114 protein-coding genes, 2 tRNA genes and 1 riboswitch (2 of these 117 running past the window's edge) are annotated in these 110,517 nt (G+C 70.2%); of the genes, 62 read left to right on the top strand and 54 right to left on the bottom strand.

Annotated features, from left to right (window positions below; genetic code table 11):
- The 3 genes from OCEPR_RS05760 to pdxT form a co-directional block, all read left to right on the top strand.
- Positions 1–1,064, top strand: the 3' portion of a protein-coding gene (locus OCEPR_RS05760; protein WP_013457771.1) for a M23 family metallopeptidase. The gene continues 100 nt to the left of window position 1, outside the view; 1,064 of the gene's 1,164 nt are visible here — the last part of the coding sequence; its start codon lies off the left edge, out of view; its stop codon occupies positions 1,062–1,064.
- Between the two features lie 13 nt (positions 1,065–1,077).
- The gene (pdxS, locus tag OCEPR_RS05755) at positions 1,078–1,959 is read left to right on the top strand and encodes a pyridoxal 5'-phosphate synthase lyase subunit PdxS (protein WP_013457770.1); all 882 of its coding nucleotides are present in this window, start codon (positions 1,078–1,080) and stop codon (positions 1,957–1,959) included.
- A 70-nt stretch (positions 1,960–2,029) separates the two neighbouring features.
- Complete coding sequence (pdxT, locus tag OCEPR_RS05750) at positions 2,030–2,614, top strand: pyridoxal 5'-phosphate synthase glutaminase subunit PdxT (RefSeq protein ID WP_013457769.1); 585 nt, start codon at positions 2,030–2,032, stop codon at positions 2,612–2,614.
- Positions 2,615–2,670: 56 nt separating this feature from the next.
- Here the strand turns inward: pdxT and tpiA are convergent, their stop codons facing one another.
- From tpiA to OCEPR_RS05720, 6 genes are all read right to left on the bottom strand, one after another.
- Positions 2,671–3,441 (bottom strand): triose-phosphate isomerase, encoded by a 771-nt coding sequence (gene tpiA, locus OCEPR_RS05745; protein ID WP_013457768.1) that lies wholly within the window; start codon positions 3,439–3,441, stop codon positions 2,671–2,673.
- Positions 3,438–4,634: a phosphoglycerate kinase gene (locus OCEPR_RS05740; protein ID WP_013457767.1), complete on the bottom strand. Its 1,197-nt coding sequence runs from the start codon at positions 4,632–4,634 to the stop codon at positions 3,438–3,440. The genes tpiA and OCEPR_RS05740 overlap by 4 nt, the downstream gene beginning before the upstream one ends.
- 18 nt (positions 4,635–4,652) lie before the next feature.
- Entirely contained in the window at positions 4,653–5,642 is a 990-nt protein-coding gene (gap, locus tag OCEPR_RS05735) for a type I glyceraldehyde-3-phosphate dehydrogenase (RefSeq protein WP_013457766.1), read from the bottom strand.
- A 101-nt stretch (positions 5,643–5,743) separates the two neighbouring features.
- Positions 5,744–7,003 (bottom strand): ABC transporter substrate-binding protein, encoded by a 1,260-nt coding sequence (locus OCEPR_RS05730; RefSeq protein ID WP_013457765.1) that lies wholly within the window; start codon positions 7,001–7,003, stop codon positions 5,744–5,746.
- Positions 7,004–7,025: 22 nt separating this feature from the next.
- The gene (locus tag OCEPR_RS05725; RefSeq protein WP_013457764.1) at positions 7,026–8,249 is read right to left on the bottom strand and encodes a carbohydrate ABC transporter permease; all 1,224 of its coding nucleotides are present in this window, start codon (positions 8,247–8,249) and stop codon (positions 7,026–7,028) included.
- The gene (locus tag OCEPR_RS05720) at positions 8,239–9,477 is read right to left on the bottom strand and encodes a carbohydrate ABC transporter permease (protein WP_245544446.1); all 1,239 of its coding nucleotides are present in this window, start codon (positions 9,475–9,477) and stop codon (positions 8,239–8,241) included. Before OCEPR_RS05720 ends, OCEPR_RS05725 begins: the two co-directional genes overlap by 11 nt.
- 88 nt (positions 9,478–9,565) lie before the next feature.
- Here OCEPR_RS05720 and smpB point away from each other — a divergent pair, with 88 nt between their 5' ends.
- The 6 genes from smpB to cax are packed head-to-tail and all read left to right on the top strand — an operon-like array spanning position 9,566 to position 16,459.
- The gene (gene smpB / locus OCEPR_RS05715; RefSeq protein ID WP_013457762.1) at positions 9,566–9,994 is read left to right on the top strand and encodes an SsrA-binding protein SmpB; all 429 of its coding nucleotides are present in this window, start codon (positions 9,566–9,568) and stop codon (positions 9,992–9,994) included.
- On the top strand, positions 9,985–11,307 hold the full coding sequence (locus OCEPR_RS05710; protein WP_013457761.1) for an N-acetylmuramoyl-L-alanine amidase family protein: 1,323 nt from the start codon (positions 9,985–9,987) through the stop codon (positions 11,305–11,307). The genes smpB and OCEPR_RS05710 overlap by 10 nt, the downstream gene beginning before the upstream one ends.
- Positions 11,304–11,840 carry a GerMN domain-containing protein gene (locus tag OCEPR_RS05705; protein ID WP_013457760.1) on the top strand — a complete coding sequence of 179 codons (537 nt, stop codon included), beginning with the start codon at positions 11,304–11,306 and terminating at the stop codon, positions 11,838–11,840. The genes OCEPR_RS05710 and OCEPR_RS05705 overlap by 4 nt, the downstream gene beginning before the upstream one ends.
- The gene (locus tag OCEPR_RS05700) at positions 11,837–12,166 is read left to right on the top strand and encodes a MazG-like family protein (RefSeq protein WP_013457759.1); all 330 of its coding nucleotides are present in this window, start codon (positions 11,837–11,839) and stop codon (positions 12,164–12,166) included. The genes OCEPR_RS05705 and OCEPR_RS05700 overlap by 4 nt, the downstream gene beginning before the upstream one ends.
- On the top strand, positions 12,156–15,398 hold the full coding sequence (locus OCEPR_RS05695; protein WP_013457758.1) for an AAA family ATPase: 3,243 nt from the start codon (positions 12,156–12,158) through the stop codon (positions 15,396–15,398). The genes OCEPR_RS05700 and OCEPR_RS05695 overlap by 11 nt, the downstream gene beginning before the upstream one ends.
- Positions 15,395–16,459, top strand: a complete 1,065-nt coding sequence (gene cax, locus OCEPR_RS05690; protein ID WP_013457757.1) for a calcium/proton exchanger — start codon at positions 15,395–15,397, stop codon at positions 16,457–16,459. The genes OCEPR_RS05695 and cax overlap by 4 nt, the downstream gene beginning before the upstream one ends.
- Here cax and OCEPR_RS05685 read toward each other — a convergent pair.
- The 3 genes from OCEPR_RS05685 to OCEPR_RS05675 all read right to left on the bottom strand — a co-directional run bounded on the left by OCEPR_RS05685 (position 16,424) and on the right by OCEPR_RS05675 (position 18,549).
- A complete protein-coding gene (locus OCEPR_RS05685) occupies positions 16,424–16,807 on the bottom strand; it encodes an MmcQ/YjbR family DNA-binding protein (RefSeq protein WP_013457756.1) in 384 nt (127 codons plus the stop codon). The two genes, cax and OCEPR_RS05685, sit on opposite strands and share 36 nt — an antisense overlap.
- Entirely contained in the window at positions 16,804–17,841 is a 1,038-nt protein-coding gene (locus OCEPR_RS05680; protein WP_013457755.1) for a tyrosine-type recombinase/integrase, read from the bottom strand. Before OCEPR_RS05680 ends, OCEPR_RS05685 begins: the two co-directional genes overlap by 4 nt.
- Before the next feature lie 129 nt (positions 17,842–17,970).
- Positions 17,971–18,549 carry a DUF981 family protein gene (locus OCEPR_RS05675; RefSeq protein ID WP_013457754.1) on the bottom strand — a complete coding sequence of 193 codons (579 nt, stop codon included), beginning with the start codon at positions 18,547–18,549 and terminating at the stop codon, positions 17,971–17,973.
- Between the two features lie 157 nt (positions 18,550–18,706).
- Between OCEPR_RS05675 and hisS the strand changes: the two genes are divergently transcribed.
- Genes hisS through OCEPR_RS05650 form a run of 5 tightly spaced genes read left to right on the top strand, consistent with a single transcriptional unit; the run spans position 18,707 to position 24,250 of the window.
- Complete coding sequence (hisS, locus tag OCEPR_RS05670; protein WP_013457753.1) at positions 18,707–19,969, top strand: histidine--tRNA ligase; 1,263 nt, start codon at positions 18,707–18,709, stop codon at positions 19,967–19,969.
- Positions 19,966–21,720 (top strand): aspartate--tRNA ligase, encoded by a 1,755-nt coding sequence (gene aspS / locus OCEPR_RS05665; protein ID WP_013457752.1) that lies wholly within the window; start codon positions 19,966–19,968, stop codon positions 21,718–21,720. The genes hisS and aspS overlap by 4 nt, the downstream gene beginning before the upstream one ends.
- Positions 21,721–21,723: 3 nt before the next feature.
- Positions 21,724–22,623, top strand: a complete 900-nt coding sequence (locus OCEPR_RS05660) for a PhzF family phenazine biosynthesis protein (protein WP_013457751.1) — start codon at positions 21,724–21,726, stop codon at positions 22,621–22,623.
- Positions 22,620–23,438: an HAD family hydrolase gene (locus OCEPR_RS05655; protein ID WP_013457750.1), complete on the top strand. Its 819-nt coding sequence runs from the start codon at positions 22,620–22,622 to the stop codon at positions 23,436–23,438. Before OCEPR_RS05660 ends, OCEPR_RS05655 begins: the two co-directional genes overlap by 4 nt.
- The gene (locus OCEPR_RS05650) at positions 23,423–24,250 is read left to right on the top strand and encodes an HAD family hydrolase (RefSeq protein ID WP_013457749.1); all 828 of its coding nucleotides are present in this window, start codon (positions 23,423–23,425) and stop codon (positions 24,248–24,250) included. The genes OCEPR_RS05655 and OCEPR_RS05650 overlap by 16 nt, the downstream gene beginning before the upstream one ends.
- Positions 24,251–24,268: 18 nt before the next feature.
- On the opposite strand, the gene OCEPR_RS05645 is transcribed toward OCEPR_RS05650, so the two are convergent.
- Together OCEPR_RS05645 and OCEPR_RS05640 are read right to left on the bottom strand one after the other, a co-directional pair.
- Positions 24,269–24,685, bottom strand: a complete 417-nt coding sequence (locus OCEPR_RS05645; protein ID WP_013457748.1) for a DUF6691 family protein — start codon at positions 24,683–24,685, stop codon at positions 24,269–24,271.
- Positions 24,682–25,248, bottom strand: coding sequence for a YeeE/YedE family protein (locus tag OCEPR_RS05640; RefSeq protein ID WP_245544472.1), 567 nt, complete (start codon positions 25,246–25,248; stop codon positions 24,682–24,684). The genes OCEPR_RS05645 and OCEPR_RS05640 overlap by 4 nt, the downstream gene beginning before the upstream one ends.
- 176 nt (positions 25,249–25,424) lie before the next feature.
- On the opposite strand from OCEPR_RS05640, the gene OCEPR_RS05635 reads away from it, so the two are divergent.
- From OCEPR_RS05635 to OCEPR_RS05605, 7 genes are read left to right on the top strand one after another with little or no spacing between them, the layout of a single operon-like run.
- Complete coding sequence (locus tag OCEPR_RS05635; protein WP_013457746.1) at positions 25,425–25,649, top strand: hypothetical protein; 225 nt, start codon at positions 25,425–25,427, stop codon at positions 25,647–25,649.
- Positions 25,624–25,839: a helix-turn-helix transcriptional regulator gene (locus OCEPR_RS05630; protein ID WP_013457745.1), complete on the top strand. Its 216-nt coding sequence runs from the start codon at positions 25,624–25,626 to the stop codon at positions 25,837–25,839. The genes OCEPR_RS05635 and OCEPR_RS05630 overlap by 26 nt, the downstream gene beginning before the upstream one ends.
- Complete coding sequence (locus tag OCEPR_RS05625; protein WP_013457744.1) at positions 25,829–26,410, top strand: hypothetical protein; 582 nt, start codon at positions 25,829–25,831, stop codon at positions 26,408–26,410. The genes OCEPR_RS05630 and OCEPR_RS05625 overlap by 11 nt, the downstream gene beginning before the upstream one ends.
- Positions 26,411–26,419: 9 nt before the next feature.
- Complete coding sequence (gene asnS, locus OCEPR_RS05620) at positions 26,420–27,739, top strand: asparagine--tRNA ligase (protein WP_013457743.1); 1,320 nt, start codon at positions 26,420–26,422, stop codon at positions 27,737–27,739.
- A gap of 32 nt (positions 27,740–27,771) precedes the next feature.
- Positions 27,772–28,806: an aminopeptidase P family protein gene (locus tag OCEPR_RS05615; protein ID WP_013457742.1), complete on the top strand. Its 1,035-nt coding sequence runs from the start codon at positions 27,772–27,774 to the stop codon at positions 28,804–28,806.
- Positions 28,807–28,809: 3 nt separating this feature from the next.
- Entirely contained in the window at positions 28,810–29,376 is a 567-nt protein-coding gene (locus tag OCEPR_RS05610; RefSeq protein WP_013457741.1) for a septal ring lytic transglycosylase RlpA family protein, read from the top strand.
- A gap of 1 nt (position 29,377) precedes the next feature.
- Positions 29,378–30,175, top strand: a complete 798-nt coding sequence (locus tag OCEPR_RS05605) for a deoxyribonuclease IV (protein WP_013457740.1) — start codon at positions 29,378–29,380, stop codon at positions 30,173–30,175.
- Here OCEPR_RS05605 and pxpB read toward each other — a convergent pair.
- A complete protein-coding gene (gene pxpB, locus OCEPR_RS05600; RefSeq protein ID WP_013457739.1) occupies positions 30,172–31,680 on the bottom strand; it encodes a 5-oxoprolinase subunit PxpB in 1,509 nt (502 codons plus the stop codon). The two genes, OCEPR_RS05605 and pxpB, sit on opposite strands and share 4 nt — an antisense overlap.
- Positions 31,677–32,435 (bottom strand): LamB/YcsF family protein, encoded by a 759-nt coding sequence (locus OCEPR_RS05595; protein ID WP_013457738.1) that lies wholly within the window; start codon positions 32,433–32,435, stop codon positions 31,677–31,679. Before OCEPR_RS05595 ends, pxpB begins: the two co-directional genes overlap by 4 nt.
- A 104-nt stretch (positions 32,436–32,539) precedes the next feature.
- Here OCEPR_RS05595 and OCEPR_RS05590 point away from each other — a divergent pair, with 104 nt between their 5' ends.
- Genes OCEPR_RS05590 through OCEPR_RS05570 form a run of 5 tightly spaced genes read left to right on the top strand, consistent with a single transcriptional unit; the run spans position 32,540 to position 36,612 of the window.
- Positions 32,540–33,514 (top strand): TRAP transporter substrate-binding protein, encoded by a 975-nt coding sequence (locus OCEPR_RS05590; RefSeq protein ID WP_013457737.1) that lies wholly within the window; start codon positions 32,540–32,542, stop codon positions 33,512–33,514.
- 9 nt (positions 33,515–33,523) lie between these two features.
- The gene (locus OCEPR_RS12275) at positions 33,524–34,012 is read left to right on the top strand and encodes a TRAP transporter small permease subunit (RefSeq protein ID WP_013457736.1); all 489 of its coding nucleotides are present in this window, start codon (positions 33,524–33,526) and stop codon (positions 34,010–34,012) included.
- On the top strand, positions 34,013–35,311 hold the full coding sequence (locus OCEPR_RS05580) for a TRAP transporter large permease (protein ID WP_013457735.1): 1,299 nt from the start codon (positions 34,013–34,015) through the stop codon (positions 35,309–35,311).
- A 9-nt stretch (positions 35,312–35,320) separates the two neighbouring features.
- Complete coding sequence (menC, locus tag OCEPR_RS05575; protein ID WP_013457734.1) at positions 35,321–36,436, top strand: o-succinylbenzoate synthase; 1,116 nt, start codon at positions 35,321–35,323, stop codon at positions 36,434–36,436.
- Positions 36,433–36,612, top strand: coding sequence for a hypothetical protein (locus OCEPR_RS05570; RefSeq protein WP_013457733.1), 180 nt, complete (start codon positions 36,433–36,435; stop codon positions 36,610–36,612). Before menC ends, OCEPR_RS05570 begins: the two co-directional genes overlap by 4 nt.
- 4 nt (positions 36,613–36,616) lie before the next feature.
- Here the strand turns inward: OCEPR_RS05570 and OCEPR_RS05565 are convergent, their stop codons facing one another.
- From OCEPR_RS05565 to trpB, 3 genes are read right to left on the bottom strand one after another with little or no spacing between them, the layout of a single operon-like run.
- A complete protein-coding gene (locus tag OCEPR_RS05565) occupies positions 36,617–37,462 on the bottom strand; it encodes an MBL fold metallo-hydrolase (RefSeq protein WP_013457732.1) in 846 nt (281 codons plus the stop codon).
- A gap of 4 nt (positions 37,463–37,466) precedes the next feature.
- A complete protein-coding gene (trpA, locus tag OCEPR_RS05560) occupies positions 37,467–38,240 on the bottom strand; it encodes a tryptophan synthase subunit alpha (protein ID WP_013457731.1) in 774 nt (257 codons plus the stop codon).
- Positions 38,237–39,457 carry a tryptophan synthase subunit beta gene (gene trpB, locus OCEPR_RS05555; RefSeq protein ID WP_013457730.1) on the bottom strand — a complete coding sequence of 407 codons (1,221 nt, stop codon included), beginning with the start codon at positions 39,455–39,457 and terminating at the stop codon, positions 38,237–38,239. Before trpB ends, trpA begins: the two co-directional genes overlap by 4 nt.
- A gap of 180 nt (positions 39,458–39,637) precedes the next feature.
- On the opposite strand from trpB, the gene mobA reads away from it, so the two are divergent.
- Positions 39,638–40,225: a molybdenum cofactor guanylyltransferase gene (mobA, locus tag OCEPR_RS05550; protein WP_013457729.1), complete on the top strand. Its 588-nt coding sequence runs from the start codon at positions 39,638–39,640 to the stop codon at positions 40,223–40,225.
- Here mobA and OCEPR_RS05545 read toward each other — a convergent pair.
- The 6 genes from OCEPR_RS05545 to OCEPR_RS05520 all read right to left on the bottom strand — a co-directional run bounded on the left by OCEPR_RS05545 (position 40,136) and on the right by OCEPR_RS05520 (position 46,429).
- The gene (locus tag OCEPR_RS05545) at positions 40,136–40,924 is read right to left on the bottom strand and encodes a formate dehydrogenase accessory sulfurtransferase FdhD (RefSeq protein ID WP_013457728.1); all 789 of its coding nucleotides are present in this window, start codon (positions 40,922–40,924) and stop codon (positions 40,136–40,138) included. The genes mobA and OCEPR_RS05545 overlap by 90 nt on opposite strands.
- On the bottom strand, positions 40,924–41,565 hold the full coding sequence (locus tag OCEPR_RS05540; RefSeq protein WP_013457727.1) for a formate dehydrogenase accessory protein FdhE domain-containing protein: 642 nt from the start codon (positions 41,563–41,565) through the stop codon (positions 40,924–40,926). Before OCEPR_RS05540 ends, OCEPR_RS05545 begins: the two co-directional genes overlap by 1 nt.
- A gap of 18 nt (positions 41,566–41,583) precedes the next feature.
- A complete protein-coding gene (nrfD, locus tag OCEPR_RS05535; RefSeq protein ID WP_013457726.1) occupies positions 41,584–42,348 on the bottom strand; it encodes an NrfD/PsrC family molybdoenzyme membrane anchor subunit in 765 nt (254 codons plus the stop codon).
- Positions 42,348–43,121 carry a 4Fe-4S dicluster domain-containing protein gene (locus OCEPR_RS05530; RefSeq protein ID WP_013457725.1) on the bottom strand — a complete coding sequence of 258 codons (774 nt, stop codon included), beginning with the start codon at positions 43,119–43,121 and terminating at the stop codon, positions 42,348–42,350. The genes nrfD and OCEPR_RS05530 overlap by 1 nt, the downstream gene beginning before the upstream one ends.
- A gap of 13 nt (positions 43,122–43,134) precedes the next feature.
- On the bottom strand, positions 43,135–46,185 hold the full coding sequence (gene fdnG, locus OCEPR_RS05525) for a formate dehydrogenase-N subunit alpha (protein ID WP_013457724.1): 3,051 nt from the start codon (positions 46,183–46,185) through the stop codon (positions 43,135–43,137).
- A 169-nt stretch (positions 46,186–46,354) separates the two neighbouring features.
- Positions 46,355–46,429, bottom strand: a tRNA-Ala gene (locus tag OCEPR_RS05520).
- A gap of 201 nt (positions 46,430–46,630) precedes the next feature.
- Here OCEPR_RS05520 and rpsB point away from each other — a divergent pair.
- The 9 genes from rpsB (at position 46,631) to OCEPR_RS05475 (ending at position 53,618) form a co-directional block, all read left to right on the top strand.
- A complete protein-coding gene (gene rpsB / locus OCEPR_RS05515; RefSeq protein ID WP_013457723.1) occupies positions 46,631–47,398 on the top strand; it encodes a 30S ribosomal protein S2 in 768 nt (255 codons plus the stop codon).
- Entirely contained in the window at positions 47,395–47,985 is a 591-nt protein-coding gene (gene tsf / locus OCEPR_RS05510) for a translation elongation factor Ts (protein WP_013457722.1), read from the top strand. Before rpsB ends, tsf begins: the two co-directional genes overlap by 4 nt.
- A 79-nt stretch (positions 47,986–48,064) precedes the next feature.
- Complete coding sequence (gene pyrH / locus OCEPR_RS05505; protein ID WP_013457721.1) at positions 48,065–48,772, top strand: UMP kinase; 708 nt, start codon at positions 48,065–48,067, stop codon at positions 48,770–48,772.
- 16 nt (positions 48,773–48,788) lie between these two features.
- Positions 48,789–49,346 (top strand): ribosome recycling factor, encoded by a 558-nt coding sequence (frr, locus tag OCEPR_RS05500; protein ID WP_013457720.1) that lies wholly within the window; start codon positions 48,789–48,791, stop codon positions 49,344–49,346.
- Positions 49,343–50,029, top strand: a complete 687-nt coding sequence (gene uppS / locus OCEPR_RS05495) for a polyprenyl diphosphate synthase (protein ID WP_013457719.1) — start codon at positions 49,343–49,345, stop codon at positions 50,027–50,029. Before frr ends, uppS begins: the two co-directional genes overlap by 4 nt.
- 25 nt (positions 50,030–50,054) lie before the next feature.
- Complete coding sequence (locus OCEPR_RS05490) at positions 50,055–50,831, top strand: phosphatidate cytidylyltransferase (protein ID WP_013457718.1); 777 nt, start codon at positions 50,055–50,057, stop codon at positions 50,829–50,831.
- Complete coding sequence (gene dxr, locus OCEPR_RS05485; RefSeq protein WP_013457717.1) at positions 50,828–51,931, top strand: 1-deoxy-D-xylulose-5-phosphate reductoisomerase; 1,104 nt, start codon at positions 50,828–50,830, stop codon at positions 51,929–51,931. The genes OCEPR_RS05490 and dxr overlap by 4 nt, the downstream gene beginning before the upstream one ends.
- Positions 51,928–52,977 (top strand): M50 family metallopeptidase, encoded by a 1,050-nt coding sequence (locus OCEPR_RS05480; protein ID WP_013457716.1) that lies wholly within the window; start codon positions 51,928–51,930, stop codon positions 52,975–52,977. The genes dxr and OCEPR_RS05480 overlap by 4 nt, the downstream gene beginning before the upstream one ends.
- 2 nt (positions 52,978–52,979) lie before the next feature.
- Positions 52,980–53,618 carry a glycosyltransferase family 2 protein gene (locus OCEPR_RS05475; protein WP_013457715.1) on the top strand — a complete coding sequence of 213 codons (639 nt, stop codon included), beginning with the start codon at positions 52,980–52,982 and terminating at the stop codon, positions 53,616–53,618.
- On the opposite strand, the gene OCEPR_RS05470 is transcribed toward OCEPR_RS05475, so the two are convergent.
- Entirely contained in the window at positions 53,608–54,168 is a 561-nt protein-coding gene (locus tag OCEPR_RS05470; RefSeq protein ID WP_013457714.1) for a hypothetical protein, read from the bottom strand. The two genes, OCEPR_RS05475 and OCEPR_RS05470, sit on opposite strands and share 11 nt — an antisense overlap.
- Positions 54,165–54,950, bottom strand: coding sequence for a pyrroline-5-carboxylate reductase (gene proC, locus OCEPR_RS05465; protein WP_013457713.1), 786 nt, complete (start codon positions 54,948–54,950; stop codon positions 54,165–54,167). The genes OCEPR_RS05470 and proC overlap by 4 nt, the downstream gene beginning before the upstream one ends.
- Before the next feature lie 60 nt (positions 54,951–55,010).
- Here proC and OCEPR_RS05460 point away from each other — a divergent pair.
- A tRNA-Ser gene (locus OCEPR_RS05460) sits at positions 55,011–55,100 on the top strand.
- A 12-nt stretch (positions 55,101–55,112) separates the two neighbouring features.
- On the opposite strand, the gene OCEPR_RS05455 is transcribed toward OCEPR_RS05460, so the two are convergent.
- Together OCEPR_RS05455 and coaE are read right to left on the bottom strand one after the other, a co-directional pair.
- On the bottom strand, positions 55,113–55,925 hold the full coding sequence (locus tag OCEPR_RS05455; RefSeq protein WP_013457712.1) for a helical backbone metal receptor: 813 nt from the start codon (positions 55,923–55,925) through the stop codon (positions 55,113–55,115).
- The gene (coaE, locus tag OCEPR_RS05450) at positions 55,909–56,505 is read right to left on the bottom strand and encodes a dephospho-CoA kinase (RefSeq protein ID WP_013457711.1); all 597 of its coding nucleotides are present in this window, start codon (positions 56,503–56,505) and stop codon (positions 55,909–55,911) included. The genes OCEPR_RS05455 and coaE overlap by 17 nt, the downstream gene beginning before the upstream one ends.
- Positions 56,506–56,522: 17 nt before the next feature.
- Here coaE and OCEPR_RS05445 point away from each other — a divergent pair, with 17 nt between their 5' ends.
- Positions 56,523–57,857, top strand: a complete 1,335-nt coding sequence (locus OCEPR_RS05445) for an HD domain-containing protein (RefSeq protein WP_013457710.1) — start codon at positions 56,523–56,525, stop codon at positions 57,855–57,857.
- Positions 57,814–58,968, top strand: coding sequence for an AmmeMemoRadiSam system protein B (amrB, locus tag OCEPR_RS05440; RefSeq protein WP_013457709.1), 1,155 nt, complete (start codon positions 57,814–57,816; stop codon positions 58,966–58,968). Before OCEPR_RS05445 ends, amrB begins: the two co-directional genes overlap by 44 nt.
- On the opposite strand, the gene metG is transcribed toward amrB, so the two are convergent.
- The 9 genes from metG to OCEPR_RS05395 are packed head-to-tail and all read right to left on the bottom strand — an operon-like array spanning position 58,954 to position 65,360.
- The gene (gene metG / locus OCEPR_RS05435) at positions 58,954–60,834 is read right to left on the bottom strand and encodes a methionine--tRNA ligase (RefSeq protein WP_013457708.1); all 1,881 of its coding nucleotides are present in this window, start codon (positions 60,832–60,834) and stop codon (positions 58,954–58,956) included. The genes amrB and metG overlap by 15 nt on opposite strands.
- A gap of 55 nt (positions 60,835–60,889) precedes the next feature.
- Positions 60,890–62,056: an ABC transporter permease gene (locus tag OCEPR_RS05430; RefSeq protein WP_013457707.1), complete on the bottom strand. Its 1,167-nt coding sequence runs from the start codon at positions 62,054–62,056 to the stop codon at positions 60,890–60,892.
- On the bottom strand, positions 62,053–62,790 hold the full coding sequence (locus OCEPR_RS05425; RefSeq protein WP_013457706.1) for an ABC transporter ATP-binding protein: 738 nt from the start codon (positions 62,788–62,790) through the stop codon (positions 62,053–62,055). Before OCEPR_RS05425 ends, OCEPR_RS05430 begins: the two co-directional genes overlap by 4 nt.
- A complete protein-coding gene (locus tag OCEPR_RS05420; RefSeq protein WP_013457705.1) occupies positions 62,787–63,119 on the bottom strand; it encodes an arsenate reductase family protein in 333 nt (110 codons plus the stop codon). Before OCEPR_RS05420 ends, OCEPR_RS05425 begins: the two co-directional genes overlap by 4 nt.
- Positions 63,120–63,128: 9 nt before the next feature.
- On the bottom strand, positions 63,129–63,410 hold the full coding sequence (locus tag OCEPR_RS05415) for a hypothetical protein (RefSeq protein WP_013457704.1): 282 nt from the start codon (positions 63,408–63,410) through the stop codon (positions 63,129–63,131).
- 20 nt (positions 63,411–63,430) lie between these two features.
- On the bottom strand, positions 63,431–63,700 hold the full coding sequence (locus OCEPR_RS05410) for a hypothetical protein (RefSeq protein ID WP_013457703.1): 270 nt from the start codon (positions 63,698–63,700) through the stop codon (positions 63,431–63,433).
- Positions 63,697–64,380 (bottom strand): ribose 5-phosphate isomerase A, encoded by a 684-nt coding sequence (gene rpiA, locus OCEPR_RS05405; protein ID WP_013457702.1) that lies wholly within the window; start codon positions 64,378–64,380, stop codon positions 63,697–63,699. Before rpiA ends, OCEPR_RS05410 begins: the two co-directional genes overlap by 4 nt.
- Positions 64,370–64,852 carry a peroxiredoxin gene (locus tag OCEPR_RS05400; RefSeq protein ID WP_013457701.1) on the bottom strand — a complete coding sequence of 161 codons (483 nt, stop codon included), beginning with the start codon at positions 64,850–64,852 and terminating at the stop codon, positions 64,370–64,372. Before OCEPR_RS05400 ends, rpiA begins: the two co-directional genes overlap by 11 nt.
- Positions 64,853–64,871: 19 nt before the next feature.
- A complete protein-coding gene (locus OCEPR_RS05395; protein ID WP_013457700.1) occupies positions 64,872–65,360 on the bottom strand; it encodes an adenosine diphosphatase in 489 nt (162 codons plus the stop codon).
- A gap of 37 nt (positions 65,361–65,397) precedes the next feature.
- Between OCEPR_RS05395 and mqnC the strand changes: the two genes are divergently transcribed.
- From mqnC to OCEPR_RS05370, 5 genes are read left to right on the top strand one after another with little or no spacing between them, the layout of a single operon-like run.
- Positions 65,398–66,513 carry a cyclic dehypoxanthinyl futalosine synthase gene (gene mqnC / locus OCEPR_RS05390; protein WP_013457699.1) on the top strand — a complete coding sequence of 372 codons (1,116 nt, stop codon included), beginning with the start codon at positions 65,398–65,400 and terminating at the stop codon, positions 66,511–66,513.
- A 2-nt stretch (positions 66,514–66,515) separates the two neighbouring features.
- Positions 66,516–67,622, top strand: coding sequence for an amidohydrolase family protein (locus tag OCEPR_RS05385; protein WP_013457698.1), 1,107 nt, complete (start codon positions 66,516–66,518; stop codon positions 67,620–67,622).
- A complete protein-coding gene (locus OCEPR_RS05380) occupies positions 67,622–69,013 on the top strand; it encodes a chloride channel protein (protein WP_013457697.1) in 1,392 nt (463 codons plus the stop codon). The genes OCEPR_RS05385 and OCEPR_RS05380 overlap by 1 nt, the downstream gene beginning before the upstream one ends.
- A gap of 10 nt (positions 69,014–69,023) precedes the next feature.
- Positions 69,024–69,392, top strand: a complete 369-nt coding sequence (aroH, locus tag OCEPR_RS05375) for a chorismate mutase (RefSeq protein WP_041554649.1) — start codon at positions 69,024–69,026, stop codon at positions 69,390–69,392.
- A 1-nt stretch (position 69,393) separates the two neighbouring features.
- Positions 69,394–69,996, top strand: a complete 603-nt coding sequence (locus OCEPR_RS05370) for a DUF436 domain-containing protein (RefSeq protein WP_013457695.1) — start codon at positions 69,394–69,396, stop codon at positions 69,994–69,996.
- Here OCEPR_RS05370 and OCEPR_RS05365 read toward each other — a convergent pair.
- Positions 69,971–71,050 carry a pyridoxal-phosphate-dependent aminotransferase family protein gene (locus OCEPR_RS05365; RefSeq protein ID WP_013457694.1) on the bottom strand — a complete coding sequence of 360 codons (1,080 nt, stop codon included), beginning with the start codon at positions 71,048–71,050 and terminating at the stop codon, positions 69,971–69,973. The genes OCEPR_RS05370 and OCEPR_RS05365 overlap by 26 nt on opposite strands.
- Positions 71,041–72,603 carry a phosphoglycerate dehydrogenase gene (gene serA, locus OCEPR_RS05360; protein WP_013457693.1) on the bottom strand — a complete coding sequence of 521 codons (1,563 nt, stop codon included), beginning with the start codon at positions 72,601–72,603 and terminating at the stop codon, positions 71,041–71,043. The genes OCEPR_RS05365 and serA overlap by 10 nt, the downstream gene beginning before the upstream one ends.
- Before the next feature lie 139 nt (positions 72,604–72,742).
- Between serA and OCEPR_RS05355 the strand changes: the two genes are divergently transcribed.
- The 3 genes from OCEPR_RS05355 to OCEPR_RS05345 all read left to right on the top strand — a co-directional run bounded on the left by OCEPR_RS05355 (position 72,743) and on the right by OCEPR_RS05345 (position 75,136).
- Positions 72,743–73,585: a DegV family protein gene (locus tag OCEPR_RS05355; protein WP_013457692.1), complete on the top strand. Its 843-nt coding sequence runs from the start codon at positions 72,743–72,745 to the stop codon at positions 73,583–73,585.
- A 20-nt stretch (positions 73,586–73,605) separates the two neighbouring features.
- Positions 73,606–74,070 carry a D-aminoacyl-tRNA deacylase gene (dtd, locus tag OCEPR_RS05350; RefSeq protein WP_013457691.1) on the top strand — a complete coding sequence of 155 codons (465 nt, stop codon included), beginning with the start codon at positions 73,606–73,608 and terminating at the stop codon, positions 74,068–74,070.
- 56 nt (positions 74,071–74,126) lie between these two features.
- Positions 74,127–74,228: riboswitch (SAM riboswitch) on the top strand.
- Positions 74,229–74,269: 41 nt separating this feature from the next.
- The gene (locus OCEPR_RS05345; RefSeq protein WP_013457690.1) at positions 74,270–75,136 is read left to right on the top strand and encodes a methylenetetrahydrofolate reductase; all 867 of its coding nucleotides are present in this window, start codon (positions 74,270–74,272) and stop codon (positions 75,134–75,136) included.
- A gap of 55 nt (positions 75,137–75,191) precedes the next feature.
- On the opposite strand, the gene OCEPR_RS05340 is transcribed toward OCEPR_RS05345, so the two are convergent.
- The 11 genes from OCEPR_RS05340 to aroE all read right to left on the bottom strand — a co-directional run bounded on the left by OCEPR_RS05340 (position 75,192) and on the right by aroE (position 89,036).
- Positions 75,192–76,829 (bottom strand): thiamine pyrophosphate-dependent enzyme, encoded by a 1,638-nt coding sequence (locus OCEPR_RS05340; RefSeq protein ID WP_013457689.1) that lies wholly within the window; start codon positions 76,827–76,829, stop codon positions 75,192–75,194.
- Positions 76,826–78,772, bottom strand: coding sequence for a 2-oxoacid:acceptor oxidoreductase family protein (locus OCEPR_RS05335; RefSeq protein ID WP_013457688.1), 1,947 nt, complete (start codon positions 78,770–78,772; stop codon positions 76,826–76,828). Before OCEPR_RS05335 ends, OCEPR_RS05340 begins: the two co-directional genes overlap by 4 nt.
- Positions 78,773–78,866: 94 nt before the next feature.
- A complete protein-coding gene (gene rnr, locus OCEPR_RS05330) occupies positions 78,867–81,194 on the bottom strand; it encodes a ribonuclease R (protein WP_013457687.1) in 2,328 nt (775 codons plus the stop codon).
- 48 nt (positions 81,195–81,242) lie between these two features.
- Positions 81,243–82,478, bottom strand: a complete 1,236-nt coding sequence (locus OCEPR_RS05325) for an aspartate aminotransferase family protein (RefSeq protein ID WP_013457686.1) — start codon at positions 82,476–82,478, stop codon at positions 81,243–81,245.
- Between the two features lie 46 nt (positions 82,479–82,524).
- Positions 82,525–82,938 carry an acyl-CoA thioesterase gene (locus OCEPR_RS05320; RefSeq protein ID WP_013457685.1) on the bottom strand — a complete coding sequence of 138 codons (414 nt, stop codon included), beginning with the start codon at positions 82,936–82,938 and terminating at the stop codon, positions 82,525–82,527.
- Between the two features lies 1 nt (position 82,939).
- The gene (gene rbfA / locus OCEPR_RS05315; protein WP_013457684.1) at positions 82,940–83,233 is read right to left on the bottom strand and encodes a 30S ribosome-binding factor RbfA; all 294 of its coding nucleotides are present in this window, start codon (positions 83,231–83,233) and stop codon (positions 82,940–82,942) included.
- Positions 83,234–83,263: 30 nt separating this feature from the next.
- Entirely contained in the window at positions 83,264–84,568 is a 1,305-nt protein-coding gene (glmM, locus tag OCEPR_RS05310; RefSeq protein ID WP_013457683.1) for a phosphoglucosamine mutase, read from the bottom strand.
- Between the two features lie 22 nt (positions 84,569–84,590).
- The gene (polA, locus tag OCEPR_RS05305; RefSeq protein ID WP_013457682.1) at positions 84,591–87,110 is read right to left on the bottom strand and encodes a DNA polymerase I; all 2,520 of its coding nucleotides are present in this window, start codon (positions 87,108–87,110) and stop codon (positions 84,591–84,593) included.
- The gene (locus OCEPR_RS05300) at positions 87,107–87,709 is read right to left on the bottom strand and encodes an IMPACT family protein (protein WP_013457681.1); all 603 of its coding nucleotides are present in this window, start codon (positions 87,707–87,709) and stop codon (positions 87,107–87,109) included. Before OCEPR_RS05300 ends, polA begins: the two co-directional genes overlap by 4 nt.
- Positions 87,706–88,242, bottom strand: a complete 537-nt coding sequence (locus OCEPR_RS05295; protein ID WP_013457680.1) for a DUF2179 domain-containing protein — start codon at positions 88,240–88,242, stop codon at positions 87,706–87,708. The genes OCEPR_RS05300 and OCEPR_RS05295 overlap by 4 nt, the downstream gene beginning before the upstream one ends.
- Positions 88,242–89,036 (bottom strand): shikimate dehydrogenase, encoded by a 795-nt coding sequence (gene aroE / locus OCEPR_RS05290; protein ID WP_041554046.1) that lies wholly within the window; start codon positions 89,034–89,036, stop codon positions 88,242–88,244. The genes OCEPR_RS05295 and aroE overlap by 1 nt, the downstream gene beginning before the upstream one ends.
- A 71-nt stretch (positions 89,037–89,107) precedes the next feature.
- On the opposite strand from aroE, the gene hemE reads away from it, so the two are divergent.
- From hemE to sdaAA, 4 genes are read left to right on the top strand one after another with little or no spacing between them, the layout of a single operon-like run.
- A complete protein-coding gene (gene hemE / locus OCEPR_RS05285; RefSeq protein ID WP_041554044.1) occupies positions 89,108–90,142 on the top strand; it encodes a uroporphyrinogen decarboxylase in 1,035 nt (344 codons plus the stop codon).
- The gene (hemH, locus tag OCEPR_RS05280; protein WP_013457677.1) at positions 90,139–91,104 is read left to right on the top strand and encodes a ferrochelatase; all 966 of its coding nucleotides are present in this window, start codon (positions 90,139–90,141) and stop codon (positions 91,102–91,104) included. The genes hemE and hemH overlap by 4 nt, the downstream gene beginning before the upstream one ends.
- Positions 91,101–92,486: a protoporphyrinogen oxidase gene (gene hemG / locus OCEPR_RS05275; protein WP_013457676.1), complete on the top strand. Its 1,386-nt coding sequence runs from the start codon at positions 91,101–91,103 to the stop codon at positions 92,484–92,486. Before hemH ends, hemG begins: the two co-directional genes overlap by 4 nt.
- Positions 92,487–92,494: 8 nt before the next feature.
- Positions 92,495–93,361 carry an L-serine ammonia-lyase, iron-sulfur-dependent, subunit alpha gene (sdaAA, locus tag OCEPR_RS05270; protein ID WP_013457675.1) on the top strand — a complete coding sequence of 289 codons (867 nt, stop codon included), beginning with the start codon at positions 92,495–92,497 and terminating at the stop codon, positions 93,359–93,361.
- Here sdaAA and OCEPR_RS05265 read toward each other — a convergent pair whose 3' ends face one another.
- From OCEPR_RS05265 to OCEPR_RS05250, 4 genes are read right to left on the bottom strand one after another with little or no spacing between them, the layout of a single operon-like run.
- Positions 93,362–93,625, bottom strand: coding sequence for a hypothetical protein (locus OCEPR_RS05265; protein WP_041554042.1), 264 nt, complete (start codon positions 93,623–93,625; stop codon positions 93,362–93,364).
- 57 nt (positions 93,626–93,682) lie between these two features.
- The gene (lysS, locus tag OCEPR_RS05260) at positions 93,683–95,179 is read right to left on the bottom strand and encodes a lysine--tRNA ligase (protein ID WP_013457673.1); all 1,497 of its coding nucleotides are present in this window, start codon (positions 95,177–95,179) and stop codon (positions 93,683–93,685) included.
- 2 nt (positions 95,180–95,181) lie between these two features.
- Positions 95,182–95,652, bottom strand: a complete 471-nt coding sequence (locus OCEPR_RS05255; protein WP_013457672.1) for a GreA/GreB family elongation factor — start codon at positions 95,650–95,652, stop codon at positions 95,182–95,184.
- Positions 95,653–95,707: 55 nt separating this feature from the next.
- The gene (locus OCEPR_RS05250; RefSeq protein WP_013457671.1) at positions 95,708–96,073 is read right to left on the bottom strand and encodes a hypothetical protein; all 366 of its coding nucleotides are present in this window, start codon (positions 96,071–96,073) and stop codon (positions 95,708–95,710) included.
- 73 nt (positions 96,074–96,146) lie between these two features.
- Between OCEPR_RS05250 and OCEPR_RS05245 the strand changes: the two genes are divergently transcribed.
- Genes OCEPR_RS05245 through OCEPR_RS05235 form a run of 3 tightly spaced genes read left to right on the top strand, consistent with a single transcriptional unit; the run spans position 96,147 to position 98,578 of the window.
- Positions 96,147–96,704, top strand: coding sequence for a hypothetical protein (locus tag OCEPR_RS05245; protein WP_013457670.1), 558 nt, complete (start codon positions 96,147–96,149; stop codon positions 96,702–96,704).
- A 7-nt stretch (positions 96,705–96,711) separates the two neighbouring features.
- Positions 96,712–97,596, top strand: coding sequence for an LptA/OstA family protein (locus OCEPR_RS05240; RefSeq protein ID WP_041554040.1), 885 nt, complete (start codon positions 96,712–96,714; stop codon positions 97,594–97,596).
- Positions 97,586–98,578 carry a hypothetical protein gene (locus tag OCEPR_RS05235; RefSeq protein WP_013457668.1) on the top strand — a complete coding sequence of 331 codons (993 nt, stop codon included), beginning with the start codon at positions 97,586–97,588 and terminating at the stop codon, positions 98,576–98,578. The genes OCEPR_RS05240 and OCEPR_RS05235 overlap by 11 nt, the downstream gene beginning before the upstream one ends.
- Here the strand turns inward: OCEPR_RS05235 and OCEPR_RS05230 are convergent.
- A complete protein-coding gene (locus OCEPR_RS05230) occupies positions 98,575–99,564 on the bottom strand; it encodes a sugar-binding transcriptional regulator (RefSeq protein WP_013457667.1) in 990 nt (329 codons plus the stop codon). The two genes, OCEPR_RS05235 and OCEPR_RS05230, sit on opposite strands and share 4 nt — an antisense overlap.
- 267 nt (positions 99,565–99,831) lie before the next feature.
- On the opposite strand from OCEPR_RS05230, the gene OCEPR_RS05225 reads away from it, so the two are divergent.
- From OCEPR_RS05225 to OCEPR_RS05200, 6 genes are read left to right on the top strand one after another with little or no spacing between them, the layout of a single operon-like run.
- Positions 99,832–101,361, top strand: a complete 1,530-nt coding sequence (locus OCEPR_RS05225) for a sugar ABC transporter ATP-binding protein (RefSeq protein WP_013457666.1) — start codon at positions 99,832–99,834, stop codon at positions 101,359–101,361.
- Positions 101,358–102,341 (top strand): ABC transporter permease subunit, encoded by a 984-nt coding sequence (locus tag OCEPR_RS05220; RefSeq protein ID WP_013457665.1) that lies wholly within the window; start codon positions 101,358–101,360, stop codon positions 102,339–102,341. The genes OCEPR_RS05225 and OCEPR_RS05220 overlap by 4 nt, the downstream gene beginning before the upstream one ends.
- Complete coding sequence (locus tag OCEPR_RS05215; RefSeq protein ID WP_013457664.1) at positions 102,338–103,378, top strand: ABC transporter permease; 1,041 nt, start codon at positions 102,338–102,340, stop codon at positions 103,376–103,378. Before OCEPR_RS05220 ends, OCEPR_RS05215 begins: the two co-directional genes overlap by 4 nt.
- Before the next feature lie 53 nt (positions 103,379–103,431).
- Positions 103,432–104,466 carry an autoinducer 2 ABC transporter substrate-binding protein LsrB gene (gene lsrB / locus OCEPR_RS05210; RefSeq protein ID WP_013457663.1) on the top strand — a complete coding sequence of 345 codons (1,035 nt, stop codon included), beginning with the start codon at positions 103,432–103,434 and terminating at the stop codon, positions 104,464–104,466.
- Between the two features lie 49 nt (positions 104,467–104,515).
- Positions 104,516–106,072, top strand: a complete 1,557-nt coding sequence (gene lsrK / locus OCEPR_RS05205; protein ID WP_013457662.1) for an autoinducer-2 kinase — start codon at positions 104,516–104,518, stop codon at positions 106,070–106,072.
- Positions 106,073–106,087: 15 nt separating this feature from the next.
- Entirely contained in the window at positions 106,088–106,468 is a 381-nt protein-coding gene (locus OCEPR_RS05200; protein WP_013457661.1) for a cupin domain-containing protein, read from the top strand.
- 57 nt (positions 106,469–106,525) lie between these two features.
- On the opposite strand, the gene OCEPR_RS05195 is transcribed toward OCEPR_RS05200, so the two are convergent.
- Positions 106,526–107,173 (bottom strand): CBS and ACT domain-containing protein, encoded by a 648-nt coding sequence (locus OCEPR_RS05195; RefSeq protein ID WP_013457660.1) that lies wholly within the window; start codon positions 107,171–107,173, stop codon positions 106,526–106,528.
- Positions 107,174–107,263: 90 nt separating this feature from the next.
- On the opposite strand from OCEPR_RS05195, the gene OCEPR_RS05190 reads away from it, so the two are divergent.
- Positions 107,264–107,758 (top strand): OmpH/Skp family outer membrane protein, encoded by a 495-nt coding sequence (locus OCEPR_RS05190; protein ID WP_013457659.1) that lies wholly within the window; start codon positions 107,264–107,266, stop codon positions 107,756–107,758.
- A 66-nt stretch (positions 107,759–107,824) separates the two neighbouring features.
- Positions 107,825–110,517, top strand: the 5' portion of a protein-coding gene (locus OCEPR_RS05185) for a DNA translocase FtsK (protein ID WP_013457658.1). It continues 64 nt past the right edge of the window; the window shows 2,693 of its 2,757 coding nt (coding positions 1–2,693); the start codon lies at positions 107,825–107,827; the stop codon falls past the right edge of the window.

Raw genomic sequence — 110,517 nt, 5'->3', positions numbered from 1 at the left:
CGCTCCGCCCCCCGCAGGATGTCGTCGTGCTGGAACCCGCCCCGAGCTACGGGGTGGTTTTTCATACCGTGAAGCCGGGTGAATCGCTGCTCCTCATCGCGGCGCGCTACCGCAGCGACCTCGGCGAGATCAAGAAACTCTCGGGCCTCAAGCGCGATCTGCTCAAGCCGGGGCAGACGCTCAAGGTGCCCATCGAGGTCAAGCAGAAGGACGAGCCCCGGCTCCCTCCGGGGGTCCAGGTCTACACCGTGCGCCCGGGCGACTCGCTCGAGCGCATCGCCGGGCAGTTCGGCCTGCGCATCATCGACCTGGTCTCGGCCAACCTCGACCTCGCCAGCCTCGACCGCCTGAGCGTGGGCACCAAGCTCTTCGTCCCCACGGGCGAGCGCGGCCTGCTGATCACCGTGGGCGAAGGGGAGAACCTCGAGACCATCGCCCGCCGCTACCGCATCGACATGGCCCGTCTGGCGCGCGCCAACGGCCTGGACAACCCGCTGGACCTCAAACCCGGCGACCGCGTCCTCATCCCCGGCATCGCGGCGCGCGAAGCCATGGCCCGGCTCGAGGAGCGCCGCAAGGAGGAGCGTCGTCTGGCTGAAGAGCGCCGCCGCCGACTCGCCGCCGAGCGTGCGGCGCGGCTGCGTCAGGTCGCCTACCGCGGCGGCACCTCGGCCAAGGGCTTCCAGTGGCCGCTCACCAAGTTCCGCATCACCGCTACCTACCACGACGCGCGTTACTACCGCAGATTCCGCCGGGTGCACACGGGCCTCGACATGGCCGCCCCCCAGGGCACGCCGATCTACGCGGCCAAGGGCGGCATCGTAACCGCGGCGGGATGGTCGCGCGTGGGCTACGGTTACTACGTCAAGATCGACCACGGCGGCGGCGTGGAGACCCTGTACGCCCACATGTCGCGCATCGCCGTACGGCGCGGCCAGCAGGTGAAGCAGGGCGCCCTCGTCGGCTACGTGGGCCGCACGGGTTTCGCCACCGGTCCCCACCTGCACCTCGAGGTCCGCATCCGCGGCAAGACCCAAAACCCCCTGAGTTTCCTGCCAAAATAAAAAGGAGAGTCCCATGGAAAAAGGTACCCTGCGCGTGAAGACGGGTTTCGCAGAGATGTTCAAGGGCGGCGTGATCATGGACGTGACCACGCCCGAGCAGGCCAAGATTGCCGAAGAGGCCGGCGCGGTGGCGGTGATGGCGCTCGAGCGCGTTCCCGCCGACATCCGAGCCCAGGGCGGGGTGGCGCGGATGTCGGACCCCAAGGTCATCAAGGAAATCATGGCCGCGGTCTCGATCCCGGTGATGGCCAAGGTGCGCATCGGCCACTTCGCCGAGGCCATGATCCTCGAGGCCCTGGGCGTCGACTTCATCGACGAGTCCGAAGTCCTTACCCCCGCCGACGAGGAGCACCACATCGACAAGTGGGCCTTCAAGGTGCCCTTCGTCAACGGAGCGCGCGACCTGGGCGAGGCGTTGCGCCGCATCGCCGAGGGTTCGGCGATGATCCGCACCAAGGGCGAGGCCGGAACCGGCAACGTGGTGGAGGCGGTGCGCCACGCGCGCAACGTGATGAAGGCGATCCGCCGCATCCAGGGGATGCGCGAAGACGAACTCATGGCCGAGGCCAAGAACCTGCAGGCGCCCTACGAGCTCGTGCGCTACGTGCACGAGCACGGCCGCCTGCCGGTCGTCAACTTCGCCGCCGGCGGCGTGGCCACGCCCGCAGACGCGGCGCTGATGATGCACCTGGGGATGGACGGCGTCTTCGTGGGCTCGGGCATCTTCAAGTCGGGCGACCCCGCCCGCCGCGCCCGCGCGATCGTGCGCGCGGTCACCCATTACAACGACCCCGAGATCCTGGCCGAGGTGAGCGAGGACCTGGGCGAGCCCATGGTGGGCATCAACCTCGACGAGCTGAGCGAAGAGGAGCGCATGGCCAAACGCGGCTGGTAGGCGTTCGATCGAACCCGCCCCCGCTCCGGCGGGGGTTCTTTTTTGCCCCGGTCGGCGCTAAGCTGGTGGCGTGAGCGATGCGAAACACGTCGGCGTACTGGCTTTGCAGGGCGATTTCCGCGAACACAAGCTGATGCTCGAGCGCCTGGGTGCGCGCGTGCGCGAAGTGCGTCTACCGGCCCACCTGGAGGGCCTGGGCGGCCTCGTCGTTCCCGGGGGCGAGTCCACCACCATCGGCAAGCTGGCCGCCGAGTACGGCCTCGACGCCGCCGTGCGCGCGGCCTACGAAGCCGGGACCCTGGCCGTCTGGGGAACCTGCGCGGGGGCGATCTGGATGGCACGGGAAATCTTGGACTACCGGCAACCGCACCTGGGGATCATGGACATCGCGGTGCGCCGCAACGCCTTCGGACGCCAGGTGGACTCGTTCGAAGCCGACCTCGAGATCGAGGGCCTCGACGCCCCCTTCCGGGCCGTTTTCATCCGCGCGCCCGAGATCGTGCGGGTGGGGGAGGGGGTGCGGGTGCGCGCCCGCTACCAGGACCGGGTCGTCTTCGCCGAACAGGACCGCCTCTGGGCCACCGCCTTCCACCCCGAGCTCACCGGCGACGACCGCCTGCACCGCGAGTTCCTCGAGCGTTTCGTCGCCTCCTGAGGGCGAACTTCAAAGCGCCGGGGCGTCGCCCCGGCGCGTTCTTTTCGTGCGTACGGCTAGCCCGCGGCCTCGACCATGGCGCTGAAGGAGGCCACCTCCAGGCTGGCGCCGCCGACGAGCCCGCCGTCCACGTCGGGGCCCGCCAAAATCTCGGTGGTGTTCGCGGGTTTCATCGAGCCGCCGTAGAGGATCCGGGTGCGTCCGGCCACGGACTCGCCGTAGCGCTCGGCGAGGAAGCCGCGGATGGCGGCGGCCATCGCCTGGGCGTCGTCCGCCGACGCGGTCTTGCCGGTGCCGATCGCCCAGACGGGCTCGTAGGCGATCACGAGTTCCTCGCCGGTTTCGAGCCCCACCCCCTCGAGGCTGCCCGCCAGCTGCTCGAGCGTGAAGCTCACCGCCCGGCCCGCCTCGCGCTCCTCCAGCCGTTCGCCGACGCAGAGGATGGGCACCAGGCCCGCCTCCATGGCGCGGCGCGCCTTGGCGGCCACGAGCGCGTCCGACTCGTTCCAGTAGGCGCGGCGCTCGCTGTGGCCGACGACGACGTAACGGCAGCCGAGGTCGGCCAGCTGCTCGGCGGCCACCTCGCCGGTGTAGGCGCCGAAGGTGTGGGCCGAGACGTCCTGCGCGCCCCAGGCCACGCCGCTGCCCGCGAGCTGCTCGGCGGCGACGGGCACGAGGGGGAACGAGGGGAGCAGGGCCACCTCGACGGCCGCCTGTCCGCCGCTTTGCAGCGTCGGGTTGGCTTCCAGGAACTCGGCGAACCAGACCCGGGCTTCGCTGGGGGTCTTGTGCATCTTCCAGTTGCCGGCGAGCAGCGGGGTCCTCACGGGGCCACCTCCTCGGGGGTGAGCCCACCCAGGACCTCGATGCCGGGCAAGGTGCCGCGCTCCAGGAACTCCAGGCTCGCCCCGCCGCCGGTGGAGACGTGGCTGAAACGGTCGGCGTAGCCCAGGCGGTTCACTGCGGCCACCGAGTCGCCGCCGCCCACCACGGTGTAGGCGTCGAGCGCCGCGATGGCCTCGGCCACGGCCAGGGTGCCGGCGTCGAAGGGGGGCGTCTCGAAGACCCCCATCGGGCCGTTCCAGAAAACGGTGCGGGCCCCGGCGAGGGCGGAGGCGAAGGCCTCGCGGGTTCGGGGGCCGATGTCGAGGCCCATCCAGCCCTCGGGCACGGCGTCCGCGGGCACGACGCGGGTCTCGGCGCCTTTGCGGATCTCCTGCGCCGCCACCACGTCGGAGGGGAGCAGCAGTGGTTTGTCCAGCTCGCGGGCGCGGTCCAGAAGGCTCCGCGCCAGTTCGAGCTTGTCGTCCTCGACGAGGCTCGCACCCACGCGACCGCCCGCCGCCTTGATGAAGGTGAACGCCATCGCGCCCCCGATGGCCATGCCGTCCACCCGAGGCAGCAGGCTCTCGATCACGCCGATCTTGTCCGAGACCTTGGCTCCGCCGAGCATTACCCAGTAAGGGGGCTCGGGGTGGTGCAAAAGCCGCCCCAGCGCCTTGACCTCTTTTTCCATCAGCAGCCCGGCGTAGCTGGGCAGTTCGCGGGCCACCCCCACCACCGAGGCGTGCTCACGGTGGGCGCTGCCAAAAGCGTCGAGGACGAAGGCCTCGCCCAGCCGCGCGTAGGCGCGGGCGAGCTCGGGATCGTTCTTCTTCTCGCCCGGTTCGAAGCGGACGTTCTCGAGCAGGGCCACCTCGCCGGCGGCCAGCTCCGCCACCGCCGCACGCGTGGCCTCGGAAGAGGGCAGCGAGGGCACGAAGCGCACGGGCCGCCGCAGCAGGCCTTCGAGCGCCGCCGCGACCGGCGCCAGGCTGAAGGCGGGGTCCACCCCCTTGGGGCGTCCCAGGTGGCTCAACAGCACGATCGACGCCCCGCCCGAGAGCAGGCGTTCGAGCGTCGGCAGGCTGGCGCGGATGCGGGTGTCGTCCCGCACGCGCCCCTCCTGGAGCGGGACGTTGTAGTCAACGCGGACCAGCACCCGCTTGCCTTGAGGATCCAACTCCTTGAGCGTGCGCAAGGCGCACCTCCCTTGGGCTCAGAGCTGCTTACCGACGAGTTCCACCAGGTCGGCGACGCGGGTCGAGTAGCCCCACTCGTTGTCGTACCAGGTGTAGACCTTGACCAGGTTGTCGATGGCCTTGGTGAAGGGCGCATCGACGATCGTCGAGTAGGAGCTGCCGACGATGTCGTGCAGCACGATCTCTTCCTCGTTGTACCCGAGGATGCCCTTCAGCTCGCCCTCCGAAGCGGCCTTGAGCGCGGCGTTGACCTCATCGGCGGTCACGCTTTTCGCCAGCACCGCGGTGATGTCGCTGATCGAGCCCGTCGGCGTGGGCACGCGCAGCGCCGCACCGTCGAACCGGCCCGCGAGCTGGGGCAGCACCAGGCCGGTGGCCTTGGCGGCCCCGGTGGTCGTGGGGATGATGTTGATCGCCGCGGCGCGGGCGCGGCGCAGGTCCTTGTGCGGCAGGTCGAGGATGCGCTGGTCGTTGGTGTAGGAGTGCACCGTCGTCATCATCGAGCGCTTGACCCCGAAGACCTCGTCGAGCACCTTCATTACCGGCGCCAGGGAGTTGGTGGTGCAGGAGGCGTTGGAGATGATCTTGTGTTCCGGTTTCAGGTCCTTCTCGTTGACGCCGATCACCACGGTCACGTCGGGATCCTTGGCCGGAGCGGTGATGATCACCTTCTTGGCCCCGGCCTTCAGGTGCTTGCTCGCGCCCTCGCGGTCGCGGAAGACGCCGGTGGATTCGATGACCACGTCCACGCCCATCTCGCCCCAGGGCAGTTCCTCGGGGTTGCGCGTGGCCGTCGCGTGGATCTTCTTGCCGTCCACGACGATGAATTCGTCGTCGTAGGTGACCTCGCCCGGGAATCTGCCGTAGACCGAGTCGTACTTGAGCAGGTGGGCGAGGGTCTTGTTGTCGGTGAGGTCGTTGACGAGGACGACGTCGAGGCCGCGCTCGTGCATGATGCGGAAGACCTGCCTGCCGATCCTGCCGAATCCGTTGATGCCAATTTTCATGGTGTGCCTCCTTTGGGCGTTCCTTATCGACAAAACGCCTGCCACCTCCACTATAGCGCCCCCGTGGCGGAGCCGCCACGGGGGCCGGAACGGAGCGGAGTTTAGCGGATCTTGCCGGAAAGCAGGTCTTCGACCTGTTTCTGGGCCTTGTCCAAGGCCTCCTTCGGCGTGGCCTTGCCCAGGACGGCCTCGGTGATGGCCTGGCCCAGGATGTCGAAGCGGATCTGCTCCCACTCGGGAATGGCCGGCTCGAAGGCGGCGTAGTTGGCCTGGTCGATCACGACCTGGAAGTCGGGGTTTTCCATCAGGTGGTCTTGGAGCACCGGTTCGTCGACCGCCTTCAGGTTGATGGGCACGTAGCCCGTGGCGGCGGCGAAGAGGGCCTGGGCCTTGGGACCGCTGACGAAGTTGAGGAACTGGAAGGCGACCGCCTGCTGCTTGGTGTCCACGTCCTTGAAGACGATCAGGTTGGTGCCCTGCACCAGGCCGTAGCCGGGGTGCGCGGCCGTGCCCGGCAGCGTGGCGATGCCGAGGTCGAACTTGGCGGCGCGCAGGTAGTAGGAGTAGCCCGCCGAAGAGTCGGTGGAAAAGCCGTAGACGCCCTTACCGAAGTTCTGGTTGATGTAGCCCGAGGTGATCGGTTTGGCCCAGCCGTCCTTGACGCCCTGCACCAGGGTTTCCAGCGCCTTCACGCCCTCGGGGCTGTTGACGACCACCTTGCCGTCGTGCAGGTAGCTGCCGCCCATGTTGAAGAACCAGTAGGCGTAGGTCGAGGTGTCGGGGCGGAACCAGTAGACGGGTTCGCCCTCGGCTTCCGAGATCTTCTTAGCGGCGGCGATGAAGTCGTCGAGCGTCTTCGGAACGTCGACTCCGTGCTTGCTGAGCAGGTCGCGGTTGAAATAGAGGATCTGTACCGACTTGTTGAAGGGCAGCCCGTAGAGCTTGCCGTCGAACTTGACCGCGTTCACGAAGAAGGGGTTGAGGTCGCTCAGGTGCTCGAGCTTGCCGTCGAGCGGCAGCAGCGCGTTGGCCTCGAGGTAGAGGGCGATGTTGTTCTCGAACGCCTGGGCCATCGCCGGGAGGTTGCCCGCGGCGAAAGCGGCCTTGATCTTCGTGGAGAGGTCGCGGTAACCGCCCTGGCTGATGGGGCGGACGCAGCCCTTGCCGGCGTTCATCTTGTTGAACTCGACGGCCAGGTTCTCGAGCGCCGCGCGCGGAGCCCCGCCACGGAAGCCGTGCCACAGCTCGGCCACCACGGGGGCCTTCTCGCACTGGGCCTTGATCACGTCCTCGGCCTTCTGCTGGGCGAACGCCAGCCCGGCCACCGCCAGCAACGTTAGCAGCACAGTCGCTTTCTTCATACCCACCTCCTCGTCCTTTCCCTTACTTGATACCACTCCGCGCGATGCCTTGAATGAAATGGCGTTGCGCGAAGAAGTAACCGAGCACGATCGGCAGGATGGCCATGGTGGAGGCGGCCATCAGCTGCCCGTAGTCGCTGCCGGCCTCGCCGATGAAGGCCTGCAGCCCCACCTGGATGGTGCGCATCTCCGGGCTCTGGGTGACGATCAGGGGCCAGAGCAGGGCGTTGTAGGCACCAAGGAAGGCGAAGATGCCGTAGGTGACGAGGCCCGGAACCGCCAATGGAAACGCGATGCGCCAGAGCATGCCCCAGTAGCTGGCGCCGTCGATGCGGGCGGCGTCGAAGAGGTCCTGCGGCAGCGAGAGGAAGAACTGGCGCAGCAGGAAGATGCCGAAAACCGAGGCCAGCCAGGGCACGATCAGGGCGTAGAAGGTGTCGAGCCAGCCGAGCTTGGCGAGCAGGATGTAGTTGGGGATGAGCAGCACCTCGCCCGGGATCATCATCGTGGCCACGAAGAGCAGGAAGACGGCCTCCCGCCCCGGAAAGCGGATGCGCGCGAAGGCGAAGGCAGCCATCGTGGCGATGAGCAGCCCGCCCAGGACCTGGGTGCCGGCGGTGAAGAAGGAGACGAAGAAGTAGCGGGCGAAGGGGGCGGCGTGCCAGGCCTCGCGGTAGTTGTGGAAGAGGTAGCCGAGGAGGCCAGGGGTGACGTTGACCCATTCCAGCCGCCAGTAGCCCCGCTGCGAGCGCACGGCGTCCGGGGGCAGCTCGGCGCGGAACTTCCCGGCGTCTTTGGGGATCCAGACGACGAGCGGCAGGGTGGTGAAGCGCTGGGTGCCCGTGTTTTCGAGCACGATCTCCCAGCCGCCTTTCGCGGGTTCGATGCGGATGCGCGTCGATTCGCTGCGCGGATCGCTGAAGACCGCCGGCGGCTTGGGTACGCGCGCTCGCGGGGGACCGGCGGCGGGGTCTTCGACGCGAAGGCGCAGCGTCACCGTCCGGCCCGGCGCGAAGCCGCCCCACCAGGGGCGGTCGCCCTCGGCGCCCAGGCGCCAGGCGGTGCGCCAGTTGACGGGCTGGATGCGCTCGGGGAACCAGATCGGCGCGGCCTGCTGGGCCTCCTGCGGGCTCTTCACGCTGGTCGCGATCATCCAGTAGAAGGGGAAGGCCATGACCACCGCGCCGGCGGTGAGGGCGGCGTAGATGATGACCCGGCCGAGCAGATGGCGCAGCCTAGTGTTCATAGGTCACCCTCCGCTCGAGCACCCGCCGCTGAACCAGGGTGAGCGCCAGGATGATGACGAACATCGTGACCGCGAGCGCCGAGGCGTAGGAGAAGTCGGAGTCGCGGAAGCCCTTGTTGTAGAGGTACATGGCGACGGTGAGCGTGTCGTTCAGCACCCCGCCCGTGGGCGTCATCACGTAGACCTGGGTGAAGACCTGGAACGCCCCGATCAGGCCGATGATCGCCAGGAAGAAAGTGGTGGGGGAGAGCAGCGGCCAGGTGATGTGCCGCTGCATCTGCCACCAACCCGCGCCGTCGAGCTCGGCGGCCTCGTAGTACTGCGCCGGAATGGACTGCAGCCCGGCGAGCAGGATGACGACGTTGTAGCCGAGGAAATGCCAGACGGTCATGATCATGATCGCGGTGAAGGCCACGCTGGGGCCGGCCCAGAACCCGTTGAGCTGGATCCCCAGCGGCGCGAGGGCCAGGGCGAAGATGCCGTCGGGGGTGTGCAACCAGTCGAGGCCCGGGGTGCCGAGCAGCCAGTTGAGAAAGCCGAACTCGGGGTGGTAGATCCACTGCCAGACGGCCGCGGCGGCGGTCAGGGCGGTAATGTAGGGCAGAAAGTAGATCGTGCGGTAGAGGCCCAGACCGCGGATGCGTTCGTTGAGCAGCACCGCGACCACGGTGCCGAGGAGGATCCCGGTGGGGACGGTGAGGACGACGTACCAGAAGGTGTTCGAAAGCGCGCGCCAGAAGAGCGGATCGCGCCAGAGGATCTCGTAGTTGAGCAGACCCACGAAGCGGCTTTCGCCGATGAAGTTGAAGCGGTCGAAGAGGCTGATCCAGAGCGCGAAGAAGCTGGGGAAGATGTTCCAGATCAGCATCAGGGCGAGGGCCGGCCAGACGAAGACCCAGCCCCAGAACGCCGCGGCGTCGCGTTCGGGAAGCCGCGCTCGGCTTCCGGCGTAGGCCAGGAAGACCCCCAGCAGGGGAAGCACAACGAGGGCCGCGGGCAGCAAGGTTCCCGCGGCCAGCCCCACCGCGAAGAGGGCCAGGCCGAACCAGGTGACGGCGCTTCCGGGCAGCACCCGCGCCGCGGCGACGGCGGCCGCGGGCCCGGCCAGCGCGAAGGCCAGAAAAAGCGCGCCCATGGGGGCGCGGACGATCTGGTACTGGGTGCTGAGGTGCAGCAGCCCCGAAAAAACGGCCAAGGCTAGGAGTCCGGGGAAGACGTAGGTTCGCACCACCTGCAGTATACCCAGTCCATGGAAGGGGCGCAGGGGCACGCCCCGGTTCAGCCGACCTTCATGCGCCCCCGGGTAAAATGGTGGGGTGCTCGAGAACCGCAAGGCGCGCCACGACTACGAGATACTCGAAACCTACGAGGCGGGGATCGCCTTGAAGGGCACTGAGGTCAAGTCGGTCCGGGCCGGCAAGGTGGACTTTACCGGAGCGTTCGCGCGCTTCGACAACGGCGAGCTCTGGCTCGAAGACCTCTACATCGCGCCCTACGAAAAGGGCTCGTACAGCAACCACGAACCCCGGCGCCGCCGCAAGCTGCTGCTGCACCGCCACGAGCTGAACAAGCTGCGCGGCCGGGTCGAGCAGAAGGGGCTGACGCTGGTGCCGCTCAAGATCTACTTCAACGAACGGGGGTACGCCAAGGTGCTGCTCGCGCTCGCCCGCGGCAAGCGCGACTACCAGAAGAAGCAGGACGACAAGAAGCGCGCCGTGGAACGGGAGCTGGAAAAGTGGTACTGAAACGCCCGATCCTGGCGCTCACCCTGCTCCTGGCCGCCGCCTTCGCCCAGTCCGAAAAGCCGCTCTTGGCCGGCGGCACCCTCCTCACCGCGGTGTACCCGGGCGACTTTGGCGTCTCCTACGTCGAGGCGCAGCCGTTCGCCCGCGCCCTGGGCTTGCTCTACTGGCAGGACCAGGGGCAGCTGATCCTGGGGCTGGGGGCCCGCCGCCTGCGCTACGTGGCCACCCCGGTGCCGGCTTCCAAGACGGCGCTTAAGAAGCTGGTGACCGCCGAGCAGCCGCCGGCGCTGCGCGACGGCGACCGCGTCCTGATTCCGCTGCGCGCGACCTCCCGGGCGCTGGGGGCGTTGTACAGCGGCAGCGAAACCTCGCTCAGGGTGCTGCTGCCCGAAGCCACGCTGCGCGGTCTGAGCCACCGCGTCGAAGGCGGACGGGACGTCTTGGTGCTGAAGCTGGACCGCGACCTCAACGCCGCTCCGGCGGGGGCGGGGAGCTGGTGGTTGTTGGGGTTGCGCGCCGAGGAGCAGGTGCGGGAGGTGCTGGGGCTGTACCTCAGCCGCGTCCGTTTCGAACCCGGCCCTTACGGCGCCCGCCTCGTGCTGGAAGGGGCCGAGGGTTGGCCGGTGGAGGTGGCCTACTTTCCTTCGGAGGTGCGGTTCTACGTGGGACCGCGCGCCCAGGCGGCCACCGACCGACGCCCGCTGGTGGTGCTGGACCCGGGCCACGGCGGCGACGACGACGGGGTGCGCTACGGAAACCTCGCCGAAAAGGCGATCGTCCTGAAGGTGGCCCGTGAGGCGGCGCAGCGCCTGCGGCGCATGGGTTACCGCGTCGTCCTGACCCGCGACGGCGACGAGAACCCCAGCGTCTACACCCGGGCGCAGTGGGCGGCCAAGGCCGACGTCTTCATCAGCCTGCACGTCGCCGGCAGCCCGGCGGTGCCGCCCGGACCCGTGCTCTACCGCTACGCGGGGTCGCGCGCCGACGTGCCCGTCTTCGTCGCCCGGGCGCGGACCCTGCTGGACCGGGGCGGCTTCCAGCCGGTGCTGCGCCGCTTCGCGCGTTCTTCCAGCGACGTCGCGGCGCTCAGCGACGCCGTGGAGGAGGCGTTCGGGCGCATCGGGCTGAGCGCCCGGCGCGCCGAGACGCCGCTCTACCTCCTCGAGCACGCCCCCGGGGCGGCGTTGCTCGTGGAGCTGGGTTCGCTCACCGACGCCAACGACCGCGCCCGCCTCAGCAACGCGGCGCAGCAAAGCGCCTACGCACAGGTCATCGCGCGTGCGGTCGCGCGCTTCCTGGGAGGCCAGCCTTGAAACGCTACCTGACGCTTTGGAACGTGCTCGGCTTGTTGCTCCTCCTCGTCGGGCTCGCCGTCTACCTGGCGAGCAGCCCAGCGCGGCAGAGCGGCGTCGTCAACCTGCCGACCGAGCAGGCGGAGCCGGAGGTTCCCCGGGAGGTCGAACTGCGCCTCTACTTCGCCAAGAACGACGCCACCGGTTTCCTGATCGAGAAACGCAAGGTCACGCTCGCACCCGGGGAATCCGCCTACCAGCGCGCCCTCGACGAGCTGGTCGCCGGACCGACGCAGGGCGCCGCCCCCATCGTCCCATCCGGCTTCCCCCCGCCCACCGTCTTCGTGCGCGGCACCACCGCCTACGTCGACCTGCCGGAGCGGTACGGGCGCCTGGGCTACGGCACCACCGGGGAGACGCTCCTCGTCTACGGCATGGCCTACACGGTGCTCGACCAGGGCCCGGTCGAGGAGGTGCGTTTCCTCTACCGCGGCCAGCCCGCGGCGACCTTGGGGCACCTGTCGCTGCTCGAGCCGATCCGGAGAGCGCGGTGAGCCGACTCCAGGAGCGCATCCGCCGCTTCGACGCGGCCCGCGGTTGGGACCGCGTCCGCCCCGAGCACACCTACCTGCACCTGATGGAGGAGCTCGGTGAGGTGGCCCGCGAGCTGCTGCGACGGGCGGCCTACAAGGAGGGGGCGCCCAACCTGACCGAGGAACTCGCCGACGCCGGGTTACTCTTGTACAAGCTGGCCGACCAGCTCGGGATCGACCTCGAGGCCGCGATGCTGCGCAAGCTCGAAGCGAACGAGGCGCGCTACCCCTTGGCTTCGTCCCGGGAGGCCCTGGAACGCTACCTCGCCCACGACGATGAAGATTGAACGCCTGACCCTGCACGGATTCAAGTCGTTCGCCGACCGCGTGGAACTCCACTTCGACCGCGGGATCTCGGGCGTCATCGGCCCCAACGGTTCCGGCAAGAGCAACGTCGTCGAAGCGATCCGCTTCGTGATGGGTTCACGGGCGCGGGCCCTGCGGGCCCGCGAGGCGGAGGCGCTGATCTTCCACGGGGGCGACGGCCGCAAGCCCATGCCCTTCGCCGAGGTGGAGCTCGTGCTCCGCGACGGACGCGAGCGCTACGTGGTCCGCCGCCGCATCGACCGCTCCGGCGATCAGGACGTGCGCCTCAACGGCAAGCGGGCGACGTTTCGCCAGATCGAGCGGGTGCTCGCAGGAACGGGCCTGGGAAAAAACGCACATGCGCTCGTCGGGCAGGGGGAGGTCTCCACCATTCTGGAGTCCTCCCCGGACGCCCTTCTCGAACGGCTCGAAGACGCCGCCGGCCTCAGGGTCGTGACCCTGGCGCTGCGCGAGACCCGGCAGCGACTTGAGCGAGCGGCGCGGCACCTGGAAACCCTGCGCGAGCAGCACGCGGGCCGGTTGGCCGAGAAGGCGCGGCTCGTCGCCGAAGCCGAGGAGGCGAAGCGCGCCGAGGCCCTGGCCCGCGAGCGGCTCGCGGTGCAGCGCGGCCTGTTTCGGGCGCGGCGGCGCGCCCTCGAAGAAGAGATCGCCCGGTTGCGGCAGCGCCTTGGCGTGCTCGAGCAGGCGCGTGTGGAGGCCGAGAAGGAGCGCCTGGCCGCCCAAGAGCGTGGAGAGGCGCTCGAGCGCGAGCGATCCGTCGCCGGCGAAGCCTTCGCCCGGGTTCAGGCGCGCCACGCCGCGCTCGAAAGCGAGCGCGGTTTCCTCGCGCGTGAACGCGCACAGCTGCACAGCGCCCTCGAAAGGCTGGCGGCCGAGCGCAGCCGCCTCGACGAAGAGGCCGCGCGCCTGGCGCAGCTGCAGCCGCCCGAACCCCCGTCGCCGCCGGGTCCCGAAGAGGAGAGGGCGCGCTTGCACGCGGCGTGGGAGGAGCTCGCGACCGAGACCGCCCAGGCCGAGGAGGCCGCGCGGGCCGCCGAGCGGGCCTACGCCGAACAGCAGCGCGCCTTTCGGGAGTACCGCGAGGCGCTGGCGCGCTACGAAGCGGCGCGCGAGGCCCACGCGCTCGCACGCAAGGAGCGGGACCGCTGGGCGCAGGCGCTGGCGGAGGCCGAGCGCGCGCTCGAGGGGGCGCGGGCGGCGCGGGACGAGGCCGCCGCCCGGGACGCCGAGCTGCGCGCGACGCTCGAAGGGCTGCGGGATCGGGCGGGCCGCCTGCGGGCCGAGCTCGAGGCCGCGCGGCGCGAGGCCGATCGGCTGGAAAAATTGGTGGCGGGCGGTTCCGATCTTGCCGAAGGTCCGCGCCGGCTCGTGCGCTGGCGCCCCGCGGGCATGCTCGGGGTGGTGGCCGACCTGCTCGAGGTGCCGCCAGGCCTGGAGGCCGCCGCCGAGGCCGCTCTGGGCGCCCGCATCCAGTGGGTGCTCATGGAGGACGAGCGCTCCTTGCGGGAGGCGGTGGCGCGCCTGAAGCGCGAGGGCGGTCGGGCCACCCTGCTGGCGCGGGACCTGGCCCGGCCGCGCACCGGCGACCTGGGCCCCTGGCTCGGACGCGAAGGGGTGGTCGGGGCCGCCCGGGAAATCTTCGCGGTCCGCGGCGAGCGCAAACTTACCGACGCCCTCTTCGGGGACACCCTGGTCGTCGAGGACCTCGAGGTGGCGCTCGCGCTGGCGCGGGAGAAGCGTCGCGTGCGCATGGTCACCCTCGCGGGGGAGGTCGTCGAGCCCCTGGGGTCGGTCAGCGGAGGCCGGGCCGGGCGCGGTGGCGGCGCGCGCCTGGAGCTCCGCAACCGGCTGCGCAGACTCAACGGCGAGCGGGAGGAGGCCGAGGCCGAGCTGCGCCGCGTCGAGGCGGAAATGCGCGAGCTGGAGGCCGCCCGCACCGCCCTCGAACTCGGGCCGCTGGAGGAGCGCCTCCGCCGCCTCAGCGCCGAACGCGACGCGGCGGCGCGGGCCCTCGAGCGCCTTCCCGAGCCCGGCGCGCTCCCTGAACCGCCCGCGCCCGTCGCCGAGCCGGACGCCGGGCCGTTGGAGGCCGCACGCCGGCGGCTGGAAGTCCTGAATGCGCGCCGCGCGGAGCTGGCGGCGCGGCTCGAGGCCTGGAAGGAGCACGACCGCGACGTCGCCAACCACCGCCTGGCGCTGGAGCGTTACGAGGAGCGGCAGGAGCGCCTGGCCGCCCTGCGGGGGCGCGCGGAGGGGCTGGAGCGGGAGCGGGGCCGCCTGGAGGAGCGCCTGGCCGAGGTCGAGGCGCGCCTGGGCGAGCTGACGCGTGAGCTGGAAGCCCTCGGTCTCGAAGGCCTTCGCGTGCGCGTGCGCGCGCTCGAGGAGGAAGCCCGGGAGGTCAAGGCGCGGCAGCAGGCGTGGCTCGAACGGCTCGCTGCGATCGCCGGCGAGACCGAGGAGGCCCGGCTGCTGCTCGCCCGCCGCGAGGCCACGCTGGAGGAGGTCCTGCGCGAGGGGGCCGAGCTGCCGCCCGGCGACCACGTCGAGGGCACGGTGCGCAAGCTGCAGCTGCGCCTGCGCGAGATCGAGCGCGAGCTCGAGGGCATCGGCCCCGTCAACCACCGCGCCGCCCAGGCCCTGGAGCAGCTGCAGGCGGAGCTGGGCGAGGTGGAGCGGGCGCTGGGCGAGGCGGAGGAGGCGGCCCGCAAACTCACCCTCGAGACCGAGGAGCTGCGCGAGGCCTACGACCGGCAGCTGCAACGGGCCTTCGCCCGCTTCCGCGAGCGCTTCGCCTACTACGGCCGCGCCCTCCTGGGGGGCATGGCCGACGTGAAACTGGACGAGGAGGGGCTGCACCTCATCGTCCAACCGCAAGGCAAGCGCACCCGCGACCTGCGCCTGCTCTCGACCGGCGAGAAGACGATGGGCGCCTTGGGTTTCCTTTTCGCGCTCGCCGAGGTGGGGGAGGGGAGCCTGCCCATCGCCGTCCTCGACGAGGTGGACGCCCCCCTCGACGAGTCCAACATCCTGCGCTTCGTCGGTTTCCTGCGCGACTTCGCGCGCGAGCGGCAGTTCATCCTGGTCACCCACCAGAAGCGGACGATGGAGGCTTGCGACGTTTTGTGGGGCGTGACCAACCGCGGCGGGGCCAGCCTGGTCTACAGCCTGCGCCGCGAAGAGGCGGGCTCATGAGCTGGCGCGCCTACGCCCTCGTCGCGGTACCCCTCGCGCTGGCGGCGGAGTACCTGAACTGGGGCGGGGTCTGGGTCTTCCTGCTCTCCGCGCTCGCGCTGCTGCCGCTCGCCGCCTGGATGGGGCGGGCCACCGAGGAACTGGCCGCGCGCGCGGGCAGCACCGCCGGCGGCCTGCTCAACGCCACCTTCGGCAACGCCGCGGAGCTCATCATCGCAGTCATCGCCTTGAACGCCGGCAAGGTCGAGGTGGTCAAGGCTTCGATTTCGGGCTCCCTGCTTTCCAACCTGCTCCTGGTGCTGGGGCTCTCCATCCTGCTGGGCGGCCTGCGGCACCACCGGCAGCGCTTCAACGCCCAGGCGGCGGGCCTGCTCACCACCTTGCTCACCCTCGCCCTCGTCGCCTTCATGCTGCCCGCCTTCTTCGACCTGGCGGAGCGCACCTTCTACGGGATCCGCGACCCGGCGCTGCCCGACGCCGCTTACAGCCTGGCCGTGGCCGGGGTGCTGATCGCCGTCTACCTGGCGAACCTCTGGTTCTCGCTGGTCACCCACCGCGACCTCGTCGGCGGGCTCGAGGAAAGGCACGCGCCCGAATGGAGCCCCGGCCTCGCCGTGGGCGTGCTGCTGGCCTCGACGGTCGGCGTTGCCGTCGTTTCGGAGCTGCTCGTGGGCAACATCGAGGCGGCCACAAAGACGCTTGGCCTCTCCGAGTTCTTCGTGGGGATCATCATAATCCCGCTCGTCGGCAACGCCGCCGAGCACCTGGCGGCGGTCTCCTTCGCCGTGCGCAACAAGATGGACCTCGCCGTCCAGATCGCGGTGGGCTCGAGCCTGCAGATCGCGCTTTTGGTCGCGCCGATCCTGGTCATCTGGGGCTGGGCGGTGGGGCGGCCCTTCGACCTCGTCTTCCACAATCCGCTGGAGATCGCGGGGCTTGCGGCCTCGATCGTGATCACCAACGCCGTGGTGCGCGACGGCGAGACCCACTGGCTCGAGGGCGTGATGCTCCTCGGCGTTTACGCGCTACTCGGCTTCGCCTTCTTCTACACCCCGCGCTAGCGCCGCGCGCACGCGGCGGGGAAGACCGGCGAGCACCCGCGCGTAGCTGTGGTCGATCAGCTCCTCCACCAGCGCCCGGGGTAGGGTGCCGTCGAGCACCAGGGTGTTCCAGTGGCGCTTGTTCATGTGGTAGCCGGGGAGGACGTGGTCGGGGTAGCGCGCCCGCAGCTCCAGGGCCCGTTCGGGGTCGCACTTGAGGTTGAGGCGCACGGGGTCGGCGCGCAGGCTGGTGAGCAGGAAGATCTTGCCGCCGACCTTCAGCGTCAGGGTTTCGAAGTCGAAGGGGAAGTCCTCGCGCACCCCGGGCAGCCGGCGGGCGTGGTCGAGGACGTCCTGCAGCAGGGTCACGCCTCGTCCTCCAACCGGTCCACCGCGTCGCGCAGGCCTTCGAGGTCCATCTTGGCGTAGATGGCGCTGGTGTTGACGTTGGCGTGCCCCAGCAGGCGCGCGGTCACGTGCAGGTCGCCGGTGGCGCGGTAGAAGCGGGTGCCCGCAGTGTGGCGCAGCATGTGGGCGCCCCGGTAGCGGGGAGGGAAGCCCAGCGCCTCGTAGTAGCGCGCCAGCCGCTTGCGCAGCAGGCTGGCGGAGAGGCGGCGGCCGCGGTTCTTGCGCCCCCCGGTGTTGACGAAGAGGGCGCTTTCGCCGGGTTCGGCGTAGGCCCGGCGCAGCCGCCGCCAGGCGGCCAGCTCGGCGGCGAGGCCGCGGGTGACGGGGACGGTGCGCTGCTTGCCGCCCTTGCCCGAACGCACCACCACCAGCCGTTCGGCCTCCAGGAAGTCGGCCTCGTCCAAGTGAATGACTTCACTTATGCGCAGCCCCGCCTCGGCCATCAACCGCACCATCGCCCGGTCGCGGAGCTTGCCGGCGTCCTCGGGGTCGTCCAGGTGCTCGAGCAGCCGCCGGTAGAGCTCGAGCGGCAGCGCCGGGCGGCGTTCCTCGCGCGGCGTGGGGTCGGCGGGGGCGTGCACGTCGTCCGGAGCGACCGCGGCCCCGGCCCACTCGAGCGCCCGGTAGAAGGCGCGCACGCCGGCCAGGTAGGTGGCCACGCTCGCGGGCTTCAGCGGGCGGGCGTTCTCCGGCAGGTGACCGCCGCGGGTCTGCAGCTCGTTGAGGTAGCGATCGAGGTCGTCGCCCGTGGCCTTCAGGATCGGCACCCGGGGCCCGGGCGCGCCCTCGGGCCAGGCCCAGGCCAGGAAGTCGCGCAGCGCGGTGCGGTAGGTGCGCAGGGTCTCGGGGCTGACGAGCGCCTTCTTGCGACCCTTGAGGAAGAGGTAGGCCTCCAGCAGTTCGACGAGCCGTGCCTCGTCGCGTTCGTGGGCGGCCTTCACCGCCCACAGCCGGCGCTTGGCGGGGTCGGACCAGTTGGCCAGGGGCTCGAGCATGCCTCAGGATAGCATATTCCTGTTAAGGGTTATTAACGGGAATATGATGCGGCCCGAAAAGGAGGCCGAGAAGCGGTGCCGCGAAGCCCCGCGTCCGTGGGGCGGACGCGGGCTGCGGTTCTTCCGGCTTTAGCGCAGCGGCCAGGGCACCCACTTGCCGAAGGCGTCCTTGGCGGTGTGGTCGATATAAGCGCCGTACCCTCCGAGCGCGAAGACCGCGGCGCCCACGAGCAGCAGCACGACGACGAGCAGCCGCCACCCCGGAGAGCGGTACGCCAGCGGCGTCAAGACGGCGGCCAGCCCCAGCGCGCCGTAGCCGAGGGCCCACATTAAGGGCGCGCGCGACAGCCCGTGCTGCAAGATGGCGACCGAAAGGGCCAGCAGCGCAAAGCCGCCGAACAAGGCGGTCCAGGTGAGTGGAGCGAGATCTTGCCCGTGCCAGATCGCGAACCCCGTCAGCAGCAGCACCACGCCAAAGAAGAGGGCGGGCTCCCCCATCACGATGTTGTAGGCCCCCGGCAGCGGCCAGGTCAGGGTGACGTGCAGCCCGGGCACGGCCAGCAACAGCCCCGAGGCCCAGAAGGCATAGGCCCAGGGTCTGCGTTCGTCCGGTGAGGCCCGGTCGAGGTACAGGTAACCGTAAACCGCGGTAAAAACTGCGCCCATGACCACCGCGACCATCATGACCGTCAGGTAATCGATGAACATGCTGTACCCCCTTTCAAACTCATGATCGTATAATCAAACGGTCAAGGATAGGGACAATTGGCTTCTGCGGCCCGAGCGAAGACGGCCGCCCTTGCTCAACGCCAAAGGCCCAGCAGCGCGGCCGGGAGCCGGGCCGCTTAAGTGCTAAAATGGCGCCGTGATTCGCGCCGTCAAGGGAACCCACGACCTGCTCGGAACCGCCCTGGCCTACCACCGCACCGTCGTCGAGGCGACCCGCCGCTGGGCCGAGGCCGCGGGCGCTGAGGAGATCGCCACGCCGATCTTCGAGCACACCGAGGTCTTCGAGCGCGGCGTGGGCCGGACGACCGACATCGTGCAAAAGGAGATGTTCACCTTCAGCGACCGCGGCGGCCGCTCGCTGACGCTCCGCCCCGAGGGCACCGCCGGGGTCGTGCGCGCCTACCTGGAGCACGGCATGAAGGTCTGGCCGCAGCCGGTGCGGTTGTGGTACGCGGGCCCCATGTTCCGCGCCGAGCGGCCCCAGAAGGGCCGCCAGCGCCAGTTCCACCAGACCGGTTACGAGGTGATCGGCGCGGCCGAGCCCGAGGTCGACGCCGAGGCCGTGGTGCTTTCCTGGCGGATTCTCGCCGGCCTGGGGCTCTCGCGGATGCGCCTCAAGCTGGGATCGGTGGGCGACGCCGAAGACCGCGCGCGCTACAACGCCTACCTGCGCGAGCGTCTGGCACCCCACGCCCAGCGGCTTTCCGAAGATTCGCGGCGCCGCCTCGAGACCAACCCCATGCGCATCCTCGATTCCAAGGCCGAGGCCGACCGGCGCCTGCTCGAGGCGCTGGAGGTGCGCCCGATGCTCGACTTTTTGGGCGAGGCCGCGCGCGCACATTTCGAAGCGGTGCAGGCGCGCCTGCGGGCGCTCGGCGTGCCCTTCGAGGTCGACCCCACGATCGTGCGGGGGCTCGACTACTACGTGCGCACCTCCTGGGAAATACATCACGAGCTTTTGGGCGCCCAGTCCGCCCTGGGCGGCGGGGGCCGCTACGACGGCCTCAGCGAGCTTCTGGGCGGCCCCCCGGCGCCGGGGGTCGGCTGGGCGCTGGGGGTCGAGCGCGTCGCCCTGGCCATGGAGGCCGAGGGCCTCTCCCCTGCCCCCGCGCCCGGCCTCGACCTCTACGTGGTGCCGCTCGAGCCCGATCTGGTGCCGCGTGCGCTGGAGATGGCCGCACACTTCTGGCCCGAGCTGCGCGTGCAGTACGCGCTCAAGGCGCGCAGGCCGGGCAAGGGCCTGCAGGAGGCGGAAAGGAAGGGGGCGCGCTTCGCGGGCCTCCTCGGCTCCGACGAGGCCGCGGCGGGCACGCTGACGGTCAAGGACCTGAAGACCGGCCAGCAGCGCACGCTGCGTCCGGATGAAGTGAAAGAATGGATTCGAGGTGGAACGGCGTGAAACGCACCCATTACTGCGGTGAACTGAACGAACGGCACGAAGGCGAACGGGTCCTGTTGCAGGGCTGGGTCAACCGCCGGCGCGACCTGGGCGGCCTCGTCTTCCTGGACCTGCGCGACCGAACCGGGCTGGTGCAGGTCGTCGTGGATCCCGAGAGTCCCGCCTTCGCCGAAGCCGAGCGCGTCCGCGGCGAGTACGTTCTCGAAATCGAGGGCACGGTCCGCGCCCGTCCCGCCGACCAGGTGAACCCCGAGCTGGCGACGGGGCGCGTCGAGGTCGCGGCCGCGCGCCTTGAGGTGCTGAACGAGGCGGCGACGCCGCCGTTCCCGGTGGACGCCTCCTGGCGCGGCGAGGACGACCCCGCGGAGCGCGTGAACGAGGACCTGCGCCTCAAGTACCGCTACCTCGACCTGCGGCGTAAGCCGATGCTGGACCGTCTGCGGCTGCGCCACACGGTCATCAAGGCCATCTGGGACTTCCTCAGCGCCGAGGGCTTCGTGCAGGTGGAGACCCCCTTCCTCACCCGCAGCACTCCGGAGGGAGCGCGCGACTTCCTGGTGCCCAGCCGGCTCGAGCCCGGCAAGTTCTATGCGCTGCCGCAGTCGCCGCAGCTCTTCAAGCAGATGCTGATGATCGCGGGGGTGGACCGCTACTTCCAGATCGCCCGCTGCTTCCGCGACGAGGACCTGCGCGCCGACCGCCAGCCCGACTTCACCCAGCTGGACCTGGAGATGTCCTTCGTAAGCCAGGAGGACATCTGGGCGATCAACGAGCGGCTCGTGGCCCACGTATTCCGCGAGGCGCTGGGGGTGGAGCTGCCCCTCCCCTTCCCGCGCATGCCCTACCGCGAGGCGCTGGAGCGCTACGGCTCCGACAAGCCCGACACCCGCTTCGGCCTCGAGCTTGAGCCCGCGGACGCGCTCTTCGCGAACTCGAACTTCAACGCCTTCCGCAGCGTGCTGGAGGCCGGGGGCGCGGTGCGCGGCCTGCGGGCGCCGGCCGAGCTCTCGCGCAAGCAGATCGCGGGGCTGGAAGAAGTGGCCAAGCGCTACGGCGCCAAGGGGCTGGCCTGGGTCAAGGTGGGCGAGGACGGCCTGAGCGGCGGCATCGCCAAGTTCCTGGACGACGGAGCCCTGCGCGCCTGGGGGGCGCGGCCGGGCGAGACCGTGCTCTTCGTCGCCGACCGCTGGAACACCGCGCTCGAGGCCCTGGGTCAGGTGCGCCTGGCGCTCGCCGACCTTCTCGGGATCGAGCGCAGCGGCTGGAACTTCCTCTGGGTCGTCGACTTCCCCTTGCTCGAGTGGGACAGCGACCTGGAGCTGTGGACCTACATGCACCATCCCTTCACCTCCCCCCACCCCGAGGACCTGCCGCTGCTCGAAAGCGACCCGGGCCGGGTGCGGGCGCAGGCCTACGACCTGGTGCTCAACGGCACCGAGGTGGGCGGGGGCTCGATCCGCATCCACCGCATGGAGCTGCAGCAGAAGATGTTCGACGTGCTCGGCATCCCCCGGGAGGAGGCCGAGGAGAAGTTCGGCTTCTTCCTCGAAGCGCTGCGCTACGGCGCGCCGCCGCACGGCGGCATCGCCTGGGGGCTCGACCGCTTCCTGGCGCTGATGAGCGGCGCGGCGAGCATCCGCGAGGTCATCCCCTTCCCCAAGAACCAGTCGGGCCGCGACCCCCTCACCGGCGCGCCGGCGCCGGTCTCCCCGGAGCAGCTGGCGGAGCTGCACCTGAAGATCGAGGAGTAGCCGGTGAAGCTGCCCTACCTGCTCGTCGACGCCTTCACCCGCACCCCGGGCACCGGGAACCGCGCCGCGGTGCTGCTCGACGCGCGCGGGCTCTCGGACGCGCAGATGCGCGGCGTCGCTCAGGAGCTCGAGACCAGCGAGACCGTCTTCGTCACCGACTGGAAGGACAACGTGTTTTCGGTGCGTTTCTTCACCCCCGCCCGCGAGGTCGAGTTCGCGGGGCACGCCGCCATCGCCCTGGCGGTGACGTTGGCGCTTCAGGGGCGCCTCGGCGAAAGCGAGCGGCAGCTCTTCCTGCAGACCCCCGTGGACAACATCCCGGTGCACCTGGAACGCGACGAGGCCGGGGTGATCCAGGCGGTGATGCGCGAACCCGCGCCCCGCTTCCGCGACGTGCTTTCCTGGAGCGCCTTGCGCGAGCTGCTCGAGGCCCTGGGCATCAACGAGCGCTACCTGCACCGGGGGCTGCCCAGCGGCGTCGCCTTCAGCGGCCTGTGGTCCGCCTTCGTGCCCCTGATCGCGCCCGGGCTGGTCGACGAGCTCGAGCCCGACATGGAACGGTTGGTCGAGATCTGCTCGGCGCTCGAAGTCGACACCGTGCACGCCTACGCGCCGGTGGGTCCGCGGGCCTACTACGCTCGCGACTTCGCCCCCGCCCTGGGGATCCCCGAGGATCCCGTAACCGGAACCGCGAACGGCGCGCTGGCCGCGCTGCTGGCCCGCGCCGGGGTGGTGCCGCGGCGTGAGGGGTCGGCCGAGATCCAGGTGCTCCAGGGCCACCACCTGGGCGTGCCCGGCGTGGTGCACGTGCGCGTGGAGTACGCCGTCTCGGGTGAGCCCTACGCGGTCTACGTGGGCGGTCCGGCGGTGGTCGCCCACTCGGGATGGATCGGCGTGCGATGATCCGCCTCGTCTTCGTCGACGTCGACGGCACCCTGCACGGGCCGGACGGGGTGCCCGACTGCGCCTGGGCGGCGGCGCGGGAGGCGCGCGCCCACGGGTTGCACCTCTCGCTGGCCACCGGCCGCCCAAGCGCCGGCCGGAGCCTCGACTACGCCCGCCGCCTCGACCCGGAGGGTCTGCACGTCTTTCACCAAGGGGCGCTGGTCGCGCGTGCGGACGGCACCCCGGTGCACGCCGTGCCGCTGCCGCGGACGGCCTACCACCGGATCGTCGACCTGGCCCGCGCCCGCGCCCTCCCCCTCGAGGCCTACACCGCCGAGGGCGGGATCTACGTCGAACGCGCCGCCGCCGATCTGGAGGCCCACGAGCGGCTTTTGGGCGTGCCCTTTTCGCGCGCCGACCTGCAGCGGCTGCCTTTCGCGCAAACGGTCATCCGGGTGCAGTGGGTCGTCCGCCCCGGCCCCGCCTGGGAACGCGTCCGGGCCGCGGTGGACACCCAGGTGGACGGGCGGCTTTCCTGGCACCTGGGCACCAGCCCCGCGACACCGGGGGTGCTCTACGCCTCGCTGCTCGAACGCAGCGCCGGCAAGCTGAGCGCAGCCCGCTGGGTGGCCCAGCGCTTCGGGGTGACGATGCGCGAGGTGGCCATGATCGGCGACGGCGCCAACGACCTTGAGCTGATCCGCGCCGCCGGCGTGGGCATTGCCATGGGCAACGCGCCGGACGAGGTCAAGCAGGCGGCCGACCGCGTGGTTGCGCCGGTGGAGCGCTGCGGCCTCGCCGAAGCGCTGGAGGGCTTGTGGCGCGGGCGTTGATCGCGCTGGACCTCGACGGCACCCTGCTGAGGCACGGGGTCTTCCTTCCCGATGCGCCGCGGTTCCTCGAGCGCCTGCGCGCGGCGGGCCACCTGCTCGCGGTCAACACCGGCCGGTTGCCGGCCGGCTTCGCGCTGGAGGCGGCGCGGCGCATCCACCCGGACGGCCTGCACGCCTTTTCCGACGGCGCGCTGATCGCCGACGCCCGCGGCCGCATCCGCAGCCGCCGGACGCTCAGCGGCTCCGCGGTGCGGCGGCTGCTCGAGGTCCTCCACGCGCACGAACTCAGCGCCGAGTTCCACACCGCCCTGGGCGTCCGCTACCACCTGGCGACCCGGCCGCCCGAAGACCGCCACGAGCACGTAGCCGCGACGGGAACGCCCTCCTTCGCCATCGATCCCGAGGCCGTGCCCGGCCTGCCCCTCGTGGGGGTCTGGCTGATGCGGGTTCCCACAAGCCGCCTGGAGCAGTTGCGCACGGAACTGGGCCAGGGGGTTCGCATCGAGGCCTACGGCCCCCGTGAAGACCACTGGATCCTCGGCCTCAAGCCGCCCGCGGGGCACAAGGGCACGGGGTTGCTCGAGCTGGCCCGCCGTTACGGCGTCGCGCCCGAGGCCACCGTGATGCTGGGCGACGGCCTCAACGATCTCGGCGGGCTCGAAACCGCGGGGCTGGGCATCGCCGTGGGCAACGCCCCGGAGTTCGTGCAGCAGGCCGCCGACCGCGTGGTCGCGCCCGCGGACGAAGGCGGTCTGCTCGAGGCCGCCGAGCTGATCCTGCAGACCTACGGCCGGGCCCGGGCCCGGCCGTAGGGCGAGCGCGAATCCGCTTCAGTGCGGCAGCACGTCCCGCAACAGGCCGTAGACCCAGGTCCCCAGTATCATTCCGGCGAAGAGGACCAGGTAGGCCGGCCAGCCGGCGCCGATCAGCGCCAGCGTGGGCCCCGGGCAGGCGCCCGCCAGCGCCCAACCCAGACCGAAGATCGTCCCCCCGACGATGTAGCGGGTCCAGGTGCGGGCCTTGTCGTTGATCCTGATCTCGGGCCCTTCGAGGCTGCGCTTCCCCCGCAACAGCCAGACGCCGATCATGGCCACGAGGATCGCGGACATGATCATGCCGTACATGTGGAAGGCCCCGAACTGGAACATTTCCTGGATACGGTACCAGGAAGCCGCTTGCGACTGCACCAGGGTGACGCCGCCGAGGACGCCCACCAAGAAGTAAGCCAGACCGAAGAGGAACCTCATCCGGCACCTCCCGTGATCCAGGCGACCAGTCCGGGCAGGATCCACCAGGCCCCGATCAGGCCGCCCACGAAGAAGAAGATGACCGCCACCAGCGAGGGCAGCTGCCAGGCCGCGATCCCCGTGATCGCGTGGCCCGAGGTGCACCCCCCGCCGTAGCGGGCCCCGAAGCCGATCAAGAAGCCGCCGAGCAGCAAATAGACCCAGACCTTCCAGGAAGCCAGCGCGCTGACCGCGAACAGCTTGACGGGAACGATGGCCTGCGGATCGTCGAGACCCCAGCTCTTGATGCGCTCGAGCACGGTTCCGTTGAGGCTGACCGGGTCTCCCGGGTACAGGTAGCCGGCCAGGAAGCCGCCCGCCAGCAGCCCCAGCGCGAAGAGCAGGTTCCAGGTCTCCTTCTTCCAGTCGTACTGGAAGAAGGCGGGTTTCTTGCCCGGCCACATTGCGCAGACGTGACGCAGGTTGGCCGAGATGCCGAAGTCCTTGTTACCGAGCCAGAGCAAGAGCGGCACGATCAAGCCCAGCAGAGGGCCGGAAACGTACCAGGGCCAGAGTTGCGTCATGATCTCTTGCAAATCCTTCACCTCCCGCTTCGCGCTCATTATTTACCCATGAGCGCCCCATGCTTAGGGCTATCCGTCCCGCATGGGCCTCCGTCGAGCCGAGACGGCGCGGCGAGTGTAAAGCACACTTGACATATCGTCAGGCTAGCTTTACCATGGTGTCAAGGAGGCTTGACATGGGATCCGGCAACCTCAACCCGCACGCGATCAACGAGGCCATCGAGCAACGTTTGTTGCTGCTGCGCACGGAAGCGGCGCGCCTCCGCACGACCAACCGCGCTATGCCCCGTTCCTGGCGCCGGGCCGCGGCACGGCTGCTCATGCGCGCCGCGCGCTGGTTCATGCACGCCGCCGAGCGCCTGGAGGTGGGTCGCCTTGAAGAACAGGCTTCCGGTGCTTAGGGCCGAGCGCGGCTGGAGCCAGGCAGCGCTGGCCGAGCGGCTGGGCGTGAGCCGCCAAACCGTCAACGCCATCGAGAAAGGGCGCTACGACCCCAGCCTGCCGCTGGCCTTCAAGATCGCCGCGGTCTTCGGGCTGGCCATCGAGGACGTCTTCGAACCCGAGGAAAGCGAGGCTCTCCATGCCGAGTGAACGACCCAAGGTAAAGATCTCGATCAACGGCACCGCGATCGTGCTGGCCGTCGTGGCCCTGGTGGCCTTCCGGGCGGGGGCGGTGCCGGCCGCCTGGGCGCTGGTTTGGGCCTACCTGGCGGGCGTGCTTCTTCTGGCCGCCGTGGTGGCCTGGATTGGGATGGTCGCGCCCTCGGGCCAGGTCCAGGTGGCGGCGGTCGCCGGCGATACCGCGCCCCGCGGCGACGAAGGCTTGTTCGGCAGAGGCGCGCGTGTAGCGGTCTTCTCGGTCTGGGTTGCGGTCACCGCAGTGGCCTTCCTCTACCTGGCCTTCTCCGGCCACCCCCTGCTCCTGCTGCCCGCGCTTTCCCTCGTCGCGGTGGTGCTGCCCGGCGCGGGCGAGCGCCTGCTGGTGGACGAGTACGTGCGTTCGGTGCTGGTGCGCGCCTCGACGGCGGCGCACGCCGCGGGGCTGGGGACCGGTTTTCTGGTGCTCGTGCTGGCGCGGCCGACGGCGCTGGAGCTCTTCGCCGTGGTGCTCGCGGTCTACGCGATCGTGCTCGAGTGGGCGGCCTGGCGCGAGCTGCGTTAAACTCGGTGCATGCAACGCGCGTACATCGAAGAGATCGCCCGTTACGAGGGGCAGGAGGTGCGGCTCGCCGGCTGGCTGGTGAACCGGCGCAGCAAGGGCAAGCTGCACTTCCTCATCGTTCGCGACGGCACCGGCTTCATCCAGGCCACCGTCTTCAAGGGCAACGTCGACGAAGCGACCTTCGTCCGCGCCGACCACCTGCGCCAGGAGACGGCGCTCGAGGTCTGGGGCCGGGTCAAGGCCGACGCCCGCGCTCCCGGCGGCTACGAGATCGAGGTGCTGGGCCTGGAGGTGCTGAGCGAGCCCGAGGGCGAGTACCCCATCACCCCCAAGGAACACGGCATCGAGTTTTTGATGGACCACCGCCACCTCTGGCTGCGCCACCGCCGGCCGTGGGCGGTGATGCGCATCCGCGACGAGATCGAGCGCGCCACCTACGACTTCTTCGCCCAGCGCGGCTTCGTTCGTTTCGACACCCCCATCCTGACGCCCAACGCCGTCGAGGGGACGACCGAGCTCTTCGAGGTGGACCTCTTCGACGGCCAGAAGGCCTACCTGAGCCAGTCGGGCCAGCTCTACGCCGAGGCGGGGGCACTGGCCTACGGCAAGGTCTACACCTTCGGCCCCACCTTCCGCGCCGAGCGCTCCAAGACCCGGCGCCACCTGCTGGAGTTCTGGATGGTCGAGCCCGAGGCGGCCTTCCTGGACCACGAGGGCAACGTCGCCCTGCAGGAGGCCTACGTGAGCTACCTGGTGGGCCGGGTGCTCGAGCACCGCGCGCGCGAGCTGGAGCTGCTGGGGCGCGATCCGGCGGCGCTCGAGCCCGCGGCCGCGGGCGATTACCCGCGCCTGACCTACAAGGAGGCCATCGACCTGCTCGAGAAGATCGCCGCCAGCGACCCCGAGGTGGACGCCCTTCCCTACGGCGAAGACTTCGGCGCGCCCCACGAAGCGGCGATCAGCCGCCGCTTCGACCGGCCGGTCTTCATCGAAAAGTACCCCGCGGCCATCAAGGCCTTCTACATGCAGCCCGACGACGAGGACCCGAGCCTGGTCAAGAACGACGACCTGCTCGCCCCCGAGGGTTACGGCGAGATCATCGGCGGCTCCGAGCGCATCCACGAGCCGGGGCTGCTGCTGAAGCGCATCCGCGAGCACGGGCTGCCCGAGGAGGTCTTCGACTGGTACCTGGACCTGCGCCGGTACGGCAGCGTGCCGCACGCGGGCTTCGGGCTGGGGCTCGAGCGCACCGTCGCCTGGATCGCCGGCCTGGCCCACGTGCGCGAGGCCATTCCCTTCCCGCGGATGTACACGCGGATGCGCCCATGAGATATTCATCACGAACTGGGAGCTCGTGAAACATGAAGATTACTCTGCCCTCCAACGTCGACGCCTTGCTCGTCAAGCGTCCGGAGAACGTCCGCTACCTCTCCGGCTTCACCGCACCCGAGGACGCCTGGGTCCTCTACCGTCCCGAAGCCCCGGTCCTCTTCACCGACGCCCGCTACGGCGAACAGGCGCCCGCGGAGTCGCGCGTTCCGGTGGAGATCGTGAACCCCCGGGAGGGCTACGGCTTCCTCGAGCCCCACGTCGCCGGCCTGCGCGTCGGTTACGAAGCCCGTCACCTCCCCTGCGCCGAACTGGAGCGGCTGCGCGCGGTCACCTCGGCCGAATGGGCGGCGACCGAGAACCTCGTCGAGCGGCCGCGCCGCCTCAAGACCCCCGATGAGATCGCCCGCATCCGTGCGGCCGCGGCGCTGGCCGACCGGGGCCTGGCCTGGCTGCTGCCCCGCATCCGCCCGGGCGTGCGCGAGCGCGACCTGGCCCTCGACCTCGAGTTCTGGCTGCGGCGCGAGGGCGCCGAGGGCGCGGCCTTCGACTTCATCGTCGCTTCGGGCCCCCGGGGGGCGCTGCCCCACGGCGTCGCCTCGGACCGGGCGATCGAGGCCGGCGAGCTCGTTACCCTAGACTTCGGGGCCGTCGTCGGCGGCTACCACTCCGACATGACCCGCACCGTCGCCGTAGGCGAAGTCACCGGCGAGATGCGCCGCGTCTTCGACGTGGTCCTGGAGGCGCTGGAGGCGGCGCTGGAGGCGGCCCGGCCCGGCGTGGCGGCGCGCGAGCTCGACGCCGTGGCGCGCCGCGTCATCGAGGCCGCCGGATACGGCCCCCAGTTCGTGCACTCCCTGGGGCACGGCGTGGGGTTGGAGATCCACGAGGCCCCCTTCCTGAACGCGCGTTCGGAAGAGGTGCTGGAGCCGGGAATGGTCGTCACCCTCGAGCCCGGCGTCTACCTGCCCGGCCGGGGCGGGGTGCGCATCGAGGAGCTGGCCGTCGTCACCGAAAACGGACTCGAGCTGCTCAGCCACAGCCCCCGGGGCTGGACGGAGGTCTGAGGCGTGCGGCCGGTGTTCGCGGTCCTGCTGCTCGCGGCGCTCGCCGCTTGCGCCCCGCGGGCGTCGGCGCCCGCCGCCGCGGCCGCGCCTACGACGATAGCGCGGGTGCACGTCGTCCAGCCGGGCGACACCCTTTTCGCCATCGCGCGCCGCTTCGGGATCAGCGTCGAGGCGCTGCGCGCGGCCAACGGGCTGACGGATGACCGCATCCACCCCGGTCAGGTCCTCGTCGTGCCCGGCCCCCCGCCGCCGCCCGCGGCCCCGCTGGGCTACGTCGAGGAGGGCGTGGCCTCCTGGTACGGGCCGAACTTCCACGGCCGCCGCACCGCGAGCGGCGAGGTCTTCGACATGTACGCCTACACCGCGGCGCACCGCACCCTGCCGTTCGGCAGCGTGGTGCGCGTGACCCGGCTCGATACCGGCGCCCGGGTGACCGTCCGCATCAACGACCGGGGCCCCTTCAAGAAGAACCGCATCCTCGACCTCAGCTACGCCGCCGCGCGCGAGATCGGCCTGATCCGCACGGGCACCGCGCGGGTGCGCATCGAGGTCGTCGGTTACGAGGACTGACGTGCACTACGGATTCCACAACTCCATCAGCGGCCGGCGCGGCTACGCCGCCGCCCTCGACCGCGCCGAGGAACTGGGCACGACCGCGGCCCAGCTCTTCGCCAAGAGCCCGCGCAGCTGGCGAACCCGCAGCCTGCGGCCCGGCGAAGCCGAGGCCTTCCGCGACGCGCTGGCCATCGGCCACGTGCGCCGCACCGCCATCCACGCCTCCTACCTGGTCAACCTCGGAGCCGAGGGGGAGCTCTGGGAGAAGAGCGTCTTCAGCCTCGCCGACGACCTGGAGAAGGCCGCCCTGCTGGGGGTCGACTACGTGGTCGTGCACCCCGGCTCGGGTCCTCCCGACCGGGTGCGCGAGGGGGCGCTGAAGGCGCTCGCCCTCGCGCCGGCGGGCCCTTGGCTGCTGCTCGAGAACGTGGCCGGTCGCGGCCGCAAGGTGGGGCGGCGCTTCGAGGAGCTGGCCGCCTTGATCGAGGGCACCCCCATGGGCGTGACCTTCGACACCTGCCACGCCTTCGCCGCCGGTTACCCGCTGCACGAAGACCCCGCCGGCGTGCTCGACGAACTCGACCGCACCGTCGGCCTCGAGCGCGTGCCGCTCGTCCACCTCAACGACTCGGTGGGGGCGCTCGCGAGCGGCGTGGACCACCACGCCAACCTTGGGGAGGGGCAGATCGGCGCGGCGCTCGCCGAGATCGTCCGCGACGCGCGCCTTGCGGACAAGACCTTCATCATGGAAACCCCCAAGGAGGCCGACGGCTACAACCTACAGACGTTCCGGCGCTGGGCGGGGCTCGGCTAGACGTCGAGGACGTCGTAGGCCCGCGCCGCGGGGTCGAGCACGAAGCGCAGCCGGTCGCCTTCGCGCAACTGGCCCGCCCGCGCCAGGTCCGCGGGGTGCAGGACCGCGGGTTTGGCGTAGCCGCCGATGGTGCCGCGGTCGGCGAGGAGCAGCATCGGCGCGCCCCCCGGGGGGACCTGCACCGCGCCCAGGGGCACGCCTTCGCTCGTCACCTCGCCTCCGGGAACCGCGGCCCCCTCGAGGCGCACCCCCATACGGTCGGCCGCCGCGACGCGGAAACGGCCGCGCAAGAGCGCCTCCAGGGCCTCGGGCTCCGCCTGCGGCCCCGGCCACAGCCGCAAGACGACCTCGGGCTCCGCCCGCCCGTCGCGGCGCCAGCTTAGCTCCACCCTGCGCAAACCGCTTCGCGCGGCCGCCGCCCGCAGCCGGTCTCCGGCCCGCAGTGGGCGGCCGATGCGCCCCTTGAGGTCGGGGCTGGCGCTCCCCATGAAGCGGCCCAGCACCAGGCCGCCGGGCACGGCCAGGTAACCGCGGGCGCCGCCGGAAAGGACGCGCAGGTCCAGGCGCTCGCCGCGCCGCAGGGTGCGCGCCCACGCCCGCATGCGTCCGTGGGCGTCCTGCAGCGCCAGGGCCACGGTCACGCCTTCTAGGGCCTCGAGAACCGGCCCGGCGAGGTTCAGCTCCAGCGCGGCCGCTTCGGGCGGGTTGCCGATCAGGCGATTGGCGACCCCCAGCGAGCGGGCGTCGAGGGGGCCGCTGCGCGCCAACCCGTAGCGGCCGGCGCGGAAGCGTCCGGCGTCGACGGGGAGGGTGAGCAACCCGGGCTCGAGCACCTCGAACACCGCCGCGCCCTCCCCCGCCTCGAGCAGCTCCACGGGCTGGGGCGGACCGGGCGGCGCGCCTTTCCGCGGCACGAACCGCACCCGGTCCCCAGGCTCGAGCAGGAAGGGCCGCGCGCGGTGGGGGTCGTAGACCCGGACCAGGGTGCGCCCGAGCAGGTTCCAGCCCCCGGGGCTCTCCTGGGGGTAGATGCCGGTCTGGACGCCCGCGATGCCCACGGCGTGCGCCGGCACGCGCTTGCGGGGGACGGCGCGCCTGGGCAGGCGCAAGGGTTCGGGCACCTCGGCCATGAAGGGAAAGCCCGGGGTGAAGCCGACGGCGTAGACGCGGTAGTCCACGCCGGCGTGCAGCCGGACCACCTCCTCGGGGCTCAGGCCGGTGCGCTCGGCGATCTCGGGCAGGTCGAGGTCGCCGTAAAGTACCGGGATCTCGACGCGGCGCCCCTCCGGCCCCTCCCCCGCCTCGAGGCCGCGGGCCCAGTCGCCGAGCGCCCCGGCGTCCACGCTGCGCGGGTCGTACTCGACGAAGATGCGGTCGTAGCTGGGGATCCAGTCGCGCAGCCAGGCGGGCGGATCGGCTTCGATGGCCGCCGCGGCGCGGGCCACCCGTGCGCCCACCCGGGGGTCGATGCCGCGCCCGTAGACGAGGTAGGCGCCCCAGGTCATCGGTAGCTGCGCACGTCCACCCCCGCGGCCTCGAGCGCCCGCCGCACCGCGCGCGCGATCTCGACGGCCTCGGGGTTGTCGCCGTGAACGCAGAGGGTCTCGGCCCGGACCTCCACCTCGCCGCCGTCCAGGGCCGCGACCTTTCCTTCGAGGACCATCTGCACCGCCCTTTCGGCGGCCCGCTCGGGGTCGCGGACGAGCGCCCCCTCCATGCTGCGCGGCGCCAGCCGGCCGTCCGCGAGGTAGGCCCGGTCGGGAAAGGCCTCGCGCACGTAGCGCACCCCCACCCGCCTGGCCGCCGCCTCCATGGGCGTGTTCGGAAGCAGCACCAACGGCAGTTCGGGGTCGTAGTCGCGCACCGCCCGCGCCACCGCCTCGGCGGTCGCCTCGTTGCGGAGCATCTGCAGGTAGAGCGCCCCGTGGGGTTTGACGTGGTGAAGCGGCATGCCCTCCACCTTCAGGAAGGCCGCGAGCGCCCCGATCTGATAGAGCGTGTCGGCGTAAGCCTGTTCGGGCGTCACCGCCAGGTCGCGGCGACCGAAGCCCACCAGGTCGGGAAACCCCGGGTGCGCCCCTACGGCGACCCCGTGCTTTTTGGCCAGGGCGATGCTGCGTTGCATCGTGAGCGGATCACCGGCGTGGAAGCCGGTGGCCAGGTTGACCGAGCTGAGCAGCGGAAACAGCGCCTCGTCGCTGCCCATCTTCCAGGGGCCGAACGATTCCCCGGCGTCGGCGTTCAGATCGATGCTGGGCATGGGCACCTCCTCGTACATATTGTTGCACGCCGGAAAGGGGCTCGCTGGGATTGGGCCAAAGGACCCCGTCGACGTCGAACTATAATGGACGCGGAGGTGAGCTTATGAAAAGGTATGCACTCTGGTTGACCGCGGCCCTCATGCTGAGCGGTCTTGGCCTCGCCAAGACCAAGTGGGACATGCACATCGCCTGGCCCTCCGGCAACTTCCACACCAAGGGCGTGGTGATGTTCGCCGACCTCGTTGCCAAGAAGACCGGCGGCGACCTGGAGATCGCCGTCCACCCCGGCGGCGCCCTGGGGTTCAAGGGGCAGGAAGTGCTGGGCGCGGTGCGCAGCGGCACGCTGCCCATCGCCGAGCTGCTCATGGGCAACGCCCGCGGCGACGACCCCATCTTCGGGCTCACCTCGGTGCCGCTGTTGGTGAAGAACTACGACGAGGCCTGGAAGCTGTACCAGATCGCCAAACCCTACTACGAGGAAGCCCTGGCCCGCCACAACGCTAAGCTGCTCTACGCCGTCCCCTGGCCCCCGAGCGGCATCTACACCAAGAAGATGCTAAAGAGCACGGCCGACTTCAAGGGGCTGAAGATCCGCACCTACGACGCCAACTCCGCCGAGTTCGTCACCCTGCTGGGGGGGCAGGGCATCGCCATTCCCTTCAGCGAGCTCTACACCGCGCTTTCCACCGGGCTGGTGAACGGGGTGCTGACCTCCACCCAGACCGGCGTCGACGCCAAGCTTTGGGAAGTGACCAACTACTTCCACCGCATCAACTACGCCTTCCCGCTCAACATGGTGATCGTCAACAAACAGGCGTTCGACAAGCTCCCCGCCGCCGAACAGCAGGCCATCCTCGACGCCGCCGCCGAGGTGGAGGCCTTCCAGTGGAAGGCCTCGCAGAAGGCCGACCTGGTCTCCGAGATCGCGCTCAAGAACCACGGCATGCAGATCGTCAAGGACATCACTCCCGAGCTGCAAAGCGCCATGGAGGCCGCGGCCCAGAAGATCCTGGAGAAGTGGATGGCGGAAGCGGGGCCGAAGGCGAAGGAAGTCCTCGACGCCTTCCAGGGCAAGTAAGGAGCCGCCGTGCGGTCCATCGTGCGGGCCGCAGAGGGCCTGGCCACCCTGACCGGATGGGTGGCCGGCTTTCTGCTGCTGCTCACCACCGGCCTCATCCTCTACGAGATCGCCCTGCGTCAGTTCTTCGGACGCAGCACCCTGATCGCCGAGGAGTACTCGGGGTACTTCATGGCGGGGATCGTCTACCTGGCCGCGGGGTACACGTTGCAAAAGGGGGAGCACATCCGCGTGGGCCTGCTCCGCGAACGCCTGAGCCCGGCATGGCGGCGCCGTCTGGACCTGATCGCGGGCCTGCTGGGCCTCGCCTTCGCCACCCTGCTCGTCCTCGCGCTGGGAAACCAAACCCTCGACGCCCTGCACTACGGCACCCGCAGCTTCCTTCCTTCGCGCACGCCGCTCGTCTACCCCTACGCGGGGGCGCTCGCGGGGGCGCTGGTCCTCTGGACGGGCTTCGTCGCCTTCGTGCTCAAGCGCTGGGCCGGTGAGGAGGGCTAGATGGATCCCCTCGTCGCCGTCGTCGTCCTGCTCGCGATCCTCTTCCTGCTGCTGGGGCTGAGCGTCTGGGTCTTCGTATCCCTCTTCGCGGTGGCCCTCGTCTCCATCGACCTCTTCACCTCGACCCCGCCGCTGCGTCTGCTCGGCAACATCGCCTGGAACGCCACCGACTCCTGGGCCCTGGTGGCGCTGCCGCTCTTCATCTTTATGGGCGAGCTGCTGCTGCGCACCCGCATCTCCGAACGCATGTTCGACGGCCTTGCCCCCTGGCTGGCCTGGCTTCCCGGCCGGTTGCTGCACACCAACGTGGTGGCCAGCACGATTTTCGCCGCGGTCTCGGGCTCTTCGGCGGCCACCGCCGCCACGATCGGCAAGATCAACATCCCCGAACTGCGCAAGCGCGGCTACGACGACGACCTGATCCTGGGCTCGCTCGCGGGGGCCGGAACGCTGGGCTTCTTGATCCCGCCGTCGCTCGTCATGATCATCTACGGCGTGCTCGCCGAGGTGTCGATCGGGAAGCTCTTCATCGCCGGGGTGATCCCGGGGCTTATGCTCGCCGGCGGCTTCATGCTCTACCTCGTCTACGCCGGGCTGCGCTGGCCCGAAAAGGCGCCGGGCGGAGACCGGTACACCTGGAAGGACCGCTTCTTCGGGCTCGTGAACCTCGTGCCCGTCACCCTGCTGATCCTGCTGGTGCTCGGCAGCATCTACATGGGCTTCGCGACCCCGACCGAGTCGGCGGCGATCGGGGTGCTGGGGGCGTTCCTGCTGGCCCTCGCCTACCGATCGCTCACCCTCGAGAGCTTCCGGCAGGCGGTGCTGGGCAGCGTGCGCACCACCAGCATGATCGGCCTCATCATCGCCGGCGCGTCGCTGCTCTCGACGGCGATGGGCTTCATGGGCATCCCCACCGCGCTGGCCGCCTGGATCGCCTCGCTGGGGCTTTCGAAGTACCTGCTCGTCGTGGTGATCGCGCTCTTCTACATCGTCCTCGGTTTCTTCCTCGACGGGATCAGCATGATCGTGATCACCCTGCCCATCACGCTGCCGCTCGTCACCCAGGCAGGCTTCAGCCCGCTGTGGTTCGGCATCTTCCTGGTGCTCATGGTCGAGGCCGCGCAGATCACCCCGCCGGTCGGTTTCAACCTCTTCGTCATTCAGGGGGTGGCCCGGGCTCCGATCTTGCGGGTGGCGCGCGCGGCGCTGCCTTTTTTCGCCATCCTGATGGGGCTCGCGGCGCTGATCACGGTCTGGCCCGAGGTCGTGCTCTTCCTCCCCCAGCTCATGCGCGGATAGGATGGGGCTATGAAGATCGAATCCGCCGAGGTCGTCGTCGTCGAACTGCCGCTGAACTTCCGCTTCGAGACATCGTTCGGCGTGCAAACCCACCGAACCGTTCCCCTGCTCGTGCTCCGGGGCGAGGGGCTCGAGGGCTACGCCGAGGGCGTGATGACCGCCTTCCCCGGCTACCGTGAGGAAACGCTCGCCGGCGCCCTGGATCTGGTAGAAAAGGGCCTGCTTCCCGCCGCGGTGGGCCGGGACTGGCCGAACCCCGAGGCGCTGGCCCGGGCGCTGGAGCGCTTTCGCGGCAACCCCATGGCCAAAGCGATGGTCGAGATGGCGTTCTGGGACCTGTGGGCGCGGGGCCTGGGGCTGCCGCTCAAGGACGCGCTGGGCGGCGTCCGCGACCGCGTCCCCGTGGGGGTCTCGCTGGGCATCCAGCCGGATCTGGAGGCGACGATCGACGCCGTGGCCCGGCACCTCGAAGCCGGCTACCGGCGCATCAAGTTGAAGATCAAGCCGGGCTGGGACGTCGCGGTGGTGGCCGCCGTGCGGGAACGCTTCCCCGAAGCCCACCTCACCGTCGACGCCAACTCCGCCTACCGGCTCTCCGATGCGCGCAAGCTGGCGCGGCTGGACGCCTACGACCTCGACTACATCGAGCAACCCCTCGCCTACGACGACCTGCTCGACCACGCCCAGCTCGCCCAGCGGCTGGATACCCCGATCTGCCTCGACGAGTCGATCACCTCGGCGCGCGCCGCCCGGCAGGCGCTCGAGCTCGGCGCGGCCGGGGTGATCAACGTCAAGGTGGCCCGGGTGGGCGGTCACGGCGAGGCCCGCAGGGTGCACGACCTGGCTCAGGCCTTCGGGGTGCCCGTCTGGATGGGCGGGATGCTCGAGACCGGGGTGGGCCGCGCCCACAACATCCACGCCGCGACCCTCGCCAACTTCACCCTTCCGGGGGACACGAGCTCCGCGAGCCGCTACTGGGCGCACGACGTCGTGAACGAACCCCTCGAGGCCGAGGAGGGATGGATGCCGGTCCCCAAGGGGCCGGGGCTGGGCGTCACCCTGGACCGGGCCTTCCTCGAGCGCGTGCGCGTAGGCGGCTTTGAGGTTTCTGGAGGCGCGGCGTGAGCGGCATCGCCTACTTCTGGATGGCCGTCGGCTTCCTGTTCACGATGCTGGGCGGCCTGATCTTCGTCTTTTCCCTGCAACCCGAAGGCGGGGAGCGGCGCTACGCCTACGCCAGCTGGGCGGTGGCCGTCTTCTTCTACCTGCTGGCCGCCTGGACGCTCTGGCGCGGCATCTGACGGCCTACGGGCTTAGCGGTTCGGCCCGGTAGCCGCGCTCGTCACGAACGAGCCGGCCCAGCGGGGCTCCGGGATCGTGCGGGGTGGCCAGGTAGGCCCCCTCCTCGGCCCACGCCGGGTAGTAGGCCTTGCGCACCTCCAGCGTGGTTACGGGGTAGAGGTCGTAGGCCATGATGTAGGCCAGCGGCGCGTGGGCCAGCGTGGGCATCAGGTCGGCGGTGTAGACGAGGGTGCGTCCATCGGAGCGGAGCACCACCCCCTGCTGCCCCAGGGTGTGGCCCGGCAGCGGCACGAGCGTAAGGCCGGGCAACACCTCGACCTCCCCTTCCACCTCTTCGAACAAACCGGCCTCCGCCACGGGCTCGACGTTCTCCGGGAGGTAGCTGGCGCGGTTGCGCTCGTGGACGTGGGTCGCGTCGTACAGCTCCTGTTTCTGCACCAGGTAGCGGGCATTCGTGAAGAGCGGCACGATACGGCCATCTCGTGAAACTGTGTTCAACCCGGCGTGGTCGAAGTGCAGGTGGGTGTTGATGACCAGATCGACGTCCCCCGGGGACAGCCCCAGGGCCCGCAGCTGTTCGAGCAAGCGGCCCGCGCCCTCGATGCCGTAGATCTTGCGGTGCTTCTCCCCTTGCTTGTCGTCCATCCCGGTCTCGATCAGGACCCAGCGTTCGCCCGCGCGCACGAGCATCGGCCGGATCGTCAGGGGGATGCGGTTCTGCGCGTCGGCCTCGGCGACGCGGCTCCAGAGCGGTTTGGGCACGACCCCGAACATCGCGCCCCCGTCGAGGCGGAAACGCGCGTCCTCCAGGAAGTAGACCTCGAACCCGCCGAGCTTGAAGGGCTTCATGCGCCTATTCTACGCGCGCCGCCCGCCGGATCTCGGCGAGCAGGGGCGCGGGATCCTCGCCGGAGGCCAGTTTCTTGATGAGCGCCGAACCGACGACGACGCCGTCGGCGACGCGCGCCGCCTGGCGGGCCGTCTCGGCGCCGGAGACGCCGAAGCCGATCGCGACGGGCAGCTCGGTCTGCGAACGGATGCGGCCCACCAGGGGCGCGAGGTCGGGCATCTCGCTGCGGGCGCCGGTCACCCCGGTCACGCTGACGGTGTAGACGAAGCCGGTCGTGTGCCGGACCACCTCCCGGATGCGCGCGTCGGTGGAGGTCGGGGCGAGCAGGAAGACGGTGGCGAGTCCAGCGTCGTGCGCGGCGCGCACGACCTCCGGATCCTCGTCCGGGGGCAGGTCCGGGAGGATGACCCCGTCGAGCCCGGCCTCCGCGAAGGCTGCGAAGAAGCGCGCCGGGCCCCAGGCGAAGACGGGGTTGACGTAGGTCATCAGCAAGAGCGGCTTGTCGGTACGCTGCCGCAGCGCGGCCACCAGCGCGACGACGTCGGCGGTGCGCACCCCGGCGCGCAGCGCCGCCTCGCCCGATCGCTGGATCGTCGGGCCGTCCCCCAGGGGATCCGAATACGGCAGGCCGATCTCCATCAGGTCGGCGAACTCGAGCAGTTGGGTCGCCGTGTCCAGGTAGGCTTCGGGGCTCGGGTAACCCGCGGTCAGGTAGGGGACGACGGCGGCCCGCCCTTCGTTCCGGGCGCGCCGGAAAGCGGCTTGGATCCGGCTCATCGTGACTCCTTTCCCAACAAACGCATCACTTCGGTAACGTCCTTGTCGCCCCTGCCCGAAAGGTTGATGACGAGCACCTCGTCGCGCCCCATCTGCGGCGCCAGACGGGCGGCGTAGGCCACCGCGTGGGCCGACTCGAGCGCGGGGAGGATGCCCTCGGCGCGGCTGAGCAGCTGGAAGGCCGCGAGGGCCTCCTCGTCGGTCACGGCCACGTACTCGGCCACCCCGGCGTCCGCGTAGTGGCTGTGCTCGGGGCCCACCCCCGGGTAGTCGAGGCCCGCGGAGACCGAGTGGGCCGGAAGAATCTGGCCGTCCTCGTCGTGGAGCAGATACATGTAGGACCCGTGCAGCACGCCGCGCTTACCGGCGCCGATGCTGGCCGCGTGGCGTCCGCTGGCGAGCCCCTCGCCCGCCGCCTCCACGCCGATCAAGCGCGGACGTTTTTCCGGGGGCAGGTAGGCGAAGGGCGCGAAGGCGCCGATGGCGTTCGAGCCCCCGCCCACGGCGGCGACGATGGCGTCCGGGGTGTTCCTGCCTTCGGCTTCCTGGAGCTGGCGGGCGAGCTCCAACCCGATGACGCTCTGCAGGTCGCGCACCAGCATCGGGTAGGGATGGGGCCCCACCACGGAGCCGAGGATGTAGAAGGTCGTCTCCACGTTGGTGACCCAGTCGCGGATGGCCTCGTTCGTTGCGTCCTTGAGCGTTTGGGTGCCGCTGGTCACGGTGCGCACCTCGGCCCCCAGCAGCTCCATCCGGAAGACGTTGAGCTCCTGCCGCCGGACGTCCTCCGCGCCCATGTAGATCACCGCCTCCAGGCCGAACAGCGCCGCCACCGTGGCCACGCTGACGCCGTGCTGGCCCGCGCCGGTCTCGGCGATGACGCGGCGCTTGCCCATCCGTTTGGCGATCAGGGCCTGGCCCAGGGTGTTGTTGATCTTGTGCGCCCCCGTGTGGTTAAGGTCCTCGCGCTTGAGGTAGACCCGCGCCCCGCCCCAGGTTTCGGTCAGGTTACGGGCGAAGTAGAGGGGGCTGGGGCGGCCGGCGTAGTGGCGCAGATGGTCGTCCAGCTCGGCGAGGAAGTCGGGGTCGCGGCGCAGCCGTCGGTAGGCGGCCTCCAGCTCTTCCAGGGCCGGCATAAGCGTCTCGGGGACGTAGCGGCCGCCGTAGGGGCCGAACCGTCCGCGTTCGTCCGGTAAAGGGTACTCGGGAAGGTACATGTTTGCGCTCCTCCAGTGTTCTCGGGGTTTGGGTTCGGATTGTAAGCGGGGAAAGGAATGGGACGCGGCTTCACCAGAACCGCTGGTGACGGATCTTGTAGGTACGGGGCGTACGGATCCGCATCTTGCCCCTACCTTACCGACCCGCCGGCGCGCCGGTCAAGGCGTTAGGCTAGGGGCATGGACTTCAGCGGAGCGGTGCTGGCCGGGGGCCGATCCAAGCGTTTCGGGCAGGACAAGGCGCGGTACGTGTGGCGCGGACGTCCCCTCGCGGCCTACGTACTGGAGAGCCTGCGCGAGGCCGACGAGCGGTTCATCGTCGCCGGGCGCCCTTACCCCGAGTTCGGGGTGCCCGTCTTCGGCGACGTGGTCCCGGGGGCCGATTCGCTGAGCGGGCTGCACAGCGCGCTGGTGCACGCGCGCCACGACTGGGTCGCCGTCGCCGCCTGCGACCTGCCGCAGCTGACGCCGGCCTACTGGGCCTACATGTTCGCGCGGACCCGCACGACCGAGGGGCTCGCGGTCGTCGCCGAGGGGCCGACCGGTTGGATCGAGCCTCTGGCGGCGTTCTACCGCAAGGACCTGGAGCCGGTGGCGCGGGAGCAGATCGCGCGCGGCGACCTCTTCCTTAAGCACCTCGTCGAAGCGGCCCGGGCCGCCATCGTCCCCTGGAGCGAGCTAGCCCCCCGTTTCGGCTCCGGGCTCTTTCTCAACGCGAACCGCATCGAAGACCTCGTCGGTGGCGCGGACGATCAGCCTCCCGGGTGAGGTGTTGAGCCGGTAGCCGAGCGGGCGCACGTAGGTGCAGACGGTTAGGTTGTGGCGTTCGGCGCTGTCGAGCCCGCTCCGGGTCGCGCCCGTGCGGCTGGTGAGGAGGACCGCCCCCATGGCCGCCGCCTTCTGGGCCATCTCGGCCGAGACCCGGCCGCTCACGGCGAGCGCGAAGGGCGGGGACCAACCTTCGAGCAGCATCCGGCCCGCGATCTTGTCCACGGCGTTGTGGCGGCCGATGTCTTCGGAGAGGTGCAGCAGCCGCCCATCGGTGGTGAAGAGCGCCGCGCCGTGGATGCCCCGGGTGCGCCGGTACTCCACCGCACGCTCGCGCAGCACCGCGTGCATGCGGACGGGAAGTTCGGGGTCCAGGGCGACGAAGGGCAGCTCGCGCACGTTCCGCTGCCCGTAGACGATCCCCATGCCGCAGCTGCTGGTGCGCAGGGGAACCCCCGGCCCGGCCCGGCCCGCCACCTCGAACTCGAGCACCCCCTCGGCGCGGCGGAACCAGCGCACCTGATCCAGGGTGTCGAAGGCGCCGCCCAGCCAGAGAAAGCCAAGGCCCAGCTCGACCTCTTCCCCGGGCGAGTGCGCCAGCCGCAACGCCGGACGCCCGTTGACGACCAGGGTCAGCTCGACCTCGCGGGGCGCCTCGAAGCGCGCAGGATGGAAACGTCCCTTCTCGTAGCGGTACATCACTCCTCCACCGCCCCGGCCTCGTAAAGGAACTGCATCTCCACTGCGGCCGCACGCAATCGAGGCAGGTCCAGCCGCCCCGTTTCGCGCAGGTCGACGGCCGGAAGGGTGCGCCCGCAGCTCTTGCAACGGTAGAGCCGGTAGCCCGCTTCGTAGGGGTAGTACTCCAGCTTCTTGGCTTCTTCCTCGCCGCAGTAAAGGCAGCGCACCCTGGGAACCGGCCAGCGGCTGTCGCATATCCGGCAGACGGCGTAGCGGAAGCCGTTCGCGTCCAGGTAGGCCACGTCGGCCTCGGCCCCGCAGACCGGGCAGGTGGCGTCGTCGGGCCCCTCGCTCCGGGGTTCGGCGTCTTGGGAACGGTGGTAGCGGCGGAGCGTCTGCAGCAGCGCGAACTCGAGCAAGGGATCGTCCGGACCCTCCGCTCCGGAGCCGAGGAGCGCCGCGCGCAGGGCCTCGAGCCGGGTCGCGTTCAGGTCGCGGTACCCCCGGGCCCGCTCCGCCCAGTCGGGCTGTTCGCGGGCGATCACGTCCAGCACCTCACGGAAGCGCGCGGCGAAGCCGGGGTACCCCCCGGCCGCCCCGTCGGCGGCCGGGAGGGCCTCGAGGCTGCGAAACAACGGTTCGAGATCGAAAAGGTTCACGTTCCTCCTCAGCTTAGCTCAGAAGCGCAGCACGCCCGTCTGGCCGGCGTAGACGATGAAGTAGCGCAACAGGAAGCCCCCTGCCAGCACCAGCAACGCGGCCAGCGAAGCGGCGCGGCGCTGCGCCTCCATGTACAGCGGCAGGGCGACCCCCAGCACGACGAAGCCCCAGAACGCCCAGGCGAGCTCGCCCGTCAGGGCGGCCTGCACGGCGTTCTTCGCCAGCGGGTAGGTCCAGATCAGGTGCGCGACGACGAGGACGATCTCGATCAGCGCAAAGTTGAAGGAGATCCGGTGCAGCCCCGGTTCGCGGTTGCCGAGGAGCACGAGCAAGGCCGCCCCCGTGGTGTACGCCGAGGCGAGGAAGATCCAGGGCATCAGCGGGCTGCCGCTCCAGAAGGGGCGGGCCGTGGCCATCAGCAAGACGCCGGTGTAGCCGACGACGAGCAGCACCAGAATGGCCGTCACCCAGACGAGCCACCCGGGCCATTCGCGCATGACCAGGAGCAGGAAGAGGCCCAGCCCCGAGAGCGCCAGCACCGCCGACCCCAGCCACATGACCGAGATGGGGTGGAAGCCGACGAGCAGGTGCCAGAAGCGCACCGGCTGGCCCAGGTCGACGATGAGCAGCAGCGCCCCGATCACGATCCCGATGAAGGCCAGGAAGGCCCCCGACCGCCTGGCGCGTTCGTCGCGCAGGCCCAGGGCGATCAGGAAGGCCCCGCCCCCCATGGCCGCGAGCCAGAAGTACAGGACGATGTAGATGCCCCATTCGCCGGTCATCACCGCTCACCTCCCACTTCTTCACGGCGCTCGGCTATCCAGCGCGCTCCGGCGAAGCCGAGGACCGCCGCCGCGATGCCGGCCGAGAGCCAGCCGCTGGCCACCTTGCGCTTCTCGGTCACCGGCCCGACGGGGAGCCCGTAGGCGCTGGGGTGCTTGAGCAGCACGTAGAGCACGTGGGTGCCGCCCATCTCGGCAAGGCCGTAGACGTTGGCCTGGTCGTACCCCGCGCCCTTGAGCGCGGCCAGGCGCTGTTCGGCCAGCGCCTTCATCTCGGCGTAGCGGCCGGAGTGCAGGGCGCCCGTGGGGCAGGCCTTCACGCAGGCCGGCTCGAGACCGTTGCTGACGCGGTCGTAACAGAGCGTGCACTTGTCCACCACGCCCTTTTCCTCGTCGTAGTGGATGGCGTCGTAGGGGCAGGCCTGGACGCAGTTGCGGCAGCCGATGCACCAGTCCTGGTCTACGGTCACCACGCCGCCCTCGCGGTAGCCCACGGCCCCCGTGGGGCAGGCTTCCACGCAGGCCGCGCTCGAGCAGTGCATGCAGGAGTCGCGGGTGAAGTCCCAGAAGACCTCGCCGCGATCGACGCCCTCGGTGTACTTCATGCGCAACCAGGTCATCGACGAGAGCGAGGGCGGGTTCTCGTAGCTGCCGGTGTTGACCGTCGCCTCCCCGGGCAGGTCGTTCCACTGCTTGCAAGCGACCTGGCAGGCCCGGCAACCCGTACAGTGGGAGGCGTCGAACAGAATCGCGTAATCGTTGGGTTTCGGCATCCCAGCCTCCTTCCTAGATCCGGGCGTTCAGGTCGATCTTCTTGGGCGGCTTGGCGAGCTTCTTCAGCCGCACCAGCATCGCCTTGGTCTCGGGGATGAAGCAGTTGGGGTCGTGCACGCTGGGCGTGAGGGCGTTCCCCGCCGACTCGGGGCGGGCGCCGCCGCCCATGTAGCCCCAGTGCCAGGGGATCCCCACCTGGTTCACCACGCGCGCGCCGTTCTCGTCTTCGATCTTCAACGGCTGGATGCGCGGCGTCACGATGGCCACCGCCTCGACCGACCCGCGCGCCGACTCCACCAACACCCACTCGCCGTTCTTGATGCCCAGCTCGCCGGCCAGGTCGGTCCCGATCTCGACGAAGGGGTCGGGCTGAAGCTCGAGCAGCCAGGGCACATTGCGGCTCATCATCCCGGTGTGCCAGTGCTCGGTGAGCCGGTAGGTCGTCGCGATGATCGGGTAGTCCTTCGGGTCGCCGTAGACGTCCAGGTCCTTGAAGTGCCAGACCTTGCAGACCGGGTCGTTCTGCTGGCCGAAGGGGTTGAGCACCGCCGACTCCCAGGGCTCGTAGTGCTCGGGGAAGGGGCCGTCCTTGAGGCTGAGGGCGAACAGGTGCCCCAAACCGTCGGACTTCATGATGAAAGGCAGCACCGTGCCCGGCTTCCAGCCGCCGTCGGGCACGTCGCCTTCCCACTTCTGCTTCTCGGCGTTCCAGCGGATCACCCAGCGCTTCTCGTCGCGCGGCTGTCCGGTGTCGAACCAGACCGAGGCGCGGTTGTAGCGGATGCGGCGGTTGACCGGCCAGCACCAGGCCCAGTTCGGGTAGATGCCGATGCCCGCCGGGTGGTCGGTCTTGGAGTCGCGGCGCGCCATCATGTTGCCCGCCTCGGTCCAGGAGCCCGAGTAGAGCCAGTTGCCGGCGGCGGTGGTGCCGTCGTCCTTCAGCTTGGTGAAGCTCGCCACCTGCTGACCGGTCGTCAGGTCGAAGCCGTTGATCTCCTTGGCCCAGTGCACGGCCTGCTCCTCGGACCACTCCGGCCAGGAGAGGTTGACGATCGGATCGGGGAAGGCGCCGCCCTCGGCGTAGAGCTTCTTCAGCTCCTCCACCAGCTTGGTGAAGAAGTACATCTCGTCGACCGTGCCTTCGGGCGGCTCCGCCGCCCTTTCGTACCACTGCGCCCAGAGGCCGGTGTTCGTGATCGAGCCCGTCTTCTCGACCCAGACCGGGGTGGGGATGAAGAAGACCTCGGTCTTGATGTTCTTCGGGTCCACGCCGGGCCGCTTCCAGTGGGCGGCCGTCTCGGTCTCGAAGGGGTCGAGGACGACCAGCCAGTCGAGGCTGTCGAGCGCCTTGCGGGCCATGTTGACGTTGGCCGCGCTCATCGCCGGGTTCTGGCCCACCGCGATCAGGCCCTTGAGCACGCCCGAAAGGGCCGCGTGCAGCAGGGCGTGGTGCGAGTAGTCGCTCGAGGCGTCGGGCTTGCCGCCGACGTGGGGGCCCAGCTTGGCCAAGTAGAGGTAGCTGATCTCGGGATCGATCTTGGGCCACCAGGCCTTGAGCTGGCTGACGAAGTACTTGGGCAGGTTCTCCCACCAGTTGGGGGCGTTGGGAAGGAGGCGTTTGGGCGTCTTCGCCTCCAGGTAGCTCTGCAGGGTGGGGAACTTGCGGTCGGGTACCGGCATGTACCCCGGAAGGATGTGGTAGAGCAGCGCGTGGTCGGTGGACCCCTGCACGTTCGAGTGACCGCGCAGCGCGTTCACGCCGCCGCCGGCGCGCCCGATGTTGCCGAGCAGCAGCTGCACGATGGCGTAGGCGCGGATGTGCTGGGTGCCGTAGGAGTGCTGGGTGGCCCCCATGGCGTAGGTGATCGTGCCGACCCGGTCCACCTGGCCGGTCGAGCCGAAGAGGTCGTAGATCTGCTTCAGCTTGGCCTCGGGAATGCCGGTGATCTTGCTGACCATCGACAGCGTGTAGCGGCTGTACTGCTTCTTGAGCAGCTGGAAGACGGAGTTGGGGTCGGTCATCGTGGGGTCGCGCTTGGCGTAGCCGTCTTCCCCGATCTGGTAGGTCCAGGTGCTGCGGTCGTAGACGCCCTTCTCGTTGGGGTTGTCGGGCGTGGGGTTGTAGCCGCTAAAGAGGCCGTCGAGGTCGGTCGCGGTCTTGAACTCGGGGTTCACCAGCAGCGTCGCGTTGGTGTAGTTCTTGACGTAGTACTCGTCGTAGAGCTTGTTCTCGAGGATGTGGTGGATCAATCCGCCCATGAAGGCGATGTCGGTCCCCACCCGGATCTGGGCGAAGACGTCGGCCCGCGCGGCGCTGCGGTTGAAGCGCGGGTCCACGACGATGACCTTGGCCCCGCGGTCCTTCGCCTCCATGATCCACTTGAAGGTGAGCGGGTGCTGCTCGGCGGGGTTGCCCCCCTCGATGAGGATGACGTCGGCGTTCTTGAAGTCGATGGGGTGGTTGGTCATCGCCCCGCGACCAAAGCTTTCCCCGAGTGCCGGCACCGTCGAGGAGTGGCAGATGCGGGCCTGGTGCTCGATGTAGTTGAGGCCGAGGGCGCGGGCGAACTTGATGAACATGTAGCACTCTTCGTTGCCGTTGGAGCTGCCGCCCAGGAAGGCCACGGCCTCGGTGCGGTTGACCACGTAGCCGTCGTCGTCCTGCTGGATCCAGTACTTGTCGCGGGTCTCCTTGATGCGGCGGGCGATCTGCTGGATCATCCAGTCGATGGGCTTCTCCTCCCAGGTGTCGGAGCCCGGGGCGCGGTAGAGGGTCTTGGTCATGCGGTAGGGGCTCTCGACGAAGCCGCGCGCCGCCTCCCCCTTGCTGCAGAGCTGGCCGCGGTTGATCGGGTGGTCGGGGTCGCCCTCCAGGTTGACCAGCCGCCCCTCCTGCGCCGCGGCGATCATGCCGCAGCCCGTCGCGCAGTAGGGGCAGATGACGGGATGCTCGCCAACGGGCTTGTGCAGCCGCTTCTGCCCCGACGGCTGGGCGCGGCCCCGCAGGAAGAAGACACCGCTGGCGGCACCGCCGACCTTGAAGAAATCGCGTCGGGTAAGCACGCTCTCGCCTCCTTTCGGCCGCCGTGGAGCGGAAAGACGTGGAAGCGTGTACCGGGTTGTGGCGCTCGTAGGCGGTTACCTTAGCCTACCAAACATGCCCCCCCGGGGTAGGTCTATTTGTCCTAACAAGGCTTTCAGAAAAGGGCGACGGCCGGTCTCCCGGCCGTTTTGGTGGAGCCGAGCGGATTCGAACCGCTGACCCCCTGCTTGCAAGGCAGGTGCTCTCCCTCTGAGCTACGGCCCCACGGGGCTCCGCACGCATTCTAGAGGTCGGGCTGGGCCCCGTCAAACCCGCGGCGCCGCGGGCTTCCCAATCGGCGGGTCAGCGTCTATAATCGTTGAGGCGTGTTCGCGGGCGCGGCGGCGGCAGGAGGGCGTCCGCTCCCCAAAGGCCCCGCGAACCAAGCCCAACGCCCACCTCAACGCCCTCCGGAAGAGGAGCACGATGGCCTGTAACATCAGCATCAAGGAACTGTTGGAAGCCGGGGTCCACTTCGGTCACGAGACCAAACGCTGGAACCCCAAGATGAAGCGTTTCATCTACGCGGAGCGCAACGGCATCTTCATCATCGACCTGCAGAAGACGCTCGTGCAGATGCAGGCGGCCTGCGGCTACGTGGAGGACCTGGCCGCCCGCGGCGGCGTGATCCTGTACGTGGGCACCAAGAAGCAGGCGCAGGAGATCGTGCAGATCGAGGCCGACCGCGTGGGCATGCCCTACGTCAACCAGCGCTGGCTGGGCGGGATGCTGACGAACTTCAAGACGATCAGCGCCCGGGTAAAGCGCCTGGAAGAGCTCGAGCAGCTCTTCGACTCCGAGGACATCAACGAGCGCCCCAAGAAGGAGCAGGTGCGCCTGCAGCACGAACTCGATCGCCTGCGCAAGTACCTGGGCGGTTTCCGCCGCCTCAGCCGGCTGCCTGACGCCCTCTACGTCGTCGACCCCACCAAGGAGGCCATCGCCGTGGCCGAGGCGCGCAAGCTGGGCATCCCCATCGTGGCGCTGGCCGACACCGACAGCGATCCCGACCTGATCGACCACATCATCCCCGGCAACGACGACGCCATCCGCTCGATCCAGCTCGTCACCAGCCGCCTGACCGACGTGGTCATCGAGGCCCGCGGCGGCGGCGAGGAAACCGCGGAGGCCGAGGCCGAGGCGGCCGAGGCGCCCGCGGCCAGCGAGACCGAAACCGAGGAGGCCAAGGAATGAGCCAGCTCGAACTGATCAAGAAGCTGCGCGCCGCCACCGGCGCGGGCATGATGGACGTCAAGAAGGCGCTCGAAGAAGCCGACTGGGACGCCGACAAGGCGATCCAGATCCTGCGCGAGAAGGGCGCGGTCAAGGCCGCCAAGAAGGCCGACCGCGAGGCCAGCGAGGGCATCGTCACCGACTACATCCACCACAACAAGCGCGTCGGGGTGCTGCTCGAGCTCAACTGCGAGACCGACTTCGTGGCCCGCACCGACGACTTCCAGCAGCTGGGCAAGGACATCGCCATGCACATCGCCATGGCCGCGCCCAAGTACGTGAGCGTGGACGAGGTGCCGGCCGAGGAGCTGGAAAAGGAGAAGGAGATCTACCGCCAGGCGGCGCTCAACGAGGGCAAGCCCGAGAACATCGCCGAGAAGATCGCCGAGGGGCGCATCAAGAAATACCTGCAGGAGGTCGTCCTCCTGGAGCAGCCCTTCGTCAAGGACGACAAGATCACCGTGGCCGAGCTGATCCAGCAGGCCATCGGCAAGATCGGCGAAAACATCAAGGTGCGCCGTTTCTGCCGCTTCGAGCTCGGCGCCTGAACGCCCCGAGGGCGACGCCCCCGCGAAGTTCGCGGGGGCGCTTTGCTGCCATCCGGTATGCTCGGAAATGGAGGGCACGTTGAATTACAAACGCGTACTGCTCAAGCTTTCGGGGGAGTTCCTCGCCGCCGACGACGGCCGCGGCTACTCGGCCGAGGCCACCCAGAGCCTCGCCGCCGAGATCGCCCGCGCCCACGCCACCGGCGTGGAGATGGGGATCGTCGTGGGGGCCGGCAACCTCTGGCGCGGCACCCGTCAGGGGATGGGGATGGACCGCGCCACCGCCGACTACATCGGGATGCTGGCCACGGTCATGAACGCCCTGGCCCTGCAGGACGCGCTCGAGCGCGAGGGGCTGGAGACCCGCGTGCAGACGGCCTTGACGATCACCGAGGTCGCCGAACCCTACATCCGCCGCCGGGCGCTGCGCCACCTGGAAAAGGGGCGGGTCGTCATCTTCGGCGGCGGCACCGGCAACCCCTTCTTCTCCACCGACACCGCCGCCGCCCTGCGCGGGCTCGAGATCGGCGCCGACGCGGTGCTGATGGCTAAGAACAAGGTCGACGGCGTCTACGACGACGACCCCCGCAAGAACCCGAACGCCCGCAAGTTCGACGAGCTCACCTACCTCGACCTGCTCGCCAAGGGCCTGCAGGTCATGGACGCGACCGCGGTGAGCCTCTGCATGGAGGGCAAGCTGCCCATCGTCGTCTTCGACATCTTCCAGCCGGGCGCCCTCGTCGGTATCATTCAAGGGGAACGCATCGGGACTATAATTCACGAATAGGAACCGGAGGTGGCGCATGTTCAAACCGCTGTTCAAGGAAACCCGCGAACACATGCAGAAGACGCTCGAGGTCTTCGAGTCCAACCTGGCGACGCTGCGCACCGGCCGCGCCAACCCGGCGCTACTCGAGCACATCAAGGTGGACTACTACGGCTCCATGATGCCGCTCAATCAGTTGGCCAGCATCTCGGCGCCCGACGCGCGCACGCTGGTCGTGCAGGCCTGGGACCAGAACGCGCTGCCCCTGATCGAAAAGGCCATCCGCGACTCCGACCTCGGCCTCAACCCCAACAACCAGGGCGACACCCTCTTCATCAACATCCCCGCGCTCACCGCGGAACGGCGCAAGGAGATCGTCAAGGCCGCGCACAACTACGCCGAAGAGGCGCGCGTGGCCGTGCGCAACATCCGGCGTGACGCGCTGCACCGCATCAAGAAGATGAGCGAAGAAGAGCACCTCCCGGAGGACGACGTCAAGCGCGCCGAGAAAGAGGTCCAGGAGCTCACCGACGAGTTCATCGAGAAGATCAACGCCGAGCTGGAGGCCAAGGAAAAGGAAATCCTCAGCGAATGAGCCTCCCCCGCCACGTGGCCATCATCATGGACGGCAACGGCCGCTGGGCCGAGGCCCGCGGCCTCCCCCGCTACCGCGGCCACCTGGCGGGCCACGGCGCCATCCGCGAGGCCGTGAGCGGTGCGCTCGAAGCCGGCGTCGAGTGGCTCACCCTCTTCGCCTTCTCCACGGAGAACTGGCGGCGCCCCTCGAGCGAGGTCCGGGCGCTTTTCGAACTCTTCGAGAGCGTGCTGCGCGAGGAGACGCCCGAGCTCGTGGAGCGCGGGGTGCGCATCCACATCATCGGCGACCGCCTTCACCTGCCCGACAGCCTGCGCGCGGCCATCGAAGCCGCCGAGCGGGCCTCGGCGAACGCGGACCGCCTGCACCTCGTCGGCGCCCTCAACTACGGAGGCCGCCAGGAAATCGTCCGCGCCGCCGCGCAGCTGGCCGCCCTCGGGGAGCCGATCACCGAGGCCAGCCTGCGCGCGGCCTTCTACCTGCCGGAGATGCCGGATCCGGACCTGATCATCCGCACCAGCGGCGAGATGCGCCTCTCGAACTTTTTCCTCTGGCAGAGCGCGTACAGCGAGATCTGGGTCACCGAGACGCTCTGGCCCGACTTTACGAAGGAGGAGTTTGCCCACGCCATCCGAGCCTACCAAACCCGCAGGCGACGCTTCGGCGGAGTCCCTCAAGGATAGAACCCTCTCCGGCGCGGTCGCGCTGGTGGTGCTCTTCCTCATCCTTTGGGTCGGGTTGCCGCTCATCGGCCCCGCGCTCGTCCTCGCCCTCTGGATCGGCACCGGCGAGCTCGCCCAGATGTTCGCGCGCAGGTCGGTGCGGCTGAACCTGTGGGTGCTGCGCCTCGGCGGTTTGCTGCTGCTCACGGCCTCGCTGCCGGCGCTCTACGAGCAGAACCCGGGCGTGCCCTGGCGCGAGGTCGCCCTCGGCCTCGTCCTCTTCGCGGCCTTCATCTACGAGCTCTTCGCCGGGGCCAACATTCCCCGGCTGGCGTTCAGCGTCCTGGCCCTGCTCTACCTGCCCTGGACCCTCGGCTACTTCCTGCTCCTGCGCTACTCCCCCGACGCCACCCTGGGGCTGGTCACCCTCTCGCTGCCGCTCGTCGCGACCTTCGCCACCGACGTGGGCGCCTACTTCGTAGGGCGCACGATCGGACGCACCAAGCTGGCGCCGACCGTCAGCCCCAACAAGACGGTGGAGGGTTTCGTCGGCGGTCTGGTGGCCGCCTTCCTGGCGCTGTTCACCTACACCTGGCTCATCCAGGGCGCCTTCCCCTTCGGGCGCGGCGAGCTGCTGGTCTTCGCGGTGCTGCTCAGCTTCGCCGCCCAGCTGGGCGACCTCACCGAATCGATGCTCAAGCGCTACACCGGCGTCAAGGACTCGGGCCAGTTCCTTCCCGGCCACGGGGGGCTGCTCGACCGCCTGGACAGCTTGATCTTCAGCGTCCCCCTCACGTACTATCTGCTGGTGATCTTTACATGAGCGAACCCCTGCGCGTCGTCGTTCTCGGCTCCACCGGCTCCATCGGTACCCAGACCCTGGACGTCGTGCGCTGGCGTGGCTGGAAGGTCGTCGGACTGGCCGCGGGAAGGAACCGTGCGCTGCTGGCCGAGCAGGTGCGGGCCTTCCGCCCCGAGGTCGTCTACGCCGCCGGCGGCGTGCCCGAGCTGCCGCCCGGAGTGCGCGCCGCCGCCTCGGCGGCCGAGGTCGCGGCGTGGGACGCCGACGTCGTCGTCGCCGCCATTCCCGGACTCGCCGGGCTCGAACCCGTGCGCGCCGCCGTGCGCGCCGGCCGCCGCGTGGCCCTGGCCAACAAGGAAAGCATGGTCGCGGCGGGTCCGCTGCTTCAGGAAGAGGCCCGCAAGTACGGGGCCGCCTTCGTTCCCGTCGACTCAGAGCACTCCGCGCTGTTCCAGGCCCTCGCGGGCGAGCGGCCCGAGGACGTGGCCGAACTGGTCCTCACGGCTTCGGGCGGCCCGTTCCGCGAAGGACCGGAGGACCTGAGCGGCGTCACCCCCGAGGAGGCGCTCCGCCATCCGCGCTGGTCGATGGGCCCCAAGGTCACCATCGACTCGGCCACCCTGATGAACAAGGGGCTCGAGGTGCTCGAGGCGCACGCCCTCTTCGGAACGGAGCTGGAACGCATCAAGGTCGTCGTCCACCCCCAGTCGTACGTGCACTCGCTGGTGCGCTTCGTCGACGGCCAGATCAAGGCGGTCCTGGGGCCCACCGACATGCGCCTCGCGATCCAGTACGCCCTCACCTACCCCGAACGCGCCCCCACCCCCCGGGCCGCGGAGCCGTTGCCGCCGCGGCTCGACTTCGAACCCCCGGACCTGCAGCGCTTCCCCGCCCTCGAACTGGCCTACCGCGCCGGCGCTCAGGGGGGGCTGGCCCCCACCGTGCTCAACGCCGCCAACGAGGTCGCGGTCGAGGCCTTTCTCTCGGGCCGGCTCGGCTTCACCGGCATCGCCCGGGTCGTCGAGTCCGTTCTAGGCAAAACCCCGCCCGACCCGTTAACCTGGGAGAACCTCTACGCGGCCGACGCCTGGGCGCGCGCAGAGGCGGAGGAGCAGCTTTGAACACGGCCGTCGTTCTGATCCTCATCCTTGGGGTTTCGATCTTCATCCACGAGCTGGGGCACTACCTGGCCGCCCGTCTCCAGGGTGTCCGCGTCCCGGCGTTTTCCATCGGCTTCGGCCCGCCGCTGCTGCGGATGCGCTGGGCCGGCACCGAGTGGCGGCTCTCGCTGATCCCGCTGGGCGGTTACGCCGAGATCGAGGGCATGGCCCCCGACTTCACCCCGGAGGGGAAGCCCATCCCGCCTCGTCACGGATTCGCGGGCCTGGCCCTGCCGGGCAAGGTGCTGATCCTGGTGGGCGGCGTGATCATGAACCTCCTGCTCGCCTGGTTCCTGATGGCCTGGGTGTACACCGCCCAGGGCATCCCCAAGCCCGTGGAAACCCACGCCCAGGTGATCTCGGTCGTCGAAGGCAGCCTCGCCCAGGAGATCGGGTTGCGGCCGGGCGACCTGATCGTCGCCATCGACGGTCGGCCGCTGCAGCACTACACCGACCTGAACGAGGTCAAGAGCCGCACCGGCCCCCACACCCTGACCGTCGAACGGCAAGGGAAGACAATCGAGATCCGCTTCGTCTGGGACGGCACGCGCGACAAGCTGGGGGTGCGGTACGGTCCCGAGGTGGTCTACGAGCGCCCCGGCTTCGTACGCGCCTTCGTGACCGCAGTGGACACCTCGCTGCGCTTCCTCCCGGAGATGCTGCGCAGCTTCACCCGCGGCCTCGCGGGGCTGCTCGTCGGCAGCCCCAGCAACGAGCTCGTGGGTCCGGTCGGCATCGTCAACCTCGCCGGAGAGGCCGCCAAGGCCGGCCTCATGGCCGTGGTGCAGCTCGCGGCGCTGATCAACCTTTCCCTCGCGGTCTTCAACCTGCTGCCGATCCCCGGCCTCGACGGCGGGCGGCTGCTGCTCGTCTTCCTCAACGCCGTCTCGGGCGGGCGCATCCGGCCCGAGCACGAGGCGCTGATCAACTTCATCGGCTTCGTCTTCCTGATCCTGCTCATGGTGCTCGTCACCTTCCAGGACGTGCAACGCCTCTTCGGGAGTTAGCCGTGTCCGAACCGCTGGCGACCGTGTTGATCCCCGCCTACAACGAGGAGGCGACGATCGCGCAGGTCGTCGAGGCGGTCAAGCCCGCGGGCTTCCCGGTCGTCGTGGTGGACGACGGCTCCAGCGACCGCACCGCCGAGCGGGCGGCCGCCGCGGGGGCCCGGGTGGTGCGCCTGCCGGTCAACCGCGGCAAGGGCGGCGCCTACGCCGCGGGGCTGGCCGAGGTCGTCAGCCCCTACGTCATCCTCCTGGACGCCGACCTGACGGGGCTCAAGCCCGAGCACCTGCGCGTTCTCCTCGACCCGCTGCTCGAGGGCGAGGCCGACATGACCGTGGGCGTCTTTCGCGGGGGGCGCTGGCTGAGCGACATCGGCAACCGCATCACCCCCCAGCTCTCCGGCCAGCGCGCCCTGGCGCGCGACCGCTTGCGCGAACTCCCCGGCCTCGCGCAGGCCCGTTACGACGTGGAGCTGAAGCTGACCCGCTACGCCCGCAGCCGGGGGTGGCGCGTGCGCTACGTCCCCCTCGAGGGCGTCGGGCAGAGGCTCAAGGAGGAGAAGCGCGGCCTGCTTGCCGGGCTGGCGCACCGGCTGCGGATGTACCTGCAGATCCTCCGCTACGCCCTGCGCCCTAAGGCTTGAAGTCCTGCAGGTCGATCTGCCCGCCGTCCTGGGTGGCGTAGCGCACGATGCCGATTCCCGGAACGAAGTACATGTCGACGACGTTCGCCCCCCCGCCCTCGGCGGTCATCGACGAACGGATGACGAAGGCGTTGTAGCGGCCCGCGGGCACCTCGACCCCTTCGATCCGCAGCACCTTGTTGACCACGACGAGGGTCGAGCCGCGGAAGGTCACCCGGCTGCTCCAGGCGAGCCCGACGCGCAGCGGGGCCGGCGGGTAGAGCTGGATGGCGGGGTCGTAGGCCTGCACGCCCGCGCCAAAGTCAACCCCCAGGAGCCAGACCCCGTCCTCGCCGTAGCGGAGGAAGTCGGTGTAGCGCACCGCGCCGCCGTAGCTGTGGGTGAGCACCCAGACCTCCTGGCCGGAGACCTGGCGGGTCTCGCTGAGCTCCTGGGTCTCCCCCGAGGTGTAGAGCCAGCGCATGCCGACCTTGTGCGGGTAGTAGTTGGGCGCCGCGGCGAAGGCGGAAGCGAGGGAGAGGAGCAGCCCGAGTACGGCGGCGCGCGTCATTCTTCCTCCCCGAGTTCGTGCCCGCGGCGCGTCGCGGCCTCGACCGCGCGAACGAGGGCGTGCCGCACCCGCCCCTCTTCCAGGGCCGCCACGCCGTGGATCGTGGTGCCTCCGGGGCTGGCCACCTCGTCTTTGATGACCGCGGGGTGCTTGAGGCGCATCAGCTCGCCGGTGGCCACCAGCACGTCCGCGGCGAAGGAGAGCGCCTCGCCGCGGGGGATGCCCATCTTGACCCCGCCGTCGGCGAGCGCCTCGGCGACGATGGCCAGGTAGGCGGGCGCGGAAGCGGCCATGCCGGTGAAGGCGTCGAAAAGCCTTTCGGGGAGGGTGTAGGCGTCGCCCACGGTCTTGAAAAGGCGGACCGCGAACTCCAGGTCCCCGACCTCCTGGGCCTCCTTGGGCGCGGTCAGCGCGGTGGTGCTCTTGCGGATGGTGGCGGCCAGGTTGGGCATGGCCCGCACGACGCGGCGGGTGCCGAGGCGGCGGGCCAGCACCGCAGTGGAAACCCCCGCCATGATGCTCAGGTAGCCCACCTGGGGGTGCGCGATGCGCTCGGCGATCTCGGGGAACTGCTTGGGCTGCACCGCGATCAGCACGCGTTCGGCGCTGGCCAGGTCGCCGTTCTCGAGCGGCGCGATGCCGTAGAGGGCGGCGAGTTCGCGGGTGCGCTCCGGCCCCCGGTCGATGACCCCGATCTGCTCGGGGCTGAGAAATTCGGCGGCGAGGACTCCTTCGAGGATGCTGCGGCCCATCTTGCCCAGGCCGACGAAGACCAACTTCATGCCCCCAAGTCTAGCATGCTTGACGCTCCCATCGGGGTTTGTTACGCTTGAGGTCGGCATGGAGAGGTGCCCGAGTGGCTGAAGGGGCACGCCTGGAGAGCGTGTGTACGGGCAACCGTACCGCGGGTTCGAATCCCGCCCTCTCCGCCAGACCGAGCCCGCCTAGGCGGGCTCTTCGACCGCTTTGACCATCGCCTCCGCCCAGGTTTCCAGGTAGCCGAAGAACCCCGGCCCGAAGTGCGCCAGTTCGTCGCCGCGGGTCGCGACCCAGGGCCGGCCGCGCCAGCCGCGGGCCTCCAGCTTCTGCTCCACCGCCCGCAGCTGGGCCTCGCGGTTCTGGATGCGTTTGGGTTCGAAGACGAGGAGGTCGGGGGCGCGCTCCAGCACGGCGCCGATCTCGGGCTCGAAGTAGGCCTCGGGGCGGTCGCCGAAGACGTTGACCGCCCCCAGGTGGGCCAACGCGGCGCTCATGAACGCGGCGCGGCCGATCGTGATCGGGCCACCGAGGTCGTACTCCAAGTAGACCCGCAACCCGCGCAGCCTCCCGGCCAGCGCCCCGTAGCGTGCCGCCAGGGCGCCGGCGAGCTCGGCGGCGGCCTCCGCAAGTCCGAGGAACGCGCCCAGGGTCGCCAGGTTTTCGAGGATTCCCCAGGGGCTGTTGGGCAGGGGCAGCGGCCAGACGGGGTAACCGCGTTCGTGAAGCGCCCGCGTAGTCTCCCCTTGCACCGCCGTCGTGGTGAAGACGAGGTCGGGACGAAGCTCGTGAAGCAGTTCCCAGCGTATTTTCGTATAGCTGGATACGACGGGAAGACGGGCCGCGGCGTCCGGGCGCCAGCAGAAGGCGCTCCTCCCCACCAGCCGCTCCCCGGCGCCAAGGGCGAACAACGCCTCGGTAACGTTCGGGGCCAGGCTGACGATCCGCCGAGGATCGTCGGGAAGCTCCAAGACCCCCAACGCATCATGCCGAACCTTCACGCACCACCTCCGCGTACCAGCGCCGCACCTGCGCACGCAGCGCGTCGAGGTCGCCGTCGTTGACGATCACCCAGTCGGCCCGGCGCACCTTCTCCGCCTGGGGAAGTTGCGCGGCGTCGCGGGCGCGAAACTCTTCGAGCGACAGCCCCGACCGCTCGGCCACGCGCCGCGCCCGCAGCTCGTCCGGGGCGGCGACGACGAGAACGCCGTCGGGCGCGGGGTTCCAGCCGGTTTCGAAGAGCAGCGGCAGCTCGAGCACGACCAGCGCGGGCGGGGTTTCGCGCTGCGCCAGCCGCTCGAGCCGCTGCAGGACGGCCCGCCTCACCCACGGATGGATCATGGCCTCGAGCCGCCGGCGGGCGGCCGGGTCCGCGAAGACCTTCTGCGCCAGCCTGCGGTCGTCGGGGCGCCCTTCGGCGCACGCGTCGGGGAAGGCGCGGCAGATCTCCGGAGCCAGCGCCGCGCGCGCCTCGCGGGCGAGCTCGTCGGCGTAGATCACCTCGGCCCCCAGCCGCTCGAGCTCGTGCGCGACCGTGGTCTTGCCGCTGCCGATGTTGCCGGTGAGGCCGACGACCTTCACGGGACTATACTACCCTCGTGGTCCGGGTGATCGGTCGCGTGCGCCTGCCCGAGCTGCCCTGCTGGCCCGAGGGCGGATGGCTCGTGGGTGGGGCGGTGCGCGACCTCTGGTGGGGGCTCGAGCCGCGCGACTTCGACTTCACCGCCGCGGATCCCGCGGCGGCCGCGCGGGCCTGCGCCGCCGCCAGCGGCGGCGCAGTCTTCTGCCTGGACGCCCGGCGCGGCCACTGGCGGGTGCGGGCGGGCGGGCGGAGCTACGACTTCACCCCCGCCCCGCAGCGCCTCGAGGAAGACCTGCTGCGGCGCGACTACACCGTCGACGCCCTGGCCGCGAACCGCCGCGGGGCCGTCCTGGCCCCTGCAACCGCGCGCCACGACCTGGAGCGACGGATTCTGCGAACGCCGTCGCCCGCCGTGCTGGAATCCGATCCCCTCCGCCCCCTTCGCGGGGCCCGCCTCGCGGTGACCCACGCCCTGCGCCCCGAAGCCCGTACCCTCGGCTGGATCCGGGCGCTCGCGCAGCGGCAGCGTTTCGGGCGCCGGCCCGCCTGGGAACGCACCCGCGACGAGCTGGACCGGATCCTGATGCACCCTCGGGCCGCCTGGGGCTTTCACCTGCTCTGGCGCTGGGGGCTGGCCGACGCCTACCTGCCCGAGTGGACCTCGGGCGCGGGGGTCGAGCAACGGGGCTATCACCACCTGGACGTCCTCCGCCACGAGCTGGAGGCCCTCCATCAGCTGCTCCGGCGGTTTCCCGGAGCCGGTCGCGAGCTGCGCTGGGCCGCGCTGCTCCACGACGTCGCCAAACCGCTGGTGCGCCGTTGGGATCCGGAACGCGGCTACTACCGCTTCTTCCACCACGACGAGGACGGCGCCGCCCTGGCGGCGACGCTTCTGCGGCGCCTGCGCTACGGCCGGGCGGTCGTCGCCGCGGTCCGGCGGCTCGTCGCGCGCCACATGCAGGTCCCTCCGTCCCCGCCGCGCGCCCGGCGCCGTTGGCTGTTGCGCCACCGGGACCTGCTGCCCGACCTCGTCATGCTGCAGATCGCCGACCGTGCGGCGACGCGCGGCCCGCGATCCGGCAACGTGGAGGCGCGGCTGCGGCCCCTTTACGAAGCGCTGCAGGAGGCCCGCGAGGCCGTGCGCGCGGGCGAGCCCGAACCCCTGCTCGGCGGCGAAGAGGTCATGGCCCTGCTGGGCCTCGAACCGGGCCCCGTGGTGGGCCGGGCGCTCCAGGCCCTGCGCGAAGCTCAGTGGCTGGGCACGGTGCAGCGGCGTGAAGAAGCGGTGCGTTTCGTAGAATGGTGGTATGCAACCGAAACTGCGCGAACTGGACGTTCAGGAGACTCCTGAGGGCCTCGCCCTCACCGATCCTCTGGGCCTTTCGGAACAGGTGCTGATCCTCAGCCCCGAGGCCTACTACATCGCCACCCTGTTCGACGGTACGCGCAGCCTCGAAGACGTCCAGGCGCTGCTGCTGCGCGAGCACGGATCGGTCGTGCCGCGGGAAAAGCTCGAGGAGCTGCTGGCGGCCCTGGAGAAGGCCCGTTTCCTCGAAGACCCCCGGCTGCGCGAACTCGCCGAGGAACGGTTGCGGAGCTACCTGCGGGAGCCGCGCCCCATGGCGCTGGCCGACCGCAGCTACCCCCGCGACCCGGAGGCGTTCCGCAGCTACGTCGAAACCCTGCGCGCGCTCCGCGTCGGCGAAGTCGCGGCCGCGGCCGGAGGGCTGGTGATGCCCCACCTGGAACCGGCGCGGGTCCCCGAACTCTACGGCGCGGCGGTCGAGTCCATGCGCCGCACACCGCCCCCGGCCCGGGCCGTCGTCCTGGGCGTGGCCCACCGGGGCCTCAGCGAGGTCGCGGCCGCCTGGGGCACGCCGCTGGAAACCCCGCTCGGGCCGCTGCCCGTCGACCTGGAGGCCTTGCAAGCCCTGGACGCGCTGCTGCCCTTCGAGCTCTTCAACACCCCCCTCGCCTTCCGCGAGGAGCATTCGATCGAGTTCCCGGCGGTCTTCCTTAAGGCGGCCTGGAGCGACGACGCGCCGCGGATCCTTCCCCTGATCGTCAGCGGCGATCCGGAACGCAAGGCCGAACTCGACGAGCTGGCGCAGGCGCTCGCGCTGCTCGCCGAACGCTACCCGCTCTGGCCCCTGGCCAGCGTGGACCTCTCGCACGTGGGGGCCCGCTTCGGCCATCCGCCCCTCGACCGCGAAAGGGTGACGCAGGCGCGCACCGTCGACCGGCGCTACCTCGAGCTCGTGGCCGCAGGATCGTTCGAGGCCGCCTGGGCGTCGCTGATTCCCGCCGGCAACTCCACCTACGTCGACGCCTACGCCGCGGTGCACGCGGGGCACCGGCTCTTCGCCGGCCGCGGCGTCGTTCTGGGGTACGCGCTCTCGCCCGAGGTGCCCACCCTGAGCGCGGTGGGAGCGGGGGTCGTCGCCTTTTCAGCCGACGCTTGAACCGGGTTCGACGTCCTTGTCGGGCATGAGCAGCGCCAGCTCGCCGTCCGCCCCTTCGGCGGCGAGCAGCATGCCGTGGGAAACCACGCCGCGCAGTTTGCGCGGCTTCAGGTTGGCGAGCAGGACGACCCGCCGCCCCACCAGCTCCTCGGGGCGGTAATGCCCCGCCAGGCCGCCGACGACGGTGCGCTCTTCGCCTCCGACGTCGAGGCGAAGCACGAGCAGGCGGTCGGCGTTGGGGTGCTTCTCCGCGCCCACGACCTTGGCCACCCGCAGGTCGAGCTTGGCGAAGTCGTCGTAGGCGATCGGCGGCGCCTCTTCCTTTTCGGGCGGTTGCGCGTCGCCGGTGGTGCGCCGCTGCTCGACCTTGGGAAAGAGGATCGGCGCCTCCACCGGCAGGAGGTGGCCGTCGGGCAGCCCTCCCCAACGCTCCACGTCGGCCACGCGCAACGGACCCAGGCCCAAGGCGGCGCGCAGCTCGGCCATCTTCACCGGCATCGCCGGCTCCAGCAAGACCGAGGCGACGCGCATGCCCTCCACCGCGGTGTAGAGCACGCGGTCGAGCTCCTCGGCGTCCGCGATCTTCCAGGGGGCGCGCTCGTTGATGTAGCGGTTGAGGCTCCGGACGAACTGCAGCACCTCCTCGAGCGCCTGGTTGAAGCGCAGCTCGCCGACCAGCCCGCGCACCTTGGGAACCAGGGCCTCCGCGGCCTCGACGACCTCGTGCTCCGCCGCGCCCGGCTGCTGGAAGCGCAGCCGCCCCTGACGGTATTTCAGCACCATCGTGCGCACCCGCTGCAGCAAGTTGCCGAGGTCGTTGGCGAGGTCGGCGTTGTAGCGCTCCACCAGCCCCGCTTCGCTGACCGCACCGTCGAGGCCGTAGGGGGTTTCCTTCAGAAGGTAGTACCGCACCGCGTCGGGGCCGTATTTCCTGGCCCATTCGAAGGGATCGATGACGTTGCCGAGGCTCTTGGACATCTTGCGTCCGTCCGCGAGCAGGTGCCCGCCGACGTTGAGGTGCCGGTACACCGCGACGTCGCCCGCCTTCAGCATCGTCGGCCAGAAGACCGCGTGGGTCTTGAGGATGTCCTTGCCGATCATGTGCTGGGCCGCGGGCCAGTACTTCTGGAAGCGCTCGCCGTCGGGGTAGCCGAGGGCGGAGATGTAGTTGAGCAGAGCGTCGAACCAGACGTAGGTGACGTGGTCGGGGTCCCAGGGCAGCTCGATGCCCCAGCTGACGCGGCTCTTGGGGCGCGAGATGGAGAGGTCGCCGATCGGCTCGGAGAGGATCGCGAGCACCTCGTTGCGGTAGCGCTCGGGGCGGACGAAACCGGGGTGCTTCTGGATGTGGCCGCGCAGCCAGGTGCGGTACTTCTCCATCTTGAAGAAGTAGTTGCCCTCGCGCCGCGGCTCCGGCTCCACCCCGTGGTCGGGGCACTTGCCGTCGACCAGCTCTTTTTCCGTCAGGAAGCGCTCGCAGCCCACGCAGTAGAGGCCTTCGTACTCGCCGTAGTAGATGTCCCCGCGGTCGTAGATCTCCTGCAGGTAGCGCTGCACCACCTTCTTGTGGCGCGGCTCGGTGGTCCGGATGAAGTCGTCGTAGGATATGTGAAGGACTTCCCAGGCTTTCTTGAACTCCTCGGCGACCTCGTCTACGAACTGCTGGGGCGGCTTGCCGGCGCGCTCGGCGGCCTGGGCGATCTTCTCCCCGTGCTCGTCGGTGCCGGTCAGGAAGAAGGTGTCGTAGCCGTCGAGCCGGTGCCAGCGCGCCAGGAAGTCGGCGTTGATCGTCGTGTAGGCGTGGCCGATATGCGGCCGCGCGTTGACGTAGTAGATGGGCGTGGTGACGTAGAAGGTCTTCTTCACGCGGTCCTACCCCCTCCAGGGCATCGTACCCGATGCCCTGGAGGGGCGGTAGGGGTCAGTTGCGAAACAGCACGCCCTCGTCGGAGAAGTTGCGCGAAGCCCAGTAGGTGGCCGCGGCCACGTAGATCAGGCTGCTGAGCCAGGTAACGAGCAGCGCCGCCGAGCCGATCTGGGCCTTGATGATCTGATCGATCGCCAGGTAGACGTTGAAGACCGGCAGGGCGTAGAGCCAGAGGTTCTGGCTGAGGAAGTCGGAGGCGAACATGAGGACGAGCAGCGGCACGATCAGCACCATGTAGAGCGGGCTGACGTAGGTCTGGGCCTCCTTGTAGCTGCGGGCGTACATGCCGACGGCGACGAGCAGCGCGGTGATGAAGGCGGCGTAGAGCACCGCGGTCACGAAGAGGAGCAGGGTGGCCTCGAAGGAGAGCGAAAAACTTCCGCTCATGGCCTCGAAGGTCTCGCCCTGCGCCAGGCTGCGGAAGAGCGCCCCGCCGAGCAGCAGGCCCGCGAGGCCGCTTATCGAGGTGACCACGGCGAAGACGAGGCCCGCGAACATCTTGCCCGTGGCGAGCTCCAGGTGGGCCACGGGCGCGGCGAGCAACGCCTCGAGCGTTCCCTTTTCCTTCTCCCCGGCCGTGGCGTCGATGACGACGGCCATGGCCCCCATCATGATGAACAGCATCAGGAAGTAGGGGATCATCCCCCCGAGCACGCCGGCGCCCTGCGCCTCGGGCGGCGACACGTCGCTCACCTCGACCTCGAACGGCTCCAGCACCCCGGGATCGAGGCCGACCGCGCGCAGGCGTTCCGCGACCAGCGCGTCCTTGTAGCGGTCGAGCACCCGCCGCACCTTGGCGACGACCAGCCCGGCCTTGACGGGCTTGGCCCCCTCCATGGCGTAGATGACGAAACGGCCGTCGCGCCAGACGATCGCGGCGTCCACCCGCTCGGCCTCGACGGCGGCCTTGGGGTCGTCGACCGGGATCGGCTCGAGGTTCGCCGGGGCGAAGAGCTCGAGAACCTCTGGCGGCAGGTCGCGCACCCCGACCTTCTGCACCGTGGCCTGGGTGCGGGACTCGATGTCGCTCATGAGGAAGGCCGGGCCGTACATGAACAGCGGCATGAGCAGCACCGGAAGCACGAGGACGTTGCGGATGGTTCGTTTGTCGCGCCAGGTGCTGACGATCTCCTTGAGGGCGACGTAGTACCACGCCTTCATGCCGGCACCTCCTCAGCGGCGCGAATGAAGGCGCGCTCCAACGAGTCGGTGGCGTACCTTTCCTTGGCCTCGGCTACGCTGCCGACGAAGAGCAGACGGCCCCGGTGCAGGAACCCCACGCGGTCGCAGACCTCCTCGGCCTCGGGCAGCACGTGGGTCGAGTAGACGATCGTGTGCCCCGAGGCCTTGTACTCCTGGACGAAGTCGAGGAGCGCGCGCCGGGCGAAGACGTCGAGCCCCTGGGTGGCCTCGTCGAGCAGCAGCACTGGCGGACGGTGCAGGATCGCGCGGCCGACGACGATCTTCTGAATCATCCCGCTCGACATCGCCTCGACGCGCTTGTCGAGGACGGCTCCGAGTCCGAGCATTTCGTCGAGCCATCGAATGCGGGCGTCGAGCTCCTCCGGGTCGAGCCCGTAGAAGCGTCCGAAGAAGTGAAGGATTTCCCGCCCGGTCAGCCGCTCGTACAGGCCCATTCCCCCGTTGACGATGCCCAGACTGCGGCGGACGGCCAGGGGGTCGCGGAGGACGCTGCGGCCGTTCACCCAGGCCTCCCCCGCGGAGGGCCGGATCAGGGTGGCGAGGATGCGCAGCGTCGTCGTCTTGCCGGCGCCGTTGGGGCCGAGGAGGCCGAAGGCCTCCCCCGCGCCGACCTCGAGGTCGACGCCCCTGAGCGCTTCCGTGTTGCCGTACCGTTTGGCCAGACCCTTCAGACGAACGAGCGGCTCGTTCATGCGAAGAGGTCCTCCCAATCGGGGCCGAAACCCATCACCCAGCGGCCGTCGGGCCAGACGAGGATCGGGCGGCCGAGCAGGTTGGGGTCGGCTTCGACCTCACGCAACCAGACTTCGGGTCCGGCGTCCTTCAGCTCCTTGAATCTTCGGTGGCGTTTGCGCAGGGCCCCGGCGCCCCGTTCGCGCAGGGCGGCCTCGATGACCTCCCGGGGCGGAAGCTGCTTGGTGTAGTCAATGAAGCGGTAGTCGACGCCGCGCTCGTCGAGCCAGCGCTGGGCCTTCTGGCAGGACTTGCAGGTCTTCTTGCAGTAGAAGTTGACGGTGGGCACGGGGGCCTCCTAGTGGGCGGCGATCTCTTGTTCGTAGACGGCGAAGGCGGCGTCCAGCAGGTCGCGTACGGCCTGGGGGTCGTGCTCCAGCGTCTTGGGCAGGAAGACGCCGGGAACGGGCTCCGGCGCGCCGTTGATGTGGATGGCGTAGTAGCCGTTCATCGGCTCCAGGTCCACCTCGGCGACCTCGTGGGTCTCCAGCCAGCGGCGGACCACGTCGTAGACGTCCTGGGGAACGCCCTCGGGGGCGCGTTCGCGCGTGTACTCCAGCCAGTCTCCACGTGCTGCCATGGGGCACCTCCTTTGCGAAGCTACTGGTTTAAGTTAAGTTCAGCATAGTAAACCTCGAGCGCCGCGTCCAGCATTTCCAGGAGCGCCTCCGGATCCGCCAGCGCCGCAGCGGGCACGTAGATTCCGGGTACCGGATCGGCGCTCATGTTGAGCCGCACGGCGAACAGCTCGCCCATGGGCTCGAGGGCGACCTCCCCCACCTCGTGTTCGTGGGCCCAGCCCCGCACCGCGGCCTGGAGCGGCTCGGGGAGGTCGCTGCGCGATTTCCAGGGTGTGAAGACGTGCCTCACGAGAGTTCCTCCAGTTTTCCGTCGGGTCCGGCGACGATGGCCAGATCGGCCAGTCCGACGAACAGCCCCACCTCGAAGACGCCCGGAAGGGCGAGCAGCTGCTGTTCGAGGCCCCGCGGGTCCCCCACGGGACCGAAGTGGGCGTCGACCAGCAGGTTGCCGTTGTCGCTCAAGGCCGGCTCGTGGTTGCCGTCGAGGCGCACCGTGCAGCGGGCCCCCAACGCCTCGATGAGGCTCACCGTGCGCCGCCAGCCGAAGCGGGCGATCTCGATGGGGACGGCCTTCTTCTCGCCGATGACGTGCACCCGCTTGGTGTGGTCGGCGATCACGATGAAGCGGCCGGCCGCCGCTTCGACGATCTTTTCACGCAAGAGCGCCCCACCGTGCCCCTTGACCAGGGTCAGGTCCGGCGCGATCTCGTCGGCGCCGTCGATGGCCAGGTCGACGCCGCGCTCGTCGAGCTCGACGACGGGAATCCCGACCCGGCGCATCAGCGCCTCGGTGGCGCGCGAAGTGGGCACGCCCACCACGTCCGCGAGCTCGCCCGCGGCCAGCAAGGCCCCGATCCGCTCCACCGCCCAGCGGGTGGTCGTGCCGGTGCCGAGACCCAGGCGCATGCCCGAGTGGACGTAACCCACGGCGGCCTCGGCGGCGCGTCGCTTCAGGTCCTCAAGATCCACGGCGGTCCTCCTGCAGGCGCTCGAGCTCGGCCAGCACCGCCTCGGCGTGCCCCTTCACCCGCACCTTGGGCCAGACGCGGGCGACGCGCCCCTCCGGATCGACGAGCACGGTCGAGCGGATCGTACCCTCGTACTCCTTGCCGTAGAGCTTCTTCTTGCCCCAGGCGCCGTAGGCGTGGATCACCTCGGTCTCGGGGTCGGCCAGCAGCGGAAAGCGCAGGCCCAGCTTCGCGGCGAATCGGCGGTGGCTCTCCACCGGGTCCTTGGAGACGCCCAGCACCGCCGCCCCCAGCGCCACGAAGCGGCCCTGCAAAGCATTGAAGTCGCGCGCCTCCTGGCTGCAGCCGGGGGTGTTGTCCTTGGGGTAGAAGTAGAGCACCACCCAGCGCCCGGCGTAGTCGGAAAGCCGGTGGGTCCGGCCCTCCTGGTCGGGCAGGGCGAAGTCGGGGGCTTTGGTCCCTTCGCTGATCATGAGCCCAAGCCTAGCACGGCTAACCGAGCTTGTAGCCGATCGCGCGCAGGAACCCCTTGCGGTGCTCGGTCGCCGCCTCGTCCTCCACCCCCAGCGGCGTCTGGCCGTCGAAGACGCCCAGGACCGCGCGCTGGTCGCCCTCTTCGGCCACCAGCACGGCCAGGGGGTTGGCCGTGGCCGCGTAGAGGTTCACCACCTCCGGCACGGTGCGCAGCGCGTGCATCACGTTGATCGGGAAGACGCCCTCGCCCAGCACCACGATGAAGAAGTGGCCCGCGCCCACGGCCAGGGCGTTCTTCACCGCCAGCTCCACGAGCGCGTCGTCGGTGCCGCTCTTGCGCACCAGCCGCTCCTGGCTCGCCTCGTTGAAGGCGAGGCCGAAGCGGATCCCCGGCACCGACTGCACCAGCGCCTCGTGCAGGTCCTCGACCGTCTTGATGAAGTGGGCGTGGCCCAGGATCACGTTGGCCGTCTCCGGTTTTTCGATGGGCACCTTCCTGAGTTCCATGACTTTATTGTAGGCCGGCGGGTGGTAGCATGGCGGCATGGACGTCCTGGACCGCGCGGCGCGGGGCGAACGGTTGGAGCGCGAGGAGCTCGTCGAGCTCTACCGCCGGCCGCTCGCCGAGGTGGCCGCGGTGGCCCACGCGCTCAGGCTCGAGCGCGCCCACCCCGACCACGTCACCTACCTGATCGACCGCAACATCAACTACTCCAACGTCTGCACCGTCGGCTGCGGCTACTGCGCCTTCTACCGCACCCGCCGCCAGCCCGACGCCTACACCCTCAGCTACGAGGAGGTCGGCCGGAAGGTGGCCGAGCTCGAAGCCGTGGGCGGGAAGCGCATCCTCATGCAGGGCGGGGTCAACCCCGACCTGCCGCTCGAGTGGTACGAGGGGCTGCTGCGCTACCTGAAGGAGCGGCATCCGGACGTTCGCATCGACGCCTTCAGTCCCGAGGAGATCCTGGGGCTCGAGCGGCTCACCGGGATGCCCGCGCGCGAGGTGCTGTCGCGCCTCAAGGCCGCGGGCCTCGACGGCGTCCCCGGCGCGGGGGCGGAGATCCTGGTCGACCGCATCCGCCACGCCGCCGCGCCCGCGCGCATCCCCACCGCCGACTGGGTGCGGATCGTCGAAGAGGTCCTGGCGCTGGGGATGTACTCGCTCGCCAGCATGGTCATCGGCATGGGCGAGGGGCCCGAGGAGCGGGTGGAGCACCTGCTCGTCCTGCGCGAGCTGCAGGACCGGGCGCTCGCGCAGTACGGCAACGGCTTCTCGGGCTTCGCGCTCTGGACGATGCAGCTCGAGAACACCCGCCTGGCCGGCCGGCTCCCCGGGGCCACGGCCCACGAGTACCTGCAGACCCTGGCCGTCGCCCGCATCGCCCTCGACAACATCGCCGGACATCAGGCGAGCTGGCCGACGATGGGCTTCAAGGTGGCCCAGACCGCGCTCTACTACGGGGCCAACGATTTCGGCAGCACCATGCTCGAGGAGAACGTGGTCTCCGCCGCCTCCGGCAACGTGCGCCGCTCGGCCACGGTGCGGGAGATCGTGCGCCAGATCGTCGAGGCCGGCTTCCGCCCCGCCGAGCGCAACGTCTTCTACGAGATCGTCGCTGAACCCGACGTGGACGCGCTCCTCGCCTCGCCGGTCGGCTGACCATGCCCGAACTGGAGATCTGGACCGCGTCCTGGGTGTGGCTGGACGGCGCCGTGCGCGCGGACGCCGGCCTCGTCACCGACGGCCGGCGGGTGCTCGCGACCGGCCGCCTCGACGAGCTGCGGGAGCGTTTCCCCGCGGCCCCCACGCGGGTGAAGGGGCGCTACCTGGGCCCGCCGCTCGCCAACGCGCACACCCACCTCGACCTGGGCCTCGGCCCCACCTTCACCGGCCCCTTTCCCGACTTCGTGCGCTACGTCATCGGCCGCGCCGAACGCCGCGGGCGCGAGGCCGCGGCCCGGGCCGCCGCACAGGCCCCCCAGCGGCTCGTCGGCGACATCGCCGCCCGCGAAGAGGTGGTGGACTGGTGGCTCGCAGAAGCCCCCGCCGCCGGCGTCGTCTACTGGGAGGTGCTGGGGCTGGTGCCGCCGGAGCGGGAAGCCGAGATCCTGAGGGCCACCCGCGAGCGGCTCGAGCGCTGGAAACGGCGCGAGCGCCCGGGCGGGCCGCGCGTGGGCCTTTCCCCGCACGCCCCCTACTCGCTCACCCCCGGGCTGATGCGCGGGGTGGTCGCGCTCGCGCGCGAATTCGAAGTCCCGCTGCAGATCCACGCCGCCGAAAGCCCGGGCGAGCGCGACTACTTCCTGCGCCGCGAAGGCGATCTGGCGGCGTTCTTTCGCGCGCAGGGCTGGCCGCTCGACCTGCACCCGACGGGCCTCTCCCCCATCGCCTACCTGGCCGAGCTGGGGGTGCTGGAGGCCCGGCCCACGCTGGTCCACGGCGTCCAGGTCGACGAGGCCGACGTGCGGTTGCTGGCCGAATCCGGCGCGGTCGTGGTCAGCTGCCCCCGTTCGAACCTGGGCCTCGAGGCGGGGCTGCCGCCCTTTGATCTGTACCTGCAGCACGGGGTGCCGCTGGCGCTGGGCACCGACTCCCGGGCCAGCGCCCCCTCGCTGGACGTGCGCGACGAGGTCGCGCTGCTCGAGCGCCGCGGGCAACCTCCGGAGCGCACGCTCGCCTGGGCGGCGGCCGGCGGGCGCGCCGCCCTGGGGCTGGCGCCTGCCGTGCTGCAGCCCGGGATGGAACTCGAACAAGTAGAATTTTGGTAATGGATCGGCGGCACGTCCTTACCCTCATCGCTTACAGCGCCGGTCTGGGCCTGCTGGTGGGGCTGGTCGCCGCCTCCTTCACCTGGCTCCTCTACCAGGTGCAGGAGTACGTGCTCGGGTACCTCGTGGGCTACCTGCCCCCGGGCTACTCGGGGGAAAACGGGCTGCTGCACACCTTTCGCAACCCCCACCCCTGGGTCCTGTTGCTGCTGCTCCCGCTCGTCTTCGCGGGCGCCTCGCTGCTGGGGCACAACCGCGGCCTGGCCAAGATCATCGCCGCATACCACCAGACCACCCGGGCCACGCTGCGCGAGAAGCTGCGCTACGCCCTGGGCAGTCTGGTCGAGCTGGGGGCGGGCTCGCCGATGGGCCGCGAAGGGCCCATGGCCGTCCTGGGCGATTGGATGGGCGACGCCCTGGGGCGCCGCTTCCTGCCCGCGAACCTCGCCCGCCACCTGCCCTTCGCCGGCCTCGCGGCCGGGTTCGCCGCCGCCTTCCACGCCCCCGTGGGCGGGGCGCTGCTGGCCGTCGAGATCTTCTTTCCCGGCCTCGTCCTCGCCATTGCTTCGCTGGGCCCCGCCCTGATCGGGGCCCTGGCGGGGTTTACCGTCTACGGCGCCTTCTGGGGCTACGAACCGCTGCTTTCCTTGCAACCGCTGCCGCCCCGCTGGTACCACCTCGGCTTCGCACTGCTGCTGGGCGCACTGATGGCCGCGGTGGGGACGCTGCTCGTGCACTCGGTGCGGGCGGTGCGGCGGGCCTCGGCGGGCCTGTCGTTCATGCCGCGCCACGCCCTGCTGGGGCTGATCGTGGCCGCGGTGGCGGCGTTGCTGCCGCAGACCCTGGGCGACGGCCTCGTCTGGGTGGAGCTCGGGAGCACCCCCATCCTGCCAGTGGCCTTCCTGGTGCTGCTGGCGGCGGTGCGCACCCTGCTCCTGGGTCTCGTCTACGGCCTGGGGGGGTACGGGGCGCTGATCGGCCCCGCCCTCGCGCTCGGGGGCCTCTACGCGGTGGCCCTGGCGCGGGCCTTGCCGGCCTACGCCCCCGACGCCCAGGCGGCCGCGCTGGTGGGGATGGGGGCGCTGCTCGCCGGGGTGGTGCGCACGCCCTTCGCCGCCCTCCTGCTCGTCAGCGAATTCGGCGGCTACGCGGTGCTGCCCCTGGCGCTGCCAGCCATCTTCGTGGCCTACGTGCTCACCCCGGTGCAGGTCTTCCCCGAGCAGAACCTGGCCGAGGAAACCGTGGCCGCCGCGCCCTTCGCCGGCCTGCGGGTCGGCGAGCTCACCTTCGAGATCCGCGGCCTCGTGCGCGACGGCCGGGAGCTGGCCGCCGACCCCGAACTCGTCCTCGAAGCCGACGACCGGCTGTTGCTCCCGCGCCGCGGCGGTTAGAATGGCCCACATGGTACGGGGCATTCGCGGCGCCATCACCGTCGAGCAGGACACCCCCGAGGAGATCCACGCGGCGACGCGGAAGTTGCTCGAGGCCATCCTGGAGCGCAACGGCATCCGCGACCCGGCGGAGCTCGCGGCGCTGATCTTCACCGTCACCGAGGACCTGATCTCCGCCTTCCCCGCCGAGGCGGCGCGGCAGCTGGGCATGAACCGCGTCCCGCTGCTGTCGGCGCGCGAGGTGCCCGTGCCCGGATCGCTGCCCCGGGTGATCCGGATCCTGGCGCTCTGGAACACCGACGCGCCCCCCGAGGCCATCCGCCACGTCTACCTGGGCGAGGCCCAGCGCTTGCGCCCCGACCTGGACAGTGCTTTCTGACATGCCTTCCGACCTCGCCGCCCCCCTCCTCGAAGCCGTCCGGCGCATCTTCGCGGCGGCGCCGCCCGAACCGGGCGACCTCATGGTGCTGGGCGGTTCGACGAGCGCGGTGCGGGGCGAACGCTACGGCAAGGCCGGAGACCCGTCGCTGGCCCTTGAGCTTCTGGAGGCGCTGATGCCTGAGCTGGCCCCACGGGGCGTGGTGCTGGCGGTGCAGGGCTGCGAACACGTCAACCGCAGCCTGGTTCTGCCGGCGGGCAGGGCGCAGGCGCTGGGGCTCGAGCCGGTGAACGTCGTCCCCGTTCCCAAGGCGGGCGGTTCGCTGGCCGCGGTCTACCGCAGGCTGCTGCCCGACCCCGTCGTGGTCGCCGATCTGGCCGCTTCCGCGCGCTACGGACTCGACATCGGCGGGGTCCTGATCGGCATGCACCTGCGGCCCGTGGCGGTTCCGGTGCCGCTGGGCGACCTGCGCCTCGGCCGCGCCCCGCTCAGCGGCGGCTACTCGCGTCCGCGCCTGATCGGGGGCGCGCGCGCGGTCTACGACCCCGACGAGGCCGACCGCGTCCTGGATGAGGCGCTCAGGAACGACGCAGCACCGCGGTGAAGTCGTTGTAGGCCCGCTCCAGCTCGGCGCGGGTGAAGTAGCCCATCGCCGACACCCGAAAGATGCGCCCCTTCAGGGGCCCCTGACCCCCCGCAACCCGCCAGCCGCGCTCCGCGAACGCCGCGGAAAGCGCCTCCGAGGTCCATCCTCGGGGCAGGTAGAAGGCGGCGGTGGCGGGGCTGCGCGCCTCTTCGCGGGAAGGAACCGGACGCAGGCCCAGTTCCGCGCCGCGCGCGTAGAAACGGGCGGTGGCCTCGGCCTTCACCGCCCAGTGGCGCGCCAGGTCGTCGCGGCCCTGCGGCCAGGCGGCCTCGAGGACGTCGTGAACGGCCTCGACGATCTGGATCGGGGGCGTGAACGCCGTCTGGCCCTGCCGCTGGGCGGCGAGCTCGCGGCTGAGGTCGAGGTAGTAGCCCGACGGGCGCAGCCGCTCCAACGCGCGCGGCGCGAGCCATGCGAAGGCGAGGCCGGGAGGCGACATCGCGCCCTTCTGGCTGCCGCTGACGGCCGCGTCCAGCCCCCAGGACTCGAGCTCGAGCTCGGCGACCAGGAAGGAGGTGACGGCGTCGACGACGACGAGGGCTTCGGGCGCCCGCGCGCGCACCGCCGCGGCCAGCGAACGCACCGGGTGCAGCACGCCCGTCGAGGTCTCCGAATGGGTAAGCAGGGCGCCGTCGATCCGGCCCGGGGGCAGGTCGTCGGGGCCCACGGCCGCGCCCCAGGGGTGCTCGGTGACCTGCGGTTCGAGCCCGGCGGCGCGCGCGATCTCCACCCAGCGTTCGGCGAACTTACCCGCGACCGGGACCCAGACGCGCGCGGCGGGACGGAAAAGGGCCCGCACCACCGCCTCCATGGCGGCCGTGCCGCTGCCCCCCAGGAGGACCGCCTCCCCGCGGCTCGCCAGCAGCGCCGCCAGCCGCGCCCGCAGCCCCCGGACCAGAGCGGCGGCCTCGGGGCTGCGGTGGTGCAGCTGCGGCCGCGTCAAGGCCTGCAAGGCCGCGGGGTGAAGGTTGACGGGCCCCGGGGTCAGCAGCCGAGGGCGGGTCACAGCCATGCGGCGTCCACCCGCTCCAGGAGCTCGAGGTTCCGGAGTTCTTCGAGGACCTCGTCGGGCGGCGGCTGATCGACGGCGAGCACGAAGAGGGCGCGGCCGCCGGGCTGGTCCCGCCCGAGCTGCAGCCCCGCGATGTTGACCCCGGCCTCGCCCAGCAGCGTGCCCACCCGTCCGACGACGCCCGGCTGGTCGCGGTTGATGCAGACGAGGACCGCACCGGTCGGCTCGATCTCCAGCGCGTAGTCGTCGATGCGCACCAGCCGCGGGCGGCCGGCGAGGACCGTGCCCAGGGCGCGGCGCTCCTCCTGGTCCGTCACCAGCCGCACCTCGATGGCCTGAGCGTAACCCCGGGCGTCGGGGTCGCGGCGGCTGACCAGGCGCACGCCGCGCTCTTCGAGGCGCGGCCGGGAGGAGACGTAGTTGACGGGCTCGTCGATGACCGGCTCGAGCACCCCCTTGGCCACCGCGGCGAAGACGGGCTCGGGCTCGCATTCGAACCCCCCCAGCACCGCGACCTCCAGCGTCTGCGCGCGGCCCCGGGTGATCTGCGCCAGCAGCCGGCCCAGCGCTTCGGCCAGGGGCATCCAGCCCTTGAGCGCCTGGAAGGCCTCCGGGTCGAACCCCGCGTTGATCGCGTAGGCGTAGTTCCCCGAGAGCGCTTCGTAGACGCGCTCGACGATCCCGTGGCCCACACGCGCCTGCGCCTCCTCGGTGTTGGCGCCCAGGTGGGCGGTGTGCACCACCCGCGGGTGGTGCAGCAGAGGGTGGTCGGGGTCGGGGGGCTCGACCGCGAAGACGTCGAGTCCGACCGCGAAGAGGTGCCCTTCCTCCAGCAGGTCGTGCAGCGCAGGCTCGTTGACGATGCCGCCGCGGGCGGCGTTGACGACGACCGCGCCCCGGGGCAGCAGGTACAGCTCGCGGCGGCCGATCAGGTCCCGGGTCTCCTCGTTCAGCGGCGTGTGCACGGTCAGGAACTGCACCTCGGGCAGCAGCGTCTCCAGGCGGTCCACGAGGCGCACCCCGAGGGTCTCGGCGCGTTTGCTGGAGATGTAGGGGTCGTAGGCCCAGACCTCCATGCCGAAGGCGCGGGCGAACTGGGCCACCTGCCCCCCGATGCGCCCCAACCCCACGATGCCCAGGCGCTTGTTCATCAGCTCCCGACCCAGGTGTTTGCGGTTCCAGCGCCCTTCGCGCAGCTCCCGGTCGGAGAGCGCCACCAGGCGGGCGGCGGAGAGCATGAGCCCGAAGGCCAGCTCGGCGGCGCTGCGGGTGTTGGCCTCCGGCACGTTGATCACCAGGATGCCGCGTCTGGAAGCGGCGTCCAGGTCGATGTTGTCCACGCCCACGCCCCCGCGCCCGATCACCTTGAGCCGCTCCGCCCGCTCCAGCAGCTCGCGGTCCACCTGCGTGCGGCTGCGGGTGATCAAGGCGTCGTATTCGGCGATGCCGGCCAGGATCTCCTCGCGCGGCATTCCCGGACGGTAGTCGAGCTGCAGGTCGGGGTGATCGTGGTCACCCAGGTGCATTTCGTCGGTCACGAGCACGCGCCACATGATGCATCAAAGCCTAACACCGGTGCATATTTACTTCAACCGCGCCCGCCGCACCGCCTTGTACCCGGTTCAACGTTCGCCCCCGGGCGGTCGGTATGCTGCTTTGAGAGCGCAAGCCAGAGCCTTACGGGAGGAAGACATGAACGTAGCCTTGGTCACCGACTCCACCAGCGACATCCCCCCTGAACTACGGGCGCGCATCGGCGTGCGCGTCGTGCCGCTGTACGTCCACTTTCAAGGAAAGACCTTCAAGGACTGGGAGGAGATCACCCCCGCGGACCTGTTCAAAGGGGTGGCCGCGGGCGCCGACCTGCCCACGACCAGCCAGCCCTCGCCGCAGGACTTCGAGGTGGCCTACGCCGAGGCGCTCGAGCACGCCGACCGGGTCCTCTCCATTCACATCTCCTCCAAGCTCTCGGGCACCTTCCAGTCGGCCAGCATCGCCGCGGAGAAGTACGGCGGCCGGGTGCAGGTTTTCGACTCGCAGGCCGCCTCGGCGGGCATCGGCATGATGGTGCTGCGGGCGCACGAACTGCTCAGCGAGGGTACGGAACTCGAAGAGGTCGTGCGCGAGCTGGAGCGCATCCGCGACGACCACATCGTCCGCTTCGTGGTGGCCACCCTGGACTACCTGCGCAAGAACGGCCGCATCGGCGGCGCCCAGGCCTTCCTGGGCAACCTGCTCAACATCAAGCCCATCCTCACGGTTCGGGACGGCGTCGTCGACGCCGCGGGCCGCGCCCGCGGCGAAAAACGGGCGCTGAAGGAGATGGTCAAGACGTTTCGCGAGTGGGCCCAGGGGCGGGAAAAGGTGCGCGTCTTCTACCTCTACACCGGCGCCGAGGAGGCCGTGCACGCCCTGCGCGAGGAAATCCGCTCCCTCGGCGGCGGAATCGAGGAGGTCTACACCTCCGAGATCGGCGCGGTGATCGCCTCGCACACCGGCCCCGGCATCTACGGCTACTACGCCTACAGCCTCTAGCGCCGGCGTAGAATGCCCCCATGCGGGCCTTGATCCAACGCGTTTCCGAAGCCAGGGTGACCGTAGCGGACGAGGTCGTCGGAGAAATCGCCGGCGGCCTCCTGGTCTTGTTCGCGGCCGGCCGCCGCGACACCGCCGAAGACCTCGACTACCTGGTGCGCAAGGTCGTGAACCTGCGCATCTTCCCCGACGAAGCGGGCAAGATGAACCGGAGCCTTCTCGACACCGGGGGCGAGGCGCTGGTCGTCAGCCAGTTCACCCTCTACGCCGACACCCGAAAGGGCAACCGGCCCTCCTTCACCGGTGCCGCCGACCCCGACGAAGGCCGGCGCTGGTACGAGCGCTTCGTCGAGGCCCTGCTGCGCCAGGGGGTGCACGTCGAGACCGGCGAGTTCGGCGCCCACATGCGGGTGGCCCTCGTCAACGACGGCCCGGTCACGATCTGGCTCGACAGCGAGGACCGCAAGCGCAGCCGCCGCGCCTAGCTTTACAAGCCCTGACTGCATAGGTATACTTCCACCCAGTACGCCAGCGCGTACGCTCCTCATCCCGAGCGGCCGAGGGAACTGGCCCGACGACGCCGCGGCAACCGGCGGGAACCCCGCAAGGTGCCAATGCCAGCCCCCCAGGGGAACGATGAGGAGGGAGCCGCCTCCCTCCTCCGGTGAGGAGGAAGGAGCCCCGATGCGCCTGACCGACAAACTTGGCCACGGTTTCGTGCTCACCGCCGAGGTGGACCCGCCCCGCGGCGCCGACCCCGCCCCCACCCTCAAACAGGCCCTGATCCTGCGCGGCTACGTGGACGCCGTCAACGTTTCCGACGCGCCCATGGCCAACCTGCGCATGAACAGCATCATGTTGGCCCACCTGATCCAGCACCACACGGGCGTCGAGGTGATCCCCCACCTGACGGCGCGCGACCGCAACGTCATCGCGCTGCAAGCCGACCTGCTGGGGGCCTGGGCGCTGGGGGTGAAGAACGTCCTGGTGCTGGGGGGCGACCCGCCGGAGCGCGGGGACCACCCGAGGGCCCGGCCCGTCTACGAATTCGGGGCGGTCGGCCTCGTCGAGACGATCGCGCGCCTCAACCGCGGCGAGAACCTCAGCGGCGGGAGCCTCGAAGGCGCCCCCGACCTGACCGCGGGGGTGGCCGTCAACCCGGGGGCGGCGGACCTGGCGGCGGAAGCCGAGAAGTTCTGGGCCAAGGTCGAGGCGGGGGCCCGTTTCGCTCAGTCCCAGCCGGTCTTCTGCCCCGAGACCGCCGCGGCCTTCCTCGACGCCCTGGGGGGAAAGAGCCCCGTTCCCATCCTCTGGGGGGTGCTGCCGCTGCGCTCGGTGAAGATGGCCCGCAACGTCGCCCGCTGGACGCGCGTGCCCGAGGCGCTGGTGGCCGACCTGGAGCGGGAGGGCCGGGCGGCGGGCATGCGCGCGGCGCAGGACGTGCTGCGCGCCCTCCACGCCGCGGGCATGGACGGCGCCCACCTCTACCCGCTGGGACGGGTGGAGCTGCTAAAGGAGATGCTGAAGCCCCTCGGGGCCCGGCTCGGCTGATCCCGGCAAAAAACCGCCGCGGGACCGGAGCCCCGCGGCGCTCGTTCGGCGCCGGCTAGTCGCCCGCGGCCTTCTGCTTCTTCTTGTCGAGGATGCCCGCGAGCTCCTGCAGGCGGCGCCAGTTCTTGAGGCGCTCTTCCTGGACCGCGAGCAGCACCTCGCTGGGGTTGCCGTCCTTGTCGAAGTGCTTGGCGAAGCGCTGTTCGGTGCGGGCGAAGTCGATAAAGGTGAGCGGCTTGCCCGTCTTGGGGTCGGTGTACCAGTCGTCGTAGATCGCCGGGTTCATGCGCAGGTCGAGGCGCTCGCTCAGGCGTTGGCCCTTGCGGGGGTCGTGGACAAAGACCGGGAAGGTGCGGCTGTCCACGGCCAGGCGCGCCTGACGCGCGGAGGCGTCGTCGGCCACGCCGTGCTCCGGCTGGCAGGTGGTGTAGACGATGAGCACCGAGGGCCCCTCGTACTCGTTGGCCGCGAAGACCGCCTTGTAGAAGTGGTTGAAGTGGGCCGCCGTCGTCTGCGCCACGAAGACGTCGGGGTGCATCATCAGGATCTCGGCGATCTCCTTGCGGTGCTCGGTCTTCCCCTTCAGCTTCTTGCCGAAGGCGGACATCTTGGTCTCCTGGCCCATGTAGGTGCTCGTCGAGGCCTGGCCGCCGGTGTTGGAATAGACCTGGGTGTCGAGGATGATCACGTTGATGTTCATCCCCGAGGAGAGCATGCGGCTGAGGGCCTGGAAGCCGATGTCGAACATCGCGCCGTCGCCGCCGACGACCCAGAGCTTCTTGTCCTGCCAGCCCATCTGGTCCCAGCGCATGCGGATGCCCATGGCGTCGGTGGCGGCGTTCTCGAAGAGCGAGTTGGTCCAGGGCACCAGGAAGGGGTTGTAGGGGTAGGTCGAGCTGTAGACGGTGTTGCAGCCGGTGGCCGCGACGATGCCCCACTGGTCGTCGTAGGCGAAGGCGTTGGCCGCCGCGAGCATGCGCAGCGCCGTGGCCTCGCCGCACCCCGCGCAGCTGCCCGCGCCGCCGACGTAGAGGTGGGTCTTGTCGGTCAGCATCAGGTCGATGGGGGTGCGCTCGTTGATGTACTCCATCGGGGTGTCGGGCAGGCTCTTGAAGAAGTCGAACTCCTCCTTGTAGTGGGGGACCATCTCCCCTTCCTTGCGCACCATCTCGAGGGCGTCGTCGTCGCAGACGGCCACGCACTCGGCGCAACCCTTGCACTTGGTGGGGTCGACGAAGATCGAGAAGAGGCCCGCCTCCTTGCCCTTCTTCTGCGGCAGGTCGTAGAACTTCTTGGTCTTCGCGAAGTGGGCGCGCATGCGTTCCCGGGTCTCGGGGTCCTCGATCTTGGCCAGCTCCTCTTCGACGAGGTTCTCGGGGAGCACCTTGGCCAGGATGGCGGTGTCGGGGCACTCGGTCACGCACTCCATGCAGGCGGTGCAGTTGGAGGCGATGTAGTGGGGGATGTCGGGCGCGATGTAGGAAAAGTCGCGGTAGGAGCCCGTCCCCGGAGCGATGTGGGAGCGCGCCAGCAGCTCGTCGGCGGGCATCTCGAGGTCGGCGCTCCCCTCGTTGTAGGCCTCGACGACGGCCCGGAACTCTTGGTTGAACTTGGGGATGTCCAGCGGCTCGGGCTCGGGCAGCAGCTCCAGTTCGAGCTCGAGCTCGCCCATCACGATCTTCTTGTCCTTCATGCCCCCACCTCCTCGGGCTCGGTGGCGATCACCTCGGCGGGCACCTCGATGATCTCGCGGTAGCCGCGCTGGATCGCGGTCATGTTGTCCTTGACGACCTGTTCACCCCGCTTGCCGAAGTACTTGCGGATGATCTTCTCGACCCGCTCCCAGAGCTGGTCCTCGCTGAGGCTGAGGCGCTCCACGAAGGGGGCGACCCGCAGGTAGACGCCGAGCAGCACGATCCCCTGCATGCGCATCACCAGGTCGGGGCGCGAGGAAACGTCGCGCGCGATCGAGACCGTGTCGATCGCGAAGAGGCGGTAGCCGTTCTCGCGGATCACCTTGCGCGCCCAGGCCGGCACCTGCGCCCAGACGTCGCGCGGGTCGGTCTCGGAGGACTGCAGCCAGACGACGCCGCCCTTGGCCAGCCCGGAGAAGGGATTGGTGTAGTGCAGCGCGTTGGGGTCGTTGATGGCGATCATCTCGACGTCGCGCAGCTCGCTGCGCACGCGCACGGGCTCTTCGGCGACGGTGAGGTAGTAGTTCGTCGGCAGGCCCTTCTTCTCGGAGCCGTACTTGGGGAAGGCCTGCACGTAGAGACCGAAGAGGTCGGCCGTGGTGGAGGCGATGACCTTGTTCGTCGTCACCGAGCCGAAGCCGCCCACCGAGTAGCCGCGCATGCGGAAGGTGCCCTTGGCGGTGACGTCGAAGACCCCTTTGGCCTCGAGCGCGAGCGGGTGCTTGATGTTGAGCACGAAGAAGCGCCGCGGATCCTCGGCGGCCAGGTGCTCGAAAACGGTCTTGAGGTCGACCGGGCGGATGTCGCGGCCCCCGAGGCCGGCGGCGCCCGAGTAGATCTTGGGCAGACGGTCGATCTTGGGGAAGCCGGGGTAACCGTCCCAGGCGTCGGCGAAGGCGGTCTTGATCTCGCGGGTAAGGGGGTTGGCCGCGGCGAGCGGCTCGTCCGTGCGCTCGAGCACCGCGAAGCCCTTGAGGTGCTGCAACAGCTCAACGACCCGCGCCCCCGGGAAGGGGCGGAAGGAGGTGACCTTGAGGAGGCCCACCTTCATGCCCTGCTCCCGCAAGGCGTCGACGACGGCCTGGGCGGTCATCATCATCGTGCCCATGCCGACGATGGCGTACTCGGCGTCTTCGAGGCGGTAGGGCACCACGAAGTCGTAGTGGCGGCCGGTCAGGGCCTCGAACTCACGGAAGGCGTTTTCGAGCGCGGGAAGGACCTGCACGTAGAAGGCGCGCTGGGCGATGCGCCCCTTCATGTAGGCGTCCTGGTTCTCGACCGCGCCCGTGAGCACCGGGTTGTTCGGGTCGAAGTAGTTGTGCAGCTTCTCCTTGGGGTCGCCCACGAACTGCTTCATCAGTTCAGGCTCGGGCAGGTTGAAGTTCTCGACCGTATGGGTGTTGAGAAAGCCGTCCTGGACGACCATGAAGGGGGTGTGGCTGTCTTCGGCGGCGCGGCGGGCGATCAGCGCCAGGTCGGCCACCTCCTGGGCGTTGGCGGCGAAGAGCGTGCCCCAGCCGGTGTCGGCCACCGCGTAGACGTCGTCGTGCCCCGCGTGGATGTTCAGCGCCTGGCTGGTGAGGGCGCGCGCGCCGATGTGGAAGACCGCCGGCAGGCGCTTGCCCGAGATCACGTGCAGCACCTCTTTTTGCAGCACCAGCCCCTGGGAGGCGGTGAAAGAGGTCACGCGACCGCCCGCGAGGGCGAAGCCTTCGGCCGCGGAGCCCGCGGAGTGCTCGGATTCGGGCTCGAGGAACATCAGTTCCTCGCCCCATAGGTTGGTGCGTCCGTTGGCCACCGCGACCTGGTAGCCGTACCCCATGTTGGTGGACGGCGTGATCGGATAGGTGACGGCGGCCTGGGACACGTGCGTCTCGACCCACACGGCGGCTTCGGAGCCGTCGCCGGTGGTCGGAATTCCCGGGTACTTGACGTTTTCCATGTGCCCTCCTTTCCCAGGAAAGGTTCCTGGGGGATACCTCACTTACCCTACACCCCCGGAAGATGTGGAGGCTAGGACAAGCGCCACGGTTACGCTATTTCTTGCGGCGGCCGCGGGTCTTGGAACGCGGCTTTTCCTCGCCCTCGGCCTCGCCGATCCACTCGCCGAAGTAGACCTTCTGGGCGGTGAGCCGGGGCGGGCGGTCGTTGCGCGCCTTTTCCTGGGGCGGACCCGCCAGCACCCGTGGCGCCTTTCCGCTCTTCTTGCCTTCCGCAGGGCGCGGGCTGCGGGCCTTTTTCTTCGTGGGTTTCTTCTCGCTTGTGGACATCTTCTCCTCCTCGATCGCGAGATCGATCTGCCTGAGCGCGGGGGTGGCGCGCTCGATGCGCACCTTGATGGCGTCCCCCAGGCGCCAGCGCTTACCGGTGCTGCGGCCGACGAGCTCGAGCCCTTCGGGCACGAACTCGTAGTAGTCGTCGCTCAGGTCGCTGAGCGGAAGCAGGCCCTCGACGCCGTTCTCGATGGCGACGAAGAGGCCGAAGTTGGTCACCCCGCTGACGATCCCCGAGAACGTCTTGCCGACCTGGGCCTCGGCCCACTTCACCTGGAAGTACTTGGTCAGGTCGCGCTCCGCCTTCTCGGCGGCGCGTTCCCGTTCGGAGGCGTGCTCGGCCACGCGGGGGAACCGCTCGGCCCAGGCGGCCTTCTTCTTGGGCCCGATCCGGCCCTTGCCCTTGATCAGCTCCTTGAGCACCCGGTGCACCACCAGGTCGGGGTAACGGCGGATGGGGCTGGTGAAGTGCAGGTAGTCCTCGAAGGCGAGGCCGAAGTGGCCCAGGTTCTCGTGGGCGTAGCGGGCGAGGCTCATGCTGCGCAGCACCAGCATGGAGACGGCCGGCCCCTCGGGTTTGCCGCGCGCGGCCTCGAGCACCCGCTGCATGGCGGCGGGGTCGGGATCGGCGGCGGGCAGGTGGTAGCCCATGCGGCTGAGCGCCTCGACCAGGGTCTTGTAGCGGTCGGCGACCGGATCCTCGTGCACCCGGTAAAGGGTGGGGATGCCGCGCTCGTCGAGGTGGCGGGCCACCGTGCGGTTCGCCAGCAGCATCAGCTCCTCGATCAGGCTGCGCGCCTCGCCCTCGCGGATGGGAATCAGGTGCAGGTTGCCGCCCTCGTCGAAGTCGACCTTGACCTCGCGGGTGTCGAAGTCGAGCGCCCCCGCGGCCAGGCGTTCGGCCTTGAGGTGGCGGGTCAGGCGGTAGAGCTCGCGCACGTCGTCCTCGAGGAAGCGGGCCGCCTCGGGCAGCCGCCCGCCGGAGAGCAGCTCCTCGACCTGGCCGTAGGTAAGGCGCGCTTTGGAACGAATCACTCCCTGGACGATGCGGTAGTCCCGCACCCGGCCTTTCTCGTCCAGGTCGGCCACGACGGACATCGTCAGGCGGTCCTCGCCGGGCACCAGCGAGCAGACCCCGTTCGAGATCTTCTCGGGCAGCATCGGCAGCACCCGACCGGGCAGGTAGACGCTGGTCGCACGCTCGTAGGCCTCGCGGTCGAGGGCGCTGCCCTCGCGCACGTAGTGGGCCACGTCGGCGATGTGGATGCCGACGCGCCAGCCGCCGCCTTCCAGGCGCTCGAGGTGGACGGCGTCGTCGAAGTCCTTGGCGTCGGCGCCGTCAATGGTAAAGACGGGCAACTGGCGAAAATCCTCACGCGCCCTCAGCGTCTGCGCGGGAATCTTGCGGGGGATGCGCTCGGCCTCGGCCAGGACTTCGGGCGGGAAGGTCTCCCGCAGGTCGAAGTTCTGGATGACCGCGCGGGTCTCGGTCTCAGGGGTCTCGCCCTGGCCCAGGTACTCGTGCAGCACCCCGAAGGGCTCCTTTTCGCCGGTGTCTTCGGGGTAGTGCACCCTAACGGCGATGCGGGCGCCCTCGCGCAGGTCCTCGAGCCCCTCGGGGCTGAGGAGCAGGCGCTCGGGGTAGCGTTTGTCGTCGGGGCGCAAGATGGCGTAGCCGCGCGCGAACTCGAGCGTCCCCACGAGCTTCTGCTTGGCGCGCTCGAGGATGCGGATCACCTCGCCCGAGGTCTTGCCTCCGGGGCGGGTGGGCAGGATGCGCGCCACCACCTTGTCCATCGGCCAGGCGCCGCCGAGCTTGCCCGGCGGGATGAAGAGGTCCTCGCCTTCCTCGACGAGGACGAAACCGAAGCCGCCCGTATGGATCTGGAGCTTGCCCACGACCAGGTTCATCTTCTCGGGCAGGCCGTAGGTCTTGCGCCGGGTGCGGATCAGCTTGCCCTCGGCGACCAGCTCCTCAAGGGCGTTCTTGGCCTTGTCCTTGGACAGGCCCAGGCCCCGGGCCACCTCGCGCAGGTGGAAGGGCTTCTTGGGGTTGGCTTTGATGTACTCGTAGACTTGTTCTTTGGTCATGCTTCACTAGCGGAGCGCGGCTCCGCACGTCCTCCTAGACGTTGGTTTTCAGAGCACGCCGGAGAGCATCTCCAGCGTGGCCTTGAGGCTTTGCTCCAGGGCCTCGAGGGCCTCCTGGATGTGGACTTCCTCGACGATCAGCGGCGGTTCCAGCCGCACCACCTTGGGGTTGTTGAGCCCGAAGGCGGTGAGCACGCCGCGGGCGGCCAGCTCGCTGATGGCGATCGCGCCGATGTCGGCGTCGGTGAACTCGAGGCCGACGAGCAGCCCCTTGCCCCGCACCTCGGCGATCAACTCGGGGAAACGCGCGGCCAGCTCGCGCAGGCCCTGCATCAACCGCTCGCCCATCGCGAGCGCCCGGGCGGGCAGGTCCTCCTCGAGGGTCACCTCGATGGCCGCGAGCGCCGCGGCCGCGGCGAGCGGGTTGCCGCCGAAGGTGGACGAGTGCACGAGCGGGTTCTCGAGGAAGGGTTCGAACAGCTCGGCGCGGCCGACGACGGCGCCGATCGGCATCACCCCGCCCCCCAGCGCCTTGGCGCTGGTGAGCAGGTCGGGGGCGACCCCCTCCCACTCGCTCGCCCAGAGCCTGCCGGTGCGGCCCATCCCGGTCTGCACCTCGTCGAAGATCAACAGCACCCCGCGTTCGGCGGTGATGCGGCGCAGCTCGCGCAGGTAACCCTCCGGGGGCAGGTTGATGCCGCCCTCGCCCTGGATGGGCTCGACGATCACGGCGGCGGTATCGGGGCCGATGGCCGCGGCCACGGCGTCCGCGTCGCCGAAGGGGACGACCTTTACGCCGGGGACCAGCGGCGCCACCGGCTCCTGGTACTCGGGTTTGGGGGTCAGCGAGAGCGCGCCCATCGTCTTGCCGTGGAAGCCCTTCTCGGTCGTGACGATCTCGGGCTTGCCGGTGTGCATGCGCGCCAGCTTGAACGCGGCCTCCACGGCCTCCGCGCCCGAGTTGCCGAAGAAGGTCATGGAGAGGTCGCCGGGGGTGATCTCGGCCAGCCGGGCGGCCAGCCGCGCCGTCGGTTCCGAGATCATCACCCGCACCGACATGGGCATGCGGTCGAGCTGCCGCTTCACGGCCTCCACGACCCGGGGGTGGCGGTGCCCCAGGTTGAGGGTGCCGTAAAGGCCCAGGAAGTCGAGGTAGCGCTTGCCCTGGGTGTCCCAGACGTACATGCCTTCGGCGTGGTCCTCGACCACGTCGAGGCCGGTGAAGCGCAGCAGGCCGGCGAGACCGGGGTTGACGTGTCGTTCGTAGAGTTCGAAGGCGTTCATGCAGAAAAGCTCCTTCGGTGCGGAGCGCACCTTTAGTATAGCACACTCAAGTTTCGCGTTCGGCGGCCGCCTTCAGCCGTTCGAAGAGGGCTTCGGGGAGGCGGCGGATGCGGCCCGCGGCGTCCTGCGGGACGTGCACGCTCCGGCCGGTCGCCGCCGGCTCCGCATCGCCTTCGCGAAAGACTCGGTAGACGAAGACGAGCCTGCGGCTGGCGAGCCCGGTGAGCCGGGTCTCGACCTGAACCGTATCGCCGAAGCGCAGGGCCCTGCGGTAGGCGAGCTCGAGCCCCACCACCGGGAAGAAGACGCCCGAGCGCTCCAGCTCCGCGTAGGAGACGCCCTGCGCGGCCAGCCAGTCGACCCGCCCCTGTTCGAGCCAGGGCACGTAGGCGGCGTGGTGGACCACCCCCATCTGGTCGGTCTCGGCGTAGCGAACCGGAAAACGGCTCAAGGCGGACACCCTAGAGCACCTCCCGCGGCTCGGCGAAGAAGCGCAGGCGGGGGATGCGGCGCAGCTCCATCGCGTGCGCGAGCTCCTCCTGCAGGTAGCGGTGCGCGTGGTTGAGCAGCTCGGCCGTCTCCTGGGAGCGCTCGAGCGCGCTCACCAGCACCCGCGCCTGCGAGAGGTCGGGGCTGAGGCGCACCCGCTCCACCGTCACCACGATGGGCAGTCGGGGGTCCTTCATGTCGTGGATGATCGCGCTGAGCGCCCGCGCCACGTGGAGCTCCAGGCGGCTCAGGGTCTTGTGGCTCATCGTCTCCCCCACGCGGCCCTGCCGCGTTTTTCATTCTACCGCGGCCTCGATGCGCGCTTTCAGCCAGGCCGCGGCTTCGTGCACCGCACGCTCCTCGGGGCCCTCGGCCATGATGCGCACGAGCGGCTCGGTGCCGGAGGGGCGCACGTTGATCCGCCCGCCGCCCAGCATCGCCTCCGCGCGGGCGATCCAGTCCGGAAGCTCGGGGTGCTCCATGACGCGCCGCTTGTCCTCGACGGGAACGTTGACCAGGGTCTGCGGGTACATGGGCAGCGCGTCCACCCAGGCCTCGAACGGCCGCCCGGACTCCTGGACCGCGGCGAGGGTGAGCAATGCGGTCTGGATGCCGTCGCCGGTGGGCAGGTGGTCGAGGAAGAGGACGTGCCCGCTCTGCTCGCCTCCGAGCCGTCCCCCCCGCCGCAGCAGCGCCTCGTAGACGTAGCGGTCGCCCACGGGGGTGCGCTCGAAGGCGACGCCCCGCTCCCGTAGGGCGCGCTCGAGCCCCAGGTTGCTCATGATCGTGCCCACGACCAGGGGCTCCTCGCGCACCACGGCGTTGATGAAGAGCAGGTGGTCGCCGCTCGCCACGCGGCCCTCGTGGTCGATCAACACCACCCGGTCGCCGTCGCCGTCGAAGGCGACGCCCAGGTCGAACCCGCCCTCGCGCACGATCCGCGCCAGCGTCTCGGGATGGGTCGAGCCGCAGCCCTTGTTGATGTTGCGCCCGTCAGGCGTCGTGAAGACGGCGAAGACCTCGGCGCCCAGCCGCTGGAAGACCCGCGGGGCCACCCGGTAGGTGGCGCCGTTGGCGGTGTCCATGGCCACGCGCAGGCCGTCGAGCCGGGGTCCGATGCGCGCGAGCCGGTCCATGTAGATGCGCTCGGCCTCCTGGTGGTTGCGCACCGTGGCGATGCGGGTCGTTCCCAGGTCGGCCCCCAGCAGCTCCTCGATCGCCGCCTCGGCTTCGTCGGAGAGCTTGGTCCCGCCGGGGCCGAAGAACTTGATGCCGTTGTCCTGATAGGGGTTGTGGCTCGCCGAGATGACCACGCTGGCGTCGGCCCCCAGCTCCGCGGTCAGGAAGGCCACGCCGGGGGTCGGCAGGATGCCCAGGTGCTCGACGGCCACGCCCTGGCTGAGCAGACCTGCGGCCAGCGCCGCCTCGAGCAGGTCGCCCGACTCGCGGGTGTCCTTGCCGATCAGCACCACCGGGCGCTCGGCCTGCTGGCGCAGGTAGCGGCCCGCGGCCTGACCCAGGCGCAGCACGAACTCGGGGGTCAGGGGCTCGCGCCCCGCCTCGCCGCGGATGCCGTCGGTCCCGAAGTAGCGTCGCTTCATACCGGGCCAGTATACCGCCGGGTCACTTCGCCTCGAGCCAGTCGCGACCGACGCCCACTTCGACGGCCAGGGGGACGTCCAGCCTCCAGGCCTCCTCCATCGTCGCCTTGACGACGCGGGCGGTCTCCGCGGCGCGCTCTTCGGGCGCTTCGACGACGAGCTCGTCGTGCACCTGGAGCAGCAGCGCCGCCCCCAGGGGCTCGAGCCGCGGAGCCAGCTTGACCATGGCCAGCTTGATCAGGTCGGCGGCGGTGCCCTGCACCGGCATGTTGAAGGCCACCCGCTCGGCCGCCTCGCGCACGTTGCGGGCTTTGGAAAGCAGCTCGGGCACGTGGCGGCGGCGACCGAACAGGGTCTCGACGTAGCCGCGCTCGCGGGCTTCTTCGAGGACGCGCTCCATGAAGGCGCGCACCCCCGGGTAGGAGTCGAAGTAGCGGTCGATGAAGGCCTGGGCCTCGCCGTAGTCGATGCCCAGCTCGCGGCTCAGGCGGTGGGCGCTCATCCCGTAGAGGACGCCGAAGTTGATCGTCTTGGCGGCGCGGCGGCGGAAGGGGTCCACCTCCACGTCCTCGACCCCGAACATCCAGGCGGCCGTCTGGGTGTGGATGTCGCGCCCCTCCTGGAAGATGCGGATAAGATTCTCGTCGCCCGAGAGGTGGGCGAGCACCCGCAGCTCGATCTGCGAGTAGTCGGCCACGACCAACAGGTAGCCTTCGCCGGCGACGAAGCCCTTCCGGATCCGGCGCCCGATCTCGGTACGGATGGGGATGTTCTGGAGATTGGGGTCGGAGCTGGAGAGCCGCCCGGTGGCCGTGCCGGTCTGGTGGAAGCGGGTGTGCAAACGGCCCGTTCGCGGGTGCACCAACTTGGGCAGCGGGTCGAGGTAGGTGCCCTTGAGCTTGGCAAGCTCGCGGTACTGCAGGATCTTCTCGACGATGGGGTGCGCCCCGCGCAGGGTCTCGAGGACGCTCGCCGAGGTGGAGCGTTTGCCGGTCTTGGCCGTGCGGCGGCCGGCGGCCAGGCCGAGCTCGTCGTAGAGGACGGTCTCGAGCTGGTCGCGCGAGTTGAGGTTGAAGGGGTGGCCGGCGAGGCGGTGGATCTCGGCCTCGAGGCGCTCGAGCTCGGCCGCGAGCTCCTGCGAAAGGGCCAGCAGGTAGTCGACGTCGAGCTTCACGCCGCGGCGCTCCATGGCCGCCAGCACGCCCTGCAACGGCCGCTCGACCTCGCGGTAGAGCCACCACAGCCGCTCCTCCCCCTCGAGCCGGTCGCTCATCTCCCGCCAGAGCCAACGGGCGGCGAGGGCGCGGTCACGGGCGCGGTCGGTCCAGTCGCCCACGCCGTAGCGGCGCACCGTGCTCGCGGGCTGGTTGTTGCTGGGGTCGTAGAGGTAGGCGAGCAGCAGCGGGTCGTCGCCGGGGCGGGCGCGCACCCCCTCCCGCAACGCCCAGACGGTCAGGTCCTTCGCCTGGACCGCGTCGAGCTGGGGAAAGCGCTCGAGCTCGAGAGCGCGCGCCGGCCCCTCGGCCACCCGCTCGTCCCAGGCCGCGGCCAGCTGGCCCAGCTCGGCCCACATCGGCTCGGGGCGGTCGAAGACGTAGCCCAGCCAGGCCCGTTCGGGCGGAGGCCACGCGGCTTCCTGGGCCTCTGGGGCCTGGATCAGGCCCAGCTCCCGGAGCAGGGTGCCGAACTCCAGGTCGAGCAGGAAACGGCGCAGCCCCTCGCGGTCCACCTCGTTGCGGTGGCAGCCCGTAAGGTCGACGTCGAGCGGCACGTCCGCGCGCATGCGCGATATTTCCCGAGAAAAGAACGCCGCCTCACGGCCCTCTTCCAGCTTCTTGCGGACGCCGGGCGGGGTGACCTCGTCGAGGTGCTCGTAGATGCGGTCGAGGCTGCCCCACCGGGCGAGCAGCTTGGCCGCGGTCTTGGCGCCGACGCCGCGCACGCCAGGAATGTTGTCCGAGGGATCGCCGGTAAGGGCGCGGTAGTCGACCCACTGCTCGGGGCCGACCCCGTACTTCTGGCGCAGGTAGTCGGGGGTGATGCGGCGCTCGTCGGGGGTGACGACGACGACGCGGTCCGTGAGCAGCTGGTAGGTGTCGCGGTCGCTCGTGAGGATGACGACCTCGTACCCCTCGCGCTCGGCGCGCCGGGCCAGGGTGGCCAGCACGTCGTCGGCCTCGACTCCGGGCACCTCGAGACGCACCAGCCCCAGGAGGTCGACGAGCTGCTTGATCTTCTCGACCTGGGGTTTGAAGTCCTCGGGCGGGGCGACCCGCTGGGCCTTGTAGCCGGCGAACTCCTCGTGCCGGAAACTGGGCCCCGGGGCGTCGAATACGACGATCACGCAGTCGCCGTCCTCGCGCAGCAGTTTGAGCAGCGTTCGGGCGAAGCCGTAGACCGCGTGAACGGGCTCGCCGCTGCTGGTGGAGAGCCCCGCGTCCTTGAGTGCGTAGTAGCTGCGGAAGGCCAGGTGGTGGCCGTCCACCAGGACGATGCGCTCGGGTTTGCTTTGGAAGAGGCCGGGCTGCTGCACGCCGTTCATTCTAACGGCTGCACGCGCACGCTGCCTTTGCTGGCGTCGCGCAGCGCGGTTTCCAGCTCACCGACCCGGGCGGCGTCAACCTCCACCTCCCAGACCAGGTGATCGCTCGCGTAGGCCTCCCCCAGCCGCCGGGCGCCGGCGGCGACGAGGATCGGGTAGAGCTTGGCGCTCAGGGCGTAGGGGATCGCAACCTGGAGGCGGCGCTTGGGCTGGATCTCGAGGATCCGCGCCCTCCGCAGGCACTCGGCGGCGACGCCGCCGTAGGCGCGCGCCAACCCGCCCGCCCCCAGCTTGACGCCGCCGAAGTAACGGGTCACCACCACCACGACGTGGTCGAGGCCGTGGCCCTCGATGGCCCGCAGGATGGGCTGCCCCGCGGTGCCCCCCGGTTCGCCGTCGTCGGCGAAGCGGTAGGCGGAGCCGATCTTGTAGGCCCAGCAGTTGTGGGTCGCGGCGGGGTCCTTCACCGACTCCAGGAAGAGCCGGGCCTCCTCGGGGTCGTCGGCGCGCGCGGCGGCGCAGACGAAGCGGCTCTTCTTGATCTCCTCCTCGTAGCCCGCGGGCTCCGCCAGGGTGCGCAGCGGCCGGTCCGGGTTCACTTGCGCACCCCGCCCCAGAGCGGCCGCTCGCGGACGTGCCCGCCGCGGGCGCGCTGGGTCTGCTCGAGGGTGATGAAGGCCTTGGGGTCGTGGGCCTCGACGAGCCGCAGCAGCGGGCGCACGCTGCGCCGCTGCACCACCACGTAGAGCACGGCGACCGGACCCTCGAGCCCGCGGCCCTCGACCTCGGTCACCCCGTAGCCGGCGCCCCGCAGACGGTCGACGAGCGTCCGCGCCGAGCCTCGGGTGATGATGCGCAAGGTAACGTACCCCGGGGCCAGCCAGCCCTCGACGCCCATGCCCAGCGCGGTGCCGACGGCGAAACCGAGCGCCCAGCCCAGGTACTGCACCGGCGAGGTGAGGTGGGCGAAGACCCGGGTGATCGCGACCAGCCAGATCAGCGCCTCGAAGAAGGCCAGGGCCGCGGCCACCCCCCGTTGCCCGCGCACCATGTAGAGCATGCGCACCGTCGAGAGCGGCACGTCGAGCAGCCTTAGGGCGAAGACCAGCAGCGCCGAGAGCAGCAGCTCCATCACCGTCCCTCCTCCCGCAGCGCCCGCTCCATGACGGCGACCGGGGCCGGCCGCCCGGTCCAGAGCTCGAAGGCGCGCACCCCCTGACCCAGAAGCATCGCCAGCCCGTCCTGGGTGGCCAGCCCGGCCGCCCGCGCCTCCCGCAGCAAACGGGTTTCCAACGGCCGGTAGACCAGGTCGACGACGCCCCCCGACTCGGGCAGGACGCCCGGAGGCAGCGGCGAGGCTTCCGGATCATCGAGGCCGACGGAGGTGGCGTTGACGAGCAGCGGGGTGCGGCGCACCGCCTTTTCCAGCTTCTGCGGGACTACCAACCAGCCGCCGACCTCCTCGACCAGGCCTTGGGCGCGCGCGAGGGTGCGGTTGTACACCCCCACGAGCCAGCCCCTCGTCACCAGGGCGTGGACGACGGCGCGGGCCGCCCCGCCCGCGCCCAGCACGAGCGCCTCTCCGGGGCAGAGCCCGTCGCGCTCCAGGGCCCAGTAAAAGCCGTCGGCGTCGGTGTTGTGGCCCACGAGCCGGCCTTCGCGGTTGACGATCGTGTTCACCGCACCGATCGCCGCCGCGACGGGATCGAGCTCGTCGAGAAGGGGGAGGACCCGGCGCTTGTGCGGCACGGTCACGTTCACCCCCGCGAATTCGGCGCGCACCTCGGCCAGCCGGGCGGCCAGGGCCTCCGCGGGCGTGGGCAGGAGGCGGTAACGGCCGGACAGCCCGGCGGCCGCCAGCGCGGCGTTCATCATCGCGGGGCTCCTCGAATGGTGGACGGGGTCGCCGATCAGTCCGAGCTGCACCTTTTCATTGTGTCAGGACGCGGCGAAAAATACCAACCGGTCTCGCCCGCTTCCCATGAAAGCGCGTTACAATCACGTACGTGAACGACGTCTTTCTCCGCGCCGCCAGGGGCGAGCCCACGCCCTACACCCCGGTCTGGTTCATGCGCCAGGCCGGTCGTTACCAACCGGAATACCGCAAGATCCGTGAACGTTACACCCTGCCCGAGATCGTGCGCCACCCGGAGGTCACCGCCGAGGTGACGCGGCTACCGGTGCAGCAGTTCGGGTTCGACGCGGCCATCCTCTTCGCCGACATCACCACCCCCCTCTACGGCATGGGCTTCGACCTCGACATCGTCGAGGGCAAGGGGCCCGTGATCCACAATCCCATCGACACCCCCGAGGACGTGCGCCGCATCCACCTCTTCTCGGCCGAGGCCCACACCCCCTTCGTGCTCGAGGCCATTCGCATCCTCAAGGCCGAGCTCGAGGTGCCCCTGATCGGCTTCGCCGGAGCGCCGTTCACCCTCGCGAGCTACCTGATCGAGGGGGGGCCCAGCAAGAACTTCGTCAAGGTCAAGGGCTTCATGTACGCCGAAGAGGAGGCCTGGGACCTGCTGATGCGCACGCTCACGAACGCGATGGTCGAGTACCTGAGCGCCCAGGCCCGGGCCGGAGCGGACGCACTCCAGGTCTTCGACAGCTGGGTGGGCCGCCTGACGCGGCACGACTACGAGCGCTACGTCGCCCCGCACATGCGGCGGCTCTTCGAGGCCCTGAAGCCCCTGGGCGTCCCCGTCGTTCACTTCGGCACCCAGACGATGCACCTCCTCAGCCCCATGGCCGAGGCCGGGGGGGACGTCATCGGCGTGGACACCACCACCCCGCTGGACTGGGCGCGCGACCGCTTGGGCGCCCGCCCGGTGCAGGGGAACCTCGACCCCACCCTCCTCTTCGCCCCCGAACCGGTCCTCGCCCGCGGCGTCGAAGCCGTCCTCTCGGCGAACGCCGGCCGCCCGGGGCACATCTTCAACCTGGGCCACGGCATCCTCCCGGGCACGCCGCCGGACGCGGTGCGCAGGGCGGTGGAGCTCGTCCACTCCCTGAGCGAGGTGCGCGCATGAACGTCCTGCTGATGTACTACGGAACCCCTTACGACGAGGGGGAGCTCGCCGACTACTACACCGACATCCGCCACGGCCACGCCCCTCCGCCCGCGCTGCTCGAGGAGCTGCGCGAGCGCTACCGCCTGATCGGCAAGAGCCCGCTCAACGAGATCACCTTCTCCCTCGCCCGCAAGCTCGAGGGCGAGCTGAACCGCCGCCTGCCGCGCTTTACCCGGGGGCTCGCCACCGCCCCCGAGCCGCGCGACCCCCGGGACGACGCGCGCGTCTACGTCGGGGCCAAGCACAACGCCCCCTACATCGCCGGGGCCGTACGCCAGATGGCCGAGGAAGGCGTGGACCGGGCGGTCGCGGTCGTCGCCGCCCCCCACTACTCGCTGCGCTCCATCGCCGAGTACCGCGAGCGCGTGGATCTGGCCCTGGACGAGCTGGGCGAGCCCTTCACGGTCCGCTTCGTTCAGGAGTACTACGCCCACCCGGGGTACGTGGCCGCCGTGGCCGAGCGCGTCAACCGCGCCCTGTGGCGGATCCGCGATCCGGAGCGCGCCGTCGTCTACTTCACGGCCCACTCCATCCCCCTCCGTTCCGTCGAGGCCGACGGCGGCGTCTACCCCGATCAGGTCGAGGCCACGGCGCAGGCGGTCGCGCAGCGGCTCGGGCTGCCCCGCTGGCGGGTGGCCTGGCAGTCGGCGGGCCGCACCGACGAGGACTGGCTCGGCCCCGACATCAACGACGCGCTGCGCGAGGACGCGGCCGCGGGGCTGCGGGAGGCCGTCGTGGCGGCCGTGGGGTTCCCGGCCGATCACCTCGAGGTCTTTTACGACCTCGACTTCGAGGCCCGTCAGACGGCGGCCGAGCTCGGGGTGCACCTGGTGCGCGCGGAAAGCCTTAACGACGCGGACGATTACGTCGCCGTGCTGGCCGACCTGGTCGAACGGGCCTGGTACGAGGGCGCGCCGTGAAGAAAGCGGCGGTGGTCGGCGGCGGCATGGCCGGGCTGGCGGCGGCCTACTACCTGCAACGCGCCGCGGAAGCGGCCGGCCGGCCCCTGCAGGTCGTGCTCTTCGAGTCGGACCGGCGGCTGGGGGGCAAGGTCCGTTCGGTGCAGTCCGGCCCTTACCGGCTCGAGGGCGGCCCCGACGCGGTGGTCCGCTACAAGCCCTGGTTCCTCGACCTGGTGCGCGAGCTGGGGCTCGAGGGCGAGGTGGTGGGCACCACCCCCGCCAAGCCCGCCGCCCTGATCTTCAAGGGCGGCCGCGGCTACCCGCTGCCCGAAGGCCTGAACGTCGTCATCCCCTCGCGCCTCGGCCCGCTCGTGCGCACGCCGCTGCTCTCGCCGGCGGGTAAGCTGCGCGCGGCGCTCGACCTCTTCCTGCCGCGCGGCCCCGAAGGCGACGAGCCCTTCGGCGCCTTCGTGCAACGCAGGCTCGGGCGCGAGGTCTGGGAGAACCTGGCGGCCCCGCTGACCGGAGGCATCTACGGCGGCGACCCCTACGAGCTCTCGACCCTCGCCGCCTTCCCCATGCTCAAGGAGCTTGAGGCCCGCAGCCGCTCGCTCATCCTTGGCTCCCTGCGCGCCATGCGGCGGCGCCGGGGCAGCCGCGAGGGCGGGAGCCTCTTCGCCTCCCTGCAAGGAGGGCTGGGCCGGGTCGTCGAGGCGCTGACCCGCGCCGCCGACCGGGTGGACTGGCGCTTGGGCGCCCCCGTGGAACGCCTCGAATACGGCGAGGGTCGTTGGCAGCTCTTCGGACCCTGGGGCACCGAGGGTTTCGACGCCCTCGTCCTGGCCGTCCCGGCCCGCGTGGCGGGGGAGCTGCTCGAGCCGCTGGACGCCGAGCTGGCCGCGCCGCTGCGGGAGATCCCCTACGGGGACACCGCCACGGTCACCCTGGCCTTCGACCGCGGCCGCTTCCCCGAGGTCGTGGGGCACGGGATCCTCGTCGCCGCCGGCGAAGGCACCCGGGCCCGCGGCTTTACCTGGCTCAGCCGCAAGTGGGCCGGACGGGCCCCGGACGGCAAGCTGCTCGTGCGCGCCTATTTCTCGGGAGCGGGGGCCGAGCTCGACGAGAAGGGGCTCGTCGACGCGGCCCGCAGCGACCTGGAACGCATCCTCGGCCCCATCCCCGACCACGAAGCCGTCTGGACCTACCGCTGGAAGGCCGGGATGCCCCAGTACACCGTGGGGCACCTGGACCGGGTGCGCCGCATCGAAGCGGCCCGCAGCCGCTGGCCCGGGCTCGAGCTCATCGGCGCCGCCTACCGCGGCGTCGGGCTGCCGGAAGTGGTGCGCGACGGCCGCGACGCCGCCGCCCGCACCCTCGATCACCTCGCCCGGGAACCCTGATCCGCGCCATGCCCAAGACCCTGCGCGAACTCGCCCGATGCCCCCACGCGCCCTCGCGCTGCGTGCTGGAAGACGAGGTGGCCGCCTCGGGCCGCAGCGAGGAAGAAGTGCTCGCCCCGCTGCGCGAGCGGCTTTCGGTCATGCGCGCCTCGATCACGAAGGGGCTCGCCACCAAGGCGCCGAGCGTCGCCGGGATGGTGGGCTGGAACGCCCAGACCCTCTGGGAGGCGGACGATCCCCTGCAGGCCCCCTTGCTCAAGCGCGTGCAGGCCTACGCCATGGCCGTCAATGAGGAGAACGCCCGCATGGGCCGCATCGTCGCCGCCCCCACCGCCGGCAGCGCCGGCACCCTGCCCGGGGCGCTCTTCGGCGTCGCCGACCACCTGGGGATCCCCGAGGAACGGCTCTTGATGCCCGTGGTGCTGGCCGCGGGGGTGGGCCAGATCATCAGCCGCACCATCTTCATCGCCGGGGCCAGCGGCGGCTGCCAGGCCGAGATCGGCTCGAGCGCTGCCATGGCCGCCGCCGCGGTGGTCGAGCTGCTCGAGGGCACGGCCGCCCAGGCGGTGCACGCCGCGGGGCTGGCCCTGCAAAACACCCTGGGCCTCGTCTGCGACCCGGTGGGCGGGTTCGTGGAAGTGCCCTGCGTGATGCGCAACGGCTTCTACGCGGTGCACGCGGTCAGCGCCGCCCAGCAGGCGCTGACCGGCATCGAAAGCCCCATCCCCGCCGACGAGGTCGTCCTAGCCATGGCCAGCATCGGCCGGCTGCTGCCGCCGGAGCTGAAGGAGACGGGCGAGGGCGGCCTGGCCCAGACCCCCACGGGAAAGAAACTCGCCCAGCAGGCGCTCGGCGAGTCGGACGACCCGAGCTAGCTACTCGACGTCGGGTTCGGCCAGCGCCTCGCCCAGGAGCTCGTCGCTGGCGACGCCGGCGAACCACTGCGCTTCGGTGATGCCGTCGAAGGTGACGATGAATTCGGCGTACTTCGCGCCCATGAGGCTGCCGTCGGTGCTGTAGGGGTAGTCGGCCGACATGAGGCGGTCGGCGATGCGCTCCACCGTTTCGCGGGGTCCGCGCACGCGAACCCTGAAGTGTTCGATCTCCACCTGGGGCTTGAGCACGTCCACCTCCTTCACCGCCAGCTTAGCGGGCGTGCGTCTGGCGTATGTCCCCCCGGCCGGTGGCGGCGCGGCTCAGTTTTCCGGCGCTTCGCCCTCGCCCTCCGGCGCCCGCGGGCGCAGCAGCGGGAAGAGGATGACGTCGCGGATCGAGGGCTGGTCGGCGAGGATCATCGTCAGGCGGTCGATGCCCAGCCCCATGCCGCCCGCCGGGGGCATGCCGTGCTCGAGGGCGGTGAGGAAGTCCTCGTCGACGCGGTGGGCCTCCTCGTCGCCCCCTTCGCGGCGGCGCGCCTGCTCCTCGAAGCGCTCGCGCTGGTCCAGCGGGTCGTTGAGCTCGGAATAGGCCGGCGCCAGCTCCATCCCCGCGACGAAGAGGTCCCAGCGCTCGGTCAGGCCCTCCCGCTCGCGGTGCTTCTTGGCCAGCGGGCTGATCACCGCGGGGAAGTCGAAGACGAAGGTGGGGTCGTGCAGCTCCTCCTCGACGTAGAGCTCGAAGAGCTTGTCGAGGAGCTTGTAGCTGGGCACCTCGATCAGCTCGGGGTGCTTGGCGTCGGCCCAGATGCGCAGGCGGTCGAGGTCGAGGGGGTCGAAGTCGAGCCCCGCCTTCTCGCGCAGCACCTCCACGAAGGAGAGTCGGCGGAAGGGAGGCGTGAAGTCGATCGTCCGGCCTTGGTACGCGAGGGTGTAGCCGCCCGTCAGCTCCTGCACCAGGCTCGAAAGCATGGCCTCGGTCATTTCCGCCATGTCTTGGTAGTCGGCGTAGGCCCAGTAGGCCTCGAGCATCGTGAACTCGGGGTTGTGCTGGGCGTCGATGCCCTCGTTACGGAAGACCCGGCCCAGTTCGAAGACCTTCTCGAAGCCGCCGACGAGCAGCTTCTTGAGGGGGAGTTCGAGCGAGATGCGCAGCTCGAACTCGTGGGCGAGCGCGTTGTGAAAGGTCTTGAAGGGCCGCGCCTCGGTGCCCCCGGCCGTGGGCAGGATGACCGGCGTCTCCACCTCGAGGAAGCCGCGCTCCTCGAGGAAGCGGCGGATGTGCCGGACTACCCGGGCGCGGGTGCGGAAGACGTCGCGCACCTCGGGGTTGACGATCAGGTCGAGGTAGCGCTGGCGGTAGCGCACCTCCTTGTCCTTGATGCCGTGCCACTTGTCGGGCAGCGGGCGCAGCGCCTTTACGAGGGGCTGCCACCGCTCGACGGCGACGGTGACCTCGCCGGTCTTGGTGGTGAAGACGGTGCCCTCGGCGCCGACGATGTCGCCGATGTCGAGCTTCTTGAGCAGGCGGTACTGCTCGGTGGCGTCGCGGCTCAGGTAAAGCTGGATGCGGCCGCTCTCGTCGAGCAGGTGGGCGAAGGTCACCTTCCCCATCCGCCGCAGGCTGACCAGGCGGCCGGCGACGCGGACGCGCTCCTCGGGCCAGGCCTGCTCGGGTGCGGCGCCGGCGTGGGCCTCGAGGATCTGCGCCGCGTCGTGGGTCTTCTCGTAGCGGTACGGGAAGGGTTCGAACCCGGCCTCGACCAAGGCTTCCAGATTGGCGAGGCGTTGCTTGAGCTGGTCGGGGGGCGGCCGCATCGTTAGGCACCCACGGAAAGGATGCGGTAACGCCGCTTGCCCGAGGGCGTGTCGACCCGAACCTTGTCGCCCTCCTTGCGCCCCAGCAGCGCCTTGCCCAGGGGCGACTCGTCGGAGACGCGCATGGGTTCCTCGAGCACCGTCGCCTCGGCCGGGGCCACGATCTGGAGGGTCAGGCTCTCGCCGGTCTTTTCGTCCTGAACGACGACGACCGAACCCAGGGTGACCTTGTCGCCCTCGGCGCTCTCGATGATGACCGCGCGGTGCAGGATGTCCTCGAGCGCGTCGACGCGGGCTTCGATCTGCGCCTTTTCGCGCTTGGCCTCCTCGAGCCCCGAATCTTCGTAGTCCTCGAAGCTCTCCATCTGCTCCTGAAGGATGCGGGTGGCCTCCTCCAGGCGCTTCTTCTCTTCGGCCAGTTCCAGCTGCAGTCGCTCGTAACCTGCTTTGGTCAGTTTTACCTCGCGTGCCATGCTGCCTCCTTCGGGCGCGACCGCCTGCGAACGACCCAGGGGGCCCCTGGGTCGGTCAGTGCAGTATAACGCGCGCCAGGATTTCCCTCAAATACCGGGGCTCCGCGCGCTCGGCGCAGGCCTGGGTGTCGGCGCAGAAGCTGCGGTAGAGGTAGTGCCGCCCCTCCCCCGCGGGCAGTTCCGCCCGGGCGAAGACCGCGGCGTGCCGGGCGATCTGCCGGCGGCAGGCGTCGCAGAGGACGGGCTTCCCGCTGGGGACCTTCTCGAGCACCTCGAAGCGCAGCTCCAGCGGGTGCTCCCGGATGACGATCCGCCCCTCCTCGTCGCGGTAATAGAGCACCTCCCCCGCGGGCCAGAGCTCGGGCGGCGTCCCCGGGAAGTAGCGTGCGATGATGCTGCGTTCGTCGCAGTCCTCCGCCATCGCCCCTACTATACCCACCCGGGTTTGGGCGTCGCTTCACGCTTTTCAGTAGGCCCGCCCGTAGGCTGGAACCGTGACCCGTTACGCCGTGCTGCTGCTGCTGGGCATCGCCGCGGCCTCGTACTACTTCGCGAACCTTCCGGTCAGCAGCCCGCCGCCGCGGGATCGCGGCGTCGAACTCACCGGCGTGAAGCTGCGGCTCTATCCGCGCTCGGATCCGAAGGCCGAATGGGTCTTCTACGCCGCGCGCATCGAGAACAGCCCCGCCAAGAGGACCTCGGTGGCCACCGGCCTGCGCGAGGGGGCGCGCTACGTCGACGGCGAATTGGACCTCACCCTCGACGCCCCCGAGGTCACCATCGACCGCAACGACGACCTCACCCTGCCCTACGCGGTCATCCGCATCCCCCGCGAGTGCTACGAGATCAAGCTGGGCGGCGAGGGCGAACCCCCGGTGCGCATCCGCCAGGACCGCGGCTTCTACGCCCCCACCTTCACGCTCACCGGCCCCGGGATCTCGGTGCGCGGCGAGCGGTTCCGTTCGGACTTTAAACTGGAAGAGGCATCGTGGGAAAACGGAGAGGACATCGTCGAAATGGACAACGTCAAGGAGTGTGCCCCCAATGAGTAGCTCGCGCGTGACCCGAATCCTGTGGTTCCTGCTGATCGGCGCACTGGCGCTGGCGGCCGCGAACAGCCGCATCATCAAGATCAGCTACGAGGACGGCCGCCGCAGCGGCAACCTGCGCAACGGCCCCTGGATCTACGAGAGCAACCGGCCCGACGGCATCGTGGGCACCGTCGGCGACCTGCAGATCCTGGCGAGCAAGGCGGTGCTCGAGGCCCCCGAAGGCAAGAGCATGCAGGCCGCCGAGGGCGAGCGCACCGCGACCTTCGAGGGCGGCGTCACGGTAACGCGCGGCCGCCTCACCGCCAAAGGCCCGCGGCTCGTCTACTCCGAGGCCACCGGCCTGGGGGTGCTGGCGGGGCCCGCCGAGATGCACCAGGAGCCCGCCAAGGAAGGCGAAGACCCCGTGGAGGTGCGCGCCCAGGAGATGAGCTTCGACGTTGACACCGACATCTCGACCTCGTCGGGCGGGGTGGTCCTGGCGAGCGGAAACCAGAAGGGGTGGGCCGACCGCGTCTACTACGAAGAGGAACGCGGTCTCGCCGTCTTCACCATGGACCAGGGCACGGTCAAGCTGGTGCGCGAGCGCAAGGACGGCGAGCTCGTCATCAACGCACCCGAGGTGCGCAGCCTCACGCGCAGCAAGAAGCTGATCGCCACCGGCGGGGTGAAGCTGGTCGACGGCGAGATCACCACGACCGGCGACGCCCTCTACTACGACGACGAGACCGGCGAGGCCATCGTCATCGGCAACCCCGCGCGCAGCGTCAACGCGGCCGAGGGGTTCAAGACCTCGGGCGGCACGCTGCTGCACAACGTCAACAAGCACCGGGTGCAGGTCTACCGCAAACCCTTCACCCTGCCCGCCGAGGAGTTCAAGAAGGTTGGGGAATAGAGCCGCGGCCGTCCTCGCCCTCGCGCTCGCGCTCTGGGCGGGGGCGCAGCAGCCGGACGAGGCCTGCGTCAACTGCCCCACGGTGGAGCTCGAGCGCGAGGGGAAACCCATCGTTGCGGTGAAAACCAGCCCCGACGACGTCAGCGACGTCTTCGTCATCGAGTACCTGGACGTGCAGACGGGCTTCCTCGAGGCGCTCGACCCCGACGCCCGCCGGGCGCGGGTGCAGGGCGTGGCGCTCTGGTTCGACGCGCGCACGCGCCTGGACCCGGCGCTGCAAACCGGGGACTTCGTCTGGGCCGTCTACAACCCCGACCTCGACGACGGCGGCGGTCGGGCTTACCTGCTGGAGCTGCGCCCCCACCCCGAGGCGGAGCCCGCCCATCACGCCCTGCAACGCTTCCTGATCTACGACCCCGCGCCCTACCGCACCCGGGTCCGCTTCGGCGAGGACACCGAAGCCTACGGCCACATCGCCCAGGTCGAACGCGTCAAGGGCGTGCGGGAGCGGGTCGTGCTCGGCGACGGCGAGGTCCGCTACCTCGCCGACGCCGACCGCTTCGAGGTGAACTTCTCGGACGGCGACCAGGCCGTCGAGGTGGTGCAAGGAAAGAGCCGCGCCTGGGGGCGCCGCCTCGACTACGACAACGCGACCGGGAAGGCGCGGGTGACCGGCCCCATCCGGCTCCAGCGCGCCGGGGAAAAACCGCTGAGCGGCTCGTCGCAGGCCCTCGTCTACGACCTCGACGAGGACACCCTCACCCTGCAAGGGGAGGTGGTCCTGGTGCAGGAGGAGCGCACCACCCGCGCGGACGCCGCCTACGTGGTCGAATCCGAGGGGTACGCCTACCTGTACGGCGATCCCGTGGTCAGCAAGGGCCCCGACGGCGAGGTGCGCGGCCGCGTCGTGCGCTACCGGCTCGACTCGGGCGAACTCCTCGTGCTCGAAGGCATCGAAGCCGTTTTCGACGACGCCCCCTAGGGCGCCTCCATCTCCAGCAGGCGGCGCGCCGCGGCCTCGTCGGTGATCAGCACGTTCACGTAGCGTCCCCGCAGCGCCCCGTGGATCGCCTGGGCCTTGACCGCGCCCCCGGCCACGCCGATCACCGTGTCGATGCGGCGCAGGGCGTCGTGGTCGATGCCGATGACCCGGCGGTTCAGCTCGATGTCGAGCCAGCGGCCGTCGAAGCCGTAGTGCTGCGCGCAAACGTCGCCGACCGCTCCGCTCTTGCGGATCTCCGCGGCCTCGGCCTCGGTGAGGTAGCCGGCGCGCACCAGGCTGTAATAGCCGGACCGGGTGGTGCCGATGCCCACCAGGGCGATGTCGGACCTGCGGGCCCGCTCCAGCGTCTCGCGGATGTGGCGCTCGCCCAGGAGAGCCTGGCGCGCCGCCGCGCCGTCCACGATCAGCGGCGCGTGCAGCTGGTAGCTGCGGCAACCGAGGCGTTCGGCCAGCAGCTGCGCCAGGATGGGACCGCTCGTCGGCGTGGCCTCGGCACCCGTCGCCCCGATGAGCTGGACGACCTCGACGTTCTCGTGCACGCGCGGGCGGATCGCACGGATCATCTCGTACAGCGCCCCGCCCCAGGAGATCCCGATCGTCATGCCGTCGTGGAGCAGGTCCTCGAAGTAGCGGGCCGCCAGCTCGCCCAGGCGCTTGAGGGTGCGCTCGTAGGCCTCCTCCCGGCCGGCCAGGACCCGCACGTCTTTCAGGCCGTAGCGCCGCTGCAGCTCCGCGGCCAGGTCGGGAGAGGTCTGCAAGGGGTGGTGCACGATGATCTCCACCACCCCGCGCTCTCGGGCCTCGGTGATCAGGCGCGAAACCCCCGAGCGCGAGATGCCCAGCAACGCGGCGATCTCCTGCTGCGTCTTCTGCTCCTCGTAGTAAAGCGAAGCCACGCGCGCCAGGTAGGCGAGGCGGTCTTCGCGCGGGCGGCCCCGGACGGCTCCGCGTTCGGCCTCATTCATCGACGATGCCCTCCCTCTCCCCGTGTGCACATACGTGACATTACTCTAACACACCGAAGAAGCGCCCCCACAAGCAGTCGTTCGATGGCGCGCGCCTTTTCCCGGGTTGCCTGGCCCTTGACACGCTCTCGCGGCGCGACTTAGGATGTGCACATAAGTTACAACGCGCTGTCATATGTGATTTCAGCGCAGACGCCCGGGAGGCCCCTACGCCATGGTGTTGAACGTAGACGCATCCAGACCGACCCGTCCCCTCCGGAGGAAACGGTGAGCGCGGCCCGCGCCTCCGCAGCCCCGGCCGACGCGCCGCCGCTGCTGCGCCTCCAGGGCGCCTGGAAGGTGTTTGCCGGCGTGCCCGTGCTGCGGGGAATCGACTTCGCGGTGGCCCACGGCGAGATCCACGCGCTTTTGGGTGGAAACGGCTCCGGCAAGTCCACCACGATGAAGATCATCTCGGGGGCCTACCCCCTCGACGCCGGCCGGCTCGAGCTGGAAGGACGTCCGGTGCGCCTGGACTCGCCCCGAGCCGCGCACGAACACGGCATCTACATGGTGCCGCAGGAACCCCACGTCTTCCCGCACCTCTCCGTCCTGGAAAACCTGGGAATCGGGCTGGGGCTCCCACCCGCGGAGCTCGCGGACAAGGTGGCGCCGCTGATCGAGGAGCTGGGCTTCGAGGTGAACCTGGACGAGCAGGGCGCCTTTCTGAGCATCGCCCAGCAGCAGCTGCTGGAGATTCTCCGGGGGCTCTTGCGGCGCGCGCGGCTGCTGATCTTCGACGAGCCCACCTCGGCCCTGACCTTCAGGGAGGCCGAGAGCCTGTTCCAGCGGATGCGCACCCTGGCCGGCCGCGGCATCGGCATCGTCTTCATCTCCCACCGCCTGGGCGAGGTGATGGAGGTGGCCGACCGCATCAGTGTGCTGCGCGACGGCCGCATGGTCCTCAGCGACCGGCGCGAACGCCTGACCCCCCACGACCTCATCGAGGCCATGGTGCCTCCCGGATCGGCGACGACCGGCGCCAAGCCGGCGGGGCGCGAAAAGCGAGCCCGCCGCGAGGGGGACCGCCCCCTGCTCGCGGTGCGGGGGCTGAGCAGCGAGGCCTTCGCGGACGTGAACCTGGAGGTCTATCCGGGCGAGGTCCTGGGCCTCGCTGGGCTGGTGGGGTCGGGCCGCACCGAACTGTGCGAAGCGATCGTGGGCATCGACCCGCACGCGCGCGGCGAGGTGCTCGTGCACGGCCGCCCCCTCACCCGCCGCTCGCCGGCGCTCTGCCGCGAGCAGGGCCTCGTCTATGTTCCCGAAGACCGCCACGCCCACGGCATCTTCCTCGAACTTCCCAGCGTCTACACGATGACCGCCGGCATCCTCGGCCGCCTCGGCCGGCTCTTCCTCGACACCCGCAGGGAGGCCGAGGTGGCCGACGGCTTCGTGCGCTCCCTGAACATCAAGCTGAGCAGCATGTGGCAGCCCGCGGGAACGCTCTCGGGGGGCAACCAGCAAAAGGTCGTGCTTGCAGGGGCGCTCGCGGCCGAGCCCAGGGTCGTCATCCTCGACGAACCCACGCGCGGCATCGACGCCTCCGCCCGCCAGGACGTCTACCGGCTGATCCGCTCGCTGACCGGCGCCGGGGTCGGGGTGCTGCTGATCTCCTCCGAGCTGGAGGAGGTGGTGGAGCTGAGCGACCGGGTGCTGGTGATGCACCGCGGCCGCGTCGTCGAGCACCTCGAGGGCGGGGCCCTCACCCTGGAGCGCGTCACCGCGGCCTCGTTCGGAATGGCGGAGGGGCGGCCATGAAGCATCTCGTGCGCAGCCGTGAAGCGCTGGTCACCCTGCTGCTCGTCCTCCTCGTCGTCGTCACCGGGCTGTTCAACCCCAACTTCTTCAAGGCGGCCTCGATCGTCGAGATCTTCAACGCCAGCCTCACCCTGGTGCTGATCGCCCTGGGCGAGATGTTCGTCATCCTCACCCGCGGCATCGACGTCTCGGTCGGCGCCACCGCGGGGCTGGCGGCGGTCGTGCTGGGCACGACGCTCAACCTGGGCTGGCCGGTGGGCGGCGCCGTCCTTGCGGCCGTGCTCGCCGGAACCCTGGCCGGCGCCCTCAACGCCTTCGGCGTGACCTTCCTGCGGGTGCCCCCCATCATCATGACCCTGGGCACCCTCGGCATCTATCGGGGGCTGATGCGCATCATCACCGGCGGCAGCTGGATCGAAAACCTGCCGCAGAGCATCAAGGAACCCAACCTCTGGGGCTTCCTGGGCGTCCCCTTCTTCGTCTGGATGACCCTGGCCCTGCTGGCGCTCACGGCGTTCGTCACCCTCAGGGTGCGCCTGGCCCGCTACTTCTACGCCGTGGGAGACAACGAGACGGGCGCCTACCTGCTGGGCCTTCCGGTCCGCTGGACCCAGTTCGCCGCCTACACCCTGGCGGGTACCTTCGCCGCCTTCGCCGCCGTCGTCTTCACCTCGCAGATCGGCTTCGTCTCCATGAACGCCGCCGACGGGTTCGAGCTCAAGGCCATCGCCGCCAACGTTCTGGGCGGCGTCAGCCTCACGGGCGGCGTGGGCACGCCCGTCGGGGCCGCGATCGGCGCGCTCTTCCTCACCGCGGTGCACAGCATGCTGATCTTCCTGGGCGTGCCGGGGATCTGGGACAACGCCTTCGCGGGGATCATCCTTCTCGTCGTCGTCTACGTCGACTACCGCGTTCGGAGCGCGCTCGAGCTGCAACGGCGTCAGGCCCGCATCCGCGGCGACGCAGGAGGTGGCGCATGAAGTGGACGCGCTACCTGCGCAGCTGGGAGTTCGCGCTCTTCGCGCTCCTGCTGCTCGAACTGGGCGTGCTGGGGCTGGTCAACCCCGTCTTCTTCAACCTCGAGAACCTGCTCTACTCGACCCTCGACTTCACCCACATCCTCTTCGCGGCACTGCCCCTGACCCTGGTCATCATCACCGCGGGCATCGACATCTCGGGCGTCTCGGTGATGGGGCTGGCCTCGATCACCCTGGGCCTCGTCTGGGTGGCCGGGGTGAACGTCTTCGCCGCGCTGGCGGTGGCCTTGCTGGTGGGGGTACTCGCCGGCGCCTTCAACGGCTTCTTCGTGTCCCGTACCGACGTCAACCCGCTCGTCATCACCCTCGGCACCCTTTTCATGTTCGCGGGCTTGGCCCAGGGCATGCCGGCGCTCCTCGACAAGCTGGGCTTCAAGGCCTACGGCTCGGCCGGCCTCGCCGCCTACCAGTACGAAGGCATCACCGGCCTGCCCGACGCCTTCATCGCCCTGACCGAGGGCAGCCTGGGCATCGTGCCCTACCCGTTCCTCGCCGTGCTGTTCTTCGCCTTCGTGCTTTCGCTGCTGCTCCACAAGACCCGCTTCGGCCGTTACCTCTACCTCATCGGCGTGAACCCCAAGGCCGCCACCTACAGCGGCGTCCCCATCCGCCGGGTGCTCGTCTGGGCCTACGTGCTCAGCGGATTCGGCGCGGCGCTGGCGGGGGTGATGCTGACCTCGTATTTCACCTCGGCGCGCGCCGACCTCGGGGGCGACGCCCTGCTGCCCATCATCACCGCGGTGGTGCTGGGCGGGGCCGACATCCTGGGCGGCAGCGGCACGATCCTGGGCACGCTGCTGGCGGGGATGATCCTGGGTTTCCTCCGCCAAGGGCTGCTGGCGCTGGGCGTGACCAACGACCTGATTCAGGTCGTGGTGGGCAGCCTGCTGATCCTGGCAATGGCGGCCAAGCAGCTGCTGCACGTCTACGGAGAGTACCGCCTGAAACGCAAGGCGCTTTCCTCGAGGGACGGGAGGTGATCGCCTGACCCAGCTAACGGCCCCAGGTCTTGGTTTCGCACAGGAGGTTGAACATGCGCAAGAAATTTTCGCTGGTTTTCGCGGCAGCACTGATCCTCGCTGCATTCGCAGGCACGGCTTTCGCCAAGGACGTCAAGATCGCCTTCATCCCCAAGCTCACCGGGGTGGGCTTCTTCGAGTCGGGGGGTAAGGGCGCCGTGGCGATGGGCAACATGCTCGGTATCAAGGTGAAGTACGACGGCCCCAGCACCGCGAGCGTCTCCGGCCAGATCGAATACATCAACAACTTCGTCAACCAGGGTTACGACGCCATCGCCATCTCCGCGCTCTCCCCCGACGGGCTGAACCAAGCGCTCAAGCGGGCGATGAAGAAGGGCGTCATCATCCTGACCTGGGACTCCGACGTCAACCCGCGCTACCGCACCTTCTACATCAGCCAGGGCACGGCCCAGCAGCTCGGCGAGCTGCTCGTCAAGATGGCCGCCGACCAGATGGACGACCCCAAGGGCAGCCCCAAGAAGGTGGCCTTCCACTATTCGAGCCCGACCGTGACCGATCAGAACCAGTGGGTCGTCGTCGCCAAGAAGGTGATCGCCGAGCAGTACCCCAACTGGGAGATCGTCGACACCGTCTTCAGCCACGAGGACGCGCAGAAGGCCGTGCAGGTCCCCACCGCGCTCTTCCAGGCGCACCCCGACCTGGACGCGGTGATCTGCCCCGACGCCAACGCGCTGCCCGGCACCGCCCAGGCCGCCGAGAACCTGGGCATCGCCGGCAAGGTGATCATCACCGGCTTCTCGACGCCCAACGTGATGCGCCCCTACGTCAAGCGCGGCACGGTCAAGGCCTTCGGCCTTTGGGACGTGGTCAAGCAGGGCAAGCTGGCCATCTACGTGGCCAACCTGCTCGTGCAGGGCAAGCAGCTGCACGTGGGCGACGAGTTCGACGTCCCCGACGTGGGCCACGTCAAGGTCTCGCCCAACTCGGTGCAGGGTTACGACTACCAGGGCGAGGTCAACAACGGAATCATCCTCCTGCCCGAACGCGTCGTCTTCACCATCGACAACATCGACGACTACGACTTCTAGCCCTCGTGCCCGGCCGGCTCGTGGCCGGCCGGGGTAGTCTGGAGGCGGCATGCGCCATCTTCTAGCCCTCGACGCCGGAACCGGCAGCGGGCGCGCGGTGCTCTTCGACGAGGAAGGCCGCCAGCTGGCCTCCGCCGGACGGGAGTGGACGCACCGCGAAGAACCCGGCCACCCCGGCTCGATGACCTTCGAGCGGGAACGCAACTGGGAACGGCTCGCCGACGCCGTACGCGAGGTGCTGGCGCAGGTTCCCGGGGCGAACGTGGCGGCCGTCAGCACCACGAGCATGCGTGAGGGCATCGTCCTCTACGACGAACAGGGGCGCGAACTCTGGGCCTGCGCCAACGTGGACGCGCGGGCGGTGCGGGAGGTGCGCGAACTGCGCGAGCGCGATCCCGAGCTCGAGCGCTGGGCCTACCTGCGCTCGGGGCAGACCTTCGCCCTGGGGGCGGCGCCGCGGCTGCTCTGGCTCGAGCGCCACGAGCCGGAGCTCTACGAACGGGCCGCCCGGCTCGCCATGCTCAGCGACTGGATCGCGGTGCGCCTGGGCGCGGAGATCGCCCTCGATCCCACGAACGGGGGCACCACGGGCCTCTTCGACCTCGCGACCCGCCGCTGGGACCCCGAGCTCTTCGACCGCCTCGGCATCAAACCGGCCTTCCAGGAGACGCCCGTTCGCGAAGTCGGCACCGTGATCGGGGAGGTCAGCCCCGAGGCCGCGGCCGCGACCGGCCTCGAGGTCGGGACGCCGATCGTGATGGGCGGCGGCGACGCCCAGCTGGGCACCGTCGGCCTGGGCGTGACGCGGCCCGGCGAGGGCGCGATCCTCGGGGGCTCCTTCTGGCAGCAGGAGGTCAACCTCGACGGGCCCAGGTCGGACGCGAGCGGCCGCATGCGCCTCAACTTCGCCCCCGACCCCGCCCAGTGGCAGGCCGAGGCCATCGTCTTCTTTCCCGGCATCGCGGCGCGCTGGTTCCGCGACGCCCTGGCCCCCGACCTCAAGGAGCGTGCGGCCCGCGAAGGGCGCGACGCCTACGCGCTGCTCGAGGAACTGGCGGCGACGGTGCCGCCGGGTTCACACGGCATCACCCCCATCCTCTCGGACGCGATGGACTACAGCCACTGGCGGCACGCGGCGCCCTCGTTCCTCAACTTTCCGCTCGACCCCGAGAAGGCCCACCGCGGCGCGTTCTTCCGGGCGCTTCAGGAGAACGCCGCGCTGGTCACCCGGGCCAACCTGGAGCGCATCGCGGCGCTGACCGGAGCCCCGCTCGCCTCCGCGGTCTTCGCGGGGGGCGCGGCCAAGGGACGGTTGTGGCCCCAGATCGTCGCCGACGTGCTGCAGATTCCGCTCAAGATCCCGGTGGTGAAGGAGGCCACCGCCCTCGGCGCGGCGATCGCGGCCGCCGTGGGCGTGGGGATCCACCGTAACCTGGAGGAGGGCGCGCGGGCCTGGGTGGCCTGGGAGCGCGAGGTCGAACCCGACCCGGCGCTGGCGGAGGTCTACGACGAGGCCTACCGGCGCTGGAAGGCGGCCTACCCCGCCCAGCTCGAGCTCGCCGACCGGGGCGTGACCCGATCCATGTGGCGCGCGCCCGGCGAGTAAGGAGGCAGGATCCACTTGAAGCCGTTCATCATTCACGAAGACGAGGTGGCCTACCGCTTCGACGGGGTCTCGGGGCCCAAGTACCTGCTGCGCGGCCCCCGATCCGACTTCGGCATGGTGGTCCTCATGCCCGGCGAGGACTTCCAGACCCACTACCACCGGGCGGTCGAGGAAAACTTCTTCACCCTCGAGGGCGAGGTGGAGATCTACATCAACGGGGAGCGCCACATCCTGCGACCCGGCGACCTCTGCCACGTCCCGCCGATGCACCCGCACTACCTGATCAACCGCGGGGCCACGCCCTGGAAGGCGATCTTCGTCAAGGCGCCTTACGACCCCAAGGACAAGGTCGACGTCGACTGGCTGCCCGGCCAGCCCTTTCCCGAGATCCGCTGATCCCCAAGCCGAACGCCGCCCCCGGTTCCGGGGGCGGCGGGTTCTGTACGGACGCGTTCAGATCTTGCGGGGGCGGGTCTCGCGGACGTCCAGCACCTTTTCGTCGGCGTTGCGCAGGCGGTCGACGACGGTGTCGAGCCCCTCGCCGGTGATGCGCAGGACGACGATGCGGTAGCCGTCGTGCCGGCCCGCGGTCGCCACCGAGACGATGTTGCTGGGCTTGACCGCTGCCCCGAGCCGCTCGAGCGCGCCGGGTTTGTCCTCGACGTCGAGGGTGACCCTGAGCCCCCCTTCGCGCATGCCCATCACCTCGATGAAGGCCTTGAGCACGTCCGTGATCGTGATGATCCCCACCAGCTTGCCCTCGCTGAGCACCGGCAGGCCGCCCACCTTGTACTCCTCCATCAGGAGGGCCGCCTCCTCCAGGGGCTCGTCGGCGTCCACCGTGATTACGGGCTTGGCCATGACCTCGGAGACCGTGAGCTTGGAGAGCAGGTAGTTGAGCTCCCAGACCGAGAGGGTCGTCGCCTTGGAGGGCATGGCGTCCTTGAGGTCCTTGTCCGTCACGATCCCCACCAGACGGTCGGCCTCGAGCACGGGCAGGCGCCGGTACCCCTGGTCCTTGAGCAGCTTGATGGCGTCGAGCACCGGGGTATCGGGGGTCACGGTACGGGGGTTGGGCGTCATCCAGTCGCGTACGAGCATGCGTTCCTCCTTCCCTACCATTCTATTACGTTTTACGATGCAGACGGCACTCTCACGGCCTGTTCACCGCCCCTGCGTAGACTCGTCTTGATGAAACGAACCGCCCTTGTATCCTTTGCGTTGCTCTTCGCGATGATCGGAGTGCTCGGCCTCAGCCAGAACAAGGAGATCCCCAGCCGCGTCGGCTACATCGACGCGCAGAAGGTGATCGAGGCCCACCCCAAGTACGACGAGATCAAGGCGCTGCGCACCCAGGCGGACGCCGAGCTGAAGCCCATCGCGGAGCAGCTGCGCGCCCTCGAGCCCAAGATCCGCGACGGCAGCGCCACCGCCAAGGAGCGCCAGGACTTCGACAACCTGCAGAAGGTCTACGCCGAAGCTTCCAAGAAGTGGCAGGACAAGATCAACGCCGCGCTCGCGCCGATCACCAAAGAGATCGACGCCACGATCGCCCGCGTGGCCGCCCAGAACGGCTTCGCCATGATCCTCAGCGCCAACGTCGCGGGGCAGTCGGGCCTCGTCGTCTACGCCTCCCCCGACATCGACGTTACCGATCTGGTCATCCGCGCCCTCTCGGCCCAGTAAGCCACCCCCCTCTCTCGGCCGGCCCGCCCGTCGGGCCGGCGAATTCTTGACCGGTAGAATACGAAGGTGGCGAGCAAGAAACCCAAGAAACCCCCGGCGAAGAAGCCGCGCCTGCAGCGCGGCGACCTCGAGGCCCTGGCGCTCGTGCTCCTCGCCGGTTCCTTCTTCCTCGCCGCCTCCTTCTACCCCGAGCCCCCGCTCTCCGGCGCCCTCGGTTCCGACCTGAAGCGGGCGGCGCTGCGCCACCTGGGGTACCTGACCTACCTGATCCCCCTGCCCCTGGCGGTGGCGGCGCTTGGCCTCCTCCTGGGGCGCCCCCTCAAGGGGCTGCTGCGGCACACCTTCTTCCTCTTCGCGGTCGGGGCCCTCGGTCTGCCGTTCGCGGCGGCGCTGGGTTCGGAGCTGTCGGGGGTCTGGGGCGCCCTCGCCTACCGCTGGTTGCACGCCCAGCTGGGAAACGCCGGCCTGTTGTTGCTCGCGCTCGCCGTCTGGGGGGTGATCGACCTCTGGACGGGGCGCCCCCCCTTCTCGGGCCTGGCGCGAAGCCTGCGCCGGGTGGCGCGCGCCGCGGCGCGGCTCTACGCGGCCTGGCGCGACCAGCGCGCCCGCCGCAAGGAATGGGGCCAGGTGCGGTTGCAGGCACGCGCCTTGCTGAACGAGGTGCGCACCCTGCTGGACCGCTATCCGGACCACGCGCTGCTGGGGGAGCTCAAGGCCGACCTCGAGCGCCTGGCCCGCCGCGGCACCCGCGAGGAAGCCGCCGAGGTCGCGCGCAGCCGCGAACTGCTCGCCGCCTTCATGGAACAGCGGGCGGCCGAGCTGCTGACCCGACTGCGTTCCGAGGCCCCGGACTGGATCGCCGAGGTGGAGGCGCTGGAGCGAACCCTGCGCCACCCGCTGCGCGCGAACGAGCCGCCGCTCTGGCGCGAACTCGACGAACGGCGCGCCGCCCTGCAGCTGGAGCTGGCGGCGATCAAGAAGCGCTACGCCGAGCTGGCCGCGGCCGTCGAGCAAGACCTGCGCGATCTGGAGGCCGACCCCGCAGCGCTTAGCCGCGTCGACCGACGCCGCGAGGAACGTGCCAAACGCTGGCGCGACCTGCGGGAGGCGCTCGACGAGGTGGCGGGCCGCGCCGAAGGCTGGAGCCGCTGGGTCGACTGGGCCGAGGCCAACCCGGCGGACTACCACCCGGCCGCGGCGCAGATCCTCAAAAGCGGCGGCCTCGTCGCCGCCCCGCCCCGCGTGGAGGACGAGGCGACCGAAGCCACGCCCCCGCCCGCCGCCCAACCCGCCGTCGTCGCCGCCGACCCGCCGGCGCCCCCCGGGCCGGCGCGCCCTTCGCCCAAACCCGTCGCCCCGAGCCGGGCGCCGGCGCTCCCCGCCTTCGAGCTGCTCGATCCGCCCGAACCGCGGCGTTCCGGAGGCAAGGAGCTGGAGGAGGAAGCGGCCCGGCGCGCCGAGATCATCAACGAGACCCTCTCCCACTTCAACCTCGCGGCGCGGGTGGTGGACTGGGCCCGAGGGCCCAGCGTCACCCGCTTCGAGGTCGAACCCGCGCCGGGCGAGAAGATCAGCCGCATCGCCGGCCTCGCCAACGACATCGCCCGGGCGCTCGCCGTCGGCTCGGTGCGCGTCGAGGCCCCGATCCCCGGCAAGCACGTGATCGGGCTCGAGGTCCCGAACGCCGATCGCGAGCTCGTCCGCTTCAGCGAGGCGCTGCGCCACCCCGCCTACCAGCGCAGCAAGGACCGCTTGCCGCTCATCCTGGGCAAGAGCATCGACGGCGAGATGTGGGTGCGCGACCTGGCCGTCATGCCCCATCTGCTCATCGCCGGTTCGACCGGGTCGGGCAAGTCGGTCTGCGTCAACACCCTGGTCATGAGCCTGCTCTACCGCTACCTGCCCAGCGAGCTCCGCCTCCTGATGATCGACCCCAAGATGGTCGAGCTGACGCCCTACGACGGCATCCCCCACCTGGTGCGGGGCGTCGTCACCAACCCCGCCGACGCCGCCGGGGTGCTCCTGGGCGCGGTGGCCCACATGGAGCGGCGGTACAAGATGATGAGCCAGGTGGGCGCCCGCAACCTCGAACAGTTCAACGCCAAGATGCGCGAGCTGGGCGAGCCCGAGCTGCCCCTGCTGGTCATCGTCATCGACGAGCTGGCCGACCTGATGATCACCAGCCCCAAGGAGGTGGAACAGGCCATCCTGCGCCTGGCGCAGATGGCCCGCGCCACCGGGATGCACCTGATCCTGGCCACCCAACGCCCCAGCGTGGACATCCTCACCAGCCTGATCAAGGTCAACGTCCCCGCCCGCATCGCCTTCGCCGTCTCCAGCAGCCACGACTCGCGCACCATCCTCGACAGCACCGGCGCCGAACGGCTGATCGGCCAAGGGGACATGCTCTTCCACCAGCCGGGCCTGCCCAAGCCCGTGCGCCTTCAGGGGCCCTTCCTCTCCGACCGCGAGATCCGCCGGGTCACCGAGTACCTGCGCGCGCAGGACTTCGAGGACGCCTTCGCCGAAGCCTACGGGGCCGACTTCGACGGCCCGCTGGCGCTGGGCGTGAACACCAACGCCGTGCAGGGCGAGCTGCCGCTCGACTTTTCCGACCCCTACCTGAAGCGCGCCGCCGAGATCGTCGTCGAGGAGGGGCAGGCCTCGGTCAGCCGCCTGCAGCGGCGGCTCTCGGTGGGGCACGCCCGCGCCGGCAAGTTGATGGACCTGCTCGAGGCGATGGGCATCGTCGGCCCCCA

Source organism: Oceanithermus profundus DSM 14977 (assembly GCF_000183745.1).
Lineage (GTDB): Bacteria > Deinococcota > Deinococci > Deinococcales > Marinithermaceae > Oceanithermus > Oceanithermus profundus.
This window is presented reverse-complemented; position numbering and strand designations above follow the sequence as displayed.

Excerpts from the sequence above, each read along its gene's own strand:
- pdxS (WP_013457770.1), top strand. The coding sequence starts at position 1,078 with ATGGAAAAAGGTACCCTGCGCGTGAAGACGGGTTTCGCAGAGATGTTC.
- gap (WP_013457766.1), bottom strand. The coding sequence starts at position 5,642 with ATGAAAATTGGCATCAACGGATTCGGCAGGATCGGCAGGCAGGTCTTC.
- OCEPR_RS05730 (WP_013457765.1), bottom strand. The coding sequence starts at position 7,003 with ATGAAGAAAGCGACTGTGCTGCTAACGTTGCTGGCGGTGGCCGGGCTG.
- OCEPR_RS05725 (WP_013457764.1), bottom strand. The coding sequence starts at position 8,249 with ATGAACACTAGGCTGCGCCATCTGCTCGGCCGGGTCATCATCTACGCC.
- OCEPR_RS05695 (WP_013457758.1), top strand. The coding sequence starts at position 12,156 with ATGAAGATTGAACGCCTGACCCTGCACGGATTCAAGTCGTTCGCCGAC.
- cax (WP_013457757.1), top strand. The coding sequence starts at position 15,395 with ATGAGCTGGCGCGCCTACGCCCTCGTCGCGGTACCCCTCGCGCTGGCG.
- OCEPR_RS05680 (WP_013457755.1), bottom strand. The coding sequence starts at position 17,841 with ATGCTCGAGCCCCTGGCCAACTGGTCCGACCCCGCCAAGCGCCGGCTG.
- OCEPR_RS05675 (WP_013457754.1), bottom strand. The coding sequence starts at position 18,549 with ATGTTCATCGATTACCTGACGGTCATGATGGTCGCGGTGGTCATGGGC.
- OCEPR_RS05655 (WP_013457750.1), top strand. The coding sequence starts at position 22,620 with ATGATCCGCCTCGTCTTCGTCGACGTCGACGGCACCCTGCACGGGCCG.
- OCEPR_RS05645 (WP_013457748.1), bottom strand. The coding sequence starts at position 24,685 with ATGAGGTTCCTCTTCGGTCTGGCTTACTTCTTGGTGGGCGTCCTCGGC.
- OCEPR_RS05640 (WP_245544472.1), bottom strand. The coding sequence starts at position 25,248 with ATGACGCAACTCTGGCCCTGGTACGTTTCCGGCCCTCTGCTGGGCTTG.
- OCEPR_RS05635 (WP_013457746.1), top strand. The coding sequence starts at position 25,425 with ATGGGATCCGGCAACCTCAACCCGCACGCGATCAACGAGGCCATCGAG.
- OCEPR_RS05625 (WP_013457744.1), top strand. The coding sequence starts at position 25,829 with ATGCCGAGTGAACGACCCAAGGTAAAGATCTCGATCAACGGCACCGCG.
- asnS (WP_013457743.1), top strand. The coding sequence starts at position 26,420 with ATGCAACGCGCGTACATCGAAGAGATCGCCCGTTACGAGGGGCAGGAG.
- OCEPR_RS05615 (WP_013457742.1), top strand. The coding sequence starts at position 27,772 with ATGAAGATTACTCTGCCCTCCAACGTCGACGCCTTGCTCGTCAAGCGT.
- pxpB (WP_013457739.1), bottom strand. The coding sequence starts at position 31,680 with ATGACCTGGGGCGCCTACCTCGTCTACGGGCGCGGCATCGACCCCCGG.
- OCEPR_RS05595 (WP_013457738.1), bottom strand. The coding sequence starts at position 32,435 with ATGCCCAGCATCGATCTGAACGCCGACGCCGGGGAATCGTTCGGCCCC.
- OCEPR_RS05590 (WP_013457737.1), top strand. The coding sequence starts at position 32,540 with ATGAAAAGGTATGCACTCTGGTTGACCGCGGCCCTCATGCTGAGCGGT.
- OCEPR_RS05580 (WP_013457735.1), top strand. The coding sequence starts at position 34,013 with ATGGATCCCCTCGTCGCCGTCGTCGTCCTGCTCGCGATCCTCTTCCTG.
- menC (WP_013457734.1), top strand. The coding sequence starts at position 35,321 with ATGAAGATCGAATCCGCCGAGGTCGTCGTCGTCGAACTGCCGCTGAAC.
- OCEPR_RS05565 (WP_013457732.1), bottom strand. The coding sequence starts at position 37,462 with ATGAAGCCCTTCAAGCTCGGCGGGTTCGAGGTCTACTTCCTGGAGGAC.
- trpA (WP_013457731.1), bottom strand. The coding sequence starts at position 38,240 with ATGAGCCGGATCCAAGCCGCTTTCCGGCGCGCCCGGAACGAAGGGCGG.
- trpB (WP_013457730.1), bottom strand. The coding sequence starts at position 39,457 with ATGTACCTTCCCGAGTACCCTTTACCGGACGAACGCGGACGGTTCGGC.
- mobA (WP_013457729.1), top strand. The coding sequence starts at position 39,638 with ATGGACTTCAGCGGAGCGGTGCTGGCCGGGGGCCGATCCAAGCGTTTC.
- OCEPR_RS05545 (WP_013457728.1), bottom strand. The coding sequence starts at position 40,924 with ATGTACCGCTACGAGAAGGGACGTTTCCATCCTGCGCGCTTCGAGGCG.
- nrfD (WP_013457726.1), bottom strand. The coding sequence starts at position 42,348 with ATGACCGGCGAATGGGGCATCTACATCGTCCTGTACTTCTGGCTCGCG.
- OCEPR_RS05530 (WP_013457725.1), bottom strand. The coding sequence starts at position 43,121 with ATGCCGAAACCCAACGATTACGCGATTCTGTTCGACGCCTCCCACTGT.
- rpsB (WP_013457723.1), top strand. The coding sequence starts at position 46,631 with ATGGCCTGTAACATCAGCATCAAGGAACTGTTGGAAGCCGGGGTCCAC.
- tsf (WP_013457722.1), top strand. The coding sequence starts at position 47,395 with ATGAGCCAGCTCGAACTGATCAAGAAGCTGCGCGCCGCCACCGGCGCG.
- frr (WP_013457720.1), top strand. The coding sequence starts at position 48,789 with ATGTTCAAACCGCTGTTCAAGGAAACCCGCGAACACATGCAGAAGACG.
- uppS (WP_013457719.1), top strand. The coding sequence starts at position 49,343 with ATGAGCCTCCCCCGCCACGTGGCCATCATCATGGACGGCAACGGCCGC.
- dxr (WP_013457717.1), top strand. The coding sequence starts at position 50,828 with ATGAGCGAACCCCTGCGCGTCGTCGTTCTCGGCTCCACCGGCTCCATC.
- OCEPR_RS05470 (WP_013457714.1), bottom strand. The coding sequence starts at position 54,168 with ATGACGCGCGCCGCCGTACTCGGGCTGCTCCTCTCCCTCGCTTCCGCC.
- proC (WP_013457713.1), bottom strand. The coding sequence starts at position 54,950 with ATGAAGTTGGTCTTCGTCGGCCTGGGCAAGATGGGCCGCAGCATCCTC.
- amrB (WP_013457709.1), top strand. The coding sequence starts at position 57,814 with ATGCAACCGAAACTGCGCGAACTGGACGTTCAGGAGACTCCTGAGGGC.
- OCEPR_RS05430 (WP_013457707.1), bottom strand. The coding sequence starts at position 62,056 with ATGAAGGCGTGGTACTACGTCGCCCTCAAGGAGATCGTCAGCACCTGG.
- OCEPR_RS05425 (WP_013457706.1), bottom strand. The coding sequence starts at position 62,790 with ATGAACGAGCCGCTCGTTCGTCTGAAGGGTCTGGCCAAACGGTACGGC.
- OCEPR_RS05415 (WP_013457704.1), bottom strand. The coding sequence starts at position 63,410 with ATGGCAGCACGTGGAGACTGGCTGGAGTACACGCGCGAACGCGCCCCC.
- OCEPR_RS05400 (WP_013457701.1), bottom strand. The coding sequence starts at position 64,852 with ATGATCAGCGAAGGGACCAAAGCCCCCGACTTCGCCCTGCCCGACCAG.
- OCEPR_RS05395 (WP_013457700.1), bottom strand. The coding sequence starts at position 65,360 with ATGGAACTCAGGAAGGTGCCCATCGAAAAACCGGAGACGGCCAACGTG.
- mqnC (WP_013457699.1), top strand. The coding sequence starts at position 65,398 with ATGGACGTCCTGGACCGCGCGGCGCGGGGCGAACGGTTGGAGCGCGAG.
- OCEPR_RS05385 (WP_013457698.1), top strand. The coding sequence starts at position 66,516 with ATGCCCGAACTGGAGATCTGGACCGCGTCCTGGGTGTGGCTGGACGGC.
- OCEPR_RS05380 (WP_013457697.1), top strand. The coding sequence starts at position 67,622 with ATGGATCGGCGGCACGTCCTTACCCTCATCGCTTACAGCGCCGGTCTG.
- aroH (WP_041554649.1), top strand. The coding sequence starts at position 69,024 with ATGGTACGGGGCATTCGCGGCGCCATCACCGTCGAGCAGGACACCCCC.
- OCEPR_RS05370 (WP_013457695.1), top strand. The coding sequence starts at position 69,394 with ATGCCTTCCGACCTCGCCGCCCCCCTCCTCGAAGCCGTCCGGCGCATC.
- OCEPR_RS05365 (WP_013457694.1), bottom strand. The coding sequence starts at position 71,050 with ATGGCTGTGACCCGCCCTCGGCTGCTGACCCCGGGGCCCGTCAACCTT.
- serA (WP_013457693.1), bottom strand. The coding sequence starts at position 72,603 with ATGTGGCGCGTGCTCGTGACCGACGAAATGCACCTGGGTGACCACGAT.
- OCEPR_RS05355 (WP_013457692.1), top strand. The coding sequence starts at position 72,743 with ATGAACGTAGCCTTGGTCACCGACTCCACCAGCGACATCCCCCCTGAA.
- dtd (WP_013457691.1), top strand. The coding sequence starts at position 73,606 with ATGCGGGCCTTGATCCAACGCGTTTCCGAAGCCAGGGTGACCGTAGCG.
- OCEPR_RS05345 (WP_013457690.1), top strand. The coding sequence starts at position 74,270 with ATGCGCCTGACCGACAAACTTGGCCACGGTTTCGTGCTCACCGCCGAG.
- OCEPR_RS05340 (WP_013457689.1), bottom strand. The coding sequence starts at position 76,829 with ATGAAGGACAAGAAGATCGTGATGGGCGAGCTCGAGCTCGAACTGGAG.
- OCEPR_RS05335 (WP_013457688.1), bottom strand. The coding sequence starts at position 78,772 with ATGGAAAACGTCAAGTACCCGGGAATTCCGACCACCGGCGACGGCTCC.
- rnr (WP_013457687.1), bottom strand. The coding sequence starts at position 81,194 with ATGACCAAAGAACAAGTCTACGAGTACATCAAAGCCAACCCCAAGAAG.
- OCEPR_RS05325 (WP_013457686.1), bottom strand. The coding sequence starts at position 82,478 with ATGAACGCCTTCGAACTCTACGAACGACACGTCAACCCCGGTCTCGCC.
- rbfA (WP_013457684.1), bottom strand. The coding sequence starts at position 83,233 with ATGAGCCACAAGACCCTGAGCCGCCTGGAGCTCCACGTGGCGCGGGCG.
- glmM (WP_013457683.1), bottom strand. The coding sequence starts at position 84,568 with ATGAAGCGACGCTACTTCGGGACCGACGGCATCCGCGGCGAGGCGGGG.
- polA (WP_013457682.1), bottom strand. The coding sequence starts at position 87,110 with ATGAACGGCGTGCAGCAGCCCGGCCTCTTCCAAAGCAAACCCGAGCGC.
- OCEPR_RS05295 (WP_013457680.1), bottom strand. The coding sequence starts at position 88,242 with ATGGAGCTGCTGCTCTCGGCGCTGCTGGTCTTCGCCCTAAGGCTGCTC.
- hemH (WP_013457677.1), top strand. The coding sequence starts at position 90,139 with ATGAACGTCCTGCTGATGTACTACGGAACCCCTTACGACGAGGGGGAG.
- sdaAA (WP_013457675.1), top strand. The coding sequence starts at position 92,495 with ATGCCCAAGACCCTGCGCGAACTCGCCCGATGCCCCCACGCGCCCTCG.
- lysS (WP_013457673.1), bottom strand. The coding sequence starts at position 95,179 with ATGCGGCCGCCCCCCGACCAGCTCAAGCAACGCCTCGCCAATCTGGAA.
- OCEPR_RS05255 (WP_013457672.1), bottom strand. The coding sequence starts at position 95,652 with ATGGCACGCGAGGTAAAACTGACCAAAGCAGGTTACGAGCGACTGCAG.
- OCEPR_RS05250 (WP_013457671.1), bottom strand. The coding sequence starts at position 96,073 with ATGGCGGAGGACTGCGACGAACGCAGCATCATCGCACGCTACTTCCCG.
- OCEPR_RS05230 (WP_013457667.1), bottom strand. The coding sequence starts at position 99,564 with ATGAATGAGGCCGAACGCGGAGCCGTCCGGGGCCGCCCGCGCGAAGAC.
- OCEPR_RS05220 (WP_013457665.1), top strand. The coding sequence starts at position 101,358 with ATGAAGCATCTCGTGCGCAGCCGTGAAGCGCTGGTCACCCTGCTGCTC.
- OCEPR_RS05215 (WP_013457664.1), top strand. The coding sequence starts at position 102,338 with ATGAAGTGGACGCGCTACCTGCGCAGCTGGGAGTTCGCGCTCTTCGCG.
- lsrB (WP_013457663.1), top strand. The coding sequence starts at position 103,432 with ATGCGCAAGAAATTTTCGCTGGTTTTCGCGGCAGCACTGATCCTCGCT.
- lsrK (WP_013457662.1), top strand. The coding sequence starts at position 104,516 with ATGCGCCATCTTCTAGCCCTCGACGCCGGAACCGGCAGCGGGCGCGCG.
- OCEPR_RS05195 (WP_013457660.1), bottom strand. The coding sequence starts at position 107,173 with ATGCTCGTACGCGACTGGATGACGCCCAACCCCCGTACCGTGACCCCC.
- OCEPR_RS05190 (WP_013457659.1), top strand. The coding sequence starts at position 107,264 with ATGAAACGAACCGCCCTTGTATCCTTTGCGTTGCTCTTCGCGATGATC.